Below are 115,343 nucleotides of genomic sequence, written 5' to 3'. Positions count from 1 at the left end.
CCAAGTGATTGTGCGCCAATATTACCCGCCTCTCCTTTTAAGGAGTGTACTAAACGCGTCAACTCTTGCCACAACTCTTGTTGCAAATATTGATTGAAGTTATCAGAAAAACTACGATTTAATAATTCGAATTTAGTCAGAATTTTAATATATAGGGCTTCATTTTCGTTACAAACAGCTAACCCTGCATGTTGATTAATTAAAGAAAAGCTTCTATATAAATTATCAGGCTGCGCGATCACAGCTCCTTTAACCTTACTTTCTACTTTGACTATATCGTGATTAACCTTAACCCATTTAGTGATTACAGAAAACATGGTTGCCACATCAATCGGTTTACTAATGTAATCATCCATACCAGCCGCCACTACTTTATCTTTCTCTCCGACCATTGCACCAGCCGTCATCGCTAAAATCGGAATGCGTGGATTAAATTCGCGAATTAATTTAGTTGCTTGGTAACCGTCCATGACAGGCATTTGAATATCCATTAAGATGCCATCATATCTGTTTTTTCGTACCATATTGACCGCAATTTCACCGTTGGCGGCATGGCTAAGAATGGCTCCTTCTGCCTCTAAAAGCACTGTCGCTAACTCTTGATTAAGCTCATTATCTTCAACTAATAAAAGATGAGCGCCGGTTAATTTGCGATGTGGGGAATTCATCGTTTTCTGAAGGCTAATATCAGATTCAGGCGGGTAGCCTAAAGAGGATTGTAATGCCTGCTGTAACCGTTGCGGCGTAATAGGTTTACTTAATAGGCTATCGACATGATCGTGATAACTACTCTCTTGTATCAACTCTTTTTCATAAGCAGAGATTAAAATATAGTGATCTATCGATACGTCAGGCATTTTTTGTAATCGCTCACAAAGCTGTAAACCATTCATATCATGCATGTGCCAATCTATTAAAGCGAAATCAAAGTGAGATTTTATACCTGTTAGCAGTAATGCCTGCTCAGCTGAAACAGCGCTTAATACCTCACAGCCAAAACCCTCCACCACTTCGGTTAAGATGTTCAGTGTTGTTACGCTATCATCGACGATTAAAAGGCGTTTTCCAGCTAATCGTTGATATGCGATTGACAATATTTGTTTTGATTTAGCCTCATTATCTCTTCTTAACCAAGTCGTAAAGAAAAACTCACTGCCTTGCCCGTCAGTACTTTCAGCCCAAATATCCCCTTCCATCAAAGTAACAAGGCGCTTGCTAATAGAAAGCCCTAAGCCAGTACCACCATATTTACGAGTCGTTGAAGCATCCGCTTGAGAGAATGCCAAGAACAGTGTTTTCAGTTGATCAGGTTTAATACCAATTCCACTGTCTTTAACAGAAAACAGTAGTTTTATACGATCACCCTCAGTCTCTGCAATAGAGATGTTAAGAATGATTTCTCCGTGGTCAGTAAACTTAATCGCATTACTACCAAGGTTAATTAATACTTGATTCAGACGAAGCAGATCCGCATTAAAAAACAGTGGCACGTCATATTTGATGTTAAAGAGTAGGTCTACGCCTTTCTGCTGTGTTTTTAATCCCACGACGGTTGAGAAATTATCTAATAACTCAGCCATTGAAAATGGTTGATTATCTAATTCTAATTTACCTGACTCTATTTTTGAAAAATCTAAAATATCATTAATAATGCCAAGCAAATTAGTCGCCGCGGTATGTACTTTACTGACATAATTACGCTCTTTAAGTGCAAGTTTTCCTTGTAGAGCAAGCATTGACATGCCAATAATTGCATTCATGGGTGTACGTATTTCATGACTCATATTAGCTAAAAAGTCTGATTTGGAGCGGCTCGCATCATCCGCCAATTGCTTCGCATCAAGTAATAGTTTTTTTGCCCTATTAGCTTCAGTGATATCCGTACCGCTAAGCATGATCATCTCTTCGCCATTCAATTTTAACGGCGATAAGATAACTTCAACCTCGATAATTTCTCCCGATTTTTTTTGTACGGTCACTCTTCCATCACTACCTATGTGCACAGGTTTAGGGGACATAAAAAAGCGATTCATATTCTCGTTGTGCTCTTCCTTTCTTTCAACAGGTACAAAGAAACTTAACGGCTTACCAATTAACTCCTCTTTTGAGTAGCCGAGTATTTTCTCTCCCGCAACATTGGTACTGACAATCTCTTGGCTCTTGTTAATCAGATAAATAACAACCGGTAATGAAGCGAGCATCTCTTTGGTTCGTTCAGACTCTAACAATCGCTGCGATATATCTTGAAAGGTAATAATCGCTTTAAATGGTGAGTTCTGTCCACTGACAAGAGAAACACTAAAGGAAACGGGGACATCAGACCCCGTAGCATGACAGAAATATCCTTGAGCAATCAGTAAATTTTCTTCTGTCTCAAGACAATGCTTAATTTGAGCCTGTTGTTCTAGCTGATGATGGGCATTTACAACACACCGATATAATACGTCTTGATAGGGCATTAATAAGACATTATTTTCTTTGTAACCGAGAATGCGCTCAGCTGATTGATTAAAGAAGACAATTTGTCCCTGCTCATCTAAGCCTAATATGCCATCAGCAACACTATCAACAATTAAGCTATTGGTCTTCAGAGACATTCTTAATGCTTGGGTTCTATTGCTCACCATCTCTTCAAGTTTTTCTTGCGATGAGCGACTTATCTGATTTGCACGATGTGCAATTATCATCATAAATAAAGAGATGATGGTAATTAACGTAACAGAGAGTACCAATGCGATAAATAAAATATTACGTAACACATTATATTCAAAATACATCTCTTCAATATTAATTTCACTGACTAACATGAAGTCGAATTGATCAAGCCAGATCCATTGTCCAACAACCGTCGACCCCATGTAATCTGAATAACCGGTTAAATTTTTTCCTGACCTTTTAAATTTAACATCATAAGCAACGGGATTATTTTCTACATCAGCAACGCTCATTGTTAAGATTGTGGACTGCCCAAAAGGTAAGGCGCCATCTTTATGTAACTCTCCGATAAAACGACTTTCAGAGAGTAAATATCCCTCTTGATCAACGCCATAACTTTCAACTGTTTCACCTAACCTGATATTATTAAAAAGTGCAGAAAAGCTATTTGTCGCGTTAAAACTTGCTGAAAGCAGAGCAATAACATCTCCATTATCTGCTATTATCGGCTCTAAAATAAATACCACAGGAAGCTCCGTTCCTGTGATATTAATAGCAGGAATAAAAACCGACTGCCCAGTTAAAGCACGAGCAAACAGCGCTGGATAATGTTTTTTTATCGTACTTTCTTTGTCTGCACGTATTCTCGAGCTAAACCAAACCTGTGCATTTGGAGAAATAATTTCATATTCACGATTTTTTTCCACGAGATTAGGCTGATCAAATAAAAACAATTTCAACTTATTCGCGAAACGTTTTTTCTGTTCCTGTTCATTACTTTTATGTGCATCAATAAATTGCCCAACAGTGGTTTTAAAGTAGGGGGAAATGACCGTTTCTTTAAGATCTTGTAGTCGAGGTAAATACCAATTATCAAGTGATTTTTGAATTATTCCTTGAGAAATTTCAAAGCTCTCTTTTTGATCTTCAACAATGCGATGTTTAAATTTATCGAAGTAATATTCTAACCCTGTACAGACAATAACAAAGATTAAAATAAGGACGCTAAAGTATAAAAATTTAAAGCGCAGTGTTTCAAATATTTTTGTAAAACACTCAACACAGCGATGCATTAATAGCACCAGTAAGATAATTGCTAGAATAGAAAAAGTGATGGTTTTTCCTAACGAGAAGCTTTCGTATATTTTTTGAGGCTCAGGCTTACTTAATGAAGCCATCCATTCTGCACGCATGTGGTTAAAGTAGTCGCGTCCGATCTCATCAATGGCTGTATTTATTAACGCAACTAAATGTGGCTTATCTTTATCAACGCAAAACCCCAACGGAATTGGCTTAACACCACTCATTGATAAGGCTTGCAAATTATCGAATGCATACTTTTCAACCAAGTACTCTTTTGCCGCTAAGTAGGTAACGGCCCCTTCTGCCCGTCCTGAATTAACCATTTCAAGAGCAATCAGAGTATTTTCCACTTCGATAATATTGCCCTTCCCAAAAACCTGTACTGCAGCATCTATCGTTGCATAACCTATCGGTACGGCAATACGGGCATTGAAGGGAATATCTTTGATCGCTTGGTAGTTACTTTTATTGTCAGTAACAATAATGGGCGTTAACGAGACAAAAGGATTGCTGAATAGCATGTCACCTTGTCGACCGTCTGTCGCGGCACAAATTGAGATCATATCAACTTTTTTACCAAGCAGCTTATCCATCTGAAGTGCAAATGCCCCCTTAGAGGTGACCTGCAAATTAATGGGTAAAACTGCAGACAGCTTATTTCTAACTAAATGACCAATGCCCGTTGGGGCCCCATTTTCATCAACATAATCAAAGGGGGGGAAGTCGTCTTCTATTGCAACCGTCGCGATAGGATTTTCATTGGCCCACTTAAGAGACTCCTTCGGTAGTTCTATTGCCTGCAACACAGAACTAAAAAAACAAATAAGCCACAACATTACATACATAAATTGTTTCAAAGAGGTCATACCACAAAGAGAAAGTAGCTTAATTATAGCGAAAGCATCTTAAGCAAGCTTTGAAAAAATCATATCAGCATACTTAACTGTAATAGTTTGAAGCAGTTCAAGTTATTAGTGTGTGTAATTGCAATTTGAGCTTAAATGCAGATTCAGTTGTGAGCGATGGGGCAATAAAAAATGAGAATTACTAACTTTATCAATAAATATCATGAAAAAAATTAACGTTGCTTTTTTTATGAGTGAAAGCAAGATGTTTGCCGCCACACATTTCCCCAGCTTGATTGCAACTTCAGCATGAATGAACATAATATGAGCGACCGTACTCGCTATTATTAAGTGAGTAAATACACGCACTAACTAAGAGAGTTGAGGATAGAAAAATATTTCACATGAGCAATGGAAAGCTTATAACTATCAAATATAAAAGGATTTGGGTAAATTACGATGCTGATTAAACACAAATTAATAGCCAATACGATCATCTCTATTGTAAGCATGATCGCGATGCTACTACTGTTAAACTTTTCATTTTCATCACTGAAAAAAGATATCGCACTCGCACAGAATATTGGCACCATTGAAGCCATCATTTTACAGCTTAGAATTGATGAAAAAGAGTTTATTGCACACAAAAAAATCGTTCAGGTTGAAGCGTTTAATAAGCAATACAACGAACTTGAAAAACAGTTAATGATGGTTAAAAGTAATTTACTTGAGATGGGTTTTCCTAGCGATGAAGTCTCCAACCTCTCTTCTGTATTAGAAAGTTATCGTCACAATTTTAATACGTTAGTCGCCTCTCAAAAACGTATTGGTCTAACGACAAAAGATGGCTTATACGGTGTACTGACAAAAGCAGTTCAACAGGTAGAACGTTCCATTGGAAAATCAGACTTTGAGATGCTCAGCTTAACACTGCAACTTCGCCGTTATGAAAAAGATTTTTTAATGGATTCTGATCGCAAACATATTAGAAAATTTGAGCGCATTTATGATGAATTAATTAAAGGGGTCGATAGCAGCAGTCTTTCTATCAGCAAACAAGCAGCGGTAAATTTCTCACTACCGAAATATAAGCAAGCATTTCTTGCGCTCACTGCAGAACAAAAGGTGTTTGGTTATGATGAACAAAGCGGTTTACGTAACGCATTATTAGAGAGCTCAACACAGGTTATCAAACAACAAAATATCGTCGTCAGTAACACCAATAGTGCTATCAATAACTATATTGAGTCAATTAGTAATATCACCTATCTGCTTTTTGCTATTGCATTAATCTTATCGATTATCATAGGCTCCGCAGTGAGTCGGAGTATCATGAAGGGTATCTCATTTATTAAAAAATCGATTATACAGATTGCAGAAACGAATGACTTGAGCATCGTTGTTCAAACTAAAAACAGCGATGAGTTAGCAGAGATGGCTGATGCATTTAATACGATGATTAGTAATTTCCAAGCGTTGATTATCTCCACCCAGCAATCTGCAAATAATGTCACAGATACAGTGACTAACTTAACCACAAACATTCATCATGCTAACTCAGACGCACAATCACAAATCCAAAAAACAGATATGGTCGCGACAGCCGTAACAGAGATGGTGGCAACGATAGAGGAGATAGCCAGCAATACTAATGATGCAGCAGATAAAACAGAGCAGACCAATCAAAATGCAATCGCCGGTAAACATGACGTTGATGCGACCATTCAACAAATAAATACGTTATCCGACAAACTTATTGAGTCAGAGGACGTGATTAACCTTTTGTCTGAAGACAGTAAAACGATCGGCACTGTATTAGATGTTATTCGAGCGATTGCTGAACAAACTAACTTACTCGCACTGAATGCAGCAATTGAAGCAGCAAGAGCAGGTGAACAAGGTCGAGGCTTTGCCGTTGTTGCCGATGAAGTACGTACACTTGCAAGTCGCACCCAAGAGTCGACAAAAGAGATTGAAAATATTATTAATTCATTACAGGGGCGAACCAACAGCATTGTTTCTTTAATGAGCAATTGTCGTATAGAAGGCGAACAGAGCGTTACTCAAGCTAACCAAGCAGGACAGATGCTAGCGAAAATTAATCAAGATATTGTCTCTATTATGGATATGAATACTGCGATTGCGACAGCAATACAACAGCAAAGTGCCGTTGCATCAGAGGTAAACCGTCATGTAGTTTCAATTAGAGATGTAGCTGAAAACTCAGGGCTGCGATCGCAGAAAAACGATCATATGAGCGTCGAACTTGAGGCTCAGGCGAATAAACTGATTTCTGCAGTCAGCGAATTCAAGGTTTAAGCTTTTTTCAGCCAACTAAAAGCCTTAAGTTTTTACTTAAGGCTTTTTTTTGTTTAAATTAAAGACTAGCGACTGCCACTAAAGGATTACCTATGTCACTGCCAACATTTATACATTTATATAAAGATCTCATTGCCATTCCCTCAATCAGTTCCACAGATGCCTCATGGGATCAAAGCAACTTAGCAGTGATCAACCAACTTGCATCCTGGCTTGAAGAGTTAGGATTTAGTAACGATATAACTGAAGTGCCTGATGCACCTGGAAAATATAATTTAATTGCTAGTTATGGTAGTGGAGATGGCGGACTATTATTAGCCGGTCATACTGATACCGTCCCGTACGATGAAGCAGGATGGAAAACAGATCCCTTTAAAGTGGTAGAAAAAGATAATCGTTTATATGGCTTAGGCACCATTGATATGAAAGGTTTCTTTGCTTTTGTTATTGAAGTTTTAAAGAGCACAGATCTGACTAAACTCAATAAACCCCTGCGTATTTTAGCCACTGCAGATGAAGAAACTACCATGTCTGGCGCACAAGCTATTGCACAACAGAAATCGATAAAACCGGACTATGCCATTATTGGAGAACCGACAGGTATGGTGCCAGTCATTATGCACAAAGGGCATATGTCTGAAGGCATTCGCATTACAGGTCACAGTGGACACAGTTCTGATCCTGACAAAGGACTAAATGCAATAGAGGTGATGCACCTCGTTATTGGGGAGTTAAAAAAAGTACAACAAATATTCAAAGACAAATATCATAATGAACACTTTGAAGTACCCTACCCAACCCTTAATTTCGGTGCCATTAACGGCGGCGATAGCGCAAACCGAATTTGTGGCTGCTGTGATTTGCATATCGATATGCGCCCTATTCCGGGAATAAGCACGAATGAGCTTTTTATTACCGTGAAAGAGTCTCTAAAAGAGATTGAAAAACGCTACCCTAATTGTGTTGATGTTTACCATCTTCATGAGCCTATTCCTTCCTACCAGTGCCCACAGCATTCTGACTTGATAACTCAAGCTGAAATATACACTGGCAACCAAGCACAAAGTGCAAACTACTGCACTGAAGCGCCCTTTATCGAACAACTAGGTTGCGATACTATCGTATTAGGTCCCGGCCATATTGCACAGGCACATCAACCAAATGAGTATCTAGATCTCTCTTTTGTGAAACCAACACAAGCAGTAATAGATAAGCTAATTCAACGCTATTGTGTAATTTAGTTACAAATTAAGGTTAAAATACGAACACCAGCTCAATGAGCACGATTGACTGTTGCCACTTTTATGGTAATTTAGTCGCATTATTATGGATTTAAAATGTAATTTAATTACAGGAGAGAGGGTTTTATGACTGAGGAATATGCAAATTTACGTGGTAATGTGAATTTATTAGGACAGCTATTAGGTAAAAGTATTGGTGAACATTTAGGTGCTGAATTCCTAGATAAAATCGAAGAGATCCGCCAACTTTCCAAATCTTCTCGCGCAGGCAGTAAAGAAGATGGGGAAACACTAATTAGTGTATTAGCTAACCTTTCTGACGATGAATTATTACCCGTTGCACGTGCCTTCACTCACTTTTTAAATCTAGCGAATATAGCCGAGCAGTTCCATGGTATTTCGCGCCATTGTGATAGTGGTGTTTGTAGCCCTGATCCAATGGATGAACTCATTGCAAAATTAAAGGATTCAGAAGCCTCTGAAGAAAAAATTCAAACCGTCATCAATGAACTTTCAATGGATATGGTATTAACAGCACATCCTACTGAGATCGCACGTCGTACATTGATTCATAAGCAAACAGCAATCAATGATTGCTTAAGCCTGTTAGAACTTTCTGATATTTCTGATAAAGAACGCGATCAACTACTGAACCGTCTTGAGCAACTTATTACTCAAGGATGGCACACCAATGATATTCGTAAAAAACGTCCAACACCTGTTGATGAAGCAAAATGGGGTTTTGCGGTTATTGAAAACAGCCTTTGGGAAGCAGTACCACTTTATGTACGCGACCTAGATGCAAAACTACAAAACGGTTTAGGTATGTCACTACCTACTGATGCATCACCGATTAAATTTACTTCGTGGATGGGTGGAGACCGAGATGGTAATCCATTTGTAACAGCAACGGTTACTAAAGAAGTTTTACTCAGTAGTCGCTGGGTAGCTGTTAGCTTATATCTTCAAGATATTAAACAATTAACAGAAGAGCTATCGATGGGTAATTGTGATCAGCAATTACGTGACGTCGTAGGTGAAGTAGATGAACCTTACCGCGCTATTCTACGTAAATTACGTGGTGAATTAAAAGAAACACTAACGTCGCTAAGCGCTGTATTACAAGGTCAAAAAAGTGATGCACGCGATATCATCAAGCATACTGAGCAACTAAAAGCACCACTTGAGCTTTGTTATAACTCACTAAAAGCGTGTGGCATGAACTCAATTGCGAATGGTCTTATTTTAGATATTCTGCGCCGTGTTGCCTGTTTTGGTATCAACCTCGTTAAACTAGATATTCGTCAAGATGGCGAGCGTCACGGTGATACGTTATCAGAGTTAACACGTTACCTAGGTGTTGGTGATTACAACGCATGGAACGAAGCTGATAAACAAGCTTTCCTATTACAAGAACTAAACAGTAAACGCCCGCTTATTCCTGCATCATGGAAACCAACAGCAGAGGTTCAAGAAGTCTTAGATACCTGTAAAGTGGTTGCTGAAACCGATCCTGAAGCATTAGGTATTTACATTATCTCAATGGCACGCCAAGCATCAGATGTGTTAGCTGTGCAATTAATATTAAAAGAGGTAGGTTGCCCATTCCGTATTCCGGTTGCCCCTCTGTTTGAAACACTAGATGATCTTAACAATGCAAAAGAGGTAATGGAGCGTCTATTTGCTGTTGATTGGTACCGTGGTTATATCAACGGTGAGCAACATGTGATGATTGGTTACTCTGATTCTGCAAAAGATGCCGGCGTGATGGCAGCTAACTGGTCACAATATCAAGCGCAAGAAGCATTGGTTAAACTGAGTGAAGAGAACGACATTCAATTAGTCTTGTTCCACGGACGTGGCGGTACAATTGGTCGTGGTGGTGCGCCAGCACACCAAGCTTTATTATCTCAACCTCCAGGTTCACTAAAAGGTGGTTTGCGTGTAACGGAACAAGGTGAGATGATCCGCTTTAAATTCGGTCTACCAAAAGTAGCAGTACAAAGTTTAAATCTTTATACCGCAGCTATTTTAGAAGCAAATTTATTACCACCACCGGCACCAAAACAAGAGTGGCGCGACCTGATGGATCAATTCTCTGAGCAATCATGCCAAGAATACCGTCACTTCATTCGTGAAGAGGAAGATTTTGTTCCTTACTTCCGCAGTGTAACGCCTGAATTAGAGCTAGGAAAATTAGCATTAGGTAGCCGCCCAGCGAAACGTAAACCAAATGGTGGTGTAGAAAGCCTACGTGCAATTCCATGGATTTTTGCATGGAGCCAAAACCGTTTAATGCTTCCTGCATGGTTAGGCGCAGGTACGTCATTAAAAACATTATTAGACGAAGGTAAAAAAGAGCTTCTACAAGAGATGTACCGTAGCTGGCCTTTCTTCCATACGCGTTTAGAGATGTTTGAAATGGTATTCTTAAAAGCAGATGAAGAACTCACTAAGTTCTATGAAGAACGTCTAGTACCAAAAGAGTTATGGCCGCTAGGTCAGCGTTTACGCGACAACTTAGTACTAACACGTGAAACTGTTTTAGAAACGATTCCTGATCATAAACTGCTACAAGAGCAGCCTTGGATTAAAGAGTCTATTTCACTGCGTAACCCATACGTAGATCCACTTAACATGTTACAAGCTGAACTACTTTCTCGTTCACGTAATAATGGTGATGAAATTTGTCCAGTAATTGACCAGGCATTAATGGTGACTATTGCAGGTATTGCGGCAGGTCTTCGTAATACAGGTTAGTTAATCGTTCGCTCAACAGAAAACCTGTTGAGCGAACTTTCATTATTATTAAACGCCTTCCTCAAATACCCCTTTTAATAAATTACTCCCTAGGACGTTCACTGAGCTCTATCCACAATGCCACTGACGACATCAACATCGACATAGGCCAAGCACTTGATTGTATGTACACAAAGGGCAAAATAGGGATAACAGCGGTAGAAATAATAATCGCCAGATAAATATAAATTCGATGATTAACTTGAAACATAACCCCACCTTAGAATATGATTTAGATCACACAATTAAGACTAGCAATATTTCATTAACATCTTTAGAGCATTTTAGAATTAAAAAATGCTTACTTATTACAGGGCAATTTTAATGGCAAACGATAAAATGAAAACACTTGATACACTCGGATTGCGTTGTCCAGAGCCTGTAATGATGATTCGAAAAACCGTAAGAAAAATGCAAGAAAATGAATTATTAGAAGTTATTGCAGATGATCCAGCGACTACCCGAGATATTCCAAGCTTTTGTCGATTTATGGATCACACGCTATTAGAGAGTAATATTGAGCAGATTCCTTACCGATACCTGATTAAAAAAGGCGGTTAAACTGTCAAAAAATATTTGTAACGAGAGTGTTTTCGTAAAAAAATCCACCGAAGTGGATTTTTAAGTTTAAGGTAATTGCTTACATCACATTGCAGCTTTTCTATTTTTCGTAGCCATTCGGATTAGCTGACTGCCAACGCCAAGTATCTTGCATCATTTCATCCAAACCACGCTCAGCTTGCCAATTCAACTCAGTTAACGCTTTTTCAGGCGCCGCATAACAAGCTGCGATATCACCTTCACGACGCGGTGATAGGTTATAAGCAATCTTTTTACTACTCGCAACTTCAAAAGCTTTCAGCATCTCTAAAACAGAATAGCCATTACCCGTTCCCAAGTTATAAATATTTACACCCGTTGTTTGCGCTATTTTATCTAATGCTTTTAAGTGACCAATCGCTAAGTCCACTACATGGATATAATCACGTACTCCAGTACCATCTTTCGTATCGTAATCATCACCAAATACCGCTAACGCTTTTAATTTTCCAACTGCAACCTGAGCAATATAAGGCAGTAAATTGTTAGGGATACCATTCGGATCTTCACCAATCAAGCCAGAAATATGTGCCCCAACAGGGTTAAAATAACGCAGGATAGCAAATGACCAACGCGCATCTGACTTCGCCACATCCTGTAATACCATCTCGACCATCAATTTCGATGTACCATAGGGGTTGGTTGTTCCGCCAACAGGGAAATTTTCACGAATAGGTAAACTGGCAGGATCACCATAAACGGTAGCTGATGAACTGAAAACTAAATTAAATACGCCGGCATCTGCCATCGCATCTAAAAGGGTTAATGTGCCCTGCACATTGTTTTGATAGTACATGACAGGCTTAGCAACGGACTCACCGACTGCCTTTAATCCTGCAAAATGAATAACCGACTCAATAGTATGTTTTGCAAAGACACTATCTAGAAATTCTTTATCTAAAATATCCCCTTCATAAAAGATACAGCTTTTCCCAGTTATTTTTTGTACTCGTTTTAATGACTCTTTTGATGAATTACAAAGATTATCAACTACAATTATTTCTTGATTAGTTGCTAAAAGCTCTAAAACTGTATGAGAACCGATATATCCGGCTCCACCGGTAACTAAAATTGTCATGTTAAACCCTTTATGTAAATAATTTATGAACTTTAGCACGTAATAAAGTAGAGGATAAGTAAACTTTATCGCACTGCATTATAGGGGATAAGTCTAATTTTTAATTGCAATAGACTAAAAAACAATGATAATGAACGTTCATTCATTCTAATGGGTCAATAATGGGCAAACGTAACAACATATTAGCAGCAGCTGAACAATTATTAGCCGAACGTGGTTTTTATGGTTTATCAATGAAAGTATTAGCTGATAAAGCGGGCATTGCAGCAGGTACCATCTACCGCTACTTTGACAATAAAGAGATGTTAATGGCCGAATTGCATCAACATATTACTCAAGAAGCTGCGCAAACTGCTTTTCAGGGATGGTCTGAACAGCATTCAGAAAAACAAAAATATGACATTCTGTGGCGCAATGTATTTGATGCAGTGAGAGCAAATCCACAGCGCTTAGCAGTGATGGATATGCTGTATTGCATGCCACATATTAATCAAAGAAATACGGATCTTTTACAGGATGATGCTTTTTTACCCTTTATTGAGTTTTTCAAAAAAGGCATCGATGAAAAACGTTTTCATGATTGGCCAATAGCCGCATTAACAGCACTCAGTTTTGACAGCTCAATTAATTTAGCAAAAAAAGTATTACAAGAACGATTAGAGATAACAGAACAACTACTGACGCAGGTTTGTGATGCCTCATGGATGATTATTCAAGCAACACCACAACATAATTTAACAACAATTAATGATTAAGGTTATACAATGAAAAAATGGATCGCTTCAGCACTTTTGCTCGCCATATTAGTTTTTGGCAGTGTTATTGGATTTAATATGTTCAAAGCACAAAAAATACAAGAATATTTGGCTAATCGCCCTATTCCAGAATTTCCAGTCACCAGTATTGAGATTAAAACGGAAGATTGGACGCCACATTTACGTGTTATCGGTTTTATTGAACCTAAACAAGGTGTGACTATTACCAATGAAGTATCTGGTAAAATTGTTAAAATAGATTTTGAGTCTGGACAACAGCTTAAAAAAGGTGATGCACTGGTTTACCTTGATTCAGAAGTTGAAAAAGCGAATTTAAAAGCCTCTCAAGGCCGTTTATCATCGGTTGATCGTAACTATAAACGTATGTTATCACTGTTTAAAAATGGCTCTGTCTCGCAGGGTGATGTGGACAGTGCTGAAGCCGACTTATTAGCACTACAAGGGCAAATAGAGTCCTATGAGGCAACGATTAGTCGTCGTATTATTCGCGCTCCATTTGATGGTATTGCCGGTTTACGTAACGTATTTATGGGTGAATACCTACAAGATGGCACTGATATTGTTCGTTTAGAAGATATTAGTCGCATGCAGATACGTTTCACTATCCCACAAAATGATCTTAACAAAATCTTCATTGGTCAAGATCTGAATATTTTTGTTGATGCGCAAGCAGATACCTCTTTCCAAGGTACTATTTCAGCGATTGAGCCAGCCGTAAACTTCCAAAGTGGTGTTATTCAAGTACAAGCTGATATTCCTAACCAAGACCATATGTTACGTTCTGGCATGTTTGCAAAAGCGAACATCATTTTACCTACACTTGAAAATCAAATTACAGTGACTGAAACTGCAATCAACTACACCCTCTATGGTGAGACGGTTTACGTTATTTCAGATCAAAAAAATGAAGCAGGTGATGCATTTAAACAAGTAAACCAAAAAATTGTTGAACTAGGTAAAAGTAAAGATGGCGAAATCCATGTGTTATCAGGCCTTGAAGCGGGTGATTCAGTGGTTACGAGTGGACAAGTTCGCTTGAGTAACGGTGCGCATGTACGTCTTATTGAATCAGACATTCTTAATAAACCCGCTGAAATTCCAGCGCTTTAGGGCTCATTATGAAATTTACAGATATTTTTATAAAGCGCCCAGTGTTAGCAATATCACTGAGCTTACTGATTGTATTATTAGGTGTTCAAGCACTGAGTAAAATGCAGGTACGTGAGTACCCAAGTATGACCAATACCGTAATCACTGTTACAACAAGTTATTACGGTGCAAATGCTGACTTAATCCAAGGGTTTATTACGCAGCCCGTTGAGCAAGCAATTGCACAGGCTGATAATATCGACTTCATGACCTCGCAGAGCTTTATGGGGACGTCAGTGATCACTGTTTATATGAAGCTTAATACCGACCCCAACGGTGCGGTGGCAGATATTCTCGCCAAAGTGAATAGTGTTCGCTCACAGCTTCCGAGTGAAGCAGAGGATCCAACACTAGACTTGAGCACTGGGGCAAGTACCTCAGTTATCTACATCTCTTTTGCTAGTGAACAGTTAAACTCAAGCCAAATCACCGATTACCTTGAGCGTGTTGTAAAACCACAACTGTTCAGTATCAATGGTGTCGCTAAAGTTAACTTGTATGGCGGTACAGCTTTTGCAATGCGTATCTGGCTAGACCCTGAACGTATGGCAGGCTTTGATTTAACCACTGCCGATGTAGTGCAAATTTTACAAGCTAATAATATTCAATCTGCAACAGGCCAAGCGAATAGTTATTACACCCTCTTTAACGGTAATACTGAAACACAAGTATCGACCGCTGCTGAATTAGAAAATCTTATTATTGCAACCCGTGACGATGGTAAAACGATTCGTTTACAAGATATTGCTCGTGTTTCATTAGAAAAAAGCCATGATACATACCGCGCAATGGCAAATGGTAATGATGCTGTCGTTGTTGCAATTGATGCTGCACCAACCGCTAACCCGCTAGATATTACAGCAGGTGTGCGTGAGATGATGCCTGAGTTAGAAAAGAACATTCCAAGCTCAATCGAGATGAATGTACTATATGACTCAACCATCGCCATCGAAGAATCGATTTCAGAAGTAGTTAAAACGATCGCAGAAGCAGGTTTAATTGTATTAGTAGTAATGATCCTATTCTTAGGTTCATGGCGAGCAGTTATCATTCCTATTATCACCATTCCACTGTCGTTGATTGGTGTATTAGTAGTGATGCAACTATTTGGTTTTACTATCAATCTAATGACACTACTGGCAATGGTACTCGCTATCGGCCTGGTAGTTGATGATGCGATTGTTGTAGTAGAGAACGTTGACCGACATATTAAAGCCGGTGAAGAACCATTCCGAGCCGCCATTATTGGTACACGTGAAATAGCCGTCCCAGTTATCTCGATGACGATTACATTAGCCGCTGTTTACGCACCCATTGCATTAATGGGTGGTATTACTGGTTCACTGTTTACTGAATTTGCATTAACACTTGCCGGCGCCGTATTTGTATCGGGCATCGTCGCGCTTACATTGTCACCGATGATGTGTAGCATCATGTTAAAAAGCAATCATCAGCCGAACCGCTTTGAGCGCACGGTAGACAATGTATTAACAAGCATTACTAATAGCTATGCACGTACACTCGATATACTGATGACACGTCGACCTGCGATTATCATATTCGCACTATTGGTATTTGCCTCACTGCCTTACTTGTTCAAATTTATTCCTTCTGAGCTTGCTCCGTCAGAGGATAAAGGCGCATTGATGATGATGTCTAAAGCGCCTTCGAATGCTAACTTGGATTACATTGAAAATAGCATGAGGGAGATAACAGATAAAATTTCAGAACAACCTTCAGTGCAAAGTAGCTTAGCGATGTCGGGTATACCTAATGCTAACCAAGCATTTGGTATTGCAATCATGAAGCCATGGAGCCAACGTGATATTGACCCGAAACAGTTATCTACTAACCTAGCGGGTGACTTTAACGGTGTTGCATCAGTTGCTACAACGGCTTTCCAAATGCCTGAATTACCCGGTTCATCAGGTGGTTTACCGGTGCAGTTTGTTATCACGACTTCTAATCCATTTGAGAGCTTAGTGGAGATTGCTAGTGATGTATTAGCAGCAACACAAGCAAATCCCAACTTTGTTTATTCAGAGTTAGATTTAGCCTTTGACTCAGCAACCATGAACATCAGCATCGACCGTGATAAAGCAGGTGCTTATGGTGTAACGATGCAAGATATCGGTGTTACTTTAGGTACGTTACTAAGTGATGGTTACCTTAATCGTATCGACCTTGATGGCCGTAGCTATGAGGTAATTGCACAGGTTGAGCGTAAGTATCGTTTATCACCTGACATGTTAGGTGCATTTTTTGTGAAAGCAAAAAATGGCGATATGTTACCGCTGAGTGAATTAATCAATATTAATGTTGTTGCAGAGCCACGTTCACTGCCGCACTTTAATCAGCTTAATAGCGCAACCGTTGGTGCGGTATTATCACCGGGTGTTGCAATGGGAGATGCAATCAACTTCTTTGAAGAGATGGCATCAACTAAATTGCCACAGGGTTACAGTCATGACTACTTAGGTGAGGCACGTCAGTTCGTTACCGAAGGAAGTGCGTTATATATGACCTTCCTATTAGCGGTATTGATTATCTTCTTAGTGTTAGCGAGTCAATTTGAAAGTATCCGTGATCCGTTAGTTATTCTGATGACTGTTCCCCTTGCGATTAGTGGTGCATTAGTTGCCCTAGCATGGGGTGCTGCAACCATGAATATCTACACGCAGGTAGGCTTGATAACCTTGGTTGGTCTAATCACTAAGCACGGTATCTTAATTGCAGAAGTTGCTAAAGAGGAGCAGCTACATAATGGTTTAAATCGCATTGACGCTGTTAAAAAAGCTGCAACGGTTCGTTTACGTCCAATCCTAATGACCACTGCTGCGATGGTATCGGGCTTAATCCCACTATTATTTGCGACAGGTGCAGGTGCAGAGAGTCGTTTTGGTATCGGTGTGGTTATCGTTGCCGGACTATCGATTGGTACGCTATTTACACTGTTCATTTTACCGGTTATATACTCATTCGTTGCAAGTACTCATGAAAAAACTAAAGAGTTTGATGAGACACTGGCACTAAAAGTAAATGAAGTAGAACAACAAAAATAAGTAGTATTAAAGAGGTGTAGGTCTATTCAGTAGCCTGCATCTTTTTTATTTAAAAGTTTAACGCTTATTAAAAAGGCCCATTTCACACAGTGAAATGGGCCTTTTTGTTTTACTAATAACTAATTACTAGTAACTATCTTTTAGATACCGTATTGATCGCGGTATGCTTGCACTGACTCAAGGTGCTGTTGCATCTCTGGTAGTGTTTCTAGATAAGTCACTACATCAGCAAGCTGGACGATTGAGATAACTTTAGCATCGTAATCACGTTCAACCTCTTGAATAGCAGAAAGCTCAGCTTTACCTTTTTCTTGGCGATCAAGCGCAATTAACACACCCGCAAGTTCTGCTTTATGTGCGTTAATGATATCCATCGATTCACGAATCGCTGTCCCCGCAGTGATAACATCATCAACTAACATCACTTTCCCGGTTAACTCAGAACCAACTAAACTTCCGCCTTCACCATGTGTTTTTGCTTCTTTACGATTAAAACAATATGGTAAATCTAAATCGTAGTCATTTGATAGTGCAACCGCCGTTGTTGTCGCGATTGGAATGCCTTTGTAAGCAGGACCAAAAAGTAGATCGTATTCAATACCAGAGTCTTGCAACGCAGCAGCGTAAAAACGCCCTAAACGTGCCAAGTCACGGCCAGTATTAAATAATCCCGCATTAAAAAAATAAGGGCTTACTCGACCTGATTTCAGGGTAAACTCACCAAACTTTAATACTTGCTTTTCAATAGCAAACTCAATAAATTCTTTTTGATAATCTTTCATTTTTACTCCGCGTTTAATGCTTTTTTCTGTTCAATTACTAATTTTTCGATACCACCTTTAGCAAGACTTAACATTGCTAATAGCTCTTCATGGCTAAATGCGCCCTCTTCAGCAGTACCTTGAATCTCAATCATGCCACCATTTTCTGTCATTACTACATTCATATCTGTTTCAGCATTTGAATCTTCATCGTAGTCTAAATCACAAACAGGTGTTCCTTTGTAAATGCCAACTGAAACAGCTGCAATCATCTGCTTCAGTGGATTTTTTTTAATTTTACCTTCAGCAACCATCCAGTTCAATGCATCCGCAAGTGCAATACAAGCGCCGGTAATAGAAGCGGTACGTGTACCACCATCAGCTTGAATAACATCACAATCAACAGTGATCATATTCTCACCAAACGCTTCTAAGTCAACCGCAGCACGCAATGAACGTGCGATTAAGCGTTGAATTTCTAGTGTTCGCCCACTTTGTTTGCCTTTCGCAGCTTCACGCATGTTACGTGAATGCGTCGCACGCGGTAACATTGAATATTCAGCCGTTACCCAACCTTTGCCCTTACCTTTTAAAAAGCGTGGTACAGAGCCTGATACAGAAGCATTACACAGTACTTTTGTATTACCCACTTCAATTAATACTGAACCTTCAGCATAAGCTGTAAAGTTACGTGTAATTTTGATTTCGCGGTTTTGCTCAGGAGTACGGTTACTTGGACGCATAGTTAAAAAGCCTTCTAAAAAGTGAGAGGCAATTATAGCAAGAATACGGGTAATTAATTGAAGTTAATAAAAATTAATCATCACTATTTGTAGCGATTGCGATGCTTGATAGGCAACCTTCGAATGTTAGTTATAAATAGGTCTAGCGCCGCACATAACAGCGCTAAATCTATTCAAAGCCTATTTTTGTAGCTGGTCAATATCGGTGATAGTAATCTGCTTATCTAGCGTCAGTAAGGGCGATTCAATAAATTTTTGCCCTTGCACCTGCACTAAAATTAACTGCTTATTCTTATCGTTGGCTAACAGGTCTGCATAGAATGCTTGCACATCTTTGAGCGTTACCGCATCTAATGCCTTAATATAATCAGGCTTACTATTAATCTGCTCTTTGAACATTAACCATTCATTACTAAGGTAACTAAATTCAGCATTCAGCGAGGTCGGTTTTGCCGTGTAATTGGCAATATGCGCAGCCTTTAACTGCGCAAATTTATCCTCAGTAGTTGCAGTAAGCTTAGGCTTAAAATCAGTTAAGAACTGCTTAAAGCGTTGATAAAGTTCGGCATTACTCGCAGCAGAGCTTTGTGTAAACAAACCAAACGCGACGTAATCATCTACATTAAATGAGGCACTAAAAGGTGAATAGGATAGCTGTTCTTGGGTACGAATTTGATCATAGAAAGCAGGTTGCAACAACTTATTTAATAACTCTGACGTCGCTAGTGCATGATCCCCTTTCTGGTTACTCAAGTGAATCATCACCAATGCATCATCCTGCATTTGTGATGGTAAGGCATAGTTTAATGTACCCTGTTTACTATCGGGGTGTAAGCGCTTGATGTTATAAAACGCTTTTGGTTGCGCTGTAACCGCATTAGTAATCTTTTTATCGAGTGCTAATACTTGTGATTCATTAAAATTACCTAACGCCAATAAACGCAGTGTTGATTGACTAAATATTTTATCTCTAAATGATTCAATATCTTTCACTGTTAACGAATCAATTTCAGCTAATAACGTTTTATCTGACCATGCAGGTTGGCGCACAACTTGTCTGAAACCATCAAATGCAAGATCTAGCGCTTTGATTTTAGGTTTATTATTTAAACGACGCTGTAACTCTTGCTTTGCTAATCGCAGCGATTGCTCGCTAAAAGTTGCATTCTGAACATGTGTTAACACCTGCAATAACAACTTATCCTGCTTATCACTATAACCGGATGTACTAATTAACAACCCGTTGGACTGTGATACAGAGAAATTTAATCCCGCTTCCTGGGTGACAAAGTTAAGCTCAGAGAACTGCTTTTTCAGCATCGCCAATAATAGATTCATATTGACTCTATTAGTTGCACTTTGATCAATTAGATCGCTATTAAGCTGTAATTTTAAGCTGCCTTTTGGCTCTTCGAGTTGAGCGCTTTGTGCAAACCACACCGAGTGTCCTTTATTATTGATCAGTTGTGATGCTTCGCCGCTATGCTCCGCTTTAACAATGGACAGATCTTCTGGCAACCAGCTATTACTTGGTGGTAATTGCAATTTAATTGTTGTGGCGTCAGTTAACCATTGGCGCTGCTGTTTATCTGTAATTGTATCAACTGCATACTCACCTTTATAATAATCGATGGCAGTACCACCTTTCGCATCAGGTGAAAGTAAGAATAGACGACTATTTTCTGGAGTAAGGAAGGTTAATAGCTGCTCGATAAACTTTTCATTAAATCCATCCAAACGGTAAGGAAAATAGATAATATCTTTAATTGGGTAAAGCTGCATATTTGCAGACAGCCCCATCACGTAATTAAACCCCGATTGTTTAGTTAAAAACTCAAAGCGCCTATCAAGGTTAGTTTTCTGCTCATTAAACTGTGTTTCATTGACACCTTGTTGTTTAATCAGGTCAATAAAAGCGAATAGTGTTGCCATTATTTTCTGTTGTGACTCAAGGCCTTTATTGGTGAGCTTAAATTGTAAAGAAAAGCGTGAGTAGAGGTCACTATGTGGGGCATAAAATCCAGCCATCACAGAGTCAACTAACCCAGCTTGAATTAAGGAGTCTGATAATCCACCTTTATGATCTGAACCTAACAGGCGGCTGATATAAGCACCAGGCTGATACATATATTCATCTTTCACACTAGGTACTAAAAAGTTCACCTGCAGTAATTTAATATCTGCAGTGGGTTTCATCTCAACTTTAATCGCTAGCTCTTTCTCAGTGAGCATTGGCTCCAAAATAATTGCCTTGCTCACCTTTTTATTAGGAATTTGAGTCAGATATTGACTAGCAACTTGCTCTAAATCTTTGATAGGGCGTGGGCTAGTCAACGCCACTTTCATCGTATTAGCAGAATAATGTTGATCGAAGAAATGGATTAATTCATCCTGTAATTTACTGCCCTCTTTATCGACTAAGGTGGTTAAATCACCGGTACTGAACCTTGCCATTGGATAACTGGGATTCAGTGTATAGCGCTGTAATGCATATAGTTTACGCATATCGTTATCATAATAGGTCTTATGTTCTGCATTAACCGTATGACGCTCTTTATCAGCATATTTTTCATCGAGCAGCGGCGCACGCATCACATCACCTAAACGATCTAACGCTTCATCAAAGGCGCTATCGTTAACTTCGAATCCATAAACGGTACTCTCTTGAGAGGTATAAGCATTGGTATAACCACCATTTTGAGTCATAAACTTACTGTATTCGTTGATCGTTGGGTAACGCTCCGACCCCAGAAATAACATGTGCTCTAGATAATGGGCAAGGCCTAACTGACTATCAGGATTATGCATACTACCGACAGGTACAGAAAGAGAGACCGCACTGTTTTCTAAGTCTGGATCTGAAACTAATAATACCTGTAATTCATTACTTAACGTGATCAGTTGGTAATCGCGGTTATCATTAGGACTTTGTCTAATAGGCGTATCACTAATTTCAAAAGGAGATGATTCAACCGCACTGGCTAAAGGGGACATAAGTATTCCTACACATAAAGTAACTAAAAGTGATCGTAACATGGGTGACTCTCATTAAATAAATAGGGGAAGTGCGCAACATAGACACTCAACCCTTAAAAAAGTTTAAACCTGCAACCAGAAAGTGGTGGGTCCATCATTGGTTGAACTGACCTGCATATTCGCGGCGAAAATTCCATTCTCAACATGCGCGCCCTTATCTCGGCTATGCTGATTAAAAAGTTCATACAGACGATTCGCTTCACTTGGCTCCGCACCATTAGAAAAACCGGGGCGATTACCTTTTTTAGTGTCTGCAGCCAAAGTGAACTGAGATATCACTAACAACTCGCCGCCAGCCTGCTGAACATTAAGGTTCATTTTATCGTTTTCATCAGCAAAGATTCGGTAAGCTAATACTTTTTCAGCAAGGCGTTTAGCTCCTTTATCATGATCGCCCTTTTCAACAGCTAGTAACACTAATAAGCCATGTTTTATCTGTCCGACAATGTTGCCTTCTACCTGTACGCTCGCATTGGTAACGCGTTGAATTAATGCGATCATTAAGCTTCCTTTTGTTGTTTAAGTTGCTGATGCGTAGTGGAATACTCTTCTAAGGTCGCTGTGACCTCTGCACCAAAGAGTACGATTAACCAGTTAAAGTAGATCCATACAAATAAGATCGGGATAACAGCTAATGCACCATAGATAAGCTGTTGTGATGGGAAATTAGTAATGTATAAAGTAAATAGCTCAGTCCCTACATTAAGTAACAGAGAAGCGACTAAGCCACCAATACATGAATAACGAAAACTGACACGCTGATGTGGCACCAAGGTATAAACACCAGAAAAAGCGAGCCAAGCAATCATAAAGGGCATAAAGCTTAGAAGTTGCTGACCAACAGACAGGAACCCTTGATCTTGTACAATTGAAAATAGGTATGAACTCAGGGCAATACTACTGCCTAAAATAATCGGACCTAAGCTTAAAATGGTCCAATAGATGGTAAATGCTTGCACGATAGAACGCTTATTAGTGCAGCGCCAGATGCGATTGATAGTTTGATCAATGGTTGAGATAAGCAGCAGCGCAATAACAATTAGCGATGCAATACCCATCATGCTCATCTTTTTGGTGTTTTCAATAAAGCCACCAACATGATCTTTAATCGCATCACCCGAAGTTGGCACGAAGTTATTATAGATAAGATCTTCCATTATCTGGTTGAGCTCAGAAAACATCGGAAATGCCGATAGCATGTAAAAAATAACCGCCAGAAATGGCACGATCGAAAGCAGCGTTACATACGCTAAATGCCCAGCGGGCACTTTAATATTATCTTGCTGACAACGGTTCCACAAAAATAATAAATACTGCCACCCCACTTTACTACTGTCGATAATCAACTGTTTATTCATGGCTAAATCCCTACCCTTTAATTCCCTGTTTCAATATCTGTATCATAACGTAAAAAAAATCAGCATTCAGTTAATACCAAAGGAATTAATAAAGTGATCATTCTTGCTGGTTAAAATTATCCCTAACTGCGTTGTGAGTTTTGAAGTGAGAACAACTATTAAAGAGTTAAAGTCTTTAATTTAATTCTCCGATAGAGGATTAACGCAGTTAATCTCTCGAAAGGATGCAACTCACGCCTTATTAGTAATAATTTTTCCTACGCAAACTCTGATCACCTATTAAATTCCATTGGTATAAGCACTGGTTTTTTAATAGTAAAACTACATATTGTAGTTACTTTTATTACACCCATAAAAAAACCCTTATTCAGTTTTCACCAAATAAGGGTTTTTATTCGCGAGCTAATCGCTAACTAAGGCAATTAACCTTTAGCAGGACGAGCTGCACGTTTACGTTCGTTTTCAGTAAGAAGTTTCTTACGGATACGAATGCTTTCTGGTGTAACTTCTACTAACTCATCTACATCGATGAACTCAAGCGCTTGCTCAAGAGTCAAGATAATTGCAGGTGAAAGTGTTTGTGCTTCATCTGTACCTGAAGAACGAACGTTAGTAAGTTGCTTACCACGTAAACAGTTAACTGTTAAATCGTTAGCACGGTTATGAATACCAATGATTTGACCTTCGTATACTGGTGCAGCATGACCTAAGAATAGGCGACCACGATCCTGTAGGAAGAATAAAGAGTAAGTAACCGCTTTACCTGTACCGTTAGATACTAATACACCATTTTGACGCTGACCAATTGTACCGCCTTTATGTGGGCCGTAGTGATCGAAGCTATGGTATAGAAGACCAGAACCAGAAGTGATTGTCATGAATTCAGTTTGGAAACCGATTAAGCCACGACTTGGGATCATAAAGTCTAAACGGATACGACCTTTACCATCTGGTGTCATGTTAGTTAGTTCCGCTTTACGGATGCCTAACTGTTCCATGATTGAACCTTGATGTTGATCTTCACAGTCAACAGTCAATGTTTCCATTGGCTCGTGTAATGCACCATCAATCATACGTTCGATAACTTCAGGACGAGATACTGCTAGCTCGAAACCTTCACGACGCATGTTTTCGATTAAGATACCTAAGTGTAATTCACCACGACCAGATACTTTAAATTTATCTGGATCGGCAGTTTCTTCTACTTTAAGTGCAACGTTATGTACTAACTCTTTGTTTAGACGATCAAGGATGTTACGTGAAGTAACGAATTTACCTTCTTGACCACAGAATGGAGAGTTATTTACTTGGAACGTCATTGTTACAGTTGGTTCATCAACTGTTAATGGCGACATAGCTTCAACATTGTTCTGTGCACAAATTGTGTCAGAAATTTTAAGCTCACCTAAACCACTTACTGCAATGATATCGCCTGCTTGCGCAAGTTCAACGTCATGGCGTTCAAGACCTAAGTAACCTAATACTTGGCCAACTTTACCTTTACGTTCTTTACCGTCAGCACCAACAATAGTTACTTGTTGGTTAACTTTAACGCTACCACGAGTAACACGACCAACACCGATAACACCTACGTATGAGTTGTAATCAAGTTGAGAAATTTGCATTTGGAAATCACCGTCACGGTCCGCGTCAGGTGGAGCAACACCATCAACGATCGCTTGGAATAAAGATTCCATGTTTTCAGTTGGTTCTTCTGATTCAGCGTTAGCCCAACCATTTAGTGCAGAAGCGTAAACAACTTTAAAGTCTAACTGTTCATCAGTCGCGCCTAAGTTGTCAAACAGATCAAATACTTGATCCATTACCCATTCAGGACGTGAACCAGGCTTGTCAACTTTGTTGATAACAACAATTGGCTTAAGGCCGTGTGCGAATGCTTTTTGTGTTACGAAGCGAGTTTGTGGCATAGGGCCATCTACTGCATCAACGATTAAACAAACACTGTCTACCATAGACATGATACGCTCAACTTCACCACCGAAGTCAGCATGTCCAGGAGTATCTACGATATTGATGTGGTAATCATTCCACTCGATCGCAGTGTTTTTAGCAAGAATGGTAATACCACGCTCTTTCTCTAAATCGTTAGAGTCCATTACACGCTCTTCGTTGCCGCCGCGTGAATCTAAAGTGCCAGATTGCTCTAAAAGTTTATCAACAAGGGTAGTTTTACCGTGGTCAACGTGAGCAATGATAGCTATATTTCTTAATTTATCTAACGACATGATGCGCCTCAAAAAGTAACAATTGAAAAAATACCAATTAGATAAACTTAACAGCAACTGTATAGTTCATCTAATTGGTATAAACGGATAATCTAACTAAGTGTATAGCCAATTATCCAAAGTGCGCACATTGTAACCATAATTTCAAAAATAGAAAGTTTTAAGTACGTCACAATTAACATATTCCCTGTAATAATCGCTTTTCATCGTACTTTCACCCTACTCGCTATATTGTTTATGCACATAACATGAGCAAAGCACCAATATAACGCACAAAGCACCAACATGGTGCAGATTATTTCATTTTACTCCTCCTCCAAAACATGAAATTATTAGGCAATGTTTTGTTGGTGTTGATTAAATAAATAATTTGGCAATATTGAAGTTACCAATTTTTCATCGCACCTTCATTTAAATACTACTTAGAGGTTCCAAATATGTCTGTACAAACTGCACAAGACGTTCTTGCTCTTATCGAAGAACAGGATGTTAAATTCGTTGATTTACGTTTCACTGATACACATGGTAAAGAGCAACATGTATCTGTACCGCATCATCAACTAAATGAGGACTTCTTCGAAGAAGGTAAAATGTTCGATGGCTCTTCGATCGCTGGTTGGAAAGGCATTCAAGATTCAGACATGGTACTTATGCCAGTTGCTTCTACTGCAGTACTTGACCCATTTACAGATGACGTAACGCTAAACCTACGTTGTGACGTATTAGAGCCAAAAACAATGTTAGGTTACGACCGTGACCCACGCTCTGTTGCGAAACGTGCTGAAGCATACATGCGCTCTACAGGCCTTGCTGATACGGTTTTATTTGGTCCAGAACCAGAGTTCTTCCTATTTGACGACGTTAAATACGGTAACGGTATTGCAGGTTCTTTCTACTCAATTGATGCTAAAGAAGCAGCTTGGAATTCAGGTACTTCATACGAAGACGGTAATACTGGTCATCGCCCTGGTATCAAAGGCGGTTACTTCCCAGTAGCACCTGTTGATTCAGCGCAAAACATCCGTTCTGCTATGTGTTTAATCATGGAAGAGATGGGCCTTGTAGTTGAAGCACATCATCACGAAGTAGCAACAGCTGGTCAAAATGAGATCGCATGTCGTTTCAACACGATGGTTGAAAAAGCAGATGAGATCCAAATCTACAAGTATGTTGTACATAATGTAGCGCACGCATACGGCCAAACTGCAACGTTCATGCCTAAACCACTTGTAGGCGATAATGGTTCTGGTAACCACTGTCACCAATCTCTAGGTAAAGATGGCGTTAACCTATTCTCTGGTGATCAGTACGGCGGCCTATCACAAATGGCGCTTTACTACATTGGCGGTATCATCAAACACGCTAAAGCACTGAATGCATTTACTAATGCTTCAACTAACTCGTACAAGCGTCTTATCCCTGGCTTTGAAGCACCTGTAATGCTTGCATACTCTGCTGGTAACCGTTCTGCTTCTATCCGTATTCCAATCGTACCAACTGCACGTGCAGCGCGTATCGAAGTACGTTTCCCTGACCCAACAATGAACCCTTACTTAGGTTTCGCTGCGATGTTAATGGCTGGCCTTGACGGTATCAAAAACAAGATTGATCCAGGCGAGTCTCTAGATAAAGATCTTTACGACCTACCTAAAGAAGAAGCGGATGCTATCCCGCAAGTTGCTGTTTCTTTTGAAGAAGCACTTGCTGCACTTGATGAAGACCGTGGCTTCCTTACTGAAGGCGGCGTATTCTCAAATGAATCAATTGATGCATACATCGAACTTAAAACGAAAGAGTGTGAAGCAGTATCTCAAGCAACACATCCAAAAGAGTTTGACCTTTACTACAGCGTATAATCTAAGCTGTTAATACCGGTTTAATCTCTAAAGGGTCGCTCTATGCGGCCCTTTTTATTGCCTATTTTTTAATATTATGACACTTCGTGTAAGCAATAAAATAACGACTTTCCACACCTGAAAGAGGCTAAATTCAGGTATCCCTAACCACACTTTACATTTTGGCACCCATCTTGCTTAATCATATTGAATTATTTCATTAGCACTTAACAATTACTAAGCCGCTAACCACAATACTATACGCAGCAAGCAAGGAGCCTTAACATGAGTGGAAATCAAGTCCGCCTTCAAGCAATTGAACAAATTACTAACCGTGCACCAAAAGAGGTCGCTCAGACTAAACCGCTAAGTCAAATTTGGGCAAATGATGTTTTCAATTTGCAAAAAATGGAAGACGCGCTATCTAAAAATGCTTTTAAAGCGATTAAAAAGACGGTTCAAACAGGCGTAGCACTAGATAACTCTACTGCAGATATTGTGGCAGCAGCGATGAAAGATTGGGCTTTATCAAAAGGCGCAAAATTCTTCTCTCACGTTTTTTACCCGATGACTAACATCACAGCTGAAAAACATGATGCATTCATCCTGACTAACTCTGACGGTAATGCGATAAACGAATTCACAGGCAGCCTATTAATTAAAGGCGAACCAGATGGTTCATCTTTCCCTAATGGTAGCTTACGTATGACTAACGCAGCGCGTGGTTATACCGCATGGGATCCAACAAGCCCAGTGTACATTCAACACACTGCTAACGGCGCAACATTAATGATTCCAAGTGTATTCATGTCTTGGACTGGTGAAGCACTAGATAAAAAAATTCCATTACTACGCTCTAACTCAGCAATGAATGAAGCTGCACAAAAAGTATTATCATTAATGGGTGAGACTGACATTGCAGACTTGAATTCAAGCTGTGGTCCAGAGCAAGAGTACTTCTTAGTCGATGAGAACTTCGCAAATGCGCGTCCTGATCTGTTATTAGCTGGTCGTACCCTTTTTGGTGCAGCACCTGCTAAAGGCCAACAGTTTGATGATCACTACTTTGGTGCAATCCCACCGCGCGTTCAAGTATTCATGCAAGACTTTGAAGACCAATTATACAAATTAGGCATTCCAGCTAAAACGCATCATAACGAAGTAGCACCTGGTCAATTCGAAATTGCACCTTATTACGGCGCAGCGAACGTTGGTGCCGATCAGCAACAACTTCTTATGACGATCATGAAGAAAACAGCTAAAGAACACGGCTTCTTATGTTTGTTACATGAAAAACCATTTGCTGGCGTAAACGGTTCAGGTAAACACGTTAACTGGTCTGTTGGTAACAGCACACAAGGTAACTTACTAGACCCAGGTAAAACACCACACGAGAACTTACAGTTCCTATTATTCTGTGGCGCGGTTATCCGTGGTGTACATAAATACGGTCCTTTATTACGTGCGGTTATCGCTTCTGCTGGTAATGACCATCGTTTAGGTGCTAATGAAGCGCCACCTGCAATTCTTTCTGTTTACTTAGGTGACCAATTAGAAAAAGTATTTGAAGAGATCAAAACGGGTAAACTTACAGGTTGTACTGACGGCGGCGAGATGGACCTTGGTCTTTCTCAAATCCTTAATTTTGACCGTGATCCAGGCGATCGTAACCGTACTTCTCCGTTTGCATTTACGGGTAACCGTTTTGAGTTCCGTGCTGTTGGTTCTGAGCAATCAGTTTCTGGCCCATTAGTAGCAATGAACACAATGCTTGCTGATTCATTAAACTGGATCGCTGAAAAATTAGAAGCTGCACTAACAACTCAAGATCAAACAGCAGCTGTTATCACTGTATTAAAAGAGCTAGTTGAATTACATGGTAATGCTATCTTTGGTGGTGACGGATATTCTGAAGAGTGGCATAAAGCCGCTGTTGAAGAGCGTGGCTTATTAAATATTCCTACAACAGCTGATGCACTACCGCATTTAATGTCTGCTGATATTGTTAAGTTATTTGAAAGCACCGGCGTTTTATCTCCAGTGGAATTAGAAAGTCGCTACGAGGTTTACGCTGAACAATACAACCTAGCAATTGAAGTTGAAGCAAAATTAACAAGTGATATCGCTAAAACTAAAATTTATCCTGCCGCTATCTCTTACTTATCAGAGCTAACGCACGCATCTTCATCACTATCTGGTTTAGGTCTTGATTTAAACCCGACGGTAACTAAAGAGATCGTTGAACATGCAAATGGTTTATTAGTAACAGTTACTAAACTTGAAGCTGAAGTGGTTAAACATGATTTCGCTGATGCGGAAGCACATATGCGTCATAGTGCAGATGTTCTTTGCCCGCTAATGACTGAAGTCCGTGCTCACGCTGATGCGCTTGAGTTATTAGTAGCAGATGAATTATGGCCGCTACCTAAGTACTCAGAAATGTTATTTATTAAATAATAGCGACTAAAGCTAGCAAGAAGTGGACATTCTCCGCGGCTTGCTAGTTTGATGTTTTTTATCTCTATGAGTATTAGCAACTCGCTAGTATTCATAGAGATAAAAAAAAATTAATCATTATATTAATGATTAATTATTGATATTGGCTAAGGATTAACATTTTTAGCACAGCTTCGTTTACATAATGATTCTTTTATTGCCTAAACCAAGTTCATGGCTCACACTTAAATCTATTTAGCTTAAGGTTTAACACTATGAAATTATCTCTATTATTTGTGTCTACGTTGCTTTACCTTTTTTCATCACTGGCAACTGCTGAGATGAAAATTTACCATTGGGTTGATGAAAATGGAAAGGTACATTTTTCTGATACTGCGATACCGGGTACAGAAGAACTAGATGTAAAAGAGATCAATTTAGTGCCGGTCAATGGACCTGGAAATGATCAAAATGACGCTATAGCTAACCAACTTTCTATCGATAGTGAAGATGAGCAAGAGATAATAAATTACCAAGCGACAATCACCTCACCAGAGAATGATGCGCCGTTACGCAGTAATGAAGGCACCATCAATATTCATGTTGCAATACAACCTGAAAAAGAGAATGCACACACATTACAACTCTATTTAGATGGTAAAAAACTTGGCTCTCCACAAATATCACCCGCCATCCGAGCTCAGAATATTGATCGCGGAACGCACCAAGTGCAGGTTGAACTATTAGATGAAGATGGAACAGTATTAGCAAAAACACAGGTCGTTACTGTGCATTTGCAACGCGCATCAATTAAATCGCAAGTGCGTGCAGTTATAAAATAATAGTAGGAAAAATGCTCACAAAATTACCCCATGGCTTTCCTCTGGCCATTATCGAAGAGGCAAATACCGCCTTTGTGATTATTGATGAATCGCTGAAACTCAGTTATGCAAACCCCGCCAGTGAGTTACTGCTTTCACAAAGCTGTCAGCGTCTTTCTCAACAAAGCTTACAACAACTAGCTACTCACTATCATTTTAGTCCTGTTACTATCGAGCAAGTATTTAAAGACAAAGGGGCGTTTAATGAAAATGAGGTCACACTACTGGTTGATGCTCAACCACTCGTGATTAACTTAAGTGCAACACACCTTTCTTTTGAAGGCTGTGCTTATGTCATCATTGAGATGCGCTGTATTGAGCAACAACGTAAATTAAGCCAAGTACATTATCAAGAACATCAACAAAAAGCAGCCCAAGATTTAGTGCGTGGTCTTGCCCATGAGATAAAAAATCCCTTAGGTGGATTACGTGGTGCCGCACAACTTTTAGAAAGTGAACTGCCTTCCCCTGAACTGAAAGAGTTCACGCAAATTATTATTGAACAAGCTGACCGATTAAGTGCATTAGTAAACCGTTTATTAGGCCCCCAGAAAATGGGTGAACGGAAAATGGATAATATCCATTCCGTTTTGGAAAAAGTGCGTCAATTAGTTTGCCTAGACCTACCTGATTTTATCAATATTAAACTTGATTATGACCCAAGTATTCCTGATTTTGAGATGCAGTCTGACCAACTATTACAGGCATTTTTAAATATCGTCCAAAATGCGGTACAAGCACTGATCCCCGATGTGAAACAAGGCTCTGAAATAACGCTACGTACACGCACAGCACATCAAGTGACTATCAATGGCGTACCACAAAAATTAGCCGTTGAAATTAAAGTTATCGACAATGGTTCAGGTATTCCAAAACATCTTAAAGATACTCTTTTCTACCCGATGGTTACAGGTAAAAGTGATGGTACTGGATTAGGTTTGTCTATCGCCCAGGAGCTTATTAAGCAGCACCATGGACGCATTGAATGCCACAGCACCGTTGGGCACACTGAATTCTCTATCTATCTCCCCATGAAATTATAATTAGGATCAAAAATGACTACTACCGCTTGGATCGTCGATGATGATCATGCTATTCGTTGGGTATTAGAGCGCACCCTAAAAAGCAACAATATCAACCATGCTAGTTTCCCTGATGGTGAGTGCCTATGGCAGCAATTACAAATTGAACAGCCGGAGGTAATAATTTCTGATGTGCGTATGCCCGGTATCGATGGCTTAGCGTTGATGGAAAAAATACACCAACGTTTTCCAACGATTCCGATTATCATCATGACGGCACACAGCGACTTAGACAGTGCCGTTAATGCCTATCAAAGTGGCGCCTTTGAGTATCTGCCTAAACCCTTTGATATTCATGAAGCAACGGCGCTCATCCAACGCGCTATCAACCACAGTTTAGAGCTTAAACAAGCAAAAAAGCCAGTGAGTCAGCTTGTTGCTACACCTGAAATTATTGGTGAAGCCCCAGCGATGCAAGAAGTGTTTCGTGTTATTGGTCGCTTATCTCGATCTAGTATGAGCGTACTGATCAATGGTCAATCTGGTACCGGTAAAGAGTTAGTTGCTCAAGCACTGCATAAACATAGCCCGCGTAAAGACAATACCTTTATCGCACTTAATATGGCGGCGATCCCACGCGAATTGATTGAAGCAGAGTTATTTGGTCATGAAAAAGGTTCATTCACTGGTGCGGCCGCTAACCGTCAAGGGCGTTTTGAGCAAGCTGATGGCGGTACGCTATTTCTAGATGAAATTGGTGATATGCCACTTGATGTTCAAACACGTTTATTACGTGTTTTAGCAGATGGTCAATTCTATCGTGTGGGTGGTCACCAAGGTATTAAGGTTGATGTGCGTATCATCGCAGCAACCCACCAAAACCTAGAACAAAAAGTAGAATCAGGAGATTTTCGAGAAGATCTATTTCATCGATTAAATGTGATTCGCCTGCAAATACCCGCATTGAAAGAACGCCGAGAAGATATCAGCTTATTAGCACAACATTTCTTGCATAACATTGCTGCCGAGTTAAATGTTGAAAGCAAAATGCTCACAGAAGAGACCAAAGAGTACCTAAGCATGCTGCCTTGGCCCGGTAACGTTCGTCAACTAGAAAACATCTGTCGCTGGTTGACTGTGATGGCAAGTGGTCAAGAGGTACATATCAATGATCTTCCACCAGAACTTGGCGCTCAAGAAACACAAAGTAACGACAGTGAAACACCACTCTGGCAGAAGAATTTACAGCAGTGGACATTAACAGCGCTAAAGCAAGGCGAGCAAGATATTCTCAGTGAAGCACTGCCTGAATTTGAAAAAATAATGCTTAAAACTGCCTTACAATTTACCGACGGTAAAAAACAGGAAGCAGCCAAGTTATTAGGCTGGGGAAGAAATACGTTAACCCGTAAATTAAAAGAGTTTGGCCTAGGTTAACGATTAATGAGCTAAAAGATAAAACACAAAGCCATTAATTTTCGATTAAATTAATGGCTTTTTACTAACTAAGCTATGCACTGATAGCGCGCTGTTTTTTATTTCTAAGCAATAAACAAACAATTGATAACACCGCACAGCTACAGATAACTGCGACCATTGGCCAACTTGATGTCGCCGGAAGAAATGCAATGATTGCCGCAGCAACCCCACCTAAACCAAAGCGTAATGTACCTGCTAATGAGGAGGCTGTGCCTGCAATACTCGGGTAATCACTTAAAAGAATAGCCATCGAATTACTACCTACGGTTGAGATAGAACTGGTGTATAACATGATAGGTATTACCACGCCCCAAAGCCCTAAATCGAACAACTGCCCAGTTAATAATAAAACCCCAGCGACAAGCTGTATACTCAACCCTAAACTTAACATCCACTGCGAACCTTTCAGACGTACTAAACGCCCATTAACCACTGTCATCACCATCATCGAAACAACATTCAGACCAAATAGATAACCAACATGCTCAATAGGCACACCATGCAACTCAACATACACAAATGAACCGGCGGTTAAAAAGGCAAACATACCTGAAAATGACAGCGCACCGGTTAAAATTAACAACATTGCATCTGCACTCTTTACTATTGATCTGTAATTATAAAGTACTGATCGTACCCTAAATGGTTGACGTTTTTCGACTGCTAGTGTTTCAGGAATTTTTATAACAATCGCAGCAATCACTAATAGTGCAATCAGCGCGATCAACCAAAAAATAGAGCGCCAACCAAACCACACTGCCATATAACCGCCTAATAATGGTGCGATAAGTGGCGCAAGTGTCATGACTAATACAATAAATGACATGGTGCGTGCAAACTCTTCCTTTTCAAACATATCGCGCACAATTGCTTGAATCACCACAGCAGCGGCTGCACCAGCAAAACCTTGTGCAACACGCGTCCAAGTTAATAACTCGATACTCGGTGCCAACGCACTTAAAATAGATGCTAAGGTAAATAGTAACGTCCCCGTCAATAATACTGGTCTGCGTCCAAAGCTATCAGCGAGTGGTCCATGAAGTAATTGCCCTAATGCAAAACCAGCCATATAAGCTGTTAATGTAATTTGAATATCCCCTGCAGAAACTGAAAACTCCTTCGCAATTGAGGGCATTGCAGGCAGGTACATATCGATAGCAAAGGGTGTTAATGCTGAGATTGCACCTAAAATAACGATCAGTAAAAAACTGAGTTGTGTCGGTTTTGAAGGCATTGGTAACTCCAAGGTTCATACATTCAATGAGTCATTCAACGAATAATGCAGAGGCCTAAATAGGTGTGTGGATAATTGTATGACAATAACGGGATCAAGATCACATAGTAACAGCAACCGAACTACAAGTTATAATAGTTTAATAAATAGATTATCAGTTTAATAAGTGAACTATTTATTAAGAGGTAGTTATTATTGGTGACTATTTTGAATGATTATTAAGCGACCTAAATAATAAAGCCGCCTAATAACATTGTAAAGAGTAGGGATTAATTTAACCTAATGTCATGCACATGCTTTTTGAAAAACGATAGATTCAGTCTCGTTAAGTATTGTTAATATTTTTACTACGTAACCTGTCGCGGTAATTTTGTTTGGCAAACTTCTGTAAATCTTCCACATGATCACTTTCATCAACAATCTCTCTACCTAGCAGGGTTTCGATCACATCCTCCAAGGTCACCACACCAGCAGTTTGCCCAAATCTATCTTCTACTAAAAATAGATGTTCATGGCGCTTTATAAAGAGATCTAACAACTGTAAAACAGGAAAGTTTTCTGAAATACGCTGAATTGGCATCTTCAATTCACTTAAGCATAGCTCCCCCATCCCTTGTCGCTCTGATTCATATAATTGCGTTTTGATGATAATGCCGGTTATATCATCAACATCATTGTCATAGAGAGGAATACGGGTAAAGTTTTGGGTCTTTTCCGCCTCTAATGCCTCTTTAACAGAACATTGTTCAGGTAGCGCATGCATTACTGTTCGCGGGGTTAAAATATCTTTTATTTTAGTTTCTCGTAATTTTAAAATATTTTCTACAAGCCTATTTTCCTGCGTTGCAATCGCCCCCTCTTTATAACTTAACGTAGTAAAGGCTAATACCTCCTCACGACTGATAAGATTTTTTTTATCGCGACTAATTAAGCGCGTTAATAATGTCGACAACCAAACTAATGGAAAGACCAGTTTTATCAAAAGCGTAATGATATAAGCAGATGGAATGGCTAGCTGTTTCCAAAATGTAGCACCAATTGTTTTAGGGATAATTTCAGAAAAATATAAGATTGCGAGGGTTAATAAAAATGCAATTAGCGTTTCCCACTGCTCTCCATAGAGTCGAATAGCTTGAGCGCCGACACCAGCTGCACCCATGGTATGGGCAAAGGTATTAAGGATTAATATACTAGAAATTGACTGATCTAACTTTGTTTTTACTTTCGCCAAAACTTTCGCCTGACGCGGCTTTTTATTTTGTAACTGCGCGATAAAAGTCGGTGTTACTGAAAGTAATACAGCTTCCAAAACAGAACACAAAAATGAAACACCGATGGCAATAAATAGATAGGTTATCAATAAAGTCATTAAGTTAATCCACCTCTAATTCAGTAAATTTAATGCTTATAATAAAGGATAAAAAAAACAAATAGCAACAAAATCATGATTATTTATTTTTCAAATAACAGCTGTTTAAGTAACAATAAACCTTGATCATCATCGCTTAAGCTACCAGCAATTGATAACTGTTCAATCAACGTTTCCTGCCAGCCGAGCCTTTCAAAAGCAAGGCTAAAACTACCTGCTTGTGCATCATCAGGGGGGAAATTTATCCATCGCTGCTGCTCTATTAAATACAGATCATTCAACGTTAGTTGTAAGTTTTTAAGCTGCAGTGGCAATGCACTGTTAGCGCTGTAAACAGAGATATTATCTAACTTCAGTTGCTTTATTAACAACACTTGTAGCGGTAATAATTCGTTTTTCTGCTGTTCATCAGAGATATTTTGTTGTTCAGCAGGCATTAACCAAGTAGGGATGTCGATGCTCATATCATGGGCAAGTAACGAATGTAGCGTTACCTGTTGAACGCTAACGCTCGGCTTTGGCAACAACTTAATATCTAGCACCGCATCCGCTTGCATCGCTAAACTGCCAGAAAAGGCATCGATATTGAGATGCTCTAGCAACAATCTGTTTTTATTAAACTGAAGTCCTAATTGCAACGCATCAACGGTTATTAGTTGTTGTGCAGACAACCCCGTCACGATACTGCTCGTTGTAATATCGAGCTTAGCCTGACGTTGTAATAGATCCCCTTGCGCTGATAGCTGCAAATTATCTATCTGTAACTGCTGTTGTGGTGCCTGTAACTGTAGATGTTTAAAGGCCAATGTAATGTCTGCATTAACGGGAACAAGTTGTAATTGTTGATTATTAATAACCAATAGATCCTGCAGTTCAAGTTGCCCACCTTCGAGCATTAAGCGCTGACCTTGATGCTCGATAACACCATTAACCGCACTAATATTAAGACGATTAATATGCAATCGTTGCCACGCTAACTTTTGTAACTTAACACTGTTCTGAGGGGGTACATTGTCATTTTCACTGACTGTTTGCGTTGTTGTTGCTAATCCAAACAGCGGTTTATCAACCTCAACACCACTTATATTAATACTTTTTATTGCTAACAGACGTTGCCACAACTCTAATTTATCGACTTCAATATCGAGCTTTTCTATGCGCATCACACGCTGCTGTTGCTGATATAGAGTTACCCCTATTAAAGAGAAACGTTTTTCTGCAAGCCAATGATTTTCAATGCTTTGGAATCGAACATCATAACCCGTTGATTGTTTAATCTGATCACTTGCCCAATCCCTGTAGTCATTAACATCAAAAAGAGCGATAAAACTGATCACTAACGCAATCAACAATACCAACAACAAGGATATCGCGATAAAAAAACGTTTCATGTTAAGCATCATCATTAAGCATGTGCATATTGCTGATTTTCACCCAACCAACGAGTGGTAAGTGCAGGGATTAGGTGTGCTTGCTCTGCTACGATTGTTTGTGCTAATTGCAGAGAATAAGGCACTAACGCTTGGTCGCGCAATAGATCCGCAATCTTGAATTGTGCGACGCCTGTTTGCTTGGTCCCTAACACTTCACCGGGCCCACGAATCAATAAATCTTGCTCGGAGATATAAAAACCATCGTTACTTTCGCGCAAAATTTGCAGTCGCTTTTTAGCGGTTAATGACAACGGGTTTTTATACAATAAAACACAGTGGCTAGCGACACTGCCACGCCCTACTCGCCCACGTAACTGATGTAATTGTGAAAGCCCTAAACGCTCAGGGTTTTCAATAATCATCAAACTTGCGTTAGGCACATCAACCCCAACTTCGATCACCGTGGTTGCAACAAGCAGATCTAACTCCCCCGCTTTGAAGGCATCCATCACATATTGTTTTTCATTACCTTTCATACGCCCATGCACTAATCCAATACGCAGGTCGGTTAAACTAAGTTGCAGATCATTGGCAGTATCTTCTGCCGCTTGGCACTCTAATGCTTCCGACTCTTCAATCAGGGTACAAACCCAATAAACTTGTCGCCCCTCATTTTTGCAAGACTGGTATACCCGTTTAATAATATCCTCACGTCTTGTATCGGCTAATGCAACGGTTTGCACTGCAGTACGTCCCGGCGGCAGTTCATCAATCACCGATACTTTCAAATCCGCATAAGCGGTCATCGCCAAGGTACGTGGGATAGGCGTTGCCGTCATGGTCAATTGGTGTGGCGCAAAACCAGTTGATAAACCTTTCTCTCGCAACGCTAAACGCTGATGAACACCAAAACGATGCTGCTCATCAACAATAATTAGTGCAAGGTTGTTAAAAATAACATTATCGGAAAATAGTGCATGAGTACCAACCACCATTTTCGAGAGACCAAGTTGTATATTTTCAGTTTGTGAACGCTTCTCTTTTACTTTCATTTTTCCCGACAGCATACCCACTCGAATACCAAGAGGCTCAAACCATTTTTGAAAGTTAATATAATGTTGTTCCGCTAGCAATTCAGTGGGTGCCATTAATGCGACTTGATAACCCGACTCGATAACACTTAACGCAGCAAGTGCGGCTACTAATGTTTTACCTGAGCCTACGTCCCCCTGTACTAAACGCATCATCGGATAGGCTTGCTGTAGATCTTGCTGAATCTCTTGGGCAACACGTGTTTGCGCATTAGTGGGCATAAAACCAAGGTTTTCTAATAGCTTCTCTTGTAGTGCAGGCTCATTTTCAATGATAATTGATGGCTGTGATTGTGCGGTAGCACGCATCGATAACATACTTAACTGTTGCGCAATTAACTCTTCAATAATTAGGCGCTGTTGTGCTGGGTGGGTTTTATTTTCAAGTTGCTCAATATTGGCATCGGGCGGCGGTTGATGCAGATAAAAAAGAGCATCCTGCAAACTAATAGGGTGACTCAGTAACTGCGTAGGTAATAGCTCATCAATGCTATTTTGTTTAAGCATCTCTATCGCTTGCACAGCGAGTTTACGTAAGCTGTTCTGCTTTAACCCCTCTGTCATCGGATAGATTGGCGTTAACATCTCCTGCGCTTGTGATTGTTCGCGCTGTTGAATCAAGGTGTATTCAGGATGAGTGACCTCAATACCTTGATAGCCGCGTTTAAATTCACCAAAGCATTTAATTAACATCCCTTCTTTAAGCGTGTTTTTTTGTGAGGCGTTAAAATGGAAAAAATTAAGTGTTACCCTACCTGTCTCATCACCTATCTGGCATTTAAGGATGCGTCGCTTCCCCATCTGCACATTACAGCTAATAATGCGCCCTTGTACGCTCACTTGCATCCCATCTTTTAATTCGCCGATGGGATAAATAGAGGCTCTATCTTGATAATGCAATGGTAAATGAAACAACAAATCAGCAACACTAAATAGGCCAAGCTTCTCCAATCGCTCAGACATTTTAATACCTACACCATCTAATGCACTTAAAGGCACCTTTTCTAGTTTCATTTTTTATCCCGATTGACTACGCTTTACTTACATTATTACTCTAAGTAACAGAGATAACTACTTTACACTGTTTATAAAGGAACTATAAATGCGTTTTATTATTTCTCTGATCCTTATTAGCTTTAGCATGCCGAGCTTTACCGAAGAGAGCGCTGTAGATGAGCGTTTTATAGAAGAGCAGCAATTACAGACAGTAGGCTTTTCTATTACTCCTCATAAACCAACCTACCTTATCCCTTTTTCCTTTAATGATAAAATTCAGTCATATGATGCCTACCCTAAAGATGAAAATGGTAGTAATGATCTACAACAGCTTGAATTGGAGTTTCAAATTAGCTTTAAAATACCGGTTGTCGTTGATATTGCAGACCTGCCTCTTTCGCTTTACTTTGCTTATACACAAGTCTCTTTTTGGCAAGCCTATAACTCCGAACTCTCCGCACCTTTTCGAGAAACAAATTACGAGCCAGAGATGTTTTTTCGTTGGCAACAACATTACGATATCGGTTTAGGCTGGGAATTTAAGCTTGCCACTTTTGGTTTCACCCATCAATCAAATGGTCGTTCATCTGAGTTATCGAGAGGTTGGAATAGACTTAATGGTAATGTCGTTATCGCGAACGGAAACTTGGCCGTTGACTTCACACCTTGGTACCGATTTGAGCAATCAGCAAGCAGAGATGATAACCCTGATCTACTCGATTATTATGGACATGGGAAAATAACATTGGCCTATAAACTGAATAATCATAAGTTTTCTTTTATGAGTAGAAACAATCTAGAGAGTGGTTTTAGTAAGGGAGCGATGGCTGCTACATGGAGCTTTCCAATCCACAATAAAATCCATGGCTACTTAAAAGTATTCAGTGGTTATGGTAATAGCATGATTGAATATGATGAATATACCAATACCATCGGCATTGGTATATCACTCACAGATTGGTTGTAACAACCTAAATAGTATATATCAGCCAATCACTAACCATAATGCAACACCTAACATCATACTGCCTGCAATACGGTTCATCAGTTTCACATTATTTTTTTTCTGTAGCAGTACACGCAAAGCACGACCTCCCGTTGCATACATCAGCAGGCAAATCAGTTCTAAAGTAAGAATAATAGCGATCAGAAGTGTCGCTTGAGGCATTAATGGTTTATCCATAATAATAAATGGTGGTAACAGAGAGAGGATAAACACCCACCCTTTAGGATTAGCGATAGCAGTCACTAATCCTTGAAGTGCAAGGTTCATTGGCGAGATATTTTGTGCATTAGTAGAATCAAGGTCAATCGCCATTTTACCTTTACTACGCCACAGACCAATACCGAGATAACACAAATATGCTCCACCACCGTATTTCAATGCGATAAATAAACTAGGATAAGTTAGTAATAGTGTTGCAACCCCCAACAAGGCAGATAATGCAACAATGCCGACACCGATCAACTCACCAACGACCATCCACAAGCTACGTTTGACGCCAATCGTCATACCTAACGTTAATGCTAAGGTCATACATAAACCTGGTGTTGCAGAAACTGCAAAAAAAGTAATAATAAATAAGATGAGAGATGAGCTGTCCATTTGATGACCTTAAAGGTTAAAGTGCATTTAAAAAAGAGTGCCTAAACGATAAAAAACACCAATATATAAATTATAATGCTGTTTGCACTTCATAAAATGGCATTATATAACATCAGTTAAGATAATAAATGCGCATCATTGACTCACAAGTTTTTATTAATAGCCTGCCCCACCGGATTAGGATTGCAGATAATCATAAAGACGCTACGCTAATGCTTAACTCAATGACTAACCATAATGATTTTTCATTTTGTAATAGGGATATATGTTGAACTTGAAAATGTTATCTAAACAAAGCTTGTATACATTGGTTCATGATAGCGATAGTACAAAAGGACGGCTTTTTGCCCTCTCTATTCAGCTACTCATTATCCTCTCTCTAATCTCTTTTTCGATAGAGACATTGCCCGATCTCTCCGCGCTACAGCGCAGTTATCTACATTATATTGAAATCGCAGTTGTTATCTTGTTTAGTGTTGAATATTTACTCAGGATTTATGTCGCAAAAAATAGGCTCGCTTATATTTTCAGTTTTTATGGGACGATCGATTTATTAGCGATTCTGCCTTTTTATATCGCTTCAGGGTTGGATCTACGGACGGTGCGTTTGTTCCGCTTATTAAGACTACTGCAGATTTTTAAGCTGTTTAAATACAGTAAAGCATTACAACGTTTTCAGCGCGCTTTTAATTTAGTCAAAGAGGAGATGTTCGTTTTTGGTGTGATTGCGATGATCATGCTCTACCTTTCAGCAGTGGGCATCTATTATTTTGAAAATGCAGTACAGCCTGAGTTATTTCAATCTATCTTTCATAGTTTATGGTGGGCATTAACCACGCTCACAACCGTTGGTTATGGAGATATGTTTCCCATTACTGTTGGCGGTAAAATATTTACTTTTTTTGTACTGCTTGTGGGATTAGGGATAGTGGCAGTGCCAACAGGTTTAATTGCTACGGCATTATCACAAACACGTACTGAAGAAGATAAAAAAGTAGAAAAATAGGCGCGACCTAAGCAACGCCAACTATCATAGTTTCAAAGAGTTATTTACAGGGGCAATTTACAGGGAAATAGTGTCAGTAAAAGTATTATATTTACTAACACTATTTTATTGTGATACCTATTTATTAGCTATAACCCTATAACAATCGGTTATTTTCAAGCCTGATTAACAGGCTCAGCAACATCCGAATCAGGTACACCAATAGTCTCTTTTATTAGACTATGATTGCCCATCAAAAGATCATTTAAGGTGCCCTCTTTACCATCCACTAGGCCCAATTCTCGCACCATTGCATCAACCATTGGCGCTTGTGCTCTATAACTCAATGCCGCACCGGTAATCTGTTCCGCTAAACCACCATTAGCCGTGCCAGATGTTGCAACAGTACCGCCAGTTGCATTACCTCCATAGCCTTGTAATATTTTAATGCCCTCAATGTTTTCTAACGGTTTTACAGAGTTAGCGACTATCTCGGGTAACACTTTTAACATCGCTAATGTTCTTTGCAGATCAACTTGCTCGTCACGTAAACTATTTTCCGCTTCGTATAATACGCGCTTACCTTCAGCTTCAACCGCATATACTTGTGCATCAGCATCCGCTTGTAATTTTTTAGCATCAGCACTGGCTTTCGCTTCAATCAATACCGCAGAGGCTTTATCTTCAGCAGCTTGTTTATCTGCCTGCGCTTGCACCGTAATACTAACCGCTTCACGCTCTGCCACTTTTTTAGCATCGATAACGTCAATCTCTTTACTACGGTTTGCTTGTGCGACCTCTTTCGCAGTAATAACGGCTTCCTCTTTTTCTACCTTATCTTTTTCTGCATCAGCAGCTTTTGCACGAGCGGCCGACTCTTCCTCAGACTTTTCTGCAATCGCAATACGTTTATCTTGCTCAGAAACCTCTATATCACGCTGCTGCTGAATTTTAGCCTGCTCTAGGGTTTTATATTTTTCAATTTCTTGGGACTCAATATGGCGCGCTTTCTCAATCTCTGATAGTTCGACGGCACGTTGCTTGGCAATCTCAGCTTGACGCTCTTCTTGTTCACTGACCTCACGCTGCTTAACAATGGCCGCCTTTTGTTCAACACGTCTAAACTCTAAGGCCTGTTCTTGCACGATCTGCGCTTCTTCAGTTTCTTTTTTGATGGTCAGCGATAGTTTTTCAGCTTCTAGATTACGTTGTTCAATCAAGATCCGACTTTCTTGTTCAATATCGTTAGTTTCTTTACGTTTTCTTTCGATTATTTGCGTTAATCTTGCACGCCCCTCGGCATCAAAAGCATTGTTTTCATTGAAGTATTTAAGTTCTGTTTGATCAAATCCGGTTAATGACACCGATTCTAATTCAAGACCATTTTTTTCAAGGTCATTAGCCACACTTTGTTGTACTTTTTGCACAAATTCCGCACGTTGCTCATGCATCTCAATCATGGTCATTTCAGCGGCAACGGCACGTAATACATCAACAAACTTAGATTCCATTAATATTTTAAGCTCTTCTACACGCATCGTACGTGTACCCAATGTTTGGGCGGCCATTGATATTCCTTCAGAATGTGGCGCGACTCGCAGGTAAAAGTCCGATTTTACATCGACACGCATTCTATCCTTGGTGATCAGTGCATCTTTTTGGGTTTTCTCGACCTCAATACGCAAGGTATTCATATTGACAGGGATGGTTTCATGAATGACGGGTAACACAACTGCCCCACCATCTTTAACCACTTTCTCGCCACCCATACCGGTTCGTACAAAGGCAATCTCTTTTGTTGCCCGCGTGTATAACTTGGCAAAGATCAGTCCTATCGTTAAGAAAGCGATAAACGCAATACCCGAGATAATTAAAATAAACTGCAGATTTGCGTCAATATTAAAATCCATTTAGTTGTTACTCCTTGATTAAAGTGTTGATAATTATTGAATATATTTACAAGCCTCTATGAAGGCTCAAACTCGATAGCTAACCAGCTACGTGATAGTTTTTTAATTAAGATAACTTGGGTACCTTGCATAAATTCCTGCCCTTGCACCTCTGGCTCAACCATTAAATAGTGTTTTTGATGAAAATCATCATGCAACACCGCTTCTGCAGCACTGCCTTTACGCGCTTTGCCGACCGTAATCGTGGCAATTTTCCCAGTAAAGGAGTCTGATGAGATAGCAGAGCTTTCGTTCGTTGGCATGATGGTTGCTATTTTCCCCCCAAGAATACGGCAGCTAAAAATGGCAATAATAAGCGCAATAGGGAAACTTAATAGGGTAGGTAAAATAACAATAAAATTAATTGATAGTCCGGCAATACCAAAGCTAGTTAAAAACAGTATCAACCAAACCAAAACGGGTAAACGTGAGAGATAAAGCCAGCCTAATACACCACTTAATCCGCCTGAGGGTAATGTCGCATCAACATCAATATCGAACGAGAACATATCATCAAACGCACTTGCCATGCTCAAGCCGATCACCAGACCAATACCTTCTAAGAGCGCCAAGCCCATTACAAAAAATAGTGCGCAAGAATATAGGATATTAAATTCGGATATAAAAAATGAGAACAAGTAACCTCCACAATCATGTCAAATAATAATCAAAAACAAGGTATGATGAAGATACCAATTACTACTAATCTATTATGTCGCATAACTCACAGTTCACATATCTAAACGGATACAAGTTAAAAATTATCACTTTGAAAGGGCTTACATATAAAAAGAGTGCTTTAATGACATGCATGTAATTGATTATTAGCGATTACAATTTTATCGATGAAGATTGCTGAGGGACAAGCGTAACTTAGCGAGGGGCTCTTAGCAGTGTTTTATTAGGTGAATTTACGACAATAAAATAAAACGAGACGCTGCTATTGTTTCGACAATACAGCGTCTAAAATTACACTTACAATTCGATGACTAAATCAGACATTGCTTTACTGCTACAACTTAATACATAACCCTGCGCGATTTGCTCAGCAGTTAATGTGGCAGTACTTGAGCTTTCGACTTGCCCTGTGACTTTACATTTACACGCACCACAAACACCGGTACGACAAGCTGCAATAATAGGTACCCCAGCTGCCTCTAATGCATTAAGCAAAGGCTTATCACTATTAATAACAAAGTTTTTACCATGTTGCGGTGCAATACCTTGATAACTCACGCCATTATCTGATTGCTCAGTAGTAGTCTCATTTTCAGCAACAAAGCTCTCTTTATGGAAAAGATCCATATTGAAACCACGTTGCTCAGCGAGGTTTTCAACCACTTGCATATAAGGCGTTGGACCACAGGTAAAAATAGTTTTGCCATTGACATCATTAACCAACTGAGTAAAGTTTTCAGCGTTTAAACGCCCTTCCATAAACTCGCTGTTATCTGTCTGCTCTAAAATAAATGAGAGACGGAAGTTAGCATGTTGTGCATCTAATTCTTTTAACGTAGTCGCCATAATGATATCGGCTTCACTACGTGCGCTATAGATAAAGTGAATGTTTACTTTTTGCTGTGTATCTAATAACCAACGTGCCATCGACATACAGGGTGTAATCCCACTGCCGGCACTCATTAATAGGATATCAGCGCTCACCGGATTATTTTCAATCGTGAAACTACCCGCTGGTGCCATCGCAGGCAAAGCCATCCCTGCTTGCAGGTGATCCAGAAGATAATTTGATACCTTACCACCCACAACACGCTTGATGGTCACAGCAACAGATTCAGGTTTTGACGGGGTTGATGAAAGTGAATAAGCGCGATGCTCAACTTCACCCGCAACATCAACTTCGAAAGTAAGAAACTGTCCCGCTTGGTATTCAAAAGCTGCATCATCTAATTTTTTAAATTCAAAGGTGGTTGCATCTGATGTTTCATCAATACGCTTGGTACAGATAAGTGGTTCAAATAATGATTGCATTGCTATTCCTATAAAAAGCGTAAATCAGTGCAAGCCGATACCTTACAAGATATCGGTTTGCATTTAATGGAGGTTAATCGATTGCTAACCTATTTAGCCAACATCGTTTTTAGATCTGATTCAACATCAGTAATCATGGTGAGACCAAACTGCTCGTTTAATACGTTCAGTAGGTTGTCGGTTAAGAACGCAGGTTTGCTTGGTCCAACACGAATGTTTTTCACACCAAGTGACAATAGTGTTAATAAAACCACGATCGCTTTTTGTTCAAACCAGCTAAGTACAAGACTAAGAGGCAACTCATTAACGCCACAATCAAAGGCTTCAGCTAGCGCTAATGCGAGTTGGATTGCAGAGTATGAATCGTTACATTGGCCAACATCTAATAAACGTGGAATACCATTAATATCGCCAAAGTTAAGTTTATTAAATTTAAACTTGCCACAAGCAAGCGTTAAAATAAGACAGTCTTCAGGGATCGCTTTAGTTAAATCGGTGTAATAACTACGCTCCTCTTTGTCACCATCACAACCACCAACCAAGAAGAAGTGCTTGATGTTGCCAGCTTTAACTTGTTCGATAACAGCAGGCGCAGCATTCATCAGTGCATTACGACCAAAACCAACGGTAATTTCGTGTGGAATTTCAGAGTATTTAAAACCATCTTGCGCTAATGCAGATTCAATCACTTCGCTAAAGTCAGTACCTTCAATATGTTTTACTCCAGGCCAGCCAACAATACTACGCGTAAAGATGCGGTCGCTATAATCACCTACATTAGGATCGATTAAACAGTTTGAGGTCATTACGATTGGGCCAGGAAAGCTTGCGAACTCTTTCTGCTGGTTTTGCCATGCTGTGCCGTAGTTTGCAATCAAGTGAGGGTATTTTTTCAAACCAGGGTAACCGTGAGCAGGTAACATTTCACCATTGGTATAAACGTTAATACCAGTGCCTTGTGTTTGCTCTAAAATCATCTCTAAATCACATAGGTCGTGACCTGAAACTAAGATCGCTTTACCAGCAACTGATTTAACATTCACCGTTGTTGGTGTTGGGTGACCATATTTAGTGGTTTCGCCATGATCTAACATCTCCATCACTTTGTAGTTCATCGCACCAATCGTCATGCTCATTTCAAGCAATTTACCCAGATCGTCAGAGTCTGTTGCAAGCCAAGCGAAAATACCGTGGAACTGAGCGTTGATAGCCTCATCATTTTGACCAAGTATATGCGCATGCTCCATGTAAGCCGCAGCCCCTTTAAGGCCGTATAAACAAAGTAAACGTAAGCCCATGATATCTTCGCTAACCAGTTCTTTACCACGGTTAACAGCAACAGATTCTGCTTGTTGAAGTAATGCTTCACGGCTATTGGCTAAGATAAATGCAGTCACTTTTGTCGCTTCAGCAGGTTTTTGACCAGCAATTAAACATGCCGCTTCATATTTTTCTTTAAGCTGTTCGCGGTAAGTTTGTGCTTGATAAGCGTAACCTTCAATACGGTCTGCTTCGAAATTTACATTGGTTAATGTCGCGAAAAAGGCTTTTGGTACAAAGGCATCTATTTCAGCATCAATGATATTAAACTCACGCGCTTTTTCAGCGTAAAAAGAGGTACCTTGTAATGCGTAGATAAGAAGATCCTGCAGATCAGAGACCTCTTCTGTTTTACCACACATACCTTGAGAATAAGAACAGCCAGAAGCCGCTGGCGTCACAATTGTTTGTTCACATTGAATACAAAACATAATAGTTTCCTTTGTCATCACTAAAACCTTGTAATGAACAAGGTCAATAAAGTATTAAATTAATAATTTTAAGAGCAGGAAAATACCATAGTGATTTAGTCAACTATTGATCTAGATTGGTTTTTGAATGGTTAACGCTAAACCCGAGTAAATTAGTCAGGTAAATAATAATAACTACTATTTAAAAGACAAAAACAGATGTAATAACACTAAAGTGAACAAGGTTTTAGGAGCGGTTAAAGCAGAGGATTGTTATTCATTTAATGGTAATAACCGTTATAACATCAAGGCTAGCAAGGTTATAACGGTTATTACGTAGAGGTTGGAAATATTAAAAGTTTACTTTCAAACAAGAAACGGCGTGGGTGATACTGCCTTGTAATCTTGGTCTCGTTTGTGCGCAACTTTCATCAGCTAACGGGCAACGTGTTCTAAAAACACAACCTGATGGCGGATTCATCGGCGAGGGTAACTCTCCTTCCAACATCTCTATTTTTTTAGCACGCTCAATACGTGGATCAGGAATCGGTACCGCTGACATTAAAGCGCGGGTATAGGGATGTTTAGGATCGTTAAATAGCGCTTTAGACTCTCCCATCTCTACTTCATTACCTAAGTACATTACCAAAACACGATCGGAAATATGCTTAACAATCGAAAGGTCATGAGCAATAAACACTAAACTCAACCCCATCTCCTGTTGTAGCTCTTTGAGTAGATTGATCACCTGTGCTTGAATCGATACGTCTAATGCTGAAACGGGTTCATCACAGATAATCATTTTCGGTTTCAAAATAAGCGCACGCGCAATCCCGATGCGCTGACATTGCCCCCCCGAAAACTCGTGAGGATAACGATTAATTACATTAGGTAATAAACCAACCTTATCCATCATCTGTTTAACTTGATCTTTCACTTCCGTTTTTGAAAGTTTAGGATAAAAGGTTTTTAATGGCTCAGCGATAATATCGCCAACGGTCATACGAGGATTGAGTGATGCAAGTGGATCTTGAAAGATCATCTGCATATCTTTACGCGTTTCACGACGTTCCTCTTTAGAAAGCTTAGTAACATCGTCACCGAGCCACACAACTTGCCCCTCTGTCGCTTCAACTAGACCAATAATTGCGCGCGCAAAAGTAGATTTACCACAGCCTGATTCGCCAACAACACCGAGTGTTTCACCCTGATAAAGTTGAATATCAACACCATCAACCGCTTTTAACTTACCAGGTTTAGCCCATGGCCAAAGCGATTTAGACTCAATATCAAAATGTACCTTTAGGTTTTTAACATCAAGTAGTAACTCTTTTTCAAGTGGCTTTTCATTTTTCATTTCAATGCTCATTTGTCCCAGCTCTCCCAGTCAGAGAAACACGCGCGTTCTCTACCATCAGCAAACATCTCTAAAGGTGGAGCATCGGTTGAACAACGATCTAACACACGATGACAGCGATCTTGATAAGGACAGCCCGGTGGTAGTCGTAATAAATTCGGCGGATTACCAGCAATCGTTGGTAATATTTCGCCCTCTGTATCTAAACGTGGGATCGCTTTTAGTAGGCCTTCTGAATAAGGATGGCTTGGCTGATAGAAAATTTCATCAACCGTTGCATACTCCATGGTGCGTCCAGCATACATCACTAATACTTTGTCACATGAACCCGCTACGACACCTAAATCATGGGTGATCATAATAATCGCGGTATTAAATTTATCTTTTAATTCGTTTAATAGATCCATTATTTGCGCTTGTACGGTCACATCTAGCGCCGTGGTTGGCTCATCAGCAATTAGTAATTTAGGACGGCATAACAGTGCCATCGCAATCATCACACGCTGGCGCATTCCACCAGAAAACTCATGTGGGTACATGGTAATACGCTCACGCGCTTCAGGAATTTTAACCGCTTCAAGCATCGCAACCGATTCTTCAAATGCAGCTTTTCTGCTAGCGCCTTTATGTAGCATCAGCACTTCCATCAACTGTTCACTGACCTTCATGTACGGATTCAGAGAGGTCATCGGGTCTTGAAAAATCATCGCTATTTGTTCAGCACGAATTTTATTCAGTTTCTTTTCTGGTAAGTTTAAAATCTCATTACCTTCAAATTTTGCACTACCAGAGATGATGCCGTTTTTAGCTAATAGGCCCATAATCGCGAATACAGTTTGAGATTTTCCCGAACCTGACTCGCCTACAATACCTAATGTCTCACCCTGTTTAAGTGAAAAATTAAGATCATTTACCGCAGTCACGTTGCCATCTGGCGTCGTAAACTCAACGCGTAAATCTTTTACATCCAATAAATTCATCGTTAGTCCCTTATCTATCTTTTGGATCTAACGCATCACGCAGACCGTCACCAATATAATTAAAACAAAATAGCGTCACAACCATGAAAGCGGCAGGAAATGAAAGTTGCCATATCGCGATCTCCATCGTTTGTGCGCCCTCTTGCAACAACGCGCCCCAACTAGTCATCGGCTCTTGTACACCTAATCCTAAGAAGCTAAGGAATGATTCCGTTAAAATCATGCTTGGCACTAATAGCGTTGAATACACTGCCACAATGCCTAATACATTAGGGATAATATGACGACGAATAATATTCCATTGGCTAACACCCGATACATGCGCTGCTTCAATAAACTCTTTGTTACGCAAACTTAATGTTTGTCCGCGCACAATGCGCGCCATATCCAGCCAAGCAATGGCACCAATCGCAATAAAAATAAGATAGATGTTTCGACCAAAAAAGGTCACCAATACAATCACTAAGAACATGAATGGGATCGAGTATAAAATCTCTAAGATACGCATCATCATGCGGTCAACACGTCCGCCAATAAAACCAGAGGTTGCGCCATATACGGTACCAATTACCACCGCGACTAACGCGCCTAATACACCTACCATCAATGAGATTTGTCCGCCTAGTAAAGTACGCACGAATAGGTCACGGCCTAAACTATCGGTACCAAACAGGTGTTCTGCTGATGGTGCAGCATGCATCGCATACCAATCGGTATCATCAAACGCATATTGACTTAATAGGGGAGCAATAATCACTGACAGAGTAATTAATACTAATATGACCAGGCTCACCATTGCCGCTTTGTTACGCATAAAACGCATACGTGCGTCTTGCCATAAACTACGCCCTTCAATTTCCAGGTTTTCTGAGAATTTCTCAAGCGCGTCTATATTTTCTTTTTTAGTTATCATAGGTTCCGTCCTTAATAGCGAATTTTAGGATCAACATACGCTAGCAGAATATCTACAATGGCATTGAAGAGAATAAATAAGAAACCAATTAAAATGGTCACGCCCATTACTAATGAGTAATCACGATTGAAGGCTGCATTAACAAATAGCTTACCAATTCCTGGTAAACCAAAGATGGTTTCAATCACTACCGAGCCGGTAATAATACCCACGAATGCAGGTCCCATATAGGAGATAACTGGCAACATAGCAGGCTTAAGCGCATGTTTAACAACGATATAACTGTAGCTAAGGCCTTTCGCACGTGCAGTACGAATAAAGTTACTGTTTAATACTTCAATCATGCTACCACGGGTAATACGAGCAAAAGTAGCGACATACATCATTGCCATACCTAATACAGGCAGAACCATATATTGCAACGAACCATCTAACCACCCGCCGGCAGGAAACCATCCTAAACCGATTGAGAATATATAAATTAATACTGGTGCAAGTACAAATGAGGGCATCACAATGCCCAACATGGCGGTGGACATAACAGCATAATCTAACCAACTATTTTGCCGTAACGCAGCGAGAGTCCCCACAGAGACACCAAATACAACCGCAAAAATAAATGCCAGTGCACCAATTTTTGCTGAAACAGGCAATGCACTCACAACGAGCTCATTAACTGTAAAATCTTTATATTTAAAAGAGGGTCCTAAATCGCCCTGTAACACATTAGTTAGATAAGTTGTGTATTGATCAAACACCGGTTTATCTAAACCATATTTAGCATTGATGTTCGCCATCACTTGAGGGGGTAAGGTACGTTCGCTAGAGAAAGGACTGCCGGGTGCAAAACGCATTAAAAAGAATGACACGGTTATTAGAATAAGCATCGTTGGAATCGCTTCTAATATCCGCTTAAGGATAAATTTAAACATAGTAGACTCAGTGTAAGGTAGCTATTTTGGCAATACCCTATTTAGCAAGCGAGTATTAGCTTGCTAAAAAAGGATATCGTCAATAATTAATAATGAAGAAAGGAACTACTTCTGAATGATGTACATATCTTTCGAGTAGAGTTTATCTTCAGCATTATTTTCAGCATAACCACCAACTGCAGGGTTAAGCAGACGCGCTGTTACATATTGGTAGATAGGCGCTAGTGGCATATCGTCCGCAAGTAATTGCTCCTGTGCGTAATACAATTTTTCACGCTGAGCGTCATCTGTTGTTTCAACTGCATCTTTCACTAACTTATCGTAAGCAGCGCTTTTGTAATGAATACCACCAGTCGTATTTTTACCTTCCATTAACGAAGTGAACGTAGAAGCTTCATTGTAGTCACCACACCAACCTGCACGTGCTGCTTCAAAATCACCCTGTTTTTTCGTTTCTAGGTACGTTTTCCACTCTTGGTTTTCAAGTACAACTTCAACACCTAAGCTTTTCTTCCACATTGAACCAATCGCAACGGCGATTTTTTTATGGTTTTCACTGGTGTTGTACAGAAGTGTAAACTTAAGAGGGTTAGCTTTGTTGTAACCAGCTTCTTCTAATAGTTGTTTTGCTTTAGCAATACGCTCTTTTTGAGAAAGTTTGCCGTAAGCAGGTAGTTCAGGGCTGAAGCCCGCTACAATTTCAGGTGTAAGGAAGTAAGCAGGTTTTTGACCTTGACCTAAAATAGCATTTGCCACGATATCGCGGTCGATTGCATAAGAGATAGCTTTACGAACACGCACGTCATCGAAAGGCGCTTTATGTGTATTAAAGTTGTAGTAGTAAGTACATAAGTTACCTTTAATCGCTAAAGATTCTGGATGCTCTTTTTGTAGGCGTCTGAAATGTTCATTAGGTAATTCATTGGTAATATCGATTTCACCAGAAAGGAAACGGTTCATCTCTGCGACTTGGTTTTCGATTGGTAAGAAAGTCACTTTAGTTAATACCGTATTAGCATTATCCCAATATTGTGTATTTGGCACTAATTCAATGCGTTCATTAACAACCCAATTGTTTACAACAAATGCGCCATTACCGACAAAGTTTTCAGGCTTAGTCCATTTATCACCAAATTTTTCTACCGTTGCTTTATGTACAGGTTTTACGGTTGTGTGACCCATCATCATTACAAAATAAGGTACTGCACTTTCTAATGACACTTCGAAGGTATAATCATCAACTGCTTTTACGCCTAATGTTGATTTGTCTTTTTTTCCTGCAATGATGTCCGATGCATTTTGCATTGTCGTCATTTCAAGGTACCACGAATATGGTGATGCTGTATTTGGATCAACGGCACGTTGGAAGCTATAAACAAAATCATGTGCTGTTACAGGGTCACCATTTGACCATTTAGCATCTTTACGAAGATTGAAAGTGAAAGTTTTGTTATCGGCTGTTGTCCAAGACTCAGCAACACCAGGAATTGTTTTACCGTCAGCATCTTGATTCACTAAACCTTCTAAAAGATCGCGAATAACGTGAGACTCTGGCACACCTTCTGTTTTATGTGGGTCAAGAGAAGCTACTTCTGTACCGTTACCACGAACAAGCTCTTGCTTTGCAGCTAATTTAACGCCTTCTGGTACAACGGCTGCTTGTGCAGCAAAACTTGCGCCGATTAAAGTTGTTGCCAATAATGCGGTGCTTAATAGTGATCTTTTGAATTGCATAATTATGTCCTTATAATATTTAGTCCGTATAACTAGCATGTAAAAAATAATCTTTTATAGCAACAAAAATCAAACTGTTCGCTGAATATTCGATCAATAAATGACATATATTAATATTTAGAGAGATAATTCAGTCTGAAAATTAAACACATAAGCGATAAAAATTGCAAAAGGCAAAATATTTAGCCGCTACATATGAAAAAGAGATGTAGCTAAAAACCGACACAAATGAATGAACATTCATTTGTGATGCTTAAAAATGCAAGCGCTTTCAAGCATTAACTTGCAAGGAGAGTGGCAACATTAAAGATTCAGCAATTGGGAATATTGAAATAAAATTATACACATGGGTAATATGAGTACTTTATTTTACTAAAGATAGAAACAGTCAGATGGTTAAAAAAAATAATAATTGGGTATGATATACCTTACATTTCACTCACTAATTCCGCGATAAAAAGGTCTCTTTTATTGGCAGTTACCGTTTTAATACCTTTATTAAGCGATGACCATTGTGGATAAGAGTGTAATTTACGCAGATGACTGCTCCACTTTTTGGGTAAATTATCAGCCGTTATTTTTAGGTTACTGTGCAATGCAATTTTATCAAAGCTAGCATGCCCACGTTGCTGTAAAGTCCCTAAAAGCTTAAGTTGTCTTAACCATAATACTTGTAATGTAGCATCATCAACACACAGGTAGCGCTTACCTTTTATTTTTGCTTGTATCTCATCATAGTAACGTTGTTTAACACTCCACAACGCCCCCACAACACCACCACTTAAAGCAGCTGCGCCTAACGTAATACCACCAACCGCAACATCAACCGCAACGCCAATACCGGCGCCCTTGGCAATATTGCCACCCAGTGAAATGCCAAACTCTTGTAAATTTTCACTGGAAAACAGATCTAACTCCCACTCGCCCTGCTGCACCGGTAACGCTTCATTGTGTAAATCACTTTGTCGGAATTGGTATAGCTGTAAAAGCTGCTTAACACACTGGCTTTCTGCTCGGCGTACCGATTGTTGTAATAACTGAGTCTGAGTAGCAATTGCTGATTCGCTATTATCAGCTTCATAACGAACACAAGCTGCTTCTATAAATAGATTAGCAACCAACTGTTTAGCACTATTAAAGGTCTCTACCCACTGTGACTCACGCAGGGCAATCAGTTCAGCTAATAATTGCTCTTTATCCGCTAAAAGAGTTTGCATTTTTTGGTAGATTTTTAATTCATCGGAGAATTTAAAATGGACATTATCAAAGGCGACATAAGCATGAAAATTGAGACGAGCTAACTGTCTTTTCCATGGTTCAATATTTTCTCCGCCCTGCTCAGTAAAATTAAGCACGGGAATAACCGGTTTAGCGGCATAACTTAATATCTTCAGTTCATCGAGATATTTACCTAAAATAGGTTCTCGTAGATCAATCACATAACATATAAGATCGTTATTAAGCAAAGCACGTAAGACTTTTGCTTCTTGCTGTAACTCTGGGTAATCCGCAAGGTTATTCAAAAAATCATGCAGACGCTCAATACCATCATTATGTTTATGTTCAACATCGCTATTTAAGATATGCAATAGTGCGATGGAGTCTTCCAAGCCTGGAGTATCAAATAGCGATAAACGTTTACTTTCATCGATTAATAAAGCGCCCCCCTCTACATGTCGAGTAGTGCCGGCTTGATCTGCCACTTCACCAAACTCACTATCACGTAATAAAGTACGCATTAAAGAGGTTTTACCCGCGTTGGCATGACCCACAACAGCAACCGAAAGATCACTCATTGTTATCCCCTTTAACCTCAATATGTACAATATTATCCAACTCAATACCAACGCTATCAGCAAACTGATACCAATCATTATCACGCTGAGTCGCCGTGCTATTTTCGACAATAAGAAACAGATACAACGGCTTATCTGTCAGCGATATTAACTGACTTACAAAACGTTTTAGGCCCCTATCTGGAACACGCCTTAATGCAACATACAGAGCAATTTCATTACAACTCGTTTGCCCTATCTCTGAAAGCAACAACTGCTGTGTTGAGTGCTCGCATGCATTGATAATATTAATCACAGCATCGGGATCATTATCTTGTAAATGCAGCTGAGCAAGAGACAACTGCTGACTTGATAACTCAATCGCTGCTGGATAATAGTCTCTTGGTAGATGTTCTCTGTGCCGATGCTGGTAGTGACTATCATTAGCTTCGGTTATAAAATTATCTTCATCATCTGCATCTTGAATGCCTAAGGTAGTTTTGTTCGGTTTTAATCGCTGTCTTAACTGCACATAATAGGGAAGACTCAGATCTAAAGAGTACTTTTTCATCGCCCGTTTTGATTGGTAGGACATCGCCACCAATAATATTAAACGCGGTATTATGCCATATAGTAACAAGCTGCTAATAAGTAGACTTGACCAAGCTAGTCGTCTACTTTCAGGATCAAATAAATTTTCAGTGCCTACATGGCTTTGCTGGATCTGTTCAATATTGGGCACAGTAAAGCCAATCTGTTGTGGAAAATAAGCCAGTAATTGAGTAAGCGATTGAAAGGAATCAGAAGATAAGATACTGGTCTGCCATACAAAATCAACCTGATGAGTAGCAAGCATCACCACAGACATTAAGGTCGCGCCAGTAAAATAGCTTAACCACAACAGATGGGTTAATTTAGATAATTGATAGCGCCCTAAATTTTTTGAAAAGTGCAGTTCAAAATAACAACTAAATAACGACCAGTAGCCAGGACGTTTAAGTTGTTGTTTATTGAATTTTCGCTCAAACAATTTAAGCAGCGATAAACTGAATTTACTTAAACTACTATTTTCTAAAACACTAGGCTTCAAAAATAGCGCTATCCAAGCACAAAACATTAATAGATTAGGGATAAAAAACAGCGCAAAGGCCCAAAAGAAGTTAACTGAAGTCAGTTGCTCAGTAAACAACATTTTCTTCACTGCTAATCCACCAAGAATAAATAATAGGAAAGCAAATAAACTATATAAGTTTTTAGTAAGCTTTTGAAAGTGCTTAAAAAGAGGTGTTAGCTGCAGGGTGATATCAAGCTCTTCTGCGCGTTCAAATAGCAGAGCTTCAAAGCTTTTATTTTTGCTTTTTATAAACTGGGTAGGTTGATTAGGTGATGCGCCCTCAATCGCGCGCACCCCCTCAACTAATAGACGAGACTCAAATTGGCTCAATCAAAATTTCCTATTTTTTAGTAGAACGAATCGCTTCCCACCAGTCATCAGAAGCATCAATTTGCCCCTCATCATCAAGTGGTGGATAAGGTAACTTCTTCTCTTTGCACAATTTAGTGAAAATAGGATGACCACCTTCAAACAGGATACGGTGAGACTCTTGTGCTGCTAATCGACATTCGCCCTTATACATTCCAGCTTGCTCACGCTGACGCTGCGCTTCATACAATATTAAAGCAGAGGCAACAGAGACGTTTAAAGATTGACACATACCTACCATTGGAATAATAACGTCTTGATCAGCAAGCTCTAGCGCCTCATCACTTATGCCCGTTTTTTCTTGGCCTAATAAAATAGCCGTTGGCTTAGTATAATCAACTTCTCGAAAATCTATTGCGTTGTCAGACAGATTAGTCGCAATTATCTGCATGCCTTGATCACGTAATGCCTGTATTGCCTCAGCAGTTGTTTCGTGAGAATGAACATTTACCCAGTTTTGACTTCCTGTCGCACTTTTATTGCCAGCAAGACGCATCGCTTTATCTTCCCAAGTTGCATGCACATCACTTACGCCAACAGCGTCAGCAGTGCGAACAATAGCTGCGAGGTTATGCGGTTTATGAACTCGCTCTAATAAAACGGTTAATTCAGGTTGGCGATGTTCTAGCATGCTAGTAATACGAGCAAAGCGTTCAGGGGACATAATAACTCTCAAATAAAATGTTCAAAATAGCTATTATAAAGCAGATCAGAAAAGAGGCAAAGCGCCTCTTTCGTTAAACATGTTAACTGTTGATATTAACAAGATAGAAAGCTGTCTGGATTTAATTTAATCTCGCAACGCAATGTAATTACTACGCGCATAATCTGGTCTCGCAGCTTTAAGCTGATTAGCTTGTTCTTCCGTCAATTTACCGGCAGGTAAACCAAGTACACGATAGGTTAATAATTCACGAGCATCAACCGCGATAGATAGTTTAATAATACGCCCACTGCCTTTGATCTCTTGGGTCTCAAATGCAGGTACCAATACACCTGACTTAAGTAGGTTACTAACGGCTAGTTCACGCATTGGCAGTGCTAACACATTTTTTTGTTGGATAATAAACTCACGTAATACTGCTTTTTCTTGAAAGTCTAAACGACGGATCATCAAGCTACGACTTGTGCACTCTTTTCGTTTACAAACTTCGGTTTTTAAATAACTGAAAAGCCAAATAACGGCACGCGCAATTAAGAAAGAGCCTGTTAATAGTGTTAATGTAAAAATATAAGGGGTATAACTGTCTGACCAACTAACCGCATCAGAAAATTGTGCTACAGAAGGTGGTGCAATCAATAGCGATGCACAAGCGATGCACATCCAAGCCATTGTCAGTGTAATACTTTGCTGATCTTTTACACGTTGAAATAATTGCATCATAATAAGCTCCTTGCCAAAAAATTGTTGTCACGACGCATATAAAGCAAAAGGTATGCCAGTGTATTTAAATACGGGAAAATTAATATGAATTTTAGAGATTTAGAATATTTGATTGCACTTGAGGAGTTAAAACATTTCCGTAAAGCGGCAGAAAAATGTTTTGTTAGTCAACCAACCTTAAGTGGTCAAATTCGTAAACTAGAAGATGAACTAAATGTACAGTTAATGGAGCGTTCATCTAGAAAGGTTATCTTTACTCAGGCAGGTCTAGAGATAGTGGCTAAAGCTAAGACTATTTTACTCGAAGCTAAATCCCTCAAAGAAATTGCAAAAAGTCATAATGAACCGATGCAAGGTACTTTACACATTGGTTTAATCCCAACAGTTGCTCCCTATTTGTTACCCGTTATAATTCCAGCAATCAAGGAAGCCTTTCCTGATTTGGAGCTATATCTTCATGAGAATCAAACCCACATATTACTTAAACAGTTAGAAGAGGGAGATCTTGATTGCTTAATGTTAGCACTACTACCTGGAATGGAATCATTTAAGAAAGTTAATTTATATGAAGAACCCTTAGAATTAGCGTTATCAGATCAGCATGAGTGGTCTACACAGCGTGAAGTCGATTTACATGAATTAAGTGGAGAGCATGTATTAATGCTTGCAGACGGGCATTGTTTACGCGATCAAGCAATGGGTTTTTGTTTTGCTGCGGGTGCAATCGAAGATAATAGCTTTAAAGCTACAAGCTTAGAAACGCTGCGTCACATGATAAGTGCAGATAATGGATTAACGTTATTGCCCCAACTCGCGATTCCTCTTAATCGCCATCAATCGGGCGTTAAGTACATCCCTTTTAAATCACCGTCCCCAAGTCGTACTATCAGTTTGTTAAGCCGTAAAAATAGTGTCAGACAACTATGTTTTGATCAGTTAGCAGAGTTAATTAATAAAGCAGTACAAGCAAGATTGGATGAATATTAGTGGTTAGTGGTTAGTGGTTAGTGCACACTAAAAACCATTATAATTTAAATGCAAAGTATAAAGGTATTTGTATGGGTTTGATTTTGAACTTGCTAACGACAGACAGCTAAAAACTAATTACTTTCTTACAGATACAAAAAAGCCGAACATTACGTTCGGCTTTTTAATGTAACTGAGAAGAGGCTTACGCTTCTTCGTCTGCTACTACTGGACGGTCAACCAACTCGATGTAAGCCATAGGAGCTTTATCACCAGTACGGAAACCACATTTAATGATACGTGTGTAACCACCAGGGCGACCCTCGTAACGAGGACCCAATTCATTAAATAGTTTAGCTACAACCGCGTTATCACGCGTGCGAGCAAAAGCTAAACGACGGTTAGCAACGCTATCCGTTTTAGCTAGTGTAATTAAAGGTTCAACTACACGACGAAGTTCTTTTGCTTTAGGTAAAGTAGTCTTAATTACTTCATGTTCAACAATTGAGCTTGCCATATTGCGAAACATAGCCTGACGATGGCTGCTGTTTCGGTTAAGTTGACGTCCACTGTGACGATGACGCATGACTTAATCCTTATTATTCGTTATTCGAAAATTGGTTTATTAATCTTCGATTAGGCTTGCTGGCGGCCAATTTTCTAGGCGCATACCTAGAGATAGTCCACGTGATGCAAGAACATCTTTGATCTCAGTTAATGACTTCTTACCTAAATTAGGCGTTTTAAGAAGCTCAACTTCAGTACGTTGTACTAGATCACCGATGTAGTGAATCGTTTCTGCTTTCAAACAGTTAGCAGAACGAACAGTTAACTCTAAATCATCTACTGGGCGCAAAAGAATCGGATCAAACTCAGGTTTGTCATCTTCAACTACTGGCGTACTTGCTTCGCGTAAATCAACAAATGCGTCTAATTGCTCAGCTAAAATTGTAGCTGCGCGACGAATTGCTTCTTCCGGATCAAGCGTGCCATCCGTTTCCATATCGATAACGAGTTTGTCTAAATCGGTACGCTGTTCAACACGAGCTGATTCAACATTGTAAGCAATACGCTCAACAGGGCTGAAAGTCGCGTCTACTAGTAGACGACCAATTGGACGCTCATCTTCTTCAGTATGAATACGTGATGAAGCTGGAACATAACCGCGACCTGATTCTATTTTAATACGCATGCTGATTTCAGCATTGCCCGTTAAATGACAGATCACATGTTCTGGGTTGACTATCTCTACATCACCATCATGGATGATGTCGCCTGCAGTAACAGGACCAGCGCCAGATTTAGTTAAGCTAACTAGAACTTCGTTTTTACCTTCAAGCTTAACAGCTAGACCTTTAAGGTTAAGAAGAATCTCAAGGATATCTTCTTGTACGCCTTCCTTGGTGCTGTACTCATGTTGTACACCATCAATTTCTACTTCAGTTACCGCTGTGCCAGGCATAGACGATAATAAGATACGACGAAGTGCGTTACCTAGAGTGTGGCCGAAACCACGCTCAAGTGGCTCTAAAGTCACTTTAGCTCTAGTTGCGTTGACTTGTTCGATATCAACTAATCTTGGTTTTAGAAAATCAATTACAGAACCCTGCATTTGTGTCCTCTCTTAGCAGTTAACTTTACTTAGAGTAAAGTTCGATGATTAACTGTTCGTTAATCTCAGCAGATAAATCTGAACGTTCAGGTTGACGAACAAAAGCGCCTTCCATTTTCGTTGTATCAACAGAAACCCAACCAAGAGTTTCACGTTGACCAGCAATCTCAAGTGCAGCGCCAATACGTGCTTGCTTTTTAGCTTTTTCACGAATTGAAATAACATCGCCAGCTTTCACATTGAAAGATGGAATGTTAACAACTGTACCGTTAACCATTAGAGCTTTGTGGCTTACTAATTGACGTGATTCAGCGCGTGTAGCACCAAAACCCATACGGTAAACAACATTGTCTAAACGGCCTTCAAGAAGTTGAAGTAAGTTTTCACCAGTGTTGCCTTGCAGACGAGCTGCTTCTTTGTAGTAGTTACGGAATTGCTTTTCAAGTACACCGTACATACGACGAACTTTTTGCTTTTCACGTAGTTGTAAACCGTAGTCAGATAGACGAGGTTTACGCGCACCATGTACACCAGGTGCGTTATCGATTTTACACTTAGAATCGATCGCTCGAACGCCAGATTTAAGAAATAAATCAGTGCCTTCGCGACGGCTAAGCTTAAGCTTAGGACCTAAATATCTTGCCATTGTTCTTTCTCCAATTACCTTAGAAAGTTGCGATTAAACGCGACGTTTCTTTGGTGGACGACAACCATTATGTGGGATTGGTGTAACGTCAGTAATATTAGTCACACGGAAACCCGCCGCGTTTAGTGCGCGAATCGAAGATTCACGACCAGGTCCTGGTCCATTTACAAAAACTTCTACGTTTTTAAGACCGTACTCTTTAGCTGCTTCAGCAGCACGTTCAGCAGCAACCTGTGCAGCGAACGGAGTAGATTTACGAGAACCACGGAAACCAGAACCACCTGCAGTTGCCCAAGAAAGAGCATTACCTTGGCGATCTGTAATAGTTACGATTGTGTTGTTGAAAGACGCATGGATATGAGCCATACCATCAGCAACTTGCTTTTTAACGCGCTTGCGAGCACGAGTTGGAGTCTTAGCCATTATCTCTTACCCTTATTTCTTGATTGCTTTGCGCGGACCTTTACGAGTACGAGCATTCGTTTTAGAACGCTGTCCACGTACAGGCAAGCTGCGACGATGACGAAGTCCACGGTAACAGCCAAGGTCCATAAGACGCTTGATGTTCATAGAAACTTCACGACGTAAATCACCTTCAACGGTGAAATTAGCTACTTCAGTACGAATAGCTTCGATTTGTGATTCTTCCAGATCTTTAAGCTTCGTTGATTCAGCAAAACCAGTTGCAACACAGATTTTTTGTGCGCTTGTTTTACCAATACCAAAAATTGCAGTTAATGCAACAACGATATGCTTATGATCAGGAACGTTAATGCCAGCGATACGGGCCACTATGCACTCCTTAAAAGTTAACAGTTCATTTGCGAAAAGCCCGGTAGGATACTCTACAAATGATAAATTATCAAACAAAATAAGCTTAGGCAGTAAACACTACCTAAGCAATTGATCCAAAATCTGGATTAGCCTTGGCGTTGTTTATGCTTTGGCTCTACACAGATAACACGCACAACACCGTTGCGCTTGATAACTTTGCAGTTACGACAGATTTTTTTAACGGATGCACGAACTTTCATTGCAACACTCCGTAGTTAGTATAACTTTTCCAGATTAGGCTATTTGCCGTAATCTTTTAAGTTAGCTTTTTTCAAGACAGAGTCATATTGATTAGACATCAAATGAGTCTGTACCTGTGCCATAAAGTCCATGATAACAACAACGATAATTAATAACGACGTACCACCGAAGTAGAACTGCGTATTCATCGCGACCATCATAAACTCGGGAATCAAACAGATAAAGGTAATATATAACGCGCCAGCTAAAGTTAGGCGAGTCATCACTTTATCAATGTAACGTGACGTTTGTTCTCCGGGACGTATACCTGGAATAAAGGCACCGCTTTTCTTCAAATTATCAGCTGTCTCACGTGGATTAAACGTAAGTGCTGTATAAAAGAAGCAAAAGAAGATAATAGCAGCTGCATATAACATCATATGTAGCGGTTGCCCTGGCTGTAAAGCCAAAGAAACGTCGGATAACCAACCTAAACCTTCAGTCTGACCAAACCAAGCTGCGATTGTACCAGGAAATAAGATAACACTCGAGGCAAAGATTGCAGGGATAACACCAGCCATATTTAATTTCAATGGCAAGTGAGTGCTTTGCGCAGCAAAAACCTTACGGCCCTGTTGACGTTTTGCGTAGTTAACAACGATACGTCGTTGACCACGTTCAACAAAAACTACAAAAGCAGTTGTTGCAAAAACGATAACAGTTAATGCTAATAACACTAGAAGATGAATTTCACCTTGACGTGCTTGCTCAGCTGTTTGCCCAATTGCACTTGGCAATCCAGCAATAATACCTACAAAGATAATGATAGAAATACCATTACCAATACCGCGTTCAGTAATTTGCTCACCTAGCCACATTAGGAACATAGTTCCCGTTACTAAGCTTACAACTGCCGTGATATAAAATGCCATGCCTGGATTTTCAACCAGACCTGGCATCATCGTTGGCAAACCGGTCGCAATACCAATTGCTTGGAATGTACCTAAAACCAAAGTACCGTAACGTGTATATTGATTTATTTTACGACGACCTGACTCACCCTCTTTCTTTAGCTCAGCTAAAGGAGGATGAACAACAGTCATCAACTGGATAATAATAGAGGCCGAAATATACGGCATAATACCCAGTGCAAATATAGATGCACGTTCAAGCGCACCACCAGAGAACATGTTAAACATCTCTATGATGGTACCCTTCTGCTGGTTAAAGAGGTCAGCTAGGACAGCGGCGTCAATACCAGGGATCGGAACAAAAGAGCCCATACGGAACACTAATATAGCTCCTAAAACAAACAGAAGTCGTGTTTTAAGTTCGCTTAAATTATTGCCCTGAACTGCTTTAGGGTCTAACCCTGGTTTCTTAGCCATTCCTATTATTCCTCGATTTTTCCGCCTGCAGCTTCAATTGCAGCACGAGCACCCTTCGTTACACGAAGACCCTTTACTGTAACTGAACGAGAGATCTCACCAGATAGAACTACTTTTGCAAACTTAATAGTGTTTACAAGTAGACCTGCCTGCTTCAACGTTTCGATTGTTACAACTTCGCCATCTACTTTAGCAATTTCGTTCAAACGAACTTCACCGCTAACAAGAGATTTACGAGATGTAAAACCGAATTTTGGTAAACGTTGTTTAAGAGGCATTTGACCGCCTTCAAAACCTGGACGTACTGTACCACCTGAACGAGATTTCAAACCTTTATGACCGCGGCCACAAGTTTTACCATTCCCAGAGCCGATACCACGACCAACACGTTTAGCAGCGTGCTTAGCACCAGCTGCTGGAGATAGAGTATTTAATTTCATAATTACCCCTCAACCTTAACCATGTAAAATACTTTATTAACCATACCACGTACACATGGAGTATCTTCCAACTCTACTGTGTGACCGATGCGACGAAGGCCTAGACCTGTCATTGTTGCACGGTGCTTTGGTAAACGGCCAATTGCACTTTTGGTTTGAGTTACTTTAATTGTTTTAGTAGCCATGCTTAATTACCCCAGTAATTCATTAACACTTAGGCCACGCTTAGCTGCAATCTGTTCTGGAGAGTTCATGTTCTCTAGAGCATCAAGCGTAGCGCGAACTACGTTAATTGGGTTAGTTGAGCCGTAAGCTTTAGCAAGTACATTTTGTACGCCAACAACTTCTAATACGGCACGCATTGCACCACCTGCGATGATACCAGTACCTTCAGATGCTGGTTGCATGTACACTTTCGATCCAGAGTGACGACCCTTGATCGGATGCTGCAGAGTGTTACCTTTAAGTTGGATTTCGCTGATATTGCGACGTGCTTTTTCCATAGCTTTTTGAATAGCTGCTGGAACTTCACGTGCTTTACCGTAACCAAAACCAACACGGCCACTACCATCACCAACTACTGTCAGTGCTGTGAAGCTAAAGATACGACCACCTTTAACTACTTTTGAAACACGGTTCACTGCGATTAGCTTTTCGTTCAGATCACCGGCTTGAGATTCTACTTTAGACATAATCTTTACCCTTAGAACTGAAGACCAGCTTCACGAGCTGCTTCAGCTAATGCTGCTACACGACCGTGGTACTGGAAACCGCTACGGTCGAAAGAAATTTTAGTAATTCCTTTCTCTACCGCACGCTCTGCAACTAATTTACCAATTAGTTGAGCTGCTTCTTTGTTACCACCGTTGCTCACTTGAGCACGCACTTCTTTTTCTAAAGTAGAAGCACTTGCTACGACTAATGCGTCAGCTGTAATTACCTGCGCGTAAGTATGGCGAGGTGTACGGTTGATCACTAGACGAGTAGCACCAAGCTCTTGTAACTTCTTACGTGTGCGAGTAGCACGACGAAGACGAGATGATTTCTTATCCATGTTCTTACCTTACTTTTTCTTCGCTTCTTTACGACGCACGTTTTCATCAGCGTAACGAACACCCTTGCCTTTATAAGGCTCTGGTGGACGGAATGCACGAATCTCTGCAGCTACTTGGCCAACTTGTTGCTTGTCAGAACCTTCAATGATGATTTCTGTTTGGCTTGGCGCCGTAGCAGAAATACCTTGAGGTAATGAGTAAACGACAGGATGAGAGAAACCTAAAGTTAGGTTTACATCTTGACCTTTAACCTGTGTACGGTAACCAACACCTTGAAGAAGAAGAGTCTTCTTAAAGCCTTCAGTTACGCCTACAACCATGTTGTTTACGTTAGCACGTGCAGTACCTGCTTGTGCCCACGCGTTTTTAACGCCTTCAACTGGTGCGAATGAAACCACACCGTCTTCTAGCTTAACAACTACAGCATCATTAAGAGTGCGAACTAATTCGCCTTTGTTACCTTTAACAGTAACTTCTTGACCGTTTACTTTAACTTCTACGCCAGCAGGAACAGTAATCGGTGCCTTAGCTATACGAGACATAGACTACTCCTTATGATACGTAACAGATGATTTCACCACCGATAGACGCTTTACGCGCTGCACGGTCAGTCATTACACCTTGAGAAGTTGAAACAATCGCGATACCTAAACCAGCCATAACTTTTGGTAAGTCATTTGCACCTTTGTAGATACGTAGGCCTGGACGAGAAACTCGCTTTAGGGTGTCGATAACTTTTTTGCCTTCGAAGTACTTTAAAGTAACTTCTAATTCAGGCTTTGTGTCACCAGCAACAGAGAAATCTGCTATGTAACCTTCTGCTTTAAGCACAGCTGCGATTGCAACTTTTTGCTTAGAAGAAGGCATTTTTACAGATACTTTGCTTGCTGCTTGACCGTTACGAATACGCGTAAGCATATCCGAAATAGGATCTTGCATGCTCATAACTATTTACTCCGTGATTTAATTGATTACCAGCTGGCTTTCTTAAGGCCAGGGATTTCTCCGCGCATCATATGCTCACGAACCTTAATACGGCTCATGCCAAACTTACGAAGATAACCATGTGGACGACCTGTCACGTTACAACGGTTACGTTGACGTGCAGAGCTTGAATCACGAGGTAGCGATTGAAGCTGTAGTACTGCATTCCAACGATCTTCATCGCTAGAGTCAACACCACTAATAATTGCTTTTAAGTTAGCGCGTTTTTCAGCGAACTTAGCCACAAGCTTCTCACGTTTTACTTCACGCGCTTTCATTGATTGTTTAGCCATTATTTACACCTTACTTACGGAATGGGAAGTTAAACGCAGTCAGTAGAGCACGTCCTTCTTCGTCAGTCTTAGCTGATGTAGTGATTGTGATATCTAAACCACGAATCTTATCAACTTTATCGTAATCAATTTCAGGGAAAATGATTTGCTCACGAACACCCATAGAGTAGTTACCACGACCGTCAAATGCTTTAGCATTTAGGCCACGGAAATCACGTACACGTGGGATAGCGATTGTTACCAAACGCTCAAAAAATTCCCACATACGTGAACCACGTAGTGTTACTTTACAACCAATAGGGTAGCCTTCACGAATTTTGAAGCCTGCCACTGAGCGGCGTGCTTTAGTGATCATTGGCTTTTGACCTGAGATTGCAGCCATATCTGACGCTGCGTGCTCTAGGACTTTTTTATCAGCCAGTGCTTCACCAACACCCATGTTTAGGGTGATTTTCTCTATTCGAGGGACTTGCATAACAGACGTGTAGCCGAATTGCTTTTGCAAATCAGACACCACGTTGTCTTTATAGAAATTATGCAGTTTCGCCATCGTAAACTCCAGTTACTTCACAAGTTCATTATTAGATTTGAAAAAACGTACTTTTTTGCCGTCTTCAAGTCTAAATCCAACACGATCCGCTTTACCCGTTTCCGAGTTAAGGATCGCAACATTTGATACTTCGATTGGTGCTTCCTGTTCAATAATACCGCCAGTTACGCCCGCTTGTGGGTTTGGCTTTTGGTGTTTCTTAACAGTGTTTACACCTTCAATAATTAGTTTACCGTTAGCTAAAACTGTAGAGATTTTCCCAGTTTTACCTTTATCTTTACCGGCAATAACAATTACTTCATCGTCACGCTTTAATTTTGCTGCCATTTCGATTCCTTACAGTACTTCTGGCGCCAGTGAAACAATCTTCATGAAATTATCATTACGAAGTTCACGAGTTACAGGGCCAAAGATACGTGTACCGATTGGCTGGTTGTTTGCATTCAACATAACCGCAGCGTTGCGGTCAAAACGAATTACAGAACCATCGGGACGACGTACACCTTTTCTGGTACGCACAACCACAGCTGAATGAACATCACCTTTCTTCACTTTACCGCGAGGAATAGCTTCTTTTACAGAAACTTTGATAATGTCACCGATTGCTGCATAACGGCGATGCGAGCCACCAAGGACCTTAATACACATTACGCGTCGAGCGCCGGAATTATCGGCTACGTCAAGCACACTTTGCATCTGGATCATTACAGTGCTCCGCTATTTTCAATTAACTAAACTCTCTCGAGTTGCTTACCCATTTTCTTAGGGTGCGGTAATATACCACCAACTTTTAGAGAAAGATAGTCTAAAAAAACGGCACTCATAAAAGAGCGCCGTTTATACATATGTAACTATAGAAAATTTAATAAAAAATTAAATTAAGCTTTAGTTACGATTGATGCCAATGTCCAAGATTTATTCTTAGATAGAGGACGACATTCGCTAATTAGCACAACGTCACCTTCATTACATTGGTTTGTTTCATCATGTGCATGTAGCTTAGTAGTACGCTTCATGAATTTACCGTATAACGGGTGCTTCACTTTACGTTCAATAGCTACAACGATAGATTTTTCCATCTTTGCACTGATTACTTTACCTTGAAGAGTACGAGTATTAGATTGACTCATTACGCACCTGCCTTCTGATTTAATACTGTCTTAACACGGGCAATGTCACGACGCACTTGTTTAATTGAGTGCGGCTTTTCTAACTGACCAGTGTTTAACTGCATACGTAAGTTAAATTGCTCACGTAATAAGTTAAGAAGTTCAGCATTCAGCTCTTCAACACTTTTATCTTTAAGTTCGTTAGCTTTCATTACATCACCTTACGAGTTACAAAAGTTGTTGCTAGAGGTAGTTTAGCTGCTGCTAAAGCAAAAGCTTCGCGAGCTAAAGACTCTGGAACACCTGCCATTTCATAAAGAACTTTACCTGGCTGAGTTTGAGCAACGTAGTACTCAACATTACCTTTACCTTTACCTTGACGAACTTCTAACGGTTTGCCGGTAATCGGTTTATCAGGAAATACTCGGATCCAGATTTGACCTTGACGTTTCACGTGACGAGTCATTGCTCGACGTGCTGCTTCGATTTGGCGAGCAGTGATTCGGCCACGGCCGACTGCTTTAAGTCCAAATTCGCCAAAGCTAACTTCCGCGCCTTTCGAAAGACCACGGTTGCGGCCTTTGAACATTTTGCGGAATTTCATACGTTTTGGTTGCATCATTAGATATTACTCCTACTTGCGACCTTTGCGTTTTGGTTTAGACGGTGTAGGTTCTACTGCTAGTGGTAAACCACCTAGAACTTCACCTTTAAATATCCAAACTTTAACGCCGATGATACCGTAAACAGTTAACGCTTCAGATGTTGAGTAATCAATATCCGCACGAAGAGTATGTAGAGGTACACGACCTTCACGATACCATTCAGCACGAGCGATTTCTGCTCCACCTAAACGTCCACTAACTTGAACTTTAATGCCTTTAGCGCCAAGACGCATAGCATTTTGTACCGCACGCTTCATAGCACGACGGAACATTACACGACGCTCTAACTGAGAAGAGATTGAATCTGCTACTAGTTTTGCGTCAAGTTCAGGTTTACGAACTTCTGAGATATTGATTTGAGCTGGAACGCCGGCCATTTTAGCAATAGCAGTACGTAGCTTCTCAACATCTTCGCCTTTCTTACCAATTACAACACCAGGACGAGCTGTGTGAATAGTCACACGTACGCTTTTCGCTGGACGTTCAATAGTAATTTTAGACAAAGAAGCATTTTTCAATTTCTCTGTTAAAAATTTACGGATTTCGTGATCACTGAATAAGTTATCTGCAAAATCCTTTGTGCCTGCATACCAAGTAGAGCTAAATGCTTTAGTGATACCTAGGCGAATACCGTTAGGATGAACTTTCTGTCCCATTGTTTAACCCCTGTCTGATACCACTACTGTGATATGGCAAGAACGCTTCATGATGCGATCGGCACGGCCTTTCGCACGCGGCATGATGCGCTTCATTGTTGGACCTTCATCAACACAAATTTTTGTGATAACTAGCTCATCAACGTCAGCGCCTTCATTATGCTCAGCGTTTGCAATTGCAGAATCTACAACTTTTTTAATCAATACAGCTGCTTTCTTAGGGCTGTATGATAAAAGTTCTAGTGCTTTTTCTACTGATAGACCACGTACTTGATCTGCTACCAAACGCGCTTTCTGAGCTGAAGAACGAGCGAATAAATGTTTAGCTAAAGCTTCCATAAATACTCCTATTTCTTCGCTTTCTTATCCGCGACATGGCCACGGTAAGTACGAGTTGGTGCAAATTCACCCAGTTTCTGGCCGACCATTTCGTCGGTTACAAATACTGGCACGTGTTGACGCCCGTTATGGACAGCGATGGTTAGACCAATCATATCTGGAATGATCATTGAGCGACGAGACCAAGTCTTAATTGGTTTTTTCTCTCCGCTTTCCATCGCTTTCTCTACCTTCTTCAGCAAGTGTAGGTCAATGAATGGACCCTTCTTGAGAGAACGTGGCATGGCGATACCTCTGCTTATTTCTTATTACGACGACGAACAATGTACTGATCAGTACTCTTGTTCTTACGAGTTTTGTAGCCTTTAGTTGGCATACCCCAAGGAGAAACTGGGTGACGACCACCACTAGTTTTACCTTCACCACCACCATGTGGATGGTCAACTGGGTTCATTACAACACCACGAACGGTAGGACGAACACCACGCCAACGCGTAGCACCAGCTTTACCTAATTGGCGTAGCATATGTTCTGCATTACCAACTTCACCGATTGTTGCACGACACTCAGTAGAGATTTTACGCATTTCACCACTACGTAAACGTAGAGTTACATATGCGCCATCACGAGCTACGATTTGGCTGTATGCACCAGCTGAACGTGCAATTTGTGCACCTTTAGCAGGTTTCATTTCTACAGCGTGTACTGTTGTACCTACTGGGATGTTACGCAAAGGCAAAGTGTTACCCACTTTGATAGGCGAATCATCACCAGATTGGATTACATCACCAGCAGTTAGCCCTTTAGGAGCTAAGATATAGCGACGTTCACCATCAGCGTAAAGTACTAGTGCAATGTTTGCACTACGGTTTGGATCATATTCCAAACGTTCAACTTTTGCTGGGATGCCATCTTTAGTACGTTTAAAGTCGACTAAACGATAGTGTTGCTTGTGACCACCACCGATATGACGAACCGTAATACGACCGCCATTATTACGACCACCAGATTTAGATTTAGACTCTAAAAGTGGAGCGTATGGCTTACCTTTATGCAGTTCGTGATTAACCACTTTAACAACGTGGCGACGACCTGGCGAGGTAGGTTTACATTTTACAATAGCCATTAAATAATTCCTCTACTCAGCGCCAGCGAAATCGATGTCTGCACCTTCAGCCAGAGTAACGTATGCTTTTTTCCAGTCGCTACGGCGACCCATACGTTGACCTGTACGCTTGGTTTTACCCTTCACGTTTAGTGTGCGAACACCAGTCACTTCAACTTCAAATAGTTTCTGAACTGCTGCTTTAACTTCTGCTTTAGTTGCTGTACCAGCAACTTTGAATACCATAGTGTTATGGTTTTCAGCAGATAAAGTACCCTTTTCAGAGATGTGTGGGGCTAGGATCACTTGTAATAAGCGTGCTTCACTAATCATGCTAAGCTCTCCTCAATCTTTTTAACTGCAGCTGCAGTTACCACTACTTTATCAAAAGCAATAAGACTTACCGGATCAATACCTTGCACATCACGAACGTCTACTTTGTATAGGTTACGTGCTGCTAAGAATAGATTTTCATCTAATTCTTCAGTAATGATTAGAACGTCTTTCAGCTCCATTTCTTTTAACTTAGCTTTCAATTCCTGAGTTTTAGGAGCTGAAACACTAAAGTTCTCTACAACGATTAGACGATCCTGACGAACAAGTTCAGACAGAATGCTTCTCACTGCGCCACGGTACATTTTTTTGTTTACTTTTTGGCTGTGGTCCTGAGGACGCGCAGCAAAAGTAACACCACCACCAACCCAAATAGGGCTACGGATTGTACCAGCACGAGCTCGGCCCGTACCTTTCTGACGCCATGGCTTTTTACCGCCACCGCTTACATCAGAACGGTTTTTTTGAGCACGAGTTCCTTGACGAGCACCAGCTGCATACGCAACGACTACCTGATGTACTAGGGCCTCGTTGAATTCGCGTCCAAAGGTAGCGTCAGAAACTTCAAGTGCACTTTGTGCATCTTTCAATACCAATTCCATTACTAATTCCTTGGTTATGCTTTAACAGCAGGTTTAATGAACACGTCGCCGTTTTTCGCACCAGGTACTGCACCTTTAATAAGCAGTAAGTTGCGTTCAACGTCAATGCGAACAACATCAAGATTCTGAGTCGTTACACGCTCATCACCCATGTGGCCAGACATTTTTTTGCCTTTGAAAACACGACCCGGAGTTTGACACATACCAATCGAACCATTTGAACGATGTGATAGTGAGTTACCGTGAGTTGCGTCTTGCATAGAGAAGTTCCAACGCTTAATACCGCCTTGGAAACCTTTACCTTTAGACTGACCTGTTACATCTACTTTCGTAATATCATTGAAAAGCTCTACACTTAGCTCAGCGCCAACTACGATATCAGTACCTTCGTTCTCATCGAGACGAAATTCCCATAGACCACGACCCGCTTCAACGCCTGCTTTCGCAAAGTGTCCAGCTTCTGGCTTAGTTACACGGCTAGCTTTTTTTGCGCCAGCTGTTACTTGAATAGCTTGGTAGCCATCAGTTTCAAGTGTTTTAACTTGAGTAACTCGGTTTGGTGTACATTCAAGAACTGTAACTGGGATAGAAACACCGTCTTCAGTGAAGACACGAGTCATACCAATTTTACGACCTACTAGACCGATTGTCATTGCAATAACTCCTTTCTAACCCAGACTGATTTGAACATCAACGCCAGCAGCTAAATCTAGCTTCATTAGTGCGTCAACAGTCTTTTCAGTTGGTTCTACGATATCAATCAAGCGCTTGTGAGTGCGGATCTCATACTGGTCACGTGCATCTTTATTTACATGCGGTGATACTAGTATTGTGAAACGCTCTTTACGAGTTGGTAGTGGGATAGGACCACGTACCTGAGCACCTGTGCGCTTTGCAGTTTCAACGATTTCCGCCGTTGATTGATCGATCAGTTTATGATCAAAAGCTTTAAGGCGAATACGGATTCTTTGGTTCTGCATGGACCAAAACTCCAATAGTTAAAAATACGACATACAAATAAACACCTGACAACCCATCATAGATAGATCTCAAGTGCAAATTCAAACTTAGTTGCTTCCCAATCGGAAGCTTTTGATAACAAAACTCTACATAAGAGTTGGGTTATGGGCCTGTTGCCCGCCTGCTACATAAGCAAGTTGGTGCATCATACAGGAACCGTGATGCATAGCAAGCTTTTCTTGATAGTTTGTTTAAAAAGCAAACAGAAAGATCTTCTGTTAAACTCATCCTCTCAAAATGTAAATAGGATCAACCGTGAAGATCAATACCCATAGCAATCATCGCCAGTTAATAAGGCTCCAGGGCTCACTAGATTGGTGTTACCAACAATGTGAACAGTACATTGCAAACACTGCCCTACCCTACTTTTGGCTTGGTGATGCACCCGAGAAGATCTTCTCTACCTTATACAAGCAGATTTTAGGACAGGAAACCTCACTATTAATTATTAACGCACATCAACAGTTTGACCCTAACCTCTTCGCAGCTAGTGAAGGGACCTTACGTGGTGGCGGTACATTGATTTTAATCAGTCCCTCAGAGATCAGTAACAAAGATCACTTTTATACCTATATATATAAACAACTCATCAAAGCTGACTTTTTAACTATCAGCGAGGGTAGCAACACGCCTATTCCATTATTAACTAATAGCTGCGCCCCTCGTTTGCAACTTGATCAACAAAAGACTGCAATCGAGGCAATCACCAAAACAGTAACGGGGCATCGCCGTCGTCCATTAGTATTGACCGCCAACCGCGGTAGAGGAAAATCAGCCGCGTTAGGGATAGCAGCGAAACAACTCATTGAATCAGGTATTCAAAAAATCCTAGTGTGTGCACCAAGCAAAGCGGCAACCAATACTCTTTTTAAGCACGCAGGTATTTCAGTTCACATTGAGTTCATCGCGCCAGATCTATTATTAGATGAGAAACCAAGTTGTGACCTCTTGATGGTTGATGAAGCGGCAGCGCTTCCTGTACCACTATTAGAAGCGCTAACTATACATTACTCGCGCATTGTATTTGCAACAACACTACACGGTTATGAAGGTTCAGGACGCGGTTTTGCATTGCGTTTCCAAAAACGCCTTAAAGAGATAGCGCCACAGTCACGAGCCATGCATCTCGACCAACCTATTCGTTGGGACAGAAACGATCCCGTTGAACAATTTACTCTGCAAAACCTCTGTTTAACCGAGACTCAGACTGATAGTCCTGTCTACGACAAACTGCATGATACGAAATTTGAACTTATTACAACGCAGCAGCTTCTCGCAAACCACAGCTTACTTACAGAGATATTTTCATTGTTAGTGATTGCCCATTATCAAACTAAACCCTCTGATTTAGAAAAGCTGCTCAACGACGCAACCCTTTCCACGCTTGTATTAACTCAGCATAAACGCATATTAGCAGTGGCATTAGTCTGTGCAGAGGGAGAGATAGAACAACAGTTAGCAGAGCAGATTTACCAAGGTAAACGTCGTATTAATGGTCATCTAGTTGCACAATCCTTTACTTTTCATTGTGCGCAGCCACAAGCTGCAACACATAAATATGCACGTATTCAACGTATTGCTATTCACCCAGCAATTCAACAACAAGGGTTAGGTAAACATTTTATCGACAAACTAACCTATTGGGCAGGCTCACAACAGTTTGATCATCTTTGCGCCTCCTTTGGTGCAAGCGCAGAACTATTAAAATTTTGGCAAGCTAAACAATTCCAAACTTTACGTATTGGTAGCAGTAAAGATAAAAGCAGTGGCGTGCACTCTTTTATTGTTAACCTGCCTCTCTCTGATAAAGGCAAAGCTTTACACCTATTATTAAAACAACAATTCCACGATCAATTACTGGTGCAATTAAGCCGTCATCTACAACAGATTGATTCCGAATTGGTTTTTTCATTAATAAGTGAACTTAGCAAAACAAGCTATCAACATCCATTGCTCACAAGTTACTGCTCAGGCCACCTACTCTATGAGTTTGCCGAGTTTCACTTAATCAACCTTATTATAAATAGCGACCTCTCGTTACTAGCTAAAAGTCAGCAAAGGCTTACAATACAAAAAATCCTGCAAAACAGGAGCTGGGCTGAGGTTTGCCAAAATGGCGAATACACGGGTAAAAAACAAGCCCAACAAACATTAAGAATCAGCATCAAGCAACTATTAACATCAACTAATCAAATAGAAGAATAAAATGCGTTTAGATAAATATATATGTGAATCAACCCCATTAACACGTAGCCAAGCTAAAAAAGTAATTAGCCAAGGACGAGTAAAAAGTGGTGATAAAGTAGTGCGCAGTTGTGCCTATAAAGCCTCTGAAGATGAAGTTATCTATTTTGACGATAACCTTATCTCGGTGCGTGGTCTACGTTACATCATGATCAACAAACCACAAGACTACATCTGCTCTAACGTTGATGAACAGTTACCAAGTCTATTTAACTTGATTGATGTAGAGAAAAAAGAACAGTTATTCATAGCTGGCCGCTTAGATGCAGACACGACCGGTTTAGCATTAGTAACCGATGATGGAAAATGGTCACACAAAGTGACAAGCCCACGTAATAAATGTAAAAAACAATATCGTGTAGGCTTAGATGCGGCAATCACTGAAGAAGCGATTGCACAATTAAAAGAGGGTGTGCAGTTGAATAGCGAGCCACAACCTTGCTTACCAGCTGAAGTTGAAATCATTTCTGAAACCGAAGTTTTACTTACAATTAGCGAAGGTAAATACCATCAAGTTAAGCGTATGTTTGCTGCTGTCGGGAACCTAGTGATTGAGCTTCACCGTGAACAGATTGGTGATATTAAACTGGATGTGAGTTTAGAGACTGGTGAATGGCGTTATCTAACCGAAGCTGAAGTGAAAAGTATCGGTTAAAAACTCAAAAATATCCCTGATATGTAATTTAACAACTTTCAGGGATATAACAAACCTACCCACATAAAACATTAACCACATGCTTAATGTTAAACTTATTTAGACTCACACTTATCTGACATAACCTTTCACATTAATGTAATAACTAGCCCCTATACTTAAAGAAAATCGAGAGCGAGGGATAGCAATGAAAAAATCAACTTATCCATTATCAACTATATTGGCATCATTAATACTAGGCATGTCCATAATATTCTCTTCCACAGCCAACATAGACACTTGCCTTAAAGATACGATCACTATGTCTACTTGCGCGGCATATAATAGCCAATAAACTGTAAAGATAACTATTTAAAGCTGTGCTATAAATTTTTGCGCAAGTTCATTTAGTTGAATGGAAGAGATAATCTCTACATTATCAGCATCCACATTTTTACCGTTAACCATCAATACTGTTCTCGGGAAACCATGACCACCAAATAATTCAGTAAACACTTGGTGTTCAGCCGATAGGTAAATATTCTTCTCATCTTGTACTGCAATGGTATAACAAGGCGTTTTTTGCTTTGCTAATACTTCGCTAAATACGTTTAGGTTCTCAGCTTGGTCGGTACAATCTGAACACCAGTTTGCAGTAAGGTTGATGACACAGGTTTCGCCATTAGCGATAATAGTTTTTATCTGCGCTAGTGTTTTAATTTCAATCATTTTCTATTCTCATCGATTTATTGTTAGCGTCACAGTGACGCTATAAAAGGGTCTATTAATTGGAATGTTTCTATACTGCCCTCATCCCTTACGATAACATGGTGTTGTAACTGTAAATATTCAAGTGACTTACAAAGCGATGATGCCTTATCTACGACTTCCTTTGCAGATGAGGGTTCGACAACGGGATCATCTTCAGCTTGAATAACTAATAGTGGCACTTCAATTAATGCGAGCCGTTCACGACAACACTCTTGTAATTCAAGTAAACGCGCTAGTCCAGCCACATAAATTTTATCATAATTAGTATCAGGAAATTGCGCTTCATTTTCTATATAAGGTAAAGAGCCCGCTTCTACAGATAATCCTTTTAGGAGACGATTCCAGCGCTCTAGCATCGGTGATAATTTCGCAGATTTTTGACACAAGGTTAACGCGGGATTAATCGCAATAATAGCATTCACCTTTGGCAAGCCTAACGCCCCCTGTATCAAGGCTAATAATGCCCCTGCTGAAAATCCTGCTAATACAACTTTGGAATGATAATGTGAAAGTACTGCATAGCCACGTTTCACTGACTCCTGCCAACATTTTAAAGTGACTGTTTTTAATTCCGTAGCATGCGTGCCATGACCCGTTAAGCGCACAATATAAACGCCGTAACCTTGTTGGTTAAGGTGTTTTGCCAGTTGCAACAGTTCACCTGGTGAGGCAAGAAAACCGTGCACTAATACAATCCCTACTTTCTCTTTTTCACCAGCCATAAACACCGGCTTACCTACTTCACGGCTTTTACTTTCATTTTCTACATAGGAGCGCATTCTCTCATCTTCATAAAGAGCAACATCACGCTCAATGACCGCTTCTGCAACTTGAAGTGATAATTTTTCGGGTGAGGCTTTAGCAAGTTTTTTAATAATTTTCACTGCCCACTTCATCACCTCAAATTCGTTGGCTAATACACTAGTGGTATTATCAAGGCGCATTCGATGAAAAGGCTGTGGGACTTGAATACTTTCATGGTCTACTAATAACCTCCCACTCTCTAACACCACAACAGACTCATCAATAGCTAGCTTCATAATACTGTTATAAGGCCCATACTCCTCATCGGCAACCAAGTTAATAATGCCATCTCGAATACTGCGATGTACCCTGCGATGATTCTGTTTTTTAATTTTTAAGCAGGCGAGGTAGATAATTTTTTTGAAATCTACCTCGGTTACTCCCTGCGCGGGAATATAACGCAATGCAGTTGCAACGATATGATCCATGTTGATAGAAAGGCGTGTATAAACACGCCCCATAAACTTGTTTGTTAAACGATGGCGCATCAATTTCATCATCCAGTTCATTTTTGTTGCTGGTGAGATAAAAGGTTTGATGAGGGAAAACAGGCGTCGATAGGGTTTGCTAAAACTACGTACATCGATGGGATGGCCAAAGGAGATTGAGATATCACTCTCCTGCAACAAAATCTTCCCTTCAACCAATAATTCTTCCTCTAATTTTGGCGCCAAATCTTTAACCAATAACTGCACCCCTGTTGATAATAGGTTTTTGCCCGGTCGGAGTGGGTAATAGGTTATATTAACCGGCACGATACAAAGGTCTAATACAGCGAGATCACCAGGACCACGTAGCGCATAAGTATCTTGATAATAGTTAATCAACTGCTCATCATTATCAGCGATGGCACGCTTATACTGCTCTTTCATCAAAAAGGTTTTTAACGCTAATACTGAGGCACCTGTATGCGGCGCACTGATCTTATCTTCTAAATGAAGCTGCAACCGCCCGTCGTGCATCACTTTTTTATTCTTAATCATTGAGCCTTCAGGAAAAATAACCCAGTTATGGGAGCCTTTCATCAACTCAGAGATCATCTTTTCATCTCTTCCTGGCATATCAATAGGGTGGGCACCCACCGACTCTAAATACTGCCCAAACTTCCCCTTAAAGAGGCCGCTATCTGCAAGTGAGTGGGCCATCTGCCCATTATGTTTGTAGAGGATATGCAGCAGCAGTCCTGTTTCGAAACGAGTAAAATGATTTACAACAAATAGCGTAGGGTTAGCACGCAGTTTCTCCTCTCCTTCAACGGAAACCGCTGAACGACTAAGTTTTTTAATCGCACTAACAATAACGCCAGCAAAGCGAAAAGAACGACTTGCTTTCGATAACGTCTCCTCTTCAACCATAAAAACCTCCTATTTTTTATAAGTATAGGAGATTTAATTTTCTTGCTTGCTAGCCACTATTGATATGTTCAGTTTAAATTTTATCCACCTCACAGATTTGATCGAAGAGAACACAATGCCGCATAGGGATAAGATTAAAGATTTGCCAAACAGAAAGCTGTAGAATAGAGCGCTAAATATGAGCTTTAACCCCTGAAAAAGAGAGTGCTATGCCAATCACTAAACCCGCTGAATTTGACCTGTTTTCACAAACCTTTGAGAATGCCTTTAATAACGAACAGTTACAACGCGTGGTACTTTCGAAGTATAAGGGGACTGACGCTGAATTAAAGCGCATTACTATTCGCCCAGTATTATTAAAGGAACAGCCGCTGCTGTCATTTTTATACGAATACAAGACCAACCACATCACTAAAAATTTGACACTACCTGAAGCGATTGCATTTTTTAAAGCAGAAGTAGGTGAGCAGTTTTTCAATACACACCTATTAACTAACGATTGGGAAGTGCAATTAAGCGTGAGTAAAAAAGGCAAAATGCTCGTGAAGAAATACCCGAACAAAAATAAGCAGGCGGTAAAAAATGCCGAAGCAGGTTCACATGATCGCAGTAAAAATCGTTTTGTTGAACAGGATCGCCCTTATTTACGTGAATTGGGTGTCACCGATAATAAAAGCAATGTTATCCCTGCGATGTCACGCAAATGGAAGCAGATTAATAAGTTCATCGAAGTATTATCACGTGCTATTGATAACACTGGCCTAGCAAAAAGCAGTAAAGTACATATCGCTGATTTTGGCTCAGGTAAGGCATATCTAACATTTGCAGTGCACGATTATTTTGTTGATAAATTAAATGTTGAAACCGCAGTGACCGGGGTGGAGTTGCGTCAAAACCTCGTGGATTTATGCAATAACACCGCTCAGAAATTAGCATTACAGGGTATCAAGTTTGAGCAAGGTGATGTGCAACACTTTAAAGCACAGGGCATTAATATCATGATTGCATTACATGCCTGCGATATCGCGACGGATTATGCAATCCACATGGGTATTCGTACTGGTGCAGAAATCATCATGTGCTCCCCTTGTTGCCATAAACAAATTCGCCCACAAATGAAGAGCCCGACGACCCTAGCACCCTTGCTACAACATGGTATTCATATGGGGCAAGAAGCGGAGATGGTCACCGATGGTTTACGCGCACTATTATTAGAAGCACACGGTTACGATACACAGGTATTTGAATTTATTTCACTAGAACATACTAGTAAAAACAAGATGATACTAGCGCAGAAGCGTAAACAACCACGTGATAACAGTGCCCTTCTGGCGCAAATTGAAGCCATTAAAACCTTTTATGGTATTCAAGAGCACTGTTTAGAAACCCTTCTAAACGCATAATCTAAATGGGTAGAGAAGCGCATTGCGCTACTCCACCCAACTTTAGCGTAGCAAATAATGAAAACAAAAAGATAAATCATCTAAACAGCACACTTGTTCATCTGTCACATAATTGTCATCTCAACTCATTACTCTGCAAAAATTAACTACCTTAATTGATCAGAGAACAACATGAAAAAACGTCACCTACTTCTGCCTTTAGCCCTATTTAGCGCAACCTGTAGCGCTTTTGAATTCACTGAACCAAAACAAAACGATACGAGTAATTTAGTATGGACCGGCCATATTAGCCCAGATACCGATACCATGACATCAGCAATGATTGCTGCTCATATCTACGGTGGCACAGCAGTAGTACCTGGTCCTATCAATCCAGAGAGTACGTTTGTTATCAATTATTGTAATGCCACTGCACCACAAGTCTTAGCTGACTTTTCACAGAGACAGGTCGCGTTGTTAGATTTCAATCAAAAAACGCAATTGCACCCAACAATCAATGAGAGTGATATCGTCGCGATTATTGATCATCATGCCATTGGCGGGATGCCAGTAAATTTAAGTCAAGTAGCCAGCTTTGATATTCGTCCGTGGGGATCAACAGCAACCGTCCTTGCTGCTCGTGCAGAATCATTAAATATCGACCTACCGAAACAGATTGCTTGTACAACACTGGCAGGTATTTTATCGGATACCGTTATCTTTGATTCCCCAACAACAACGCAATATGATCGTGATTATGCTGAAAAATTAGCTAAACAAGCAGGTATTAGTGACCTCAATGACTTTGGTCAGCAGATGCTAATTGCTAAATCAGATTTAAGTGCGATTGATGCAGCTGAAATCTTAACAATGGATTATAAGGTATTTGAATATTCGGGTAAAAATGTAGGCATTGGTGTTGCTGAAACGTTAGTGGCCGAACAACTATTAACGCGTAAAGATGAATTTATCAAAGCGATGCAAGCGCATAAAAAAGAGCAACAGTTAGATCACTTGTTCTTCTCAGTGACCGACACTAAAAATCAGCAGGCTAACCTATTATGGATTGACGATAATGATTCACAAGTTATCAAGCTTGCTTTTAAACAGACAGACGCAGCAACGTGGTTAGCATTACCTGAGGTCACTTCACGTAAACGTCAGATTGGCCCTGCCATTCAAAGCGCAATAGCAGAACTTAACTAAACCTTTCTAAAAAAGAAGGTATTTAAAAAACACTGGCTATAACAATAGTCAGTGTTTTTTATCCATTCAGCGTCGCTCACAAGAACTACAACCTCGACAAGCACTGCGGCCGCCTTTAGGTAAAAGCGAACGCTGGATACGACAATAGGCATTTTTCAAGCAGCGTCGATAATCAAACCAATCTTCGGGTTGTCTGATAATCACATTACCTGCAAAGCGCTTTATCAGCTGATCACCATGAATATTGATAAATGGTGTTTCAAAATCCATTTCAAAAAACTGCATTAATGCTTCGGCAGACTGTATTTTATCTAATTGCTGCTTAATTGATGGTTTTCTATTTTTTAAGTGATTCATATAATAAAATAAACAGGTGCATGTTTTCTTAGCATACACCTCCAGTAAAAATAATTAGCACTTTTATTGACCATGATAATTAAAATGGAAAACTAAAAGCGCTTATTTAATACCTCTATTATATTTTGAATTTAGAAAGGTTCGCGATTAAGCCGCCGCCTAACTCACCTAAACGCTCGCTATCACTACGTGCACCTTGCGCATTATTACTCACTTCATTAGTGATATTGAAGATCTCTGTAACATTCTGGCTCACATCCGCAGCAACAGCATTTTGCTCTTCCGAAGCGGCTGCAATTTGCGCATTCATACCGGTAATTTCATCAATTGTGGTTTGGATATCATTAAGTGCAATACTCGCATTTTCTGACTCTTCAACCGTTTTTTGTAACGCCTGCTGGCTTCCATCCATTGAGTCATTCGCTTCCATTGATGCTTTTTGTAACTCATCAATAATCTTTTCAATTTCAGATGTTGATTCTTGAGTACGTTGCGCAAGGCTTCGAACTTCATCTGCTACGACTGCAAAACCACGCCCTTGTTCACCCGCTCGTGCGGCTTCAATTGCGGCATTTAACGCTAATAAGTTGGTTTGTTCAGCGATACTTTTTATTACATCCAACACAGAACCAATTGACTCGCTTTTATCACGCAGCTGAACAATTTTCTCAGCGGTTATCATCATATCGCTGCCTAACAGGTTGATCTGTTGCGCCGTTTCATTCACAACATCACGGCCTGTTTGCGCTAACTGACTACATACTTCAGTGCTTTTAGCGGTATGCCCTGCATTTTGAGCAATCTCATTGGTAGTCAATGTCATCTCATGTAAAGCGGTTGAGGCTTGTTCTGTTTCTTGCAACTGCTTTTGCGTGGCATCTACATTTTTTGACGCTGAGTCAATGATGCGAGTAGAGGTATCATTAACCTCATTGGCAGCACTAACCACTCCTTTCACAATACCATGTAGCTGCGTAATAAAATGGTTAAAATCCTCGGCTAGTTTGCCAATCTCATCATTGCTCTTAATCGTTAAACGACTAGTCAGATCTCCACCACCCGATGCGATCACCGCTAATGCATTACCAACCGTACGTAAAGGTTGAACCACTAACTTAGAAAGTGCGTACCAATTGGTTAACTGTAGGACGATAATTAAAATCACAGCGATAGCTAAAAATGCAATGCCTACTGCATTAAGCAGTGCCGCATTACTGTCAGCACGAAACATGATATTAAGCTTACCAATAGTTTTTCCACCCTCATCCACAATGGTCACCTCTTTCGGAATGACATCACTGTTTGCAGGTGCCTGCGCTTCTTCAATTTTTTCAGATAAAAGCAGATCACGATGGTCATAAGCAGATATTTTATGGATGCTCGTATTTAAAACAAAGGCACCTAAAATATTACTGATAAGCTCTTTATCGTAAACAAAGATTGGCTCTTGAAGTACAATTTCCAACGTCGTTTGGGTATCTGAAATTTCCTCTATAAGTCTTTCTTCAAGGTAATTTTTAGCTAACATATGGCTAACTGTAAAAACAATAACCATCACTAATAAAGAGACGCTGCTTAATAGCAACATCGATTTTTTTGTAATTGAATTCATACTTTTCTCTTTTTTACAGGCTATTGATATCTAGCCATAACTCAGGACGATTAACCGGGGTATCAGGATGCATATTAGGATTTTTTATCCTAATCACGTTACGCTGACTTAGGTTACTTTTCTGTAATGCTTCTTTAATCATGGGATTATTAAGAAACAGCCGATCAAAGCTGCCATCGGCAATCGCCGTTTCAAAACCTTGTGTCAACTTATCATGCAGATCGTGATCATTTTTATTGACGTAGAAATACATCGCAAAGGGATAAATTAACAGCGTTTTATCTTCAACTTTAAGATTGAGTTCAGGTCGAGCAGAAACCTCATTCCAAGGTTCATGTATTGCGCGAGGAAAATAGTCAAAACGCTCCCCCTCTAACATATGAAATAAGTTGGGGTATTTCAGAGCAGTTACAACCGGTAGATTCGCATCCTTTAACACTTTAGTGTCACCCCAAAGCGTGCCTTGCCCTGCGGATAATTTTTTAAGCTGTTCTAGCGTCGTAATATGATTAAATCGAGACTGATGCTCCTCTTTAATAATAAATATACGGTGCCCAAGTAATCCTTTAAAAAGAGGAATGCGGATCGGCAATAACTGTTCTTCTAAATGCGGGGATGCACCAGACCACAGTAAACTGACTTTTCCTGAGTGTATATCATCAATCAATCGCTGCTCAGGGAACTCTGCTGATAGTTGCCTAATATTTGCCTGAGGATCTGACTTGCTGAGTATTAAGGTTAATATTTCACTAACAAGGACGTTACCGCCAATTGCTTTGTTAATCACAACTTCACTGCTTTGAACCGGCATGGAGAGTGAAATACAGACAAAGAGGAGTAGATTGCCTATCCATTTGCATCTTTGCATCTTACTTTTATTCCTTTAACTATTTATAAAAGTGCAAGGTACTATTATCTCCTCCTTATTGGAAGGACTTATCACTAACGCATTAATAAATAAAGGCATTTTTATTATAAAGAATATTACTAAATAAGAGGGGAAGAATAACGATGAACACACCAAATATAAATCAAGACATTGATTTATAATGGATTTTTAAAATGTAGGAAATTTATCTTTTTGCAGTAACAAACTGCTATTTCAACAGAAATGAATGATTACCGAAGAGCAAAAAAAAACACCATCATTGGATAACCAACCATAGTGTCGTTGGTGGCAAGTTTATTTTACGGCTAATAATTCTGTTAATGCCTGTTTATACGCTTCTACCGATTGTGCACCAGACATCGCACTGGTCCGATTAAATACGACGGCAGGTACGGCTGAAATACCTAAACTTTGCCAATACTGCTCTTGCTTTACCACTTCATCGCGATACTGTGCATCTTGTAAATGTACTTTTGCTTGATCAACATCTAAACCAACCAGAGCCACTTCATTCAACAAAGTTTCTCTATTTGAAACATCTTTCTTATCCGTAAAAGCGGCCGTAAATAGACGTAGCTTTAATTCAGTTTGTAAACCAAACTGATGTGCGTACTCCAATAAGATGTGTGCATCACGCGTATTAACAATTGTCATTCCTTCAAAGAAATTAAAAGTGAATCCGGCTTCTGCACCGCGTTGCGTAATATTAATGCGTGCAGCGCTACTCTCTTGTAATGAAGAACCATACTTTTCAGCAACATGTTCACGTAGATCTTGCCCTTCTACAGGCATGCCGGGGTTTAATTCAAAAGGTTGCCATTGCAGATCAATATTATCACCGACACCAAGCTCATCGATCGCTTTTTGCAGGTTTTTATAACCAATAACGCACCAAGGACAAACCACATCTGAAACAATATCTAACTTAATTTTATTACTCATCATTACCTCTATATCAGCTGCTGCAGCGTACTTTTTTAAATAAAGCGCCGCTAATTAACATGATGCTATTAGCAGCTTACGGGTTAATCATGTTGATTGATGACTACTTTTTTTCCCATGCAAATTGTTGAAATGGCTTATCCAAAGGCGTGTGCGCAAGGTGATTAGTATAGTTGCTCATTATTTTTTGTGATAAACCTAATACGATTTCAAGCAGTTGACGTTGCTCATAACCTACAGCAAAAAATGCTTCTACTTCTTGCTCAGAAATAAGGCCGCGATTGCGCACCATACTCAATGTGGTATCTCGTAATACTTGTAATCTTTCTGTTGGCATTTCCGTTTCATTACGCAATGCTTCAGTTAGCTTTGCATCTACTTGCATAGCATGTGCAATACCGGTGTGCGCAGGGACACAGTAGGTGCAGTTATGCTCAACATTAATTGTTTGCCACACCACCGTCAGCTCTTCTGCATTAAAAGAGGAGTGACTAAATAATTTCCCTACTGTTTGATAAGCCTCTAATAACCCAGGAGCCTCAGCCATCACTGCATGTAAGTTCGGTAACATACCATTTTGTTTCACCGATTGTTCGAGAATATCTTTGCTTTTGATGGGTGCAGAATCAATTGTATGTAGTGTAAATGTCGTCATTTTTATCTTCCTTAAATTAGTTTTTTTAAATTAATTGTGTCGTTGATGGAAAGAATATAACTGGATTTGAACGATCGTTCAAGATATTATTGAACAATCGTTCAAAAAAGTATTATGTAGGTAAATATTATGGCTAAAGCAGGGAAACAAAATCGTCAGGATGTTGTTGAAAAGGCAACAAATTTGTATTGGGAGAAAGGCTTCCACGGTACATCAATGCGCAACTTGCAAGATGTGATCGATATGCGACCTGGTAGTATTTATGCTGCATTTGGTAGTAAAGAGGGACTATTTAAAGAAGCATTGCAATATTATACACAGCAAGGATTCGCACAATTAACAGCATTAAAATCAACAACGGGATCACCTTTAAAAGGGTTAAAAGCCTTTGTTGAAATGGCTGTTATCGACAGCCAAGACAGTGCACCAAGTGGTATGTGTATGCTTGCTAAAACAATATCAGAGCTAACCGAAGAAAATGCAGAGTTATTAGCAGAAGCAAAATCCTTACTTCATAAAATAGAACTCAGCTTCGCCGCAACCTTTATTGAAGCTCAGGCGTTCGGCGAAGTCGACAAAGAAAAAGATGCAAAACAGTTAGCACGGTCCCTGCAAATTCAAATAATGGGGTTACGGACTTACACACGTGTCAATAATGATAACAAAGCAATCAAAGAGATGATTGATACGCTATTTCTGGCCTTCAGTGACGTCAAAAAGTAAAACTAAACAGCACATAACACCCACTATTTAATATGACTAATACACCTATAAAAAACACTGGCTTATCTAACCACTAATATTAATTAAGCGAATAAATATCGATGCTTTTTTCGCTTTTAATTAATGAACACATCCTCAAAACCTCGACTTAAAACAACAACACAAATCAACCAATTCAACCAATTCAACAGGTTACGGTTGCCAAATTAATAAATAAGATAATCTCTACATTATTAAATAACGTTTATTGGCTCCCTGTCACATAGTTTATCCTTACTCTTTGAACTACATTCCATTATGTAAACGCAAACACCACACGCATTAAAATAATACAATATGATTATAAAACACACAGCAAAAAGAGATTTCAGATGAAGAATAATAAGCAACTAGCTATTGATGCCGTGGCGTTAGTTACCCCAGCTATCGAACAGCTTTTTAATCAAACAAATCGCAAAGAACTCCATATAGTGATTATGAATCCCGCTGTTAAACCTTGGGAATCAAGCTTTGAAGATGCCGTTCTTTATGAAGCCTCTCTGGGTAAACCTCATGAATGGACAATTCCATTTGACCAGCTTGCCAGAAAAAAAGCACAACAAGCATGGCGCGATGGTTCTGCAAACATTAATCACCAAAATCTTCACCCGTCATCACTCCGTGATGGAGATGTACTTTTCTATGGCTCTTTTGTCTACGGAAATATCGTTGTTGCCTGCAGTGGCGTTCAACAATGGTTTGATATGTTAGTGAGTGGTTGGATCGCAGTCGCGATTGAGCAATTAACGATACATGAATATCAAACTCAAAAAATAGAAAACCCAACCCAAACCTACAGAGATTAATTCTGTTATTTAATAAAAAGGAAGTTTAACAATGAAAAGATTACTTAAAACTGCATTGATTACTGCAGGACTGATAATGTCAGCAAGTTCTTTCGCAGCAGATTACCCTTCTAAAAATATTCGTTTAATAGTCCCATTTGGTGCGGGGGGGGGGACGGATGCTGTAGGCCGTACTTTGGCAAATAGCAGTAAAGATATCCTTGGAACAAGTATCTCTGTAATGAATCGTACTGGTGGTGCAGGTGCGGTAGGTATGAGTTTTGGTGCGAATCAGCGCGCTGATGGCTACACGCTAACGGTTGTAACACGTGAAATTGCTTCATTGCCACAAATGGGGTTAATGCAGAATACTGCTGATGACTTTAAATTAATCCGCATGGTTAACTTAGACCCTGCAGTTATTTTAGTACCCGCTGATAGCCCATTCAACACAGTTAATGACTTAGTAGCAGAAGCAAAGAGTAACCCAGGCAAAGTAAAATTCGCTTCTACTGCAGCGCCAAACTTTTATTTGATGGCATTAGAAAAATCACAATCAATCAAACTTAACGCCGTTCCTTACAATGGTTCTGCCGAAGCAATCCCATCCGTTTTAGGTCACCATACACAAGTCACTATGGTAACGCCGGGTGAAGCGATCGCTCAGCTTCGTTCTGGTCAGCTTAAAGCATTAGGCGTTATGTCTTCTGAACGTATCTCTTACATCCCAGATGTACCAACGCTGAAAGAGCAAGGTCTAGATGTTGTAACGGGTACATGGCGTGGCATCGGAGCACCTAAAGATACACCAGATGAGATCATCGAACTACTAGGTAAAGCATTTGACCAAGCAATGGCAACTGCAGAGTTCAAAGACTTTATGGCTAAAGGTGCAATGACAATTCATCCACTAAAAGCGCAAGAGTTTACTGATTTCGTGAAAGAAGATACAAAACTTCTAGGTAAATTAATTAATTAAACAGAAGTAATTAAAGCCAAGGAGATCTCCTTGGCTTTTTTATAATCCATAACATTTAAACATTTTAGCGTTTATTCGAGAGTCTATTATGCTCAATCGCAATATTTTATTTCCCGCATTAATTATTGCGTTAAGTGCAATACTGTTAGTGCTCATCAGTCAATTCCCTGAACCCCGCTTTCAAGACGCCCCTGTCGGTGCAGATTTCTTTCCTGCTGCAATAGCCATTATTCAAATAATTATATGTGGCGTTTTAATTGTTCAACATAAAAACAACAAAAAAACAGTGAAAGAGGAACCACTGCTATCCAGTAAATCAATTTTTGGCGTGGTCTTTCTCATTGCTTACGCGGTCCTTATCAGCCTTGTTGGTTACTTACTTGCAAGCCTAATCGGTTTTACCTTTTACCTTATTTATTACAAAGTTAAAAAGCCACTTTATTACATTGTCGCGTGGATATTTGTATTCACAATTTATTTTCTATTTGGTGAAGTATTCGTTATTTCATTACCTGAAGGTTTACTCTTTTATTAAACGGTTATTACTATGGAACATTTACTCAATGGTTTTATGTCAGCATTTAGTCTGGCGGTTTTTCCGGTATTAGTTTTTGGTGTCCTTGGTGGCGTTATCCTAGGTGCACTGCCTGGTTTAACAGCGACAATGGGGGTTGCGATTTTATTGCCTTTCACCTTTGGCATGCAACCTACACCAGCACTAGTAATGCTGATCGGTGTTTACATTGGTGGTATTTACGGTGGCTCAATCGCGGCCATATTACTGAAAACGCCCGGTACGCCCGCATCAGCAGCCACAGTGCTTGATGGTCATACCATGGCGATTAAAGGATTGGCAGCAAAAGCCCTTAGTATTGCGGCTGTTGCTTCATTTATTGGTGGGTTAATTAGCACGATTGTACTGATTGCAATCGCACCAATCTTGGCTGATTTTGCCTTACGCTTTAATGCCCCAGAATACTTTGCGCTTGCCCTCTTTGGACTAACCATTATTGCCAGCGTGTCCGCTAAAAGCCTCCTGAAAGGATTATTAGCAGGCACCATCGGTTTGCTTGTTTCAATGGTTGGGTTAGACCCGATCAGTAGTGTCCCGAGATTTACCTTTGGTATAATGGACTTATACAGTGGCATTAATATCATTCCAGTATTAATCGGTTTATTCGCGATTTCAGAAGGCTTAAATCAATTAGAGAAATTATCTAATAACAAACAAGATGTAGCACCAAAATTTGATTACAAAGTGCTGAGCTTTCCTGACTTCAAGAAAATCCTACCAACCTGTATTAAAAGCGGCTTAATTGGCACTTCAATTGGCTCTGTACCTGGCGCAGGTGCTGATATATCTGCATTTGCTTGTTATAACGAAGCAAAACGTGTGGCTAAAAAACCTGAAGAGTTCGGTAATGGTTCAATGCATGGTTTAGCTGCTGCTGAGTCAGGTAATAATGGTGTAACAGGTGGTTCATTAGTTCCTTTATTAACACTCGGTGTACCGGGTGATGCTGTTTCTGCCGTTTTATTAGGCGCGCTTATTGTTCAAGGTTTAACACCGGGCCCGTTATTATTCACACAAAACCCTGAAATTGTTTATGGCATTTTTAGTTCGATGATCGTCGCTAATATTGTGATGTTATTGATTGGCTTTTTGGGTATTCGTTTCTTCTGTCGAATCATTGAAGTCCCAAAAATAATCATGATTCCAATTATCATCTTCCTATCAATCATTGGTGCATACGCGATCAATAATTCAATGTTTGATGTAGGTATTGCGATTACATTTGGTTTACTAGGTTTTATATTAAATAAATTAGAGATCCCATCTTCACCTATATTACTGGCCATTATATTAGGTCCAATGGCAGAAACGAACTTAAGAAAGTCGCTGATTATGTATGAAGGAAGTTGGTCATTTTTATACGACCGCCCAATCGCATTAGCTTTTATTTTATTCGCTGTATTTTCTGTTTATTCAACGATGAAGCTCAAAAAGAGACAACGTAGCGCATAAAAATTCACTAAACGTTAATATTTAGTTGTATTTAAATTCACCCCAAGTGTTATTGTAGTACAATAACACTTGGGAATAAGAAAATAGCAATGATTAATACTCATTGCTAACAGTCTAATTTACGACTGAACTATATTACATATAAGGGATTTCATGTCTTCAATGTTCAATAACGTCTCGAGCTCAATGAGTAAATTACATGTGCAGGTGGCTCGAAAAATCGCACGAGGTATTTTATCTGGAGATCTAGTTCAAGGGTCTAAAATCCCCAATGAGCAGGCTTTATGTGAACAGTTTTCAGTTAGTCGTACCGCATTGCGAGAAGCATTAAAATTACTCATCTCGAAAGGTTTATTACTGTCTAAATCCAAAGTCGGTACCACGGTAATGGATAAAGAAAATTGGAATTTTTTCGATCCACAGTTACTTGAATGGATGGATGGTCTTGAAAATTCAAATACTTTTAACCAGCAATTTCTTGGTTTACGCAAAGCAATTGAACCGGAAGCCTGCGCATTAGCCGCAATGAATGCTTCTGCACAACAGCGTATCGAGCTTTCTGGTACTTTCCAAAAAATGGAAACCATTGCAAAAAAATTCAATCAAGAGCGCTGGATTGAAGTCGATATGTATTTCCACCGCTTGATTTTTTTATCCACAGGCAATGATTTCTATCTGCCTTTTGGTAATGTGCTCGCCACTATTTTTAGAAGTTTTATCCACCACTCATCAAAAGATGGCGGCGCATGTATCGATGAGCATCGTGCAATTTATGCAGCCATCATGGCCGGTAACGCCGATCAAGCACGTGAAGCGTCACGCTTTTTATTGATGGCTGAAAAACATAGTTTACCTAATTAATAGTACACTTAAGCGGGTCTCTGTAACGTAAATGGCTTAGTAATAGACGCGTATTCACCTCCGCCTAGTCGTGCCAGTGGGGCAACCTTTGTGGCATCAATCGTCAACCTATTCTGCATATCCTTAGATACAACACGATCATTAATATATAACTGTTTCACTTCGACAAAAATTAACGTTTGCTGCGCATCCCCGAGCTGCTTTGTCTCATATAATTCACACCCAAAAGCCAATTCACAGTTGCTTAATCGTGGCAACGAAAATTGCTCAAAAGCAGTCGTTGTTAATCCTGTATCTGCTAATTCTGATTCACCGTGCGCTAAGGTTTTAGCTGTTTGTGTCACCAGTTCAGCATGATCCACAGAGGCAATATGAATCACCATTTTTTTATTACTGAGGATATTCGTTAAGGTATCTTTATTCTCACCATTGCTTTTTTTACCGACTGATAACATCAATAAAGCGGGTTCACTGGAAACCGCAGTGAAATATGAAAAGGGTGCTAAATTATAACTGCCATTTTCAGAATCAGTTAGCGCCCATGCGATAGGTCTTGGTATAATGGTTTGCGTCATTAAATGATAGCGCTCACTGGATGAGAACTCGGAAAAATCTAGCTGCATTAAAATTAGCCCTTATGATTGATAATCGATACCTTTGTTATAACAAAGTTCGTTAATATAGACTGGTCTTAGCTCACCATTTATCAATTAAAAATAGTATTTATTCACACCTTGGTCGCTAACCACTTATCCCATAAAATAAAAATGCTTACTCACGACATAAAGGATAGCTTTCAACATGCGTAAAACCGATAAGAAAATTGACAACCAACTGCGTAATTTATTAACTCAGATTTGTGAAGTTGCATTACAAGAGATTCAGGGTTACAAATGGGTCAGCCATAAGGTGAATTACGCCCGTTTTCCTGAATCCTTAGTGATTACTTGCACCTTTGAAGACCTTTACAGCGCAGAAAATGCAGAACAGCAAGGGATTTTACTCAACCTCATCCAACAGAAATTACGCGCTGCTAACATTGAGTTAAACAATGTGCGGAAACAGGTCTTTTTTACATCACAATAGATAGAAGCAACGATTTTCGTTGGTGATCTGCAAAAGAGTTGATCATAAATCAAGCCTCATTGGTTTAATAATATTATAATTAGATTTCCCTATTTTATTGTTACATTAAGGTTTATCTGTGCTTTCCCAATCCTACGTTAAAAAGAATATCTCCCTTGCTTGGCCATTAGCATTAAATGGACTGTTGATGCAGTCAATGTTGATGATCGATACTTTATTGGTATCACCGCTGGGTGAAATTCCTTTAGCGGCGATGGGGATCGCCACCACCATTATCGCTTCGATCCTGGGTATTCAGATGGCACTCGCTAACGGTACCCAATTGGTATTGAGTCGAGCAGTCGGTTCAGGCAATAGAGAGGCATTATCAAAAGCATTTTTCTCTGGGATGTTGATTAATTGTGCCGTCGCTGCACTATTCTGGATGTTATTAACCTTTTTTGATCGCCCGCTAATTGAGCTATTAACCGATAATAGCGCATTGCACCAAGAGGTTGTTGATTACTTAACTATCTCAAAATATATCGTATTATTTACCGCAATCACTCAAGTCATGATTGCCCTATTCAACGGCCTAGGTCGCACAAAAGTACCTTTTAAAGGTTACCTCATTGAATTACCAGTTAATGCCCTACTCTCTTATTTATTGATTCATGGCTTCGACACAATAGGGGTACTCTCTTTTGACGGTATCGGCGTTCAAGGTGCAGCTTTAGGCAGTATCATTGCGATTACTGTGCGTCTATTTTACCTCGCTTTATACATGCATTTTAGCAAAGAAATTCACATGTCAGCACCGGCTAAAAACAGCTCAATGATCAATAATATTCGTAATCATTTCATTGAAATTTTTCCGATAGCGGCTAACGTTACTATCTTATCTATTGGCATCGCGGTCTACCAACTACTCTACTCTCAGTTAGATATTAATGCTTATGTAGCTATTACATTAGTTATGCCATGGATTCGAGCAGGAATGCAGTTTGTTGCAGCGTGGTCGCACTCATCAGCGATTACTATTAGCCAAGCAATCGGCTCTAAAAAAATGGAGAATCTAACCAGAGATGTTGATGCGAGTATCAATATCGCAGTGGTTATTTCCATATTATGTGCCTTTCTTTTTGCTGCAATAAGCCTCTTTATCGCGGATATCTACCCCGACTTAAACGAGTCTACTTACCAAGCCTTAGCCGTAATTGCACCGCTCTATATCTTTTTACCAATAGTGCGCGGTTACAATACCGTGCATGGCAATATATTACGCGCCCTTGGTAAAACCACAGCTGTGTTTAAAATCAATTTTATCGGACAATGGGTTATCTCAATCCCATTATGCGCGATCATCATTATCGGTTTCGATGGTTCTGTTTTCTGGGCGTTTGCGATACAACCCTTTGAAGAAATAGTAAAGGCAATTCCTTTTAGGCAATTAGCCCGAAAATCACTATTAGAATTTGATTTAGCAAAAGCTGAAAAGCTAATGTATGACTAACTGACTCCTTATTATCGCCCACTAATTAAAAATACGTGGGCAAAAAACGTGAACTGAAACCTCTTTTTTTCCACTGTGAATTAAGGTTTAAGGCTTATCTCAAGCAACCTAAAACAACACAAGGTCATTTAAAAATCAAACACAATACACTGTGCGTCAAATGAGAGGGCCACTCCCTCTGCAGCTCACAAGCTAAGCCGCACGAAACCAGCCACTAAAAACACACATAAAAGTCAAGTACACAAAAAAACCATTTTATTATTAATGTTTTACCTTTTTATATTATGAATATTCTTCTATCATTGCTGCCCCAAAACATCTGTACCTTAAGAAGTAATCAGTATTTTTATTAATATGCCGCGCCATGCTAATTATACTATTACTTAAATAATTTATTTCTCAATTCAACTTGCATTACATTCAGGTTAATTGCTTTTAATAATAAATAGTTTGTACATACCTATGTGTATAGGTATCAGCACGAAGCGTGCCCTAAATGGTTAATAAGGGTTGTACATAAATGGAGTTTATATGCTGTCTTTTTCTATTAAACAAAAAATTATATCACTAACTGCATTTAGCTTTATTGGCTTTAGTAGCATCTTCTTTGTTGGTAGCGATGCGTTATCAGCAAGTACTAAAAGCGTTGCAAATATCCATCAGGTTTATTATCCCGTAATGAACCTCGCCTCACTTAATCAAGTGCAATTAGATCAACTTTCAGAACGTTTTAATTTGGCGGTAACCATTGGTGACGATGAAATGATCGATACTAATGCAGAAACACTTCAACAGATGTTAGCAGCTTTTAATAAACAAAAACTGTTATTGCCAAGCCAAAGACACTCTATTGATATCTTATCCCAAGATACTCAACGTTATTTTGATAAAGCACGAAACATTGCTCAAGGAATGATTGATGGAGATATTAATCTTAGTGACGTCGCTATTTTAGCATCCGAAAGTAATCAATTATTAGACCAATTACAAAAAGATGTAAGTAATTTTCGTGATGCTCGTGCTCAAGACTTTGAAGCCTCAGTTATACAATTAGCGCAAAGTAACGCTAGCGCCAATAATACAATGAAGCTATTTGGCATTATTGCCCTTATTTTAGTTTCTGTAATGGGGTGGCTAGCCTTTTCTGGTATAAGAAAAGACCTAGATACCATCACCAACAAGATGCATGACATAGCACAAGGAGAGGGTGATCTAACAGCGCGTCTAGTCCATGAAAAAAATGATGAGTTAAAAGGCTTGTCTGATGCTTTTAATTTGTTTGTAGAAAAATTACAAAAAAATGTCACAGAGACAATTACTAATGTCGCCCAACTAAATGACATTTCATGCACCTTAGTGACAGCAAGCGAAACAACATCTTCATTATCAGCAAAGCAGTACCAATCCGTTGAGGAAGTAAGTCACTCTCTAGCACAACTATCAGATGCGGCACGTAATATTGCTCAAAATGCCAACGATGCCTCACAAGCCGCACGCAGCGCAAGTGAGCAAGCCCTGCTTGGCGAACAGCAAGTTCAAAACACTATATCGTCGGTTAAAGAATTAACGCAGGATGTTAACGCTGCCTCAGAAGTTGTTATCCATTTAGATTCAAGCACTCAAAATGCAGGCTCGATCCTTGATTCAATCAATGCAATTGCTGAGCAAACAAATCTACTTGCATTAAATGCAGCCATTGAAGCGGCACGAGCAGGTGAACAAGGCCGTGGTTTTGCTGTTGTAGCCGATGAAGTACGCACACTTGCAGCTCGAACACAAACATCAACACAAGAGATTCAAAAGGTACTTGCTGAGCTGCAGGAAGGTGCCAAAGAAGCGGTAACAATTATCGCTAATAGCGCTGCTAAAGCCTCTTCATGTGTAGATGAATCTCTATTAGCAGAGCAATCCTTGCAGCGTATTACCGCTGATGTCAAAGAGATCACTGAACGTAATGAGATGATTGCTTCAGCCACTGATGAGCAAGAGCAAACATCGAGTAATATTGATGCAAATGTTAATGAAATACACGCAATGGCAGAAGGTACAGCTAAAAGCGTTGAAGAAGTGAATAGTGCAGCTCAAGATATTGATCACGTCACTGGCAATCTTTATCGACTTACGAATCAGTTTAAAGTGGTGTAACAGATCTGTTTATAAATAATTAGTAAAACACCAGATATGGATTTCAGAACAATTAAAACAACAAAGGAAGTTTAAAATGAAAAAAACGTTAGTTTCTGCAGCTATCTGCCTCACATTTAGTGGTGCCCATGCCGCCAGTTTAGATGATATTAAAATTAGTGGCTTTGGCTCAGTAGCTGTTGGTAAATCAAACAATGATGTTGGTTACGCTGGTTACACAAGTGAGCGCTGGGATGTTTCTCAAGATACCCTTGCCGGTATTCAATTAGATGTGAAGATTAATGATAAAGCAAAATTTGTAACGCAAGTAGTCTCAAACGCACGTTATGACTATGATCTTTCTGTAGAAATGGCATACGTAAGTTACGATTTTGGTTTGCTGACCGCTAGGTTAGGTAAATTACGCACTCCAATGTTTATGTATTCAGATTATTTAGATGTGGGTTATGCATACCCTATGTTACGCCCTTCGCAAGAACTCTACGAGAATTTAATTATTTCTAGCTACACGGGTATGGATCTATTAATTCCAATAGAATTTGATGATTCTTCTCTGGTATTGCAACCTATTGTCGGCATCGGCGAAGTGAATGAGCGAGATTCGCAGTTTGGCAAAGTAACCTTAGATAAAATGTGGGGTTTAACCGCACACTGGTATGTAGGTGATTTCACCTTTAGAGGATCCTATGTCACCGCAACAACCAGTTATAACTCTCCAGATGAAGTAGCTTATATAGAAAACATGCTAGATAACCAAAAAGGTCAATTTATTTCACTGGGTATGCAATATGATAATGGTGACATGTTAGCGATGGTAGAACTTGCAGATACATCGCTAGAGGGTGAATTCTCTGACACATTATCTGCTTCAGGCTTATTTGGATATCGCTTTGATAATGTCATGCCGTATTTAATGGTTAACTGGGTTAAAACCACCGACAATGATGAAAGGGATTTTTCTCCTTATGCACCTCTGTTCAACTTTGAGCGTATGGCTTATTCAATCGGTACTCGTTGGGACTTCGCCAAAAGCATGGCTTTTAAAGTCGATTTAACCTATGCCGATTATCAAGATACAAGTGGTGGATTTGTAAATAATATTGGAGCTGCAGGTAACTTTATTGAAGCAGACTCTCTTGTCTATTCTGCCGCTGTTGATTTTGTATTTTAGGAGATAACATGAAAAAAATTACTTTATTAATATCAGCGCTAATTTTATCTTTTAACGCTTCCGCAGCAATGGTTGTCATTGGTCACTCGTCAGGGATCGATGCACTGAGTGTAAGCGATGTTAAAAAACTGTTTATGGGTAAAAAAACTCGATTAGCAAACGGTGAAAAAGCAAAGATTATTGAACTTGCTGACGGTAATGCGGAGCGTCTAGCCTTTCACGCAGCAACCACCGGTCGCAGTGAATCGCAGTTGCAATCTGCTTGGTCACGTTTAGTTTTTACCGGAAAAGCTGATGCACCAACACAAGTGGCTGATGATATTGCAATGATTAAAGCAGTTTCAAGCAGTACAAATGCAATTGGTTATATTGATGAGGCCTCTGTCACAGCAGAAATTAAAGTTCTCTTAAAGCTATAGATTAATACTTTAATCGCCCTCACTTAGACTTTCTAGTGAGGGCTTATTAGTATCCTGATAAATTATGACTTACTACCCGGTTCCTGTTTAGCAAATCAACCAACAAGATAATCTTCCCCACAAAACCTATCCACTTGATAGTATTTTTAACGTTGCCGATTAGCGCCCCCACCTTTATTCATACTTTTATTGTCCATATCATTTCGTTTTTATGTAAACAATCTAAAAACCGAAGGGTATTGATATGTAAATGACCAAAAAGCAACGATATATTCATGTGAAAAGTTATAAGTAGATCATTTTTATTCGTTATAAAATTAAACAAAGCGTGACCAGTAATGCAATACGTTATATTTCAACTTTGGGGAATCTTCACCATCTGTATTATTCAGAACACCAGTATTGTACGACAATATTATAAATGACATCTGATCGATAAAAGAGACTTTAAAATGAAAAACAAACTTATTCTTGCAGGCTCAATTTTACTAGCCTTACCTACAATAGCCTTAGCTGACGTTGCTAATAATGGCGTTTCATACCCAGTTCCAGCAGACAAATTTGATATGCGTAATTGGAAAATCACCATTCCTTCAGATATTAATCAAGATGGTCGAGTTGATGAGATCGAAGGTGTTGCAATGATGAGTTACTCACACTCAGATTTCTTCTTTTTAGATAAAAATGGCAACTTAGTTTTTGAAGTACAAAACCAAGCTATCACTACTAAAAACTCTAAAAATGCACGTTCAGAACTGCGTGAAATGCCACGTGGTGCAAATTTCTCTATCGATACAGCAGATAAACTTAATCAATGGGCGCTTTCAAGCCACCCAGAAGCGAAAAGCTACAGCCGTGTTGGTGGTACGTTAGAAGCAACGCTAAAAGTTAACCATGTATCTGTAAATGCAAAACACTCTGATCGTCCAGCCGCGCACTCTGTTGTTGTCGGTCAAATTCATGCAAAGAAAAATAATGAAAAAATAAAAGCAAAAACGGGTTATGGACACGGTAATGAACCAATAAAAATATTCTTCAAGAAACTACCTGGGCACGAATATGGTTCAGTATTCTGGAACTACGAACGTAACCTTGAGAAAAATGATCCTAACCGTGCAGATATTGCAATACCAGTATGGGGTAATACTTGGGAAAATCTTGAAGCACCAGGTAAAGCAGGTATCGCATTAGGTGAAGACTTCAGCTACAAAGTCGCTGTTGAAGGGACGATGATGCACCTAACTTTTGAAACTGCACGTCACAAAACAGTAACTTACAATATTGATCTAAGTAAAGGTTATGATGAACTAGATTTCGAACATGGTTATGCTGCTGATGATTTTTACTTCAAAGCGGGTGCATACGGTCAATGTAGCGTAAGTGACAAACACCCTATTTGGGGACCTGGTTGTGAGGGTACTGGTGATTTCGCTATCGATAAAAAGAATGGTAACTACAGCAGCGTAAGCTTCTCTGAACTTAAGCTTAACGGAAAATAATCTTCCTAAATAATACGCTTAAAATGAAAGGGTCTATTTTTCTAAAATAGGCTCTTTTTTATTTTTATATCCTCTAAATAGATCCACCTCCACGCTATTACAAAACCAATTAACGTATAGTAGTCCTTTATCTCAAACAGTACTTTTATAATACAAATAGAGTTCATAAAGTGATCCTTTGCTATATATAAGTACCTAGTCAGCCAGATGCAATAGGGAGAGTATCTTATGAGTTACCAAGGACAGCTAATTACATTCATGCCAAATAGGGTGTGGCGATCTTACGTAGGAGGAAAGACGCTCGATTATTTACAGAATGTAAATGAACCAACTGATTCACACTTTCCAGAAGAGTGGATAGCATCAACAGTTCAAGCGGTTAATCCGGGTAGAGAGTCCCATATTGAAGGTATCTCTAAAGCTATTATTGCTTCGGAGCCTTGTGATTTTGCTCAACTTATCCAATCTGATCCCAACTACTTTCTGGGCCCTAAACATGCCAAGAAATACGCAACTAATCCTATGGTACTGGTTAAATATTTAGACTCTTCGGTGAGACTTCATTTTCAAGCGCACCCCACGGCAGAATTTGCCAAACAGAAACTAAATTCAAACTCAGGCAAAGCAGAAGCTTATTATATTCTTGATATAAGAGAGGGTATTTCTGATCCCTATATCTATCTAGGTTTTCAACATCCGCCGAGCCGAGAAAACCTTAAGCAGATGATTGAAAACCAAGAGATCAATAACATAGAGTCCTGCTTTAAAAAAATTCCTGTAAAAGCCAATGATTGCTTTTATATACCGGGTGGTATGCCGCATGCCATTGGTGAAGGAATTTTAATGATTGAAGTGATGGAACCTTCGGATTGGGCCGTCAGATTTGAATTTGAGAAATCCGGTTACACCCTGCCTGAAGAAGCACGTTTTATGAAACGAGGGTTAGACTTTTGCTTAGACGTATTTGATTACACACAATATACACCTGAATATATTCAGCAGAACTTCAAACAAAAAGCACGCAAAATAGCGCAATATAATAAACACTCTTATAAAGAATCACTGGTAGACGCAGCAACAACCGATAGATTTAGAATATGCAAATCAACGATTCTCGGTAGTGTGACAAAAACAGAAGATGAGTTTTTTATTGCGGTGGTAACAAAAGGTAGTTGTACTATCAAAACCACCTCGCAAACATTACAGTTATCGCAATACGAGACGTTTTTTTGCCCCTATGGTTTGAGTGAATTTAGCATCATCGCCGAAGATGGCGCTGAAATAATAGAGTGTTACCCTCCTTTATAAACAACGATTAAGCGTATAAAAAACCGAACCTAAAAATAGGTTCGGTTTTTTATATTAACAAAGTACTCTAAACAGAATCATTTAAAGAAACTGCGCTTTAATCCCATCTCTAAACCACGCACTTCCGCTAACCCTTTCAAACGACCAATTGCAGAGTAACCCGGGTTAGTTTTTTTACGTAAATCATCAAGCATTTGATGACCATGATCTGGGCGCATCGGTATAGCACGCCCTTCACCACTTTTTTCACGGCGATGCTCTTCTTTTAAAAGCGCCATCACTACGTTATACATATCAACATCACCATCAAGGTGTGCCGCTTCATGGAAGCTCATTGGGTTTTCTTCTCGTTGCGTTGAACGCAGATGAGAGAAATAAATACGATCTCCATATTGATTAATCATATCAACTAAATCATTGTCTCCACGCACACCATAAGAGCCTGTACACATAGTCAAACCATTGTTTTTGCTTGGCACTTCAGTCGTCAACCATTGAATATCTTCAATCGTTGAGACAATACGTGGTAAACCCAAAATAGGACGTGGTGGATCATCAGGATGCACCGCCATTTTCAACCCCGTCGCTTCACAAACAGGCATTAAGGATTGCAAAAAGTAAGCGAGATGTTCACGTAACTTATCTTTGCTAATTCCAGCATAGCGATCCAGTTGTGCTTGAAATTCAGTGAGCGTATAGCCCTCTTCTGCACCCGGTAAACCGGCGATGATATTAGCGGTTAATTTATCGATATCAGCCTGAGTCATATTGTTAAAATATTGCTCTGCTTGTACGATTTCATCGTCATTGTAAGCCGACTCAGCATCAGGTCTTTTTAAAATATGTAGTTCAAATGCAGCAAAGGCGATCTGATCAAAACGTAAAGCACGCGAGCCATCTTCAAGCTCATAAGCGAGATCTGTGCGTGTCCAATCAAGCACAGGCATGAAGTTATAACAAACCGTATCAATGCCACATTTAGCAATATTTTCAATACTTTGCTTATAGTTATCGATCCATTGCTGAAAGTTACCGGTTTGCGTTTTAATCTCTTCATGCACAGGCACGCTTTCAACGACTGACCACGATAATCCTTTCGCTTCAATGATCGCTTTACGCTTTAAAATCTCTTCGACAGTCCAAACCTCACCATTTGCAATGTGGTGTAACGCATTCACAATACCTGTTGCGCCTGCTTGCTTAATATCGTCAAGTGAAACGGGATCATTTGGTCCATACCAACGCCAAGTTTGTTGCATCTATTACCTCTATCTGGGTTATCTATTTGGGCTATTTAAGTGACTGCGCTAAAAAACGGCTGCAATGTAAATTAAAAGACCCTTTGCAGCGAAATAGCGAACATATAATAAAACATACAGCACAAAAACAAATATTGGTATGCCAAAATCAAGTTGCAAGGGTATATTGTATACCAATAATTAAAAAGGTGATTGAGCTCTTATCTTTTGCCGCTAATACAGATAATCATTTGGAGAAGTAATGTCTATTGCCAGCACCCCATTAACCGCCTCTGTTACCCCTAGTCAAGTGGACCAGAAAAAACTGAAAAGTCGCATTGTACATATTGGTTTTGGTGCATTTCATCGTGCACATCAAGCGTTATATACCCACGATGTACTAGAAAAAACAGCAGGTGATTGGGGGATTTGTGTTATCAGTTTGTTTAGTGGTCATGAACTAATTAAAAAACTTCGCGCCCAACAACATCGCTATTTGGTGGCCGAAAAAGGGGCACACAAGACCATTGTCAAAGAGATCGCTTCGGTCAATGAATCACTGCACCCTATGCTTGATGGTAAACAAGCCGTGATAGAAAAAATGGCTGAACAACAGGTTGAGATAGTCTCGATGACCATCACTGAAAAGGGTTATTGCATTGATCATACAACTGGAAAATTAGATGAGAACAATCCATTAATTCAAAATGATATAGCTACACCAAGCGAACCAAAATCCGCCATTGGTTATATTGTAGAAGCACTTCGTTTGCGTCGAGAACGCGGCCTGCAAGCTTTTACCGTCATGTCCTGTGATAACGTACAAGAAAATGGTCACAATGCTCAAATCGCGGTATTAGGCCTTGCACGCTTACAGGACAATGAACTTGCTCAGTGGATTGAATCTCATACCACTTTCCCTTCTACCATGGTAGATAGAATCGTGCCCGCAGTGACACCCGAAACATTAACTGAAATTACCGCGATGACAGGAGTAGATGATCCCTGCGCAGTCGCTTGTGAACCTTTTCGCCAATGGATCATTGAAGATAATTTTGTACAAGGACGTCCAGATTGGAATATTGCTGGGGCAGAGTTTGTGCAAAATGTTGTGCCCTTTGAAGAAATGAAGTTAAGAATGCTTAATGGCAGCCATTCATTTTTAGCTTACCTCGGTTATCTCGGCGGTTATCAACATATTTCCGATACCATGGCTAATCCATGTTACCAACAAGCAACATTAGACCTAATGCTCAAAGTGCAGGCGGTCAGCTTAAACATGCCTGTGGGAACCGATCTAGCAGGGTACGCTGAACTACTTATTAAGCGCTTTAGCAACCCGTCACTAAAACACCAAACGTGGCAAATTGCGATGGATGGTAGTCAAAAAATACCACAACGATTTGTTGGCTCTTTATTATTTCATTTACAACATGAAAGTGACTATAAATGGCTCGCCATGGGCATTGCGGGCTGGATGCATTACGTGGGCGGGGTTGATGAGCAGGGAAAAATAATTGATGTGCGCGATCCACTGGCGCAGACCTTCATCGATATCAATGACAGCCATTATAATCATCCACAGAGAGTCAAAGCGCTGCTAGGCATTGATTCTATTTTTGATAAAGCATTATTAGCAAACGATGAATTTGTTGAAACAGTCACGACAGCTTATCAACTTATCGCAACGCATGGCGCTAAACAGGCAGTCACATCACTGTCATCGCTTTAATCAGACTAGGATAGCGTTTGTTTATTGTATAAAATCAATACTTAAGTTTATCTATTCTATTAATTGAGAAATATTAAATGCCCATTAATAAAACTAAACCACAGCCAGTTAATACACGACGCTATGTGGCGATTGGTAAAGCGTTAAGAGAGCAACTATCTCAAGACAAATATAAAGTGGGCGACCGTTTACCGACAGAGCGAGAAATTGCCGAAGTGCATAATGTTAGTCGCACTGTTATTCGTGAAGCGATTATTATGTTAGAGATCGAAGGCTTGGTTGAAGTCCGTAAAGGCTCTGGAGTGTATGTCACTAACCTGCCAAAATCTGAAAACTTGCCAATCAATAAGACTGACACCGAGCTTCAATCTAACCTGCTAATCTCTGCTTTTTCAGGGTTAAGCGTCACCGACATTGGTCCCTTTGAGCTACTACAAGCACGCCAGTTAATTGAAAGTAATATCGCAGAATTCGCCGCACATCAAATTACAAAAAGTGAAATTGAAGCGATGAAAGCAGTACTCGAAAAAGAAAAAAACGCCTTAAATATGGGTGATAACAATGAACAATATGACTATGAATTTCATATTTTAATTGCACAGGCAGCTAAGAATGATCTGTTGGTTGAGGTGGTTAAACTGATGTGGCGAATGCGACTAGAAAGTAAGATGTGGGAACAGTTACATGCTCATATCGACACTAAAGATTATCAAAAAAAATGGTTAAATGACCATCAAACTATCCTCTCTGCACTGCAAAGAAAGGACGCGTTAGGCGCAAAAAAAGCGATGTGGCAGCACTTAGAAAATGTTAAAAAAACACTGCTTGAGCTCTCTGATATCGACCATGAAAACTTTGATGGCTACCTATTTTCTTCCTACCCCTTAGCAGACAAATAACATTTAAATAAAAGCCAATAAACACGCTGCGTTATTGGCTTAATAAACAATACCTGCCTAATTGAGCGTAATATCTACCCGATTACTATTCAACACAGCCGTAGACAATATCACTGGAATCGCTTTTGAGATCGGTGTATCACTGAGATCCCCCTTGCCATCAATTGATACCAGTGGATTCGTTTCGGGGAAATAAGCGGCAATATTACCCTCAGGAATCTCATACTCTACTAATTTAAAACCATACACTTTACGTTCGACACCATCGCCCCAAAGGGCTTCAACATCAACTAACTGCCCGTTCTCAAAACCGAGTGCGCTAATATCATTATGGTTAACAAAAATAACTTTACGTTCTCCGTAAACACCACGATAGCGATCATCAAAACCATAAATCGTGGTGTTGTATTGATCGTGGGAACGCATCGTTTGTAAAACAAAGACCGGATCTTTACTGAGCGCGCGTAAATTTGCAGGCAATAGATGTGTAGGTAGATCATGGGTCATAAATTGTGCTTTTTTCGAGGCCGTCTGCCACTGCTTATCCGCCGCACTATTACCCAGATAAAAACCACCGGGTTGTTTTATTTTGTTATTCATATCATTGAATCCGGGAATAGCTTTCGCGATTAAGGTACGAATTCTATCGTAATCTTCAATCACCCAGCTCCAGTCAATCGGCTGCTTGCTTAGCGTCGCCTCAGCAATGCCCGCGATAATGGCGGGCTCTGAGCGCATCTCGCCGATATCACTCTCTATTACACCAGCAGATGCATGCACCATGCTAAAGGAATCTTCAACGGTCACGCTTTGTGGTTTACCTGCTTGCAGGTCAACATCGGTACGCCCTAAACAGGGTAATATCAACGCATCTTTGCCGTGAATAAGGTGAGTACGATTTAATTTGGTGGCAATATTCACGGTTAAATGACAACTTGCTAATGCTTGCTCGGTTAACGCCGTTTCTGGCGCTGCGGCGGCAAAGTTACCACCAAGACCAATAAACACCTTACTCTGTCCCGCGAGCATCGCTTTAATCGCTTCTACAGTGTTATGACCCGGCTCAGAAGGGGCTTTAAAATCAAAAGCCTGAGAAATATTATCGATGAAACTTGCTGGGGGTTTTTCATCAATACCCATAGTACGATCACCCTGCACATTACTGTGCCCACGGACCGGACACAAACCCGCGCCCTGCTTACCTATTTGCCCAAACAATAACTGTAGATTAGTGATCTCTTGAATAGTATTTACTGAGTGCTTATGCTGGGTAATGCCCATCGCCCAGGTGATAATCACTCGTTTAGATTGATAATAAATAGTAGCCGCTTGCTCGATTTCAGACTGTGATAAACCAGCTTGTTCAGTGATTTCATGCCACGGTGTCGCTTGTACCGCATCGAGGTATTGCGCTAACCCTTGTGTATGTTCTGCAATAAATGCCAAATCGAATATCGACTCTTCACCTGCTGCTAGTTGTGCTTCATTAATGACAGACAATGCTTTCACCATGCCCCGCACCACGGCCATATCGCCGCCGAGTTTAGGCATAAAATAACACTGACTTATTTGTGTAGAACCATCGGTCAGCATCTCTTTCGGTGATTGTGGATTAGTAAAGCGTTCTAAACCGCGCTCTTTTAAGGTATTAAAAGAGACAATCGCAGCACCACGACGCGAGGCTTCACGCAGTGTATCTAACATACGCGGATGATTTGTTCCTGGATTTTGGCCAAATACAAAAATCGCATCGGCATGCTCAAAGTCAGACATTTTAACCGTGCCTTTACCCACACCAATCGCTTGCTTCATGCCAATGCCACTTGCTTCATGACACATGTTAGAGCAGTCAGGAAAGTTATTACTACCAAATTTACGCACGAAGAGTTGATACAAAAAGGCCGCTTCATTACTTGCTCGTCCGGAGGTATAAAACTCTGCCTGATTTGGACTTTCCAGTGCATTGAGATGTTTAGCAATCAATGCAAAGGCATCCTGCCAACTGACGGCTTGGTAACAATCCGTTGCAGGATTATATTGAACCGGATGATTTAAGCGACCTTGATACTCCAGATAATAATCGCTTTGCTCTTTTAACCAACTCACTGGGTGTTGCTGAAAAAACGCAGGTGTCACTCGGCGGCTGGTTGCCTCCCAGTTGACCGCTTTCGCCCCATTTTCACAAAATCTAAAACGGCTTCTCTCCTCAGATTCTCCCCATGCACAGCCCGGACAATCAAAGCCGTGGTCCTGGTTAGTTTTCAGCAAAGTTTTAATATTTGTAGTCACATTCTCACTTTTTATAAGATGTTTCGTGGTACTTAAAAGTGCTCCCCAGCCACCCGCTGAGCCATCATATTTTTTAATTGTCATATCAATTCTCTATTTCGTCATTCATTATTCAGATGTGGCGAGGTTCAAACGAAAAGCGCCGTGGTAAAGATTAAAACTGCCATCACGACTAAAGCCGATCAGGGTTAAATTAAAACGTTTGGCCATATTGATAGCGAGATTTGAGGGTGCCCCCACCGCTGCAAGTATTGGGATGCCTGCAACCAGTACTTTTTGCACCAATTCAAAACTAATACGTCCACTCAAAAAGACTATTTTACGCTGTGTATCAAGCTCAGGCGTTGCCGCTAAACGACCGAGTAATTTATCTAATGCATTATGCCGCCCAACATCCTCACTATTTAATAACAGCTGACCAGCCTCATCAAAAAGCGCACAACCATGTACACCACCGGTTTGCTTAAACATCGATTGTACCTGTGCTAACTGCTCAGAAAATTGACCGATGATATGGCTAGATAACCACGCTTCAGCGCTATCTAAACGCGGAATGTCGCGTAGCTCGAGGGATTGCATTGAGGATTTCCCACATACACCACAGCTCGAAAATGAGGTGGTATCACGCTTGATAAAATCCCAATCAACGACCACATTTGGGCATAAGTGGACATTTATCTCATTGATACTTATCTCATCGTCATCTAGTTGAGTATTAATCCCGATAATGTCCGTCGCGCTTTTGATTACCCCCTCAGCTAATAACAACCCGGTGACTAAATTCACATCATCACCAGGGGTGCGCATGGTGACTAAATAGATACGATCCTGCTCTTTACCCGATTGTTCTTGATAAATAAGTCTAATTTGTAGTGGCTCTTCAACAATGACCGAGTCGATTGAAAGCCTTATTTGCGCACCTTGGATCTGTTGTCGAGAACAGCTAACAACCCCCGAAGCGGCGCGGTTTATCTCTTCTGGCGGCATGTTATCTGGAGTCATATTAATATTAAGTTCGCTGCCTCTAAAATCGAATGAATAATCTTTTTGATCTGTTTGCTGTTCAGCCATAGGCTTACTTCACTCCCATCAATGGAATTTAAAATCGGTTATCATCTATATACTTTTTGCATCTATAAAACACACAATATGAAAACGAAGAATGACAAAAGTATTGAGCGCTGATATGAGAAACGCAGCACTATCCAACCTTTAATTATGAGTACCCATTATCAACATTTAATAAAACAAAAACTCAACACTCCGCACAAAAAATCACAAGCAAATGCCGTGATTAAATCTTTTTCGCCATCGTGATAACAAAAGAGGATGCTTTCAGGCAGATTTGTATAGTAAAGTCAGCTTTCTATTTTAAAAAAGAGATGATGTGATGCAGTGGTTATGCCTTAAATTCAGTGAGTTATCGACTAATCAGCTTTACCAATTATTACAATTACGCGTAGATGTCTTTGTGGTGGAGCAAAACTGCCCCTACCCAGAACTTGATGATAAAGACCACCATCCAGATGTTTACCACTTACTCGCCTATCAAGATGAAAAAATTATCGCTTGTGCACGCTTGTTAGCGCCGGGAATAAGTTATCCACAAGTTAGTATTGGGCGCATTGCAACAGCAAAGGCAAACCGCCAAGGTGGGTTAGGCAAGCAACTATTAAATAACGCATTACAACAGTGTGAGCAGCATTGGCCGCAGCAAGATATTCAAATAGGTGCGCAGGTTTATCTGATCAACTTCTATCAATCATTTGGTTTTAAACGCCACTCACCTGATTATGTGGAGGATGGCATCCCACACTTAGATATGTTGTTACTAAAATAATATATAAATTAAAGTGACTCGTTGTTTGCTTTAGAGGAGGTGAATTCTTCTCTTAGCCAACTCCGTAGGCTCATTACACTCTCAAGCTTTAACTTTTCTGGGCGGCAAACAAAGTAAAAGGCCTGCAGCGGGTTAGAAACACTGCTACCAATCTCTCTTAATAAGCCATGCTCGATATCATCTTTAACAAATTGTCGATGCGTAATTAACACCCCGAAATTTCGGATTGTCGCATGTATCGCTTGCGCGGATACATTAAAGGTAAGGTTATTTGAAGAATGTGGCAGTGATAAATTTTGTGCTTCACACCAAGTGCGCCAATCTTTTTTACGACGATCATTAGCAACACTCACCGCCGGATAACGGGTGATAATTTCTTGTAGCGACAACTTTGAATCCTTTGGTAGAAGGCCCGGACCACAGACTAGCACGAGCTCATCATCGGTGAGCTTTTCACAATAATAATTCTGCCAATCATCAATAGCATCGTGAATAAGCGCCACATCGACTCCCTCTCGTGCTAAATCAAAAACACCAGTACGGTTAGAGATACGCACATCAAGTTTGGGATCAAATGCTTGCAAATGCCCCACACGAGGGATCCACCAATGCAATGCTAATGAGTTGACCATATTAACCGTCAAACGATGATGATTATTTTTATTTAATAATGCTTCACTCGCTTGCATTATTTTATGTAGCGCCGGCCCCACCTCTTTATAATATTGTTTACCTTCACGATTAAGTTCTATATTGCGCCCAATACGTTCAAATAACTCAGTCCCTAATTGCCCCTCTAATGCTTTAATAGACTGACTTACCGCAGAGTGACTGACACTTAATAACTTCGCAGCCGCAGACATACTGCCGGTTTCGACCACAGCAATAAATGAATAGATAGATTTTAACGGAGCCTGCTTTCTCATTTTTACCACCTGTAAGTTTTACTTACATAATAGTCCATGATTACTCACTATTTTTACGTGAACTAGATCACCATAATAGGAGCATGTTTATTAAAAGGGGGCCGTAATGTCTAATAAAAATAGCTATAAAGCGATATTGTTTATGTTGGTCTCGACATTAAGCTTATCGATGACAGGTTTAATGACCAAATATCTCAGCGCAAATGTTGAAATCGGCAATCTCGTTTTGCTGCGCTTTTTCTTACCTTCTCTGTTGTTAATATTGGTATTAGCACTTACCAAAATCCGTCTTCCTCCAAAAGATATGCGTAAATTACTGCTCATCAGGGCATTAAATGTGGGTGCCTCTCAGCTTTGCTTTATCTACGCACTTGAAAACCTGTCACTAGTAGAAAGTGTGGTGCTATTTGGCACTGGGCCTATCTTTATGACGCTACTTGAAAGGGTTATGTTTAAGATCTCTATCAAAACCTCAACGCTCATTTCAATCCTATTAACATTCAGTGGGGTGATATTATTAGCCGGTCAATCGTCAGGTTTCTCTTTCAAGCCCGAAATATTTATTGGCTTACTGGCGGGGTTATTTAATGCAGGTTCACAGCTCAGCTTACATAAAGCCTCAAAGGGTAGTATGTCGAGCACAGAAAATAATGCTTGGACATTTTTATACGCTGGATTGTTTTTACTGCCGATCATCACCCTACTGAATATCGGCGGTCAGGTTGAGTTAGTGCTATTACCCCACTGGGGATGGTTACCTATTGCGACTTTCTTAATAATGGCCATGACAGTGATCACCACGCAAGCGATGCGCTATAAAGCATATCAACTTGCAGATAACAGCTCGCAATTGGCACCATTAATCTATACAAACCTTGTTTTTAGCGCTATTTTACAGTTCACGCTATTTGAGACTCAATTTACTCGCTATCAAATATTGGGGTTAGTGGTGATAGTGATAGCCAACATTATCTGCACCATTCTACCCATGCTTAAACAGAAAAAAAGAGTGTTAGTAATCCCCGCTAATAGTAGGCCTAATGCAGCTATATCGTGAGAGGTGATGACTCTCTCCCTGTTCTTTATTAATCAATAGCATTAGTCTGTTATTTACTAGAGTTACTATCATTATCAATGCTAAAGTATCGCCTCCGGACGTTTAGTCACTTATATATTATGAATGAGAAGTTAGTTATGAATACACCCACAACACCTAAGCAAACGCCACGTGGCGAGCTATTATTACGTACCCTTGCGATGCCTGCAGACACTAATGCAAATGGTGATATTTTTGGTGGATGGATCATGTCTCAACTGGATTTAGCGGGTGCGATTCTGGCGAAAGAGATTTCAGGAGGACGCGTTGTAACCGTATCTGTTTCTAGCATCACTTTTAAAGCGCCAGTTAGCGTGGGAGATGTCGTGTGCTGTTACGGTGAATGCACCAGAATTGGTAACGCTTCGCTGTCTATCGCACTTGAAGTGTGGGTTAAAACCGTTGCAACTGATGGGGTGAGTGAGCCTTACCTTGTTTGTGATGCAGTATTTAACTATGTTGCAATAGATGGTGAGGGTAAGCCACGATCTGTTGCTAAGAAGCTAGATTAGAAGGTCATTGGTATAAACAACAAACATAAAAAAGCCAGCAAATTGCTGGCTTTTTAGTATCACGTTAATAGTAAATTACTTTTTGTATCAATCGTGTGTCGCGTTAACTTTGTAGAATGTTGCTTGTACGAAGTCATCTGGGTTACCAGAATTGTTTTGGTTGTATGCACCCCATTTGAAGTACATGTATTTACCACCAACATCGTAACCACTCTTGCTCATATCAACAACTTGAACAGCGTCGTCTTTACCTTCACGAGAAAGTGTCACTGTCATTGTGTTACCCACAACTTTAATTTGGTAAGAGAAGACTTCACCTAGTGCAATACCGTCTTCAACAATACCGTCTAGACCACCCACTAAGTCGTAGTAATCATCACTACCTTTCAATGTGTTTTCATGTGCGAAGTAAACTGTACCTGTATCCCGGTTTGGTAATTTACGGTAGTAAAGACGAATCGGCTCATCATCTTGGTCATGAATTTGACCGATAATGAAACGACCTACTTGGTGTACAACACCCGTTGAAGTTGTGTGATCAACTTTCATCGTTACATCTAATGTACCATCTACACCGCCAGCAGCGATTTTGTCTGCTTCAGGCGCACTACCGAATACCCAGTTATTCTTATTTACACCCTTAGTCGCATGTGATTTATCACCCTTACGTAACATTTCACGCATCTCTGTACGAGTGTATTTAGTGTTTGTAGAAGTACGAGTACCTTTAATGTATGAACGAATTGTTACACCACCATCATCGGCTGTGTAGAATAATTCTGGATGCTCATAACCCTGTTGAAGATCCCATTCTTGGATGTTATCTGCTTTACCATTACCATCGGCATCCGTTGCAATAGATAGGTACCAGCTAGTTAAATCAATATTTTGGTAAGGTTTGTTACCTGGTTGTGGCACATCTGGAATCTCTGGAGATACAAGCGGCTTGTTAGTAACACACTTCATTGAGTCACAAGGTACTGGTAAAAAAGCAATTTCAGGAGCCGTATCGATATGGCTTACGTGAATTTTCTTAAACGTTGCGTCAAATGCACCGCCACCGGCTTTATTAACTTGTGGGTATAGACCCGCTTTAAAGTAGAATGTCTCGTCTTTCCAAGCGTCATCTAACTCTTTACCAAATTTAAGTTTCTTGGTTACGCCACCGGCAGAAAGTTCGATACCATCATCGGTCATCTTGATGATGTAAACCCATGGTTTAGTAGGATCAGCAATCTTACCTAACTTAACAGAGAACGGGCTCTTAGTTGTTGTTTTGTTAAGAATTACGCGAACAGGTTTTTTCTCACCTTCCCATAATAATTTAACCGTTGCCGCATGTGAGTTTTTAGCATGTATTTGACCCAATACAACTTTAGGAGCAACAACTTTTAGCTCACCTGTTTTGTCATCTATTTTTTTCTTATCGCGTGGTTTTTCAGGCCATTCATTAAGCTGAACGGTTGCCGCTAAAGTATGTGTGCCACCGTAAGACCAGTTAGCCATTGGTGTTGGCTCACATGCTTTCCAATCATTTGCTAATTCACGGAACTCAGAACGAATATACGTAGAGTTAGGTGTTGTTGAGCCACCTTCTAGCGGTACACGGAAATGCCAGCCAGCTTTGTCTACACTGAAGTAAGGGCTTTTTATTTCTTCAGAAAGTGAAGAGCCATCTAAGCTACAGTTTCTTGGTAATATCTCAGCGGCAGAAGTGGCTTTAGCACCTTGTAATGCATAGTAAGCTTCAGCACCTTTAGCGTTTTTACCGTACAAACTTTCATTTGTTACAGGCACCGTCAGCTTCCAATTATTTAAAGAAGTACCAACACTATCATTACGCTCTAGCTCTACTGTTGGCGCGGCTGCTGCAATCGCTTTTAAAGTATCACTGGTAATAAATTCAAGTGCTGAACAAGTGTTTACTTTACAGTTTACAGCACTCAATTCAGTCACACTATTCCACGTGTTTGAACTATTACCCTTACCAACGTATTTAACGTATCGAGCTTGAACTGGGGCTTTAAGTGGGAAACGTTCAATCGTATTTGTTTTTCCTGATGATGTAACATCAGCTAACACTTTAGTCCATGTTTTGCCGTCTTCACTCACTTCAATATCGAAGTAGCTAGCACGCTGATCACCTTTACTAAATGAGGCTCTGATTGCATCAAATTCAGCTACTTTACCGTAATCTAACGTTGCAGTCTCACCAGGACCACTTGCAGACCAACGTGTTTTAATATCACCATCAATTAAACGGTCAGGTCCATTACCATCATGAGAACTTGCGTCAACTTTTACTGGTATTAGGTAAGCTTCAGTACCAGCTTCATTTATTATTCTCGCTGGCTCATCTGTCGTAGCACAACCACCAAGGGCCATCGCTATCGAAGTCGTCAAAAATAGACTTAGTTTTCCATTTCTCATCTTAATCCTCAATTGTATTATTTTACCATCTAAAAAAAGGCGGAAAAAATTGAAATATGGAACAGCAATATGTATATCCCATACAATCATAGTATGATTATTTAATTATAATCCGACTGTATATAGGCTACATTAACTTTTCGGTGCGGTGAGTAAGATAATAAAGAAGTCTAATCTAGATCTCAGTTCAAGCCATTAAAAGTAATATTATTGTATGATGAATCAATTAATTAATAAAAATGGTGAAAATCAAAATTATTAAATTGCATAAAAAATCATCACATATATACCCAAAATGAGGTTAAATAATTCAAAAGCTGTTTTCTTTGAAAATATGCAGAGAAAAAAGGCATTAAAATACGCCGATTTTTATCGGCCATAATGCACTTTATGGTCGACACCTCACAATTATTTTCCCTAAAAGCGTAACGCCAGCCATTGTTTATTATTCCACCAAAAGACCTGCCCCGCTTTTTCTCCAAATAGAAACGTTATCTACAAACGTTCAAAAAAAATACAAAACATTTTCTTAAACCGCTGATTTTTAATGAAATAACTTTAAAACCCTGAGTGTAGCTAAAATCAAAAATGAGTACATGCTTCATTCAGAGATCACGCTTTATTTGTTGAAATGTATTTTTACTATGAGTGCTAAAGGTTAATTGCATTTCAGACAATGGATGCTTCCCCCTATGCTAATTGCGATTTAAATTTCCGCCGGATTGTTTTCTAAACAATATTTTGAGGCAGAAATAAAAAACAATATTGATTATAAAAACACCAAGGAGAAGGGTTTAAATGCAAAATAAATTCAGCAAATTAGCACTATCAACAATGCCTAGAATCTGTGCAATGGCAATCGTGACTTCATTGGCTCTTGCAGGATGTAATAGCTCATCATCAGAAACAGAAGCGGCCCCTGGTCAACCTGCAGGTGTGGTGAAAGCTGGCGATAAAGAAGCAGTGATATACCTGCTTAACGAACAAGCAACAAAAAGCAATTCTCTACAAAGAAGTGCGATTGCACAGTCACTACACGTATGGAATGACGATACGTGTAGTGCACTGGATAACAGTAAAATTACTGGTTTTGACCAGTGGGATGTCGGCGTTGCAGCTACAGGTCAAGACACCACGGGTATTTATTGGGTATTGCCACTAACAAGCCAAGAAGCTGAAGATTGCATTAATTTCATCATTCGTGATGGTGAAGGCGGCCAATCAGCAAATATGAAATTAGAGTTTTCTGTCATTGCGGATCGCCAAGGTTTTGTACCTGCAGATTATTCAACTATTTTAGATAATCCAAGCGATGAGACCCCCGTTAGCTTAAATGGGGCGTCTGCACACTGGGTTGATGCCGACACCCTACTATGGGAAGGTGCTAAATCTGCTGATAAAGTAGAAATTTACCACGATAAAACAGCAAGTATTACATTTGATGCGGACACTAAAACCATCTCAGGTGGCAGTGTTATCACCCTTGATACGGGCAGCGCTAGCGAAGCCGTTAAAGCAAAATTCCCACATCTACAAGATTATGCAGCATTCAGTGTAGCCAGTGATATTGATGCTAAAGATGTATTAAAAGGTCAACTTATTGCGGTTGCACGTGATGGCGCGGGTGAAATCACTGCACTCACTAAAATACAGATCCCCGGCGTACTTGATGATCTTTATACCGGTAGTGAAGAGGAAAGTGCGAACGCAGATAAAGAGATGCTTGGTGCCGTTATAGATGGCGGAGAGGTGACTTTCAGTGTTTGGGCTCCTACTGCACAAAAAGTAGAGTTAATTATCTCCAACGATGCTTCAACAGTGCAAACGGGTTATCCACAAGCGATGAGTGATGAAGATGGCGACGGTGTTTATAAACTAACACCTGAGAGCGACGTAATGGGTAAATATTACCGCTACCGTGTTACCGTTTACCATC

The 115,343-nt window shown here is 40.0% G+C and carries 106 protein-coding genes (2 of these 106 cut by a window edge); 38 read left to right on the top strand and 68 right to left on the bottom strand.

Features of this window, described 5'->3' with window-relative positions; genetic code table 11:
• Positions 1 to 4,595: the 5' portion of a response regulator gene (locus tag QQK09_RS08520; RefSeq protein ID WP_284203701.1), read on the bottom strand. 400 nt of this gene lie to the left of the window's left edge; only the first 4,595 of its 4,995 coding nucleotides appear in the window; it begins with the start codon at positions 4,593 to 4,595; its stop codon lies beyond the left edge, outside the window.
• A gap of 447 nt (positions 4,596 to 5,042) precedes the next feature.
• Between QQK09_RS08520 and QQK09_RS08515 the strand changes: the two genes are divergently transcribed.
• The 3 genes from QQK09_RS08515 to ppc all read left to right on the top strand — a co-directional run bounded on the left by QQK09_RS08515 (position 5,043) and on the right by ppc (position 10,903).
• Positions 5,043 to 6,902: a methyl-accepting chemotaxis protein gene (locus tag QQK09_RS08515; protein WP_284203700.1), complete on the top strand. Its 1,860-nt coding sequence runs from the start codon at positions 5,043 to 5,045 to the stop codon at positions 6,900 to 6,902.
• A gap of 92 nt (positions 6,903 to 6,994) precedes the next feature.
• Positions 6,995 to 8,143: an acetylornithine deacetylase gene (gene argE / locus QQK09_RS08510; protein WP_284203699.1), complete on the top strand. Its 1,149-nt coding sequence runs from the start codon at positions 6,995 to 6,997 to the stop codon at positions 8,141 to 8,143.
• 126 nt (positions 8,144 to 8,269) lie between these two features.
• Positions 8,270 to 10,903, top strand: a complete 2,634-nt coding sequence (gene ppc / locus QQK09_RS08505; RefSeq protein ID WP_284203698.1) for a phosphoenolpyruvate carboxylase — start codon at positions 8,270 to 8,272, stop codon at positions 10,901 to 10,903.
• An 82-nt stretch (positions 10,904 to 10,985) separates the two neighbouring features.
• Here the strand turns inward: ppc and QQK09_RS08500 are convergent, their stop codons facing one another.
• Entirely contained in the window at positions 10,986 to 11,153 is a 168-nt protein-coding gene (locus QQK09_RS08500) for a hypothetical protein (RefSeq protein ID WP_284203697.1), read from the bottom strand.
• Between the two features lie 113 nt (positions 11,154 to 11,266).
• On the opposite strand from QQK09_RS08500, the gene tusA reads away from it, so the two are divergent.
• Entirely contained in the window at positions 11,267 to 11,503 is a 237-nt protein-coding gene (gene tusA, locus QQK09_RS08495; protein WP_284203696.1) for a sulfurtransferase TusA, read from the top strand.
• 100 nt (positions 11,504 to 11,603) lie between these two features.
• Here the strand turns inward: tusA and galE are convergent, their stop codons facing one another.
• On the bottom strand, positions 11,604 to 12,620 hold the full coding sequence (gene galE / locus QQK09_RS08490) for a UDP-glucose 4-epimerase GalE (protein WP_284203695.1): 1,017 nt from the start codon (positions 12,618 to 12,620) through the stop codon (positions 11,604 to 11,606).
• 161 nt (positions 12,621 to 12,781) lie between these two features.
• Here galE and QQK09_RS08485 point away from each other — a divergent pair, with 161 nt between their 5' ends.
• The 3 genes from QQK09_RS08485 to QQK09_RS08475 are packed head-to-tail and all read left to right on the top strand — an operon-like array spanning position 12,782 to position 17,607.
• Positions 12,782 to 13,375, top strand: a complete 594-nt coding sequence (locus QQK09_RS08485) for a TetR/AcrR family transcriptional regulator (protein WP_284203694.1) — start codon at positions 12,782 to 12,784, stop codon at positions 13,373 to 13,375.
• Between the two features lie 9 nt (positions 13,376 to 13,384).
• A complete protein-coding gene (locus tag QQK09_RS08480; RefSeq protein WP_284203693.1) occupies positions 13,385 to 14,506 on the top strand; it encodes an efflux RND transporter periplasmic adaptor subunit in 1,122 nt (373 codons plus the stop codon).
• A gap of 8 nt (positions 14,507 to 14,514) precedes the next feature.
• Complete coding sequence (locus QQK09_RS08475; RefSeq protein ID WP_284203692.1) at positions 14,515 to 17,607, top strand: multidrug efflux RND transporter permease subunit; 3,093 nt, start codon at positions 14,515 to 14,517, stop codon at positions 17,605 to 17,607.
• 140 nt (positions 17,608 to 17,747) lie between these two features.
• Here QQK09_RS08475 and pyrE read toward each other — a convergent pair whose 3' ends face one another.
• The 6 genes from pyrE to typA all read right to left on the bottom strand — a co-directional run bounded on the left by pyrE (position 17,748) and on the right by typA (position 25,751).
• A complete protein-coding gene (pyrE, locus tag QQK09_RS08470) occupies positions 17,748 to 18,389 on the bottom strand; it encodes an orotate phosphoribosyltransferase (RefSeq protein ID WP_284203691.1) in 642 nt (213 codons plus the stop codon).
• A 2-nt stretch (positions 18,390 to 18,391) separates the two neighbouring features.
• A complete protein-coding gene (rph, locus tag QQK09_RS08465; RefSeq protein ID WP_284203690.1) occupies positions 18,392 to 19,111 on the bottom strand; it encodes a ribonuclease PH in 720 nt (239 codons plus the stop codon).
• 180 nt (positions 19,112 to 19,291) lie between these two features.
• Entirely contained in the window at positions 19,292 to 22,105 is a 2,814-nt protein-coding gene (locus QQK09_RS08460; RefSeq protein ID WP_284203689.1) for an insulinase family protein, read from the bottom strand.
• A 105-nt stretch (positions 22,106 to 22,210) separates the two neighbouring features.
• Positions 22,211 to 22,648 carry a D-aminoacyl-tRNA deacylase gene (gene dtd / locus QQK09_RS08455; RefSeq protein WP_284203688.1) on the bottom strand — a complete coding sequence of 146 codons (438 nt, stop codon included), beginning with the start codon at positions 22,646 to 22,648 and terminating at the stop codon, positions 22,211 to 22,213.
• A complete protein-coding gene (locus tag QQK09_RS08450; RefSeq protein WP_284203687.1) occupies positions 22,648 to 23,505 on the bottom strand; it encodes a virulence factor BrkB family protein in 858 nt (285 codons plus the stop codon). The genes dtd and QQK09_RS08450 overlap by 1 nt, the downstream gene beginning before the upstream one ends.
• A gap of 422 nt (positions 23,506 to 23,927) precedes the next feature.
• Positions 23,928 to 25,751 (bottom strand): translational GTPase TypA, encoded by a 1,824-nt coding sequence (gene typA, locus QQK09_RS08445; protein ID WP_284203686.1) that lies wholly within the window; start codon positions 25,749 to 25,751, stop codon positions 23,928 to 23,930.
• A 437-nt stretch (positions 25,752 to 26,188) separates the two neighbouring features.
• Between typA and glnA the strand changes: the two genes are divergently transcribed.
• The 5 genes from glnA (at position 26,189) to glnG (ending at position 33,362) form a co-directional block, all read left to right on the top strand.
• A complete protein-coding gene (glnA, locus tag QQK09_RS08440) occupies positions 26,189 to 27,607 on the top strand; it encodes a glutamate--ammonia ligase (protein WP_284203685.1) in 1,419 nt (472 codons plus the stop codon).
• A 264-nt stretch (positions 27,608 to 27,871) separates the two neighbouring features.
• Entirely contained in the window at positions 27,872 to 30,043 is a 2,172-nt protein-coding gene (locus tag QQK09_RS08435) for a glutamine synthetase III family protein (protein WP_284203684.1), read from the top strand.
• A 254-nt stretch (positions 30,044 to 30,297) separates the two neighbouring features.
• On the top strand, positions 30,298 to 30,864 hold the full coding sequence (locus QQK09_RS08430; protein WP_284203683.1) for a DUF4124 domain-containing protein: 567 nt from the start codon (positions 30,298 to 30,300) through the stop codon (positions 30,862 to 30,864).
• Positions 30,865 to 30,875: 11 nt separating this feature from the next.
• Entirely contained in the window at positions 30,876 to 31,946 is a 1,071-nt protein-coding gene (glnL, locus tag QQK09_RS08425; protein WP_284203682.1) for a nitrogen regulation protein NR(II), read from the top strand.
• Positions 31,947 to 31,958: 12 nt separating this feature from the next.
• Entirely contained in the window at positions 31,959 to 33,362 is a 1,404-nt protein-coding gene (glnG, locus tag QQK09_RS08420; RefSeq protein ID WP_284203681.1) for a nitrogen regulation protein NR(I), read from the top strand.
• Between the two features lie 73 nt (positions 33,363 to 33,435).
• Here the strand turns inward: glnG and QQK09_RS08415 are convergent, their stop codons facing one another.
• The 4 genes from QQK09_RS08415 to recG form a co-directional block, all read right to left on the bottom strand.
• A complete protein-coding gene (locus tag QQK09_RS08415) occupies positions 33,436 to 34,638 on the bottom strand; it encodes a Bcr/CflA family multidrug efflux MFS transporter (RefSeq protein WP_284203680.1) in 1,203 nt (400 codons plus the stop codon).
• A 325-nt stretch (positions 34,639 to 34,963) separates the two neighbouring features.
• Positions 34,964 to 36,007 (bottom strand): CNNM domain-containing protein, encoded by a 1,044-nt coding sequence (locus QQK09_RS08410; protein WP_284203679.1) that lies wholly within the window; start codon positions 36,005 to 36,007, stop codon positions 34,964 to 34,966.
• Positions 36,008 to 36,090: 83 nt separating this feature from the next.
• Positions 36,091 to 37,398 carry an AsmA family protein gene (locus QQK09_RS08405; protein ID WP_284203678.1) on the bottom strand — a complete coding sequence of 436 codons (1,308 nt, stop codon included), beginning with the start codon at positions 37,396 to 37,398 and terminating at the stop codon, positions 36,091 to 36,093.
• 14 nt (positions 37,399 to 37,412) lie between these two features.
• Positions 37,413 to 39,485, bottom strand: coding sequence for an ATP-dependent DNA helicase RecG (gene recG / locus QQK09_RS08400; protein ID WP_284203677.1), 2,073 nt, complete (start codon positions 39,483 to 39,485; stop codon positions 37,413 to 37,415).
• 88 nt (positions 39,486 to 39,573) lie between these two features.
• Between recG and QQK09_RS08395 the strand changes: the two genes are divergently transcribed.
• Positions 39,574 to 40,434, top strand: coding sequence for a phospholipase A (locus QQK09_RS08395; protein WP_284203676.1), 861 nt, complete (start codon positions 39,574 to 39,576; stop codon positions 40,432 to 40,434).
• Between the two features lie 18 nt (positions 40,435 to 40,452).
• Here the strand turns inward: QQK09_RS08395 and QQK09_RS08390 are convergent, their stop codons facing one another.
• Positions 40,453 to 41,073 (bottom strand): LysE family translocator, encoded by a 621-nt coding sequence (locus tag QQK09_RS08390; protein ID WP_284203675.1) that lies wholly within the window; start codon positions 41,071 to 41,073, stop codon positions 40,453 to 40,455.
• A 265-nt stretch (positions 41,074 to 41,338) separates the two neighbouring features.
• Between QQK09_RS08390 and QQK09_RS08385 the strand changes: the two genes are divergently transcribed.
• Entirely contained in the window at positions 41,339 to 42,079 is a 741-nt protein-coding gene (locus QQK09_RS08385) for an ion transporter (protein ID WP_284203674.1), read from the top strand.
• Positions 42,080 to 42,234: 155 nt separating this feature from the next.
• Here QQK09_RS08385 and QQK09_RS08380 read toward each other — a convergent pair whose 3' ends face one another.
• The 13 genes from QQK09_RS08380 to QQK09_RS08320 all read right to left on the bottom strand — a co-directional run bounded on the left by QQK09_RS08380 (position 42,235) and on the right by QQK09_RS08320 (position 58,284).
• Complete coding sequence (locus tag QQK09_RS08380) at positions 42,235 to 43,968, bottom strand: flotillin family protein (RefSeq protein WP_284203673.1); 1,734 nt, start codon at positions 43,966 to 43,968, stop codon at positions 42,235 to 42,237.
• Between the two features lie 56 nt (positions 43,969 to 44,024).
• Positions 44,025 to 44,645, bottom strand: a complete 621-nt coding sequence (locus QQK09_RS08375) for a YqiJ family protein (RefSeq protein ID WP_284203672.1) — start codon at positions 44,643 to 44,645, stop codon at positions 44,025 to 44,027.
• Between the two features lie 337 nt (positions 44,646 to 44,982).
• The gene (locus tag QQK09_RS08370; RefSeq protein WP_284203671.1) at positions 44,983 to 45,996 is read right to left on the bottom strand and encodes an FAD-binding oxidoreductase; all 1,014 of its coding nucleotides are present in this window, start codon (positions 45,994 to 45,996) and stop codon (positions 44,983 to 44,985) included.
• An 89-nt stretch (positions 45,997 to 46,085) separates the two neighbouring features.
• The gene (hcp, locus tag QQK09_RS08365) at positions 46,086 to 47,747 is read right to left on the bottom strand and encodes a hydroxylamine reductase (RefSeq protein ID WP_284203670.1); all 1,662 of its coding nucleotides are present in this window, start codon (positions 47,745 to 47,747) and stop codon (positions 46,086 to 46,088) included.
• Between the two features lie 331 nt (positions 47,748 to 48,078).
• Positions 48,079 to 49,095 (bottom strand): murein tripeptide/oligopeptide ABC transporter ATP binding protein OppF, encoded by a 1,017-nt coding sequence (gene oppF, locus QQK09_RS08360; protein WP_284203669.1) that lies wholly within the window; start codon positions 49,093 to 49,095, stop codon positions 48,079 to 48,081.
• A complete protein-coding gene (locus QQK09_RS08355) occupies positions 49,092 to 50,063 on the bottom strand; it encodes an ABC transporter ATP-binding protein (RefSeq protein ID WP_284203668.1) in 972 nt (323 codons plus the stop codon). Before QQK09_RS08355 ends, oppF begins: the two co-directional genes overlap by 4 nt.
• Positions 50,064 to 50,073: 10 nt before the next feature.
• The gene (oppC, locus tag QQK09_RS08350; protein WP_284203667.1) at positions 50,074 to 50,976 is read right to left on the bottom strand and encodes an oligopeptide ABC transporter permease OppC; all 903 of its coding nucleotides are present in this window, start codon (positions 50,974 to 50,976) and stop codon (positions 50,074 to 50,076) included.
• 11 nt (positions 50,977 to 50,987) lie between these two features.
• Positions 50,988 to 51,908 carry an oligopeptide ABC transporter permease OppB gene (oppB, locus tag QQK09_RS08345; RefSeq protein ID WP_284203666.1) on the bottom strand — a complete coding sequence of 307 codons (921 nt, stop codon included), beginning with the start codon at positions 51,906 to 51,908 and terminating at the stop codon, positions 50,988 to 50,990.
• Between the two features lie 105 nt (positions 51,909 to 52,013).
• Positions 52,014 to 53,642: an ABC transporter substrate-binding protein gene (locus QQK09_RS08340; RefSeq protein WP_284203665.1), complete on the bottom strand. Its 1,629-nt coding sequence runs from the start codon at positions 53,640 to 53,642 to the stop codon at positions 52,014 to 52,016.
• A 428-nt stretch (positions 53,643 to 54,070) separates the two neighbouring features.
• Positions 54,071 to 55,438 carry a GTPase/DUF3482 domain-containing protein gene (locus QQK09_RS08335; RefSeq protein ID WP_284203664.1) on the bottom strand — a complete coding sequence of 456 codons (1,368 nt, stop codon included), beginning with the start codon at positions 55,436 to 55,438 and terminating at the stop codon, positions 54,071 to 54,073.
• Entirely contained in the window at positions 55,431 to 56,861 is a 1,431-nt protein-coding gene (locus QQK09_RS08330; protein WP_284203663.1) for a DUF2868 domain-containing protein, read from the bottom strand. Before QQK09_RS08330 ends, QQK09_RS08335 begins: the two co-directional genes overlap by 8 nt.
• 10 nt (positions 56,862 to 56,871) lie before the next feature.
• Positions 56,872 to 57,564, bottom strand: a complete 693-nt coding sequence (gene trmH, locus QQK09_RS08325; RefSeq protein ID WP_284203662.1) for a tRNA (guanosine(18)-2'-O)-methyltransferase TrmH — start codon at positions 57,562 to 57,564, stop codon at positions 56,872 to 56,874.
• 126 nt (positions 57,565 to 57,690) lie between these two features.
• Positions 57,691 to 58,284 carry a superinfection exclusion B family protein gene (locus QQK09_RS08320; RefSeq protein ID WP_284203661.1) on the bottom strand — a complete coding sequence of 198 codons (594 nt, stop codon included), beginning with the start codon at positions 58,282 to 58,284 and terminating at the stop codon, positions 57,691 to 57,693.
• Positions 58,285 to 58,368: 84 nt separating this feature from the next.
• On the opposite strand from QQK09_RS08320, the gene oxyR reads away from it, so the two are divergent.
• Positions 58,369 to 59,271, top strand: a complete 903-nt coding sequence (oxyR, locus tag QQK09_RS08315; RefSeq protein ID WP_284203660.1) for a DNA-binding transcriptional regulator OxyR — start codon at positions 58,369 to 58,371, stop codon at positions 59,269 to 59,271.
• 184 nt (positions 59,272 to 59,455) lie between these two features.
• On the opposite strand, the gene rplQ is transcribed toward oxyR, so the two are convergent.
• From rplQ to rpsJ, 28 genes are all read right to left on the bottom strand, one after another.
• A complete protein-coding gene (gene rplQ, locus QQK09_RS08310; protein ID WP_284203076.1) occupies positions 59,456 to 59,836 on the bottom strand; it encodes a 50S ribosomal protein L17 in 381 nt (126 codons plus the stop codon).
• A gap of 39 nt (positions 59,837 to 59,875) precedes the next feature.
• Positions 59,876 to 60,862, bottom strand: coding sequence for a DNA-directed RNA polymerase subunit alpha (locus tag QQK09_RS08305; RefSeq protein ID WP_101109192.1), 987 nt, complete (start codon positions 60,860 to 60,862; stop codon positions 59,876 to 59,878).
• Positions 60,863 to 60,887: 25 nt separating this feature from the next.
• Positions 60,888 to 61,508, bottom strand: coding sequence for a 30S ribosomal protein S4 (gene rpsD / locus QQK09_RS08300; RefSeq protein WP_284203659.1), 621 nt, complete (start codon positions 61,506 to 61,508; stop codon positions 60,888 to 60,890).
• A 33-nt stretch (positions 61,509 to 61,541) separates the two neighbouring features.
• A complete protein-coding gene (gene rpsK, locus QQK09_RS08295; RefSeq protein ID WP_019613697.1) occupies positions 61,542 to 61,931 on the bottom strand; it encodes a 30S ribosomal protein S11 in 390 nt (129 codons plus the stop codon).
• Between the two features lie 12 nt (positions 61,932 to 61,943).
• The gene (gene rpsM / locus QQK09_RS08290; protein ID WP_284203079.1) at positions 61,944 to 62,300 is read right to left on the bottom strand and encodes a 30S ribosomal protein S13; all 357 of its coding nucleotides are present in this window, start codon (positions 62,298 to 62,300) and stop codon (positions 61,944 to 61,946) included.
• Positions 62,301 to 62,428: 128 nt separating this feature from the next.
• Entirely contained in the window at positions 62,429 to 62,542 is a 114-nt protein-coding gene (gene rpmJ, locus QQK09_RS08285) for a 50S ribosomal protein L36 (protein ID WP_005417265.1), read from the bottom strand.
• Positions 62,543 to 62,581: 39 nt separating this feature from the next.
• Positions 62,582 to 63,910, bottom strand: coding sequence for a preprotein translocase subunit SecY (gene secY, locus QQK09_RS08280; protein ID WP_284203658.1), 1,329 nt, complete (start codon positions 63,908 to 63,910; stop codon positions 62,582 to 62,584).
• A gap of 5 nt (positions 63,911 to 63,915) precedes the next feature.
• Positions 63,916 to 64,350, bottom strand: a complete 435-nt coding sequence (rplO, locus tag QQK09_RS08275; RefSeq protein WP_284203657.1) for a 50S ribosomal protein L15 — start codon at positions 64,348 to 64,350, stop codon at positions 63,916 to 63,918.
• Between the two features lie 2 nt (positions 64,351 to 64,352).
• Positions 64,353 to 64,535, bottom strand: a complete 183-nt coding sequence (gene rpmD, locus QQK09_RS08270; protein WP_284203656.1) for a 50S ribosomal protein L30 — start codon at positions 64,533 to 64,535, stop codon at positions 64,353 to 64,355.
• Positions 64,536 to 64,541: 6 nt separating this feature from the next.
• Positions 64,542 to 65,042, bottom strand: a complete 501-nt coding sequence (gene rpsE, locus QQK09_RS08265; RefSeq protein ID WP_101080502.1) for a 30S ribosomal protein S5 — start codon at positions 65,040 to 65,042, stop codon at positions 64,542 to 64,544.
• Positions 65,043 to 65,053: 11 nt separating this feature from the next.
• Positions 65,054 to 65,404: a 50S ribosomal protein L18 gene (gene rplR, locus QQK09_RS08260; RefSeq protein ID WP_101109185.1), complete on the bottom strand. Its 351-nt coding sequence runs from the start codon at positions 65,402 to 65,404 to the stop codon at positions 65,054 to 65,056.
• Positions 65,405 to 65,413: 9 nt separating this feature from the next.
• Complete coding sequence (rplF, locus tag QQK09_RS08255; RefSeq protein WP_284203655.1) at positions 65,414 to 65,947, bottom strand: 50S ribosomal protein L6; 534 nt, start codon at positions 65,945 to 65,947, stop codon at positions 65,414 to 65,416.
• A 10-nt stretch (positions 65,948 to 65,957) separates the two neighbouring features.
• Positions 65,958 to 66,350, bottom strand: a complete 393-nt coding sequence (gene rpsH / locus QQK09_RS08250; protein ID WP_284203654.1) for a 30S ribosomal protein S8 — start codon at positions 66,348 to 66,350, stop codon at positions 65,958 to 65,960.
• A gap of 26 nt (positions 66,351 to 66,376) precedes the next feature.
• Positions 66,377 to 66,682, bottom strand: coding sequence for a 30S ribosomal protein S14 (rpsN, locus tag QQK09_RS08245; protein WP_284203653.1), 306 nt, complete (start codon positions 66,680 to 66,682; stop codon positions 66,377 to 66,379).
• A 10-nt stretch (positions 66,683 to 66,692) separates the two neighbouring features.
• Positions 66,693 to 67,232, bottom strand: a complete 540-nt coding sequence (gene rplE, locus QQK09_RS08240) for a 50S ribosomal protein L5 (RefSeq protein WP_284203652.1) — start codon at positions 67,230 to 67,232, stop codon at positions 66,693 to 66,695.
• A 12-nt stretch (positions 67,233 to 67,244) separates the two neighbouring features.
• A complete protein-coding gene (gene rplX, locus QQK09_RS08235) occupies positions 67,245 to 67,559 on the bottom strand; it encodes a 50S ribosomal protein L24 (protein WP_284203651.1) in 315 nt (104 codons plus the stop codon).
• 9 nt (positions 67,560 to 67,568) lie between these two features.
• Complete coding sequence (gene rplN / locus QQK09_RS08230; protein WP_284203650.1) at positions 67,569 to 67,937, bottom strand: 50S ribosomal protein L14; 369 nt, start codon at positions 67,935 to 67,937, stop codon at positions 67,569 to 67,571.
• A 173-nt stretch (positions 67,938 to 68,110) separates the two neighbouring features.
• Positions 68,111 to 68,362, bottom strand: a complete 252-nt coding sequence (gene rpsQ / locus QQK09_RS08225) for a 30S ribosomal protein S17 (RefSeq protein ID WP_284203649.1) — start codon at positions 68,360 to 68,362, stop codon at positions 68,111 to 68,113.
• Entirely contained in the window at positions 68,362 to 68,553 is a 192-nt protein-coding gene (gene rpmC / locus QQK09_RS08220; protein ID WP_101109177.1) for a 50S ribosomal protein L29, read from the bottom strand. The genes rpsQ and rpmC overlap by 1 nt, the downstream gene beginning before the upstream one ends.
• On the bottom strand, positions 68,553 to 68,963 hold the full coding sequence (rplP, locus tag QQK09_RS08215) for a 50S ribosomal protein L16 (RefSeq protein ID WP_284203648.1): 411 nt from the start codon (positions 68,961 to 68,963) through the stop codon (positions 68,553 to 68,555). The genes rpmC and rplP overlap by 1 nt, the downstream gene beginning before the upstream one ends.
• Positions 68,964 to 68,975: 12 nt before the next feature.
• A complete protein-coding gene (gene rpsC / locus QQK09_RS08210; RefSeq protein WP_284203647.1) occupies positions 68,976 to 69,662 on the bottom strand; it encodes a 30S ribosomal protein S3 in 687 nt (228 codons plus the stop codon).
• A 3-nt stretch (positions 69,663 to 69,665) separates the two neighbouring features.
• Positions 69,666 to 70,001, bottom strand: a complete 336-nt coding sequence (gene rplV / locus QQK09_RS08205) for a 50S ribosomal protein L22 (RefSeq protein WP_284203646.1) — start codon at positions 69,999 to 70,001, stop codon at positions 69,666 to 69,668.
• 8 nt (positions 70,002 to 70,009) lie between these two features.
• Complete coding sequence (rpsS, locus tag QQK09_RS08200) at positions 70,010 to 70,285, bottom strand: 30S ribosomal protein S19 (RefSeq protein ID WP_101080515.1); 276 nt, start codon at positions 70,283 to 70,285, stop codon at positions 70,010 to 70,012.
• A 14-nt stretch (positions 70,286 to 70,299) separates the two neighbouring features.
• Entirely contained in the window at positions 70,300 to 71,127 is an 828-nt protein-coding gene (gene rplB, locus QQK09_RS08195) for a 50S ribosomal protein L2 (RefSeq protein WP_284203645.1), read from the bottom strand.
• A gap of 12 nt (positions 71,128 to 71,139) precedes the next feature.
• A complete protein-coding gene (gene rplW, locus QQK09_RS08190) occupies positions 71,140 to 71,439 on the bottom strand; it encodes a 50S ribosomal protein L23 (protein WP_284203644.1) in 300 nt (99 codons plus the stop codon).
• Positions 71,436 to 72,041 carry a 50S ribosomal protein L4 gene (rplD, locus tag QQK09_RS08185; RefSeq protein ID WP_284203643.1) on the bottom strand — a complete coding sequence of 202 codons (606 nt, stop codon included), beginning with the start codon at positions 72,039 to 72,041 and terminating at the stop codon, positions 71,436 to 71,438. Before rplD ends, rplW begins: the two co-directional genes overlap by 4 nt.
• Positions 72,042 to 72,055: 14 nt before the next feature.
• The gene (gene rplC / locus QQK09_RS08180; protein WP_284203642.1) at positions 72,056 to 72,694 is read right to left on the bottom strand and encodes a 50S ribosomal protein L3; all 639 of its coding nucleotides are present in this window, start codon (positions 72,692 to 72,694) and stop codon (positions 72,056 to 72,058) included.
• Between the two features lie 15 nt (positions 72,695 to 72,709).
• On the bottom strand, positions 72,710 to 73,021 hold the full coding sequence (gene rpsJ / locus QQK09_RS08175) for a 30S ribosomal protein S10 (protein WP_011771756.1): 312 nt from the start codon (positions 73,019 to 73,021) through the stop codon (positions 72,710 to 72,712).
• Between the two features lie 295 nt (positions 73,022 to 73,316).
• On the opposite strand from rpsJ, the gene QQK09_RS08170 reads away from it, so the two are divergent.
• Entirely contained in the window at positions 73,317 to 75,266 is a 1,950-nt protein-coding gene (locus tag QQK09_RS08170) for a tRNA(Met) cytidine acetyltransferase TmcA (RefSeq protein WP_284203641.1), read from the top strand.
• 1 nt (position 75,267) lies between these two features.
• Complete coding sequence (locus tag QQK09_RS08165; RefSeq protein ID WP_284203640.1) at positions 75,268 to 75,960, top strand: pseudouridine synthase; 693 nt, start codon at positions 75,268 to 75,270, stop codon at positions 75,958 to 75,960.
• 351 nt (positions 75,961 to 76,311) lie between these two features.
• Here the strand turns inward: QQK09_RS08165 and QQK09_RS08160 are convergent, their stop codons facing one another.
• Both QQK09_RS08160 and QQK09_RS08155 read right to left on the bottom strand, forming a co-directional pair.
• Positions 76,312 to 76,668: a periplasmic thioredoxin of cytochrome c-type biogenesis gene (locus QQK09_RS08160; protein ID WP_284203639.1), complete on the bottom strand. Its 357-nt coding sequence runs from the start codon at positions 76,666 to 76,668 to the stop codon at positions 76,312 to 76,314.
• 29 nt (positions 76,669 to 76,697) lie between these two features.
• Positions 76,698 to 78,869, bottom strand: coding sequence for an alpha/beta fold hydrolase (locus QQK09_RS08155; protein WP_284203638.1), 2,172 nt, complete (start codon positions 78,867 to 78,869; stop codon positions 76,698 to 76,700).
• A 209-nt stretch (positions 78,870 to 79,078) separates the two neighbouring features.
• On the opposite strand from QQK09_RS08155, the gene QQK09_RS08150 reads away from it, so the two are divergent.
• Positions 79,079 to 80,272, top strand: coding sequence for a class I SAM-dependent methyltransferase (locus QQK09_RS08150; protein ID WP_284203637.1), 1,194 nt, complete (start codon positions 79,079 to 79,081; stop codon positions 80,270 to 80,272).
• A gap of 171 nt (positions 80,273 to 80,443) precedes the next feature.
• Complete coding sequence (locus QQK09_RS08145; protein ID WP_284203636.1) at positions 80,444 to 81,457, top strand: manganese-dependent inorganic pyrophosphatase; 1,014 nt, start codon at positions 80,444 to 80,446, stop codon at positions 81,455 to 81,457.
• 66 nt (positions 81,458 to 81,523) lie between these two features.
• Here the strand turns inward: QQK09_RS08145 and nifW are convergent, their stop codons facing one another.
• The 5 genes from nifW to QQK09_RS08120 all read right to left on the bottom strand — a co-directional run bounded on the left by nifW (position 81,524) and on the right by QQK09_RS08120 (position 85,912).
• Positions 81,524 to 81,814, bottom strand: coding sequence for a nitrogenase-stabilizing/protective NifW family protein (nifW, locus tag QQK09_RS08140; protein ID WP_284203635.1), 291 nt, complete (start codon positions 81,812 to 81,814; stop codon positions 81,524 to 81,526).
• A gap of 118 nt (positions 81,815 to 81,932) precedes the next feature.
• Entirely contained in the window at positions 81,933 to 83,426 is a 1,494-nt protein-coding gene (locus QQK09_RS08135; protein WP_284203634.1) for a methyl-accepting chemotaxis protein, read from the bottom strand.
• Positions 83,427 to 83,439: 13 nt separating this feature from the next.
• Positions 83,440 to 84,294 (bottom strand): type 2 periplasmic-binding domain-containing protein, encoded by an 855-nt coding sequence (locus QQK09_RS08130; protein ID WP_284203633.1) that lies wholly within the window; start codon positions 84,292 to 84,294, stop codon positions 83,440 to 83,442.
• A 315-nt stretch (positions 84,295 to 84,609) separates the two neighbouring features.
• A complete protein-coding gene (locus tag QQK09_RS08125) occupies positions 84,610 to 85,257 on the bottom strand; it encodes a DsbA family oxidoreductase (RefSeq protein WP_284203632.1) in 648 nt (215 codons plus the stop codon).
• Positions 85,258 to 85,360: 103 nt separating this feature from the next.
• Complete coding sequence (locus tag QQK09_RS08120; protein WP_284203631.1) at positions 85,361 to 85,912, bottom strand: carboxymuconolactone decarboxylase family protein; 552 nt, start codon at positions 85,910 to 85,912, stop codon at positions 85,361 to 85,363.
• A 129-nt stretch (positions 85,913 to 86,041) separates the two neighbouring features.
• Between QQK09_RS08120 and QQK09_RS08115 the strand changes: the two genes are divergently transcribed.
• The 6 genes from QQK09_RS08115 to QQK09_RS08090 all read left to right on the top strand — a co-directional run bounded on the left by QQK09_RS08115 (position 86,042) and on the right by QQK09_RS08090 (position 91,325).
• The gene (locus tag QQK09_RS08115) at positions 86,042 to 86,635 is read left to right on the top strand and encodes a TetR/AcrR family transcriptional regulator (protein ID WP_284203630.1); all 594 of its coding nucleotides are present in this window, start codon (positions 86,042 to 86,044) and stop codon (positions 86,633 to 86,635) included.
• A 371-nt stretch (positions 86,636 to 87,006) separates the two neighbouring features.
• Positions 87,007 to 87,480, top strand: a complete 474-nt coding sequence (locus QQK09_RS08110; protein WP_284203629.1) for a hypothetical protein — start codon at positions 87,007 to 87,009, stop codon at positions 87,478 to 87,480.
• A gap of 31 nt (positions 87,481 to 87,511) precedes the next feature.
• Positions 87,512 to 88,438, top strand: a complete 927-nt coding sequence (locus QQK09_RS08105; RefSeq protein ID WP_284203628.1) for a tripartite tricarboxylate transporter substrate binding protein — start codon at positions 87,512 to 87,514, stop codon at positions 88,436 to 88,438.
• Positions 88,439 to 88,526: 88 nt separating this feature from the next.
• Complete coding sequence (locus QQK09_RS08100) at positions 88,527 to 88,973, top strand: tripartite tricarboxylate transporter TctB family protein (RefSeq protein WP_284203627.1); 447 nt, start codon at positions 88,527 to 88,529, stop codon at positions 88,971 to 88,973.
• 12 nt (positions 88,974 to 88,985) lie between these two features.
• Entirely contained in the window at positions 88,986 to 90,464 is a 1,479-nt protein-coding gene (locus tag QQK09_RS08095) for a tripartite tricarboxylate transporter permease (RefSeq protein WP_284203626.1), read from the top strand.
• 153 nt (positions 90,465 to 90,617) lie between these two features.
• Entirely contained in the window at positions 90,618 to 91,325 is a 708-nt protein-coding gene (locus QQK09_RS08090) for a FadR/GntR family transcriptional regulator (RefSeq protein WP_284203625.1), read from the top strand.
• Positions 91,326 to 91,333: 8 nt separating this feature from the next.
• Here the strand turns inward: QQK09_RS08090 and QQK09_RS08085 are convergent, their stop codons facing one another.
• Positions 91,334 to 91,948: a flavin reductase family protein gene (locus tag QQK09_RS08085; RefSeq protein WP_284203624.1), complete on the bottom strand. Its 615-nt coding sequence runs from the start codon at positions 91,946 to 91,948 to the stop codon at positions 91,334 to 91,336.
• Between the two features lie 178 nt (positions 91,949 to 92,126).
• On the opposite strand from QQK09_RS08085, the gene QQK09_RS08080 reads away from it, so the two are divergent.
• The 7 genes from QQK09_RS08080 (at position 92,127) to QQK09_RS08050 (ending at position 100,445) form a co-directional block, all read left to right on the top strand.
• The gene (locus tag QQK09_RS08080; RefSeq protein WP_284203623.1) at positions 92,127 to 92,411 is read left to right on the top strand and encodes a Fis family transcriptional regulator; all 285 of its coding nucleotides are present in this window, start codon (positions 92,127 to 92,129) and stop codon (positions 92,409 to 92,411) included.
• Between the two features lie 118 nt (positions 92,412 to 92,529).
• Positions 92,530 to 93,903 (top strand): MATE family efflux transporter, encoded by a 1,374-nt coding sequence (locus QQK09_RS08075; protein ID WP_284203622.1) that lies wholly within the window; start codon positions 92,530 to 92,532, stop codon positions 93,901 to 93,903.
• 531 nt (positions 93,904 to 94,434) lie between these two features.
• The gene (locus QQK09_RS08070; RefSeq protein ID WP_284203621.1) at positions 94,435 to 96,048 is read left to right on the top strand and encodes a methyl-accepting chemotaxis protein; all 1,614 of its coding nucleotides are present in this window, start codon (positions 94,435 to 94,437) and stop codon (positions 96,046 to 96,048) included.
• A 76-nt stretch (positions 96,049 to 96,124) separates the two neighbouring features.
• Positions 96,125 to 97,219, top strand: a complete 1,095-nt coding sequence (locus QQK09_RS08065; RefSeq protein WP_284203620.1) for a hypothetical protein — start codon at positions 96,125 to 96,127, stop codon at positions 97,217 to 97,219.
• Positions 97,220 to 97,227: 8 nt separating this feature from the next.
• Positions 97,228 to 97,638 carry a type 2 periplasmic-binding domain-containing protein gene (locus tag QQK09_RS08060; protein WP_284203619.1) on the top strand — a complete coding sequence of 137 codons (411 nt, stop codon included), beginning with the start codon at positions 97,228 to 97,230 and terminating at the stop codon, positions 97,636 to 97,638.
• A 452-nt stretch (positions 97,639 to 98,090) separates the two neighbouring features.
• The gene (locus QQK09_RS08055) at positions 98,091 to 99,137 is read left to right on the top strand and encodes a polysaccharide lyase family 7 protein (RefSeq protein ID WP_284203618.1); all 1,047 of its coding nucleotides are present in this window, start codon (positions 98,091 to 98,093) and stop codon (positions 99,135 to 99,137) included.
• A gap of 228 nt (positions 99,138 to 99,365) precedes the next feature.
• On the top strand, positions 99,366 to 100,445 hold the full coding sequence (locus QQK09_RS08050; RefSeq protein ID WP_284203617.1) for a class I mannose-6-phosphate isomerase: 1,080 nt from the start codon (positions 99,366 to 99,368) through the stop codon (positions 100,443 to 100,445).
• A 77-nt stretch (positions 100,446 to 100,522) separates the two neighbouring features.
• Here QQK09_RS08050 and uxuA read toward each other — a convergent pair whose 3' ends face one another.
• On the bottom strand, positions 100,523 to 101,704 hold the full coding sequence (gene uxuA / locus QQK09_RS08045; protein ID WP_284203616.1) for a mannonate dehydratase: 1,182 nt from the start codon (positions 101,702 to 101,704) through the stop codon (positions 100,523 to 100,525).
• A gap of 241 nt (positions 101,705 to 101,945) precedes the next feature.
• Here uxuA and QQK09_RS08040 point away from each other — a divergent pair, with 241 nt between their 5' ends.
• On the top strand, positions 101,946 to 103,415 hold the full coding sequence (locus QQK09_RS08040; RefSeq protein ID WP_284203615.1) for a fructuronate reductase: 1,470 nt from the start codon (positions 101,946 to 101,948) through the stop codon (positions 103,413 to 103,415).
• A 77-nt stretch (positions 103,416 to 103,492) separates the two neighbouring features.
• Positions 103,493 to 104,314 carry an FCD domain-containing protein gene (locus QQK09_RS08035; RefSeq protein ID WP_284203614.1) on the top strand — a complete coding sequence of 274 codons (822 nt, stop codon included), beginning with the start codon at positions 103,493 to 103,495 and terminating at the stop codon, positions 104,312 to 104,314.
• Positions 104,315 to 104,371: 57 nt separating this feature from the next.
• On the opposite strand, the gene QQK09_RS08030 is transcribed toward QQK09_RS08035, so the two are convergent.
• Complete coding sequence (locus tag QQK09_RS08030; RefSeq protein WP_284203613.1) at positions 104,372 to 106,687, bottom strand: FdhF/YdeP family oxidoreductase; 2,316 nt, start codon at positions 106,685 to 106,687, stop codon at positions 104,372 to 104,374.
• 24 nt (positions 106,688 to 106,711) lie between these two features.
• Positions 106,712 to 107,674 (bottom strand): formate dehydrogenase accessory sulfurtransferase FdhD, encoded by a 963-nt coding sequence (gene fdhD, locus QQK09_RS08025; RefSeq protein WP_284203612.1) that lies wholly within the window; start codon positions 107,672 to 107,674, stop codon positions 106,712 to 106,714.
• Positions 107,675 to 107,990: 316 nt separating this feature from the next.
• On the opposite strand from fdhD, the gene QQK09_RS08020 reads away from it, so the two are divergent.
• Positions 107,991 to 108,443 carry a GNAT family N-acetyltransferase gene (locus QQK09_RS08020; protein ID WP_284203611.1) on the top strand — a complete coding sequence of 151 codons (453 nt, stop codon included), beginning with the start codon at positions 107,991 to 107,993 and terminating at the stop codon, positions 108,441 to 108,443.
• 8 nt (positions 108,444 to 108,451) lie between these two features.
• On the opposite strand, the gene QQK09_RS08015 is transcribed toward QQK09_RS08020, so the two are convergent.
• On the bottom strand, positions 108,452 to 109,369 hold the full coding sequence (locus tag QQK09_RS08015; RefSeq protein WP_284203610.1) for a LysR substrate-binding domain-containing protein: 918 nt from the start codon (positions 109,367 to 109,369) through the stop codon (positions 108,452 to 108,454).
• Positions 109,370 to 109,475: 106 nt separating this feature from the next.
• Here QQK09_RS08015 and QQK09_RS08010 point away from each other — a divergent pair, with 106 nt between their 5' ends.
• Both QQK09_RS08010 and yciA read left to right on the top strand, forming a co-directional pair.
• A complete protein-coding gene (locus QQK09_RS08010) occupies positions 109,476 to 110,426 on the top strand; it encodes a DMT family transporter (protein ID WP_284203609.1) in 951 nt (316 codons plus the stop codon).
• A gap of 137 nt (positions 110,427 to 110,563) precedes the next feature.
• Entirely contained in the window at positions 110,564 to 110,977 is a 414-nt protein-coding gene (gene yciA / locus QQK09_RS08005; protein WP_284203608.1) for an acyl-CoA thioester hydrolase YciA, read from the top strand.
• Positions 110,978 to 111,064: 87 nt separating this feature from the next.
• Here yciA and QQK09_RS08000 read toward each other — a convergent pair whose 3' ends face one another.
• Complete coding sequence (locus QQK09_RS08000; protein WP_284203607.1) at positions 111,065 to 113,407, bottom strand: polysaccharide lyase family 7 protein; 2,343 nt, start codon at positions 113,405 to 113,407, stop codon at positions 111,065 to 111,067.
• A 798-nt stretch (positions 113,408 to 114,205) separates the two neighbouring features.
• Here QQK09_RS08000 and pulA point away from each other — a divergent pair.
• A protein-coding gene (gene pulA, locus QQK09_RS07995) for a pullulanase-type alpha-1,6-glucosidase (RefSeq protein WP_284203606.1) crosses the window boundary here: on the top strand, positions 114,206 to 115,343 show its start. Its footprint extends 2,450 nt past the window's final position; the window shows 1,138 of its 3,588 coding nt (coding positions 1–1,138); its start codon is at positions 114,206 to 114,208; the stop codon falls past the right edge of the window.

Origin of the sequence: Psychromonas marina (assembly GCF_030161115.1) — a bacterium.
In the GTDB taxonomy this organism is placed as follows: Bacteria; Pseudomonadota; Gammaproteobacteria; order Enterobacterales; family Psychromonadaceae; genus Psychromonas; species Psychromonas marina.
The sequence above is the reverse complement of the archived record's forward strand: the minus strand, read 5'-3'. Positions and strand labels throughout refer to the sequence as shown.

Excerpts from the sequence above, each read along its gene's own strand:
- QQK09_RS08515 (WP_284203700.1), top strand. The coding sequence starts at position 5,043 with ATGCTGATTAAACACAAATTAATAGCCAATACGATCATCTCTATTGTA.
- argE (WP_284203699.1), top strand. The coding sequence starts at position 6,995 with ATGTCACTGCCAACATTTATACATTTATATAAAGATCTCATTGCCATT.
- ppc (WP_284203698.1), top strand. The coding sequence starts at position 8,270 with ATGACTGAGGAATATGCAAATTTACGTGGTAATGTGAATTTATTAGGA.
- QQK09_RS08500 (WP_284203697.1), bottom strand. The coding sequence starts at position 11,153 with ATGTTTCAAGTTAATCATCGAATTTATATTTATCTGGCGATTATTATT.
- tusA (WP_284203696.1), top strand. The coding sequence starts at position 11,267 with ATGGCAAACGATAAAATGAAAACACTTGATACACTCGGATTGCGTTGT.
- galE (WP_284203695.1), bottom strand. The coding sequence starts at position 12,620 with ATGACAATTTTAGTTACCGGTGGAGCCGGATATATCGGTTCTCATACA.
- QQK09_RS08485 (WP_284203694.1), top strand. The coding sequence starts at position 12,782 with ATGGGCAAACGTAACAACATATTAGCAGCAGCTGAACAATTATTAGCC.
- QQK09_RS08480 (WP_284203693.1), top strand. The coding sequence starts at position 13,385 with ATGAAAAAATGGATCGCTTCAGCACTTTTGCTCGCCATATTAGTTTTT.
- QQK09_RS08475 (WP_284203692.1), top strand. The coding sequence starts at position 14,515 with ATGAAATTTACAGATATTTTTATAAAGCGCCCAGTGTTAGCAATATCA.
- pyrE (WP_284203691.1), bottom strand. The coding sequence starts at position 18,389 with ATGAAAGATTATCAAAAAGAATTTATTGAGTTTGCTATTGAAAAGCAA.
- rph (WP_284203690.1), bottom strand. The coding sequence starts at position 19,111 with ATGCGTCCAAGTAACCGTACTCCTGAGCAAAACCGCGAAATCAAAATT.
- QQK09_RS08460 (WP_284203689.1), bottom strand. The coding sequence starts at position 22,105 with ATGTCCCCTTTAGCCAGTGCGGTTGAATCATCTCCTTTTGAAATTAGT.
- dtd (WP_284203688.1), bottom strand. The coding sequence starts at position 22,648 with ATGATCGCATTAATTCAACGCGTTACCAATGCGAGCGTACAGGTAGAA.
- QQK09_RS08450 (WP_284203687.1), bottom strand. The coding sequence starts at position 23,505 with ATGAATAAACAGTTGATTATCGACAGTAGTAAAGTGGGGTGGCAGTAT.
- typA (WP_284203686.1), bottom strand. The coding sequence starts at position 25,751 with ATGTCGTTAGATAAATTAAGAAATATAGCTATCATTGCTCACGTTGAC.
- glnA (WP_284203685.1), top strand. The coding sequence starts at position 26,189 with ATGTCTGTACAAACTGCACAAGACGTTCTTGCTCTTATCGAAGAACAG.
- QQK09_RS08435 (WP_284203684.1), top strand. The coding sequence starts at position 27,872 with ATGAGTGGAAATCAAGTCCGCCTTCAAGCAATTGAACAAATTACTAAC.
- QQK09_RS08430 (WP_284203683.1), top strand. The coding sequence starts at position 30,298 with ATGAAATTATCTCTATTATTTGTGTCTACGTTGCTTTACCTTTTTTCA.
- glnL (WP_284203682.1), top strand. The coding sequence starts at position 30,876 with ATGCTCACAAAATTACCCCATGGCTTTCCTCTGGCCATTATCGAAGAG.
- glnG (WP_284203681.1), top strand. The coding sequence starts at position 31,959 with ATGACTACTACCGCTTGGATCGTCGATGATGATCATGCTATTCGTTGG.
- QQK09_RS08415 (WP_284203680.1), bottom strand. The coding sequence starts at position 34,638 with ATGCCTTCAAAACCGACACAACTCAGTTTTTTACTGATCGTTATTTTA.
- QQK09_RS08410 (WP_284203679.1), bottom strand. The coding sequence starts at position 36,007 with ATGACTTTATTGATAACCTATCTATTTATTGCCATCGGTGTTTCATTT.
- QQK09_RS08405 (WP_284203678.1), bottom strand. The coding sequence starts at position 37,398 with ATGAAACGTTTTTTTATCGCGATATCCTTGTTGTTGGTATTGTTGATT.
- recG (WP_284203677.1), bottom strand. The coding sequence starts at position 39,485 with ATGAAACTAGAAAAGGTGCCTTTAAGTGCATTAGATGGTGTAGGTATT.
- QQK09_RS08395 (WP_284203676.1), top strand. The coding sequence starts at position 39,574 with ATGCGTTTTATTATTTCTCTGATCCTTATTAGCTTTAGCATGCCGAGC.
- QQK09_RS08390 (WP_284203675.1), bottom strand. The coding sequence starts at position 41,073 with ATGGACAGCTCATCTCTCATCTTATTTATTATTACTTTTTTTGCAGTT.
- QQK09_RS08385 (WP_284203674.1), top strand. The coding sequence starts at position 41,339 with ATGTTGAACTTGAAAATGTTATCTAAACAAAGCTTGTATACATTGGTT.
- QQK09_RS08380 (WP_284203673.1), bottom strand. The coding sequence starts at position 43,968 with ATGGATTTTAATATTGACGCAAATCTGCAGTTTATTTTAATTATCTCG.
- QQK09_RS08370 (WP_284203671.1), bottom strand. The coding sequence starts at position 45,996 with ATGCAATCATTATTTGAACCACTTATCTGTACCAAGCGTATTGATGAA.
- hcp (WP_284203670.1), bottom strand. The coding sequence starts at position 47,747 with ATGTTTTGTATTCAATGTGAACAAACAATTGTGACGCCAGCGGCTTCT.
- oppF (WP_284203669.1), bottom strand. The coding sequence starts at position 49,095 with ATGAGCATTGAAATGAAAAATGAAAAGCCACTTGAAAAAGAGTTACTA.
- QQK09_RS08355 (WP_284203668.1), bottom strand. The coding sequence starts at position 50,063 with ATGAATTTATTGGATGTAAAAGATTTACGCGTTGAGTTTACGACGCCA.
- oppC (WP_284203667.1), bottom strand. The coding sequence starts at position 50,976 with ATGATAACTAAAAAAGAAAATATAGACGCGCTTGAGAAATTCTCAGAA.
- oppB (WP_284203666.1), bottom strand. The coding sequence starts at position 51,908 with ATGTTTAAATTTATCCTTAAGCGGATATTAGAAGCGATTCCAACGATG.
- QQK09_RS08340 (WP_284203665.1), bottom strand. The coding sequence starts at position 53,642 with ATGCAATTCAAAAGATCACTATTAAGCACCGCATTATTGGCAACAACT.
- QQK09_RS08335 (WP_284203664.1), bottom strand. The coding sequence starts at position 55,438 with ATGAGTGATCTTTCGGTTGCTGTTGTGGGTCATGCCAACGCGGGTAAA.
- trmH (WP_284203662.1), bottom strand. The coding sequence starts at position 57,564 with ATGTCCCCTGAACGCTTTGCTCGTATTACTAGCATGCTAGAACATCGC.
- QQK09_RS08320 (WP_284203661.1), bottom strand. The coding sequence starts at position 58,284 with ATGATGCAATTATTTCAACGTGTAAAAGATCAGCAAAGTATTACACTG.
- oxyR (WP_284203660.1), top strand. The coding sequence starts at position 58,369 with ATGAATTTTAGAGATTTAGAATATTTGATTGCACTTGAGGAGTTAAAA.
- rplQ (WP_284203076.1), bottom strand. The coding sequence starts at position 59,836 with ATGCGTCATCGTCACAGTGGACGTCAACTTAACCGAAACAGCAGCCAT.
- QQK09_RS08305 (WP_101109192.1), bottom strand. The coding sequence starts at position 60,862 with ATGCAGGGTTCTGTAATTGATTTTCTAAAACCAAGATTAGTTGATATC.
- rpsD (WP_284203659.1), bottom strand. The coding sequence starts at position 61,508 with ATGGCAAGATATTTAGGTCCTAAGCTTAAGCTTAGCCGTCGCGAAGGC.
- rpsK (WP_019613697.1), bottom strand. The coding sequence starts at position 61,931 with ATGGCTAAGACTCCAACTCGTGCTCGCAAGCGCGTTAAAAAGCAAGTT.
- rpmJ (WP_005417265.1), bottom strand. The coding sequence starts at position 62,542 with ATGAAAGTTCGTGCATCCGTTAAAAAAATCTGTCGTAACTGCAAAGTT.
- secY (WP_284203658.1), bottom strand. The coding sequence starts at position 63,910 with ATGGCTAAGAAACCAGGGTTAGACCCTAAAGCAGTTCAGGGCAATAAT.
- rplO (WP_284203657.1), bottom strand. The coding sequence starts at position 64,350 with ATGAAATTAAATACTCTATCTCCAGCAGCTGGTGCTAAGCACGCTGCT.
- rpmD (WP_284203656.1), bottom strand. The coding sequence starts at position 64,535 with ATGGCTACTAAAACAATTAAAGTAACTCAAACCAAAAGTGCAATTGGC.
- rpsE (WP_101080502.1), bottom strand. The coding sequence starts at position 65,042 with ATGTCTAAAGTAGAATCTCAAGCCGGTGATCTGAACGAAAAGCTAATC.
- rplR (WP_101109185.1), bottom strand. The coding sequence starts at position 65,404 with ATGGATAAGAAATCATCTCGTCTTCGTCGTGCTACTCGCACACGTAAG.
- rplF (WP_284203655.1), bottom strand. The coding sequence starts at position 65,947 with ATGTCTCGTATAGCTAAGGCACCGATTACTGTTCCTGCTGGCGTAGAA.
- rpsH (WP_284203654.1), bottom strand. The coding sequence starts at position 66,350 with ATGAGCATGCAAGATCCTATTTCGGATATGCTTACGCGTATTCGTAAC.
- rpsN (WP_284203653.1), bottom strand. The coding sequence starts at position 66,682 with ATGGCTAAACAATCAATGAAAGCGCGTGAAGTAAAACGTGAGAAGCTT.
- rplE (WP_284203652.1), bottom strand. The coding sequence starts at position 67,232 with ATGGCGAAACTGCATAATTTCTATAAAGACAACGTGGTGTCTGATTTG.
- rplX (WP_284203651.1), bottom strand. The coding sequence starts at position 67,559 with ATGGCAGCAAAATTAAAGCGTGACGATGAAGTAATTGTTATTGCCGGT.
- rplN (WP_284203650.1), bottom strand. The coding sequence starts at position 67,937 with ATGATCCAGATGCAAAGTGTGCTTGACGTAGCCGATAATTCCGGCGCT.
- rpsQ (WP_284203649.1), bottom strand. The coding sequence starts at position 68,362 with ATGAGTCAATCTAATACTCGTACTCTTCAAGGTAAAGTAATCAGTGCA.
- rpmC (WP_101109177.1), bottom strand. The coding sequence starts at position 68,553 with ATGAAAGCTAACGAACTTAAAGATAAAAGTGTTGAAGAGCTGAATGCT.
- rplP (WP_284203648.1), bottom strand. The coding sequence starts at position 68,963 with ATGATGCAACCAAAACGTATGAAATTCCGCAAAATGTTCAAAGGCCGC.
- rpsC (WP_284203647.1), bottom strand. The coding sequence starts at position 69,662 with ATGGGACAGAAAGTTCATCCTAACGGTATTCGCCTAGGTATCACTAAA.
- rplV (WP_284203646.1), bottom strand. The coding sequence starts at position 70,001 with ATGGAAGCTTTAGCTAAACATTTATTCGCTCGTTCTTCAGCTCAGAAA.
- rpsS (WP_101080515.1), bottom strand. The coding sequence starts at position 70,285 with ATGCCACGTTCTCTCAAGAAGGGTCCATTCATTGACCTACACTTGCTG.
- rplB (WP_284203645.1), bottom strand. The coding sequence starts at position 71,127 with ATGGCTATTGTAAAATGTAAACCTACCTCGCCAGGTCGTCGCCACGTT.
- rplW (WP_284203644.1), bottom strand. The coding sequence starts at position 71,439 with ATGATTAGTGAAGCACGCTTATTACAAGTGATCCTAGCCCCACACATC.
- rplD (WP_284203643.1), bottom strand. The coding sequence starts at position 72,041 with ATGGAATTGGTATTGAAAGATGCACAAAGTGCACTTGAAGTTTCTGAC.
- rplC (WP_284203642.1), bottom strand. The coding sequence starts at position 72,694 with ATGACAATCGGTCTAGTAGGTCGTAAAATTGGTATGACTCGTGTCTTC.
- rpsJ (WP_011771756.1), bottom strand. The coding sequence starts at position 73,021 with ATGCAGAACCAAAGAATCCGTATTCGCCTTAAAGCTTTTGATCATAAA.
- QQK09_RS08165 (WP_284203640.1), top strand. The coding sequence starts at position 75,268 with ATGCGTTTAGATAAATATATATGTGAATCAACCCCATTAACACGTAGC.
- QQK09_RS08160 (WP_284203639.1), bottom strand. The coding sequence starts at position 76,668 with ATGATTGAAATTAAAACACTAGCGCAGATAAAAACTATTATCGCTAAT.
- QQK09_RS08155 (WP_284203638.1), bottom strand. The coding sequence starts at position 78,869 with ATGGTTGAAGAGGAGACGTTATCGAAAGCAAGTCGTTCTTTTCGCTTT.
- QQK09_RS08150 (WP_284203637.1), top strand. The coding sequence starts at position 79,079 with ATGCCAATCACTAAACCCGCTGAATTTGACCTGTTTTCACAAACCTTT.
- QQK09_RS08145 (WP_284203636.1), top strand. The coding sequence starts at position 80,444 with ATGAAAAAACGTCACCTACTTCTGCCTTTAGCCCTATTTAGCGCAACC.
- nifW (WP_284203635.1), bottom strand. The coding sequence starts at position 81,814 with ATGAATCACTTAAAAAATAGAAAACCATCAATTAAGCAGCAATTAGAT.
- QQK09_RS08135 (WP_284203634.1), bottom strand. The coding sequence starts at position 83,426 with ATGAATTCAATTACAAAAAAATCGATGTTGCTATTAAGCAGCGTCTCT.
- QQK09_RS08130 (WP_284203633.1), bottom strand. The coding sequence starts at position 84,294 with ATGCAAAGATGCAAATGGATAGGCAATCTACTCCTCTTTGTCTGTATT.
- QQK09_RS08125 (WP_284203632.1), bottom strand. The coding sequence starts at position 85,257 with ATGAGTAATAAAATTAAGTTAGATATTGTTTCAGATGTGGTTTGTCCT.
- QQK09_RS08120 (WP_284203631.1), bottom strand. The coding sequence starts at position 85,912 with ATGACGACATTTACACTACATACAATTGATTCTGCACCCATCAAAAGC.
- QQK09_RS08115 (WP_284203630.1), top strand. The coding sequence starts at position 86,042 with ATGGCTAAAGCAGGGAAACAAAATCGTCAGGATGTTGTTGAAAAGGCA.
- QQK09_RS08110 (WP_284203629.1), top strand. The coding sequence starts at position 87,007 with ATGAAGAATAATAAGCAACTAGCTATTGATGCCGTGGCGTTAGTTACC.
- QQK09_RS08105 (WP_284203628.1), top strand. The coding sequence starts at position 87,512 with ATGAAAAGATTACTTAAAACTGCATTGATTACTGCAGGACTGATAATG.
- QQK09_RS08100 (WP_284203627.1), top strand. The coding sequence starts at position 88,527 with ATGCTCAATCGCAATATTTTATTTCCCGCATTAATTATTGCGTTAAGT.
- QQK09_RS08095 (WP_284203626.1), top strand. The coding sequence starts at position 88,986 with ATGGAACATTTACTCAATGGTTTTATGTCAGCATTTAGTCTGGCGGTT.
- QQK09_RS08090 (WP_284203625.1), top strand. The coding sequence starts at position 90,618 with ATGTCTTCAATGTTCAATAACGTCTCGAGCTCAATGAGTAAATTACAT.
- QQK09_RS08085 (WP_284203624.1), bottom strand. The coding sequence starts at position 91,948 with ATGCAGCTAGATTTTTCCGAGTTCTCATCCAGTGAGCGCTATCATTTA.
- QQK09_RS08080 (WP_284203623.1), top strand. The coding sequence starts at position 92,127 with ATGCGTAAAACCGATAAGAAAATTGACAACCAACTGCGTAATTTATTA.
- QQK09_RS08070 (WP_284203621.1), top strand. The coding sequence starts at position 94,435 with ATGCTGTCTTTTTCTATTAAACAAAAAATTATATCACTAACTGCATTT.
- QQK09_RS08065 (WP_284203620.1), top strand. The coding sequence starts at position 96,125 with ATGAAAAAAACGTTAGTTTCTGCAGCTATCTGCCTCACATTTAGTGGT.
- QQK09_RS08060 (WP_284203619.1), top strand. The coding sequence starts at position 97,228 with ATGAAAAAAATTACTTTATTAATATCAGCGCTAATTTTATCTTTTAAC.
- QQK09_RS08055 (WP_284203618.1), top strand. The coding sequence starts at position 98,091 with ATGAAAAACAAACTTATTCTTGCAGGCTCAATTTTACTAGCCTTACCT.
- QQK09_RS08050 (WP_284203617.1), top strand. The coding sequence starts at position 99,366 with ATGAGTTACCAAGGACAGCTAATTACATTCATGCCAAATAGGGTGTGG.
- uxuA (WP_284203616.1), bottom strand. The coding sequence starts at position 101,704 with ATGCAACAAACTTGGCGTTGGTATGGACCAAATGATCCCGTTTCACTT.
- QQK09_RS08040 (WP_284203615.1), top strand. The coding sequence starts at position 101,946 with ATGTCTATTGCCAGCACCCCATTAACCGCCTCTGTTACCCCTAGTCAA.
- QQK09_RS08035 (WP_284203614.1), top strand. The coding sequence starts at position 103,493 with ATGCCCATTAATAAAACTAAACCACAGCCAGTTAATACACGACGCTAT.
- QQK09_RS08030 (WP_284203613.1), bottom strand. The coding sequence starts at position 106,687 with ATGACAATTAAAAAATATGATGGCTCAGCGGGTGGCTGGGGAGCACTT.
- fdhD (WP_284203612.1), bottom strand. The coding sequence starts at position 107,674 with ATGGCTGAACAGCAAACAGATCAAAAAGATTATTCATTCGATTTTAGA.
- QQK09_RS08015 (WP_284203610.1), bottom strand. The coding sequence starts at position 109,369 with ATGAGAAAGCAGGCTCCGTTAAAATCTATCTATTCATTTATTGCTGTG.
- QQK09_RS08010 (WP_284203609.1), top strand. The coding sequence starts at position 109,476 with ATGTCTAATAAAAATAGCTATAAAGCGATATTGTTTATGTTGGTCTCG.
- yciA (WP_284203608.1), top strand. The coding sequence starts at position 110,564 with ATGAATACACCCACAACACCTAAGCAAACGCCACGTGGCGAGCTATTA.
- QQK09_RS08000 (WP_284203607.1), bottom strand. The coding sequence starts at position 113,407 with ATGAGAAATGGAAAACTAAGTCTATTTTTGACGACTTCGATAGCGATG.